At 56.2% G+C, this 101084-nt stretch carries 91 protein-coding genes and 5 tRNA genes (1 of these 96 cut by a window edge); 44 read left to right on the top strand and 52 right to left on the bottom strand.

The window, feature by feature from the left end; all coding sequences use genetic code 11:
• Positions 1-340: 340 nt before the first annotated feature.
• From QZR17_RS02310 to QZR17_RS02285, 6 genes are all read right to left on the bottom strand, one after another.
• Positions 341-422, bottom strand: a tRNA-Leu gene (locus tag QZR17_RS02310).
• A 173-nt stretch (positions 423-595) separates the two neighbouring features.
• Positions 596-1216, bottom strand: a complete 621-nt coding sequence (locus QZR17_RS02305) for an L-threonylcarbamoyladenylate synthase (protein ID WP_296158748.1) — start codon at positions 1214-1216, stop codon at positions 596-598.
• Between the two features lies 1 nt (position 1217).
• Complete coding sequence (locus QZR17_RS02300; RefSeq protein ID WP_297127123.1) at positions 1218-1934, bottom strand: SAM-dependent methyltransferase; 717 nt, start codon at positions 1932-1934, stop codon at positions 1218-1220.
• Between the two features lie 4 nt (positions 1935-1938).
• Positions 1939-2637, bottom strand: coding sequence for a M15 family metallopeptidase (locus QZR17_RS02295; RefSeq protein ID WP_297127121.1), 699 nt, complete (start codon positions 2635-2637; stop codon positions 1939-1941).
• Between the two features lie 5 nt (positions 2638-2642).
• Positions 2643-4499, bottom strand: coding sequence for a transcription termination factor Rho (gene rho / locus QZR17_RS02290; protein ID WP_297127118.1), 1857 nt, complete (start codon positions 4497-4499; stop codon positions 2643-2645).
• Positions 4500-4704: 205 nt separating this feature from the next.
• A tRNA-Tyr gene (locus QZR17_RS02285) sits at positions 4705-4787 on the bottom strand.
• Between the two features lie 221 nt (positions 4788-5008).
• On the opposite strand from QZR17_RS02285, the gene gmk reads away from it, so the two are divergent.
• On the top strand, positions 5009-5584 hold the full coding sequence (gene gmk / locus QZR17_RS02280) for a guanylate kinase (protein WP_297127115.1): 576 nt from the start codon (positions 5009-5011) through the stop codon (positions 5582-5584).
• A gap of 3 nt (positions 5585-5587) precedes the next feature.
• Entirely contained in the window at positions 5588-6211 is a 624-nt protein-coding gene (gene nadD / locus QZR17_RS02275; protein ID WP_297127112.1) for a nicotinate (nicotinamide) nucleotide adenylyltransferase, read from the top strand.
• 3 nt (positions 6212-6214) lie between these two features.
• Here nadD and aroC read toward each other — a convergent pair whose 3' ends face one another.
• From aroC to QZR17_RS02190, 17 genes are all read right to left on the bottom strand, one after another.
• Positions 6215-7303, bottom strand: coding sequence for a chorismate synthase (aroC, locus tag QZR17_RS02270; RefSeq protein WP_297127109.1), 1089 nt, complete (start codon positions 7301-7303; stop codon positions 6215-6217).
• Between the two features lie 4 nt (positions 7304-7307).
• Entirely contained in the window at positions 7308-8747 is a 1440-nt protein-coding gene (locus tag QZR17_RS02265; protein WP_297127106.1) for a TIGR00341 family protein, read from the bottom strand.
• Entirely contained in the window at positions 8747-10231 is a 1485-nt protein-coding gene (locus QZR17_RS02260) for a hypothetical protein (protein WP_297127103.1), read from the bottom strand. The genes QZR17_RS02265 and QZR17_RS02260 overlap by 1 nt, the downstream gene beginning before the upstream one ends.
• A 6-nt stretch (positions 10232-10237) precedes the next feature.
• Positions 10238-11344, bottom strand: a complete 1107-nt coding sequence (ruvB, locus tag QZR17_RS02255) for a Holliday junction branch migration DNA helicase RuvB (RefSeq protein WP_297127101.1) — start codon at positions 11342-11344, stop codon at positions 10238-10240.
• Positions 11345-11362: 18 nt separating this feature from the next.
• Positions 11363-13669, bottom strand: a complete 2307-nt coding sequence (gene rnr / locus QZR17_RS02250; RefSeq protein ID WP_297127099.1) for a ribonuclease R — start codon at positions 13667-13669, stop codon at positions 11363-11365.
• A 391-nt stretch (positions 13670-14060) separates the two neighbouring features.
• Positions 14061-14729: a hypothetical protein gene (locus tag QZR17_RS02245; RefSeq protein ID WP_297127096.1), complete on the bottom strand. Its 669-nt coding sequence runs from the start codon at positions 14727-14729 to the stop codon at positions 14061-14063.
• Positions 14730-14737: 8 nt separating this feature from the next.
• The gene (locus tag QZR17_RS02240) at positions 14738-14944 is read right to left on the bottom strand and encodes a hypothetical protein (protein WP_297127093.1); all 207 of its coding nucleotides are present in this window, start codon (positions 14942-14944) and stop codon (positions 14738-14740) included.
• Between the two features lie 318 nt (positions 14945-15262).
• Positions 15263-15336 (bottom strand) — tRNA-Ile (locus QZR17_RS02235).
• A gap of 276 nt (positions 15337-15612) precedes the next feature.
• Positions 15613-16281, bottom strand: coding sequence for a pyridoxamine 5'-phosphate oxidase (pdxH, locus tag QZR17_RS02230; protein WP_297127090.1), 669 nt, complete (start codon positions 16279-16281; stop codon positions 15613-15615).
• Positions 16282-16316: 35 nt separating this feature from the next.
• Entirely contained in the window at positions 16317-17822 is a 1506-nt protein-coding gene (locus QZR17_RS02225) for a TrkH family potassium uptake protein (RefSeq protein WP_297127087.1), read from the bottom strand.
• A gap of 16 nt (positions 17823-17838) precedes the next feature.
• Positions 17839-19185, bottom strand: coding sequence for a Trk system potassium transporter TrkA (gene trkA / locus QZR17_RS02220; RefSeq protein WP_297127084.1), 1347 nt, complete (start codon positions 19183-19185; stop codon positions 17839-17841).
• Positions 19186-19188: 3 nt separating this feature from the next.
• Positions 19189-21108 carry a 1-deoxy-D-xylulose-5-phosphate synthase gene (dxs, locus tag QZR17_RS02215; RefSeq protein ID WP_297127082.1) on the bottom strand — a complete coding sequence of 640 codons (1920 nt, stop codon included), beginning with the start codon at positions 21106-21108 and terminating at the stop codon, positions 19189-19191.
• A 364-nt stretch (positions 21109-21472) separates the two neighbouring features.
• On the bottom strand, positions 21473-22039 hold the full coding sequence (gene rplI / locus QZR17_RS02210; protein WP_297127079.1) for a 50S ribosomal protein L9: 567 nt from the start codon (positions 22037-22039) through the stop codon (positions 21473-21475).
• Positions 22040-22088: 49 nt separating this feature from the next.
• Entirely contained in the window at positions 22089-22370 is a 282-nt protein-coding gene (gene rpsR / locus QZR17_RS02205; protein ID WP_018107163.1) for a 30S ribosomal protein S18, read from the bottom strand.
• Positions 22371-22401: 31 nt separating this feature from the next.
• The gene (gene rpsF / locus QZR17_RS02200; protein ID WP_297127076.1) at positions 22402-22782 is read right to left on the bottom strand and encodes a 30S ribosomal protein S6; all 381 of its coding nucleotides are present in this window, start codon (positions 22780-22782) and stop codon (positions 22402-22404) included.
• Positions 22783-22882: 100 nt separating this feature from the next.
• On the bottom strand, positions 22883-24217 hold the full coding sequence (locus QZR17_RS02195; protein WP_297127073.1) for a GDSL-type esterase/lipase family protein: 1335 nt from the start codon (positions 24215-24217) through the stop codon (positions 22883-22885).
• Between the two features lie 50 nt (positions 24218-24267).
• On the bottom strand, positions 24268-26577 hold the full coding sequence (locus QZR17_RS02190; RefSeq protein WP_297127069.1) for an outer membrane beta-barrel protein: 2310 nt from the start codon (positions 26575-26577) through the stop codon (positions 24268-24270).
• 199 nt (positions 26578-26776) lie between these two features.
• On the opposite strand from QZR17_RS02190, the gene feoB reads away from it, so the two are divergent.
• A complete protein-coding gene (gene feoB / locus QZR17_RS02185) occupies positions 26777-29281 on the top strand; it encodes a ferrous iron transport protein B (RefSeq protein ID WP_297127066.1) in 2505 nt (834 codons plus the stop codon).
• Here feoB and QZR17_RS02180 read toward each other — a convergent pair.
• On the bottom strand, positions 29274-29897 hold the full coding sequence (locus tag QZR17_RS02180; RefSeq protein ID WP_297127063.1) for an HAD family phosphatase: 624 nt from the start codon (positions 29895-29897) through the stop codon (positions 29274-29276). The genes feoB and QZR17_RS02180 overlap by 8 nt on opposite strands.
• Before the next feature lie 224 nt (positions 29898-30121).
• Here QZR17_RS02180 and QZR17_RS02175 point away from each other — a divergent pair, with 224 nt between their 5' ends.
• From QZR17_RS02175 to QZR17_RS02165, 3 genes are read left to right on the top strand one after another with little or no spacing between them, the layout of a single operon-like run.
• Positions 30122-30637, top strand: coding sequence for an NAD(P)H-dependent oxidoreductase (locus tag QZR17_RS02175; RefSeq protein ID WP_297127061.1), 516 nt, complete (start codon positions 30122-30124; stop codon positions 30635-30637).
• Between the two features lie 6 nt (positions 30638-30643).
• Entirely contained in the window at positions 30644-32029 is a 1386-nt protein-coding gene (gene radA, locus QZR17_RS02170; protein WP_297127058.1) for a DNA repair protein RadA, read from the top strand.
• On the top strand, positions 32029-33282 hold the full coding sequence (locus QZR17_RS02165; RefSeq protein ID WP_297127055.1) for an anaerobic sulfatase-maturation protein: 1254 nt from the start codon (positions 32029-32031) through the stop codon (positions 33280-33282). Before radA ends, QZR17_RS02165 begins: the two co-directional genes overlap by 1 nt.
• Positions 33283-33334: 52 nt before the next feature.
• Here QZR17_RS02165 and QZR17_RS02160 read toward each other — a convergent pair.
• Positions 33335-33408: transfer RNA gene (locus QZR17_RS02160), tRNA-Met, on the bottom strand.
• A gap of 576 nt (positions 33409-33984) precedes the next feature.
• Here QZR17_RS02160 and QZR17_RS02155 point away from each other — a divergent pair.
• From QZR17_RS02155 to QZR17_RS01980, 36 genes are all read left to right on the top strand, one after another.
• On the top strand, positions 33985-35436 hold the full coding sequence (locus QZR17_RS02155; RefSeq protein ID WP_297127052.1) for a DUF3078 domain-containing protein: 1452 nt from the start codon (positions 33985-33987) through the stop codon (positions 35434-35436).
• Positions 35436-36815, top strand: a complete 1380-nt coding sequence (locus QZR17_RS02150) for an RsmB/NOP family class I SAM-dependent RNA methyltransferase (RefSeq protein ID WP_297127048.1) — start codon at positions 35436-35438, stop codon at positions 36813-36815. Before QZR17_RS02155 ends, QZR17_RS02150 begins: the two co-directional genes overlap by 1 nt.
• Complete coding sequence (locus QZR17_RS02145) at positions 36812-37999, top strand: DUF4105 domain-containing protein (RefSeq protein WP_297127045.1); 1188 nt, start codon at positions 36812-36814, stop codon at positions 37997-37999. Before QZR17_RS02150 ends, QZR17_RS02145 begins: the two co-directional genes overlap by 4 nt.
• Positions 38000-39019 carry an alkaline phosphatase family protein gene (locus tag QZR17_RS02140; RefSeq protein WP_297127042.1) on the top strand — a complete coding sequence of 340 codons (1020 nt, stop codon included), beginning with the start codon at positions 38000-38002 and terminating at the stop codon, positions 39017-39019.
• Positions 39020-39088: 69 nt separating this feature from the next.
• Positions 39089-39556 carry a hypothetical protein gene (locus QZR17_RS02135; protein WP_297127039.1) on the top strand — a complete coding sequence of 156 codons (468 nt, stop codon included), beginning with the start codon at positions 39089-39091 and terminating at the stop codon, positions 39554-39556.
• A 98-nt stretch (positions 39557-39654) separates the two neighbouring features.
• Positions 39655-43047, top strand: coding sequence for a preprotein translocase subunit SecA (gene secA / locus QZR17_RS02130; RefSeq protein ID WP_297127036.1), 3393 nt, complete (start codon positions 39655-39657; stop codon positions 43045-43047).
• Positions 43048-43152: 105 nt separating this feature from the next.
• Positions 43153-44031, top strand: a complete 879-nt coding sequence (locus QZR17_RS02125; RefSeq protein ID WP_297127033.1) for a YicC/YloC family endoribonuclease — start codon at positions 43153-43155, stop codon at positions 44029-44031.
• Positions 44032-44050: 19 nt separating this feature from the next.
• Positions 44051-44590 (top strand): hypothetical protein, encoded by a 540-nt coding sequence (locus QZR17_RS02120; protein ID WP_297127030.1) that lies wholly within the window; start codon positions 44051-44053, stop codon positions 44588-44590.
• A 2-nt stretch (positions 44591-44592) separates the two neighbouring features.
• Positions 44593-45189: a cob(I)yrinic acid a,c-diamide adenosyltransferase gene (locus QZR17_RS02115; protein WP_296158920.1), complete on the top strand. Its 597-nt coding sequence runs from the start codon at positions 44593-44595 to the stop codon at positions 45187-45189.
• 331 nt (positions 45190-45520) lie between these two features.
• Entirely contained in the window at positions 45521-46405 is an 885-nt protein-coding gene (locus QZR17_RS02110) for a permease-like cell division protein FtsX (protein WP_297127026.1), read from the top strand.
• A gap of 25 nt (positions 46406-46430) precedes the next feature.
• Entirely contained in the window at positions 46431-46748 is a 318-nt protein-coding gene (locus tag QZR17_RS02105; RefSeq protein ID WP_297127023.1) for a DUF3098 domain-containing protein, read from the top strand.
• A complete protein-coding gene (locus QZR17_RS02100) occupies positions 46745-47599 on the top strand; it encodes an undecaprenyl-diphosphate phosphatase (protein ID WP_297127021.1) in 855 nt (284 codons plus the stop codon). The genes QZR17_RS02105 and QZR17_RS02100 overlap by 4 nt, the downstream gene beginning before the upstream one ends.
• 108 nt (positions 47600-47707) lie before the next feature.
• Positions 47708-48448, top strand: a complete 741-nt coding sequence (gene truB, locus QZR17_RS02095; protein WP_297127151.1) for a tRNA pseudouridine(55) synthase TruB — start codon at positions 47708-47710, stop codon at positions 48446-48448.
• A gap of 28 nt (positions 48449-48476) precedes the next feature.
• A complete protein-coding gene (queA, locus tag QZR17_RS02090; RefSeq protein ID WP_296158916.1) occupies positions 48477-49526 on the top strand; it encodes a tRNA preQ1(34) S-adenosylmethionine ribosyltransferase-isomerase QueA in 1050 nt (349 codons plus the stop codon).
• 5 nt (positions 49527-49531) lie between these two features.
• Positions 49532-49999, top strand: coding sequence for a 2-amino-4-hydroxy-6-hydroxymethyldihydropteridine diphosphokinase (gene folK, locus QZR17_RS02085; RefSeq protein ID WP_297127018.1), 468 nt, complete (start codon positions 49532-49534; stop codon positions 49997-49999).
• The gene (gene ruvX / locus QZR17_RS02080) at positions 49984-50427 is read left to right on the top strand and encodes a Holliday junction resolvase RuvX (RefSeq protein WP_297127016.1); all 444 of its coding nucleotides are present in this window, start codon (positions 49984-49986) and stop codon (positions 50425-50427) included. The genes folK and ruvX overlap by 16 nt, the downstream gene beginning before the upstream one ends.
• A gap of 21 nt (positions 50428-50448) precedes the next feature.
• Positions 50449-51006 (top strand): peptide deformylase, encoded by a 558-nt coding sequence (def, locus tag QZR17_RS02075; protein WP_296162693.1) that lies wholly within the window; start codon positions 50449-50451, stop codon positions 51004-51006.
• 9 nt (positions 51007-51015) lie between these two features.
• Complete coding sequence (locus QZR17_RS02070; RefSeq protein WP_297127014.1) at positions 51016-53088, top strand: tetratricopeptide repeat protein; 2073 nt, start codon at positions 51016-51018, stop codon at positions 53086-53088.
• Positions 53088-53774, top strand: a complete 687-nt coding sequence (gene cmk / locus QZR17_RS02065; protein ID WP_297127011.1) for a (d)CMP kinase — start codon at positions 53088-53090, stop codon at positions 53772-53774. Before QZR17_RS02070 ends, cmk begins: the two co-directional genes overlap by 1 nt.
• On the top strand, positions 53771-54640 hold the full coding sequence (locus tag QZR17_RS02060) for a 4-hydroxy-3-methylbut-2-enyl diphosphate reductase (RefSeq protein ID WP_297127008.1): 870 nt from the start codon (positions 53771-53773) through the stop codon (positions 54638-54640). The genes cmk and QZR17_RS02060 overlap by 4 nt, the downstream gene beginning before the upstream one ends.
• Before the next feature lie 171 nt (positions 54641-54811).
• A complete protein-coding gene (gene thrS / locus QZR17_RS02055; RefSeq protein ID WP_297127005.1) occupies positions 54812-56818 on the top strand; it encodes a threonine--tRNA ligase in 2007 nt (668 codons plus the stop codon).
• Between the two features lie 110 nt (positions 56819-56928).
• The gene (gene infC, locus QZR17_RS02050; protein ID WP_297127002.1) at positions 56929-57570 is read left to right on the top strand and encodes a translation initiation factor IF-3; all 642 of its coding nucleotides are present in this window, start codon (positions 56929-56931) and stop codon (positions 57568-57570) included.
• A gap of 61 nt (positions 57571-57631) precedes the next feature.
• A complete protein-coding gene (rpmI, locus tag QZR17_RS02045) occupies positions 57632-57829 on the top strand; it encodes a 50S ribosomal protein L35 (RefSeq protein WP_297126999.1) in 198 nt (65 codons plus the stop codon).
• Between the two features lie 99 nt (positions 57830-57928).
• A complete protein-coding gene (rplT, locus tag QZR17_RS02040; RefSeq protein ID WP_297126996.1) occupies positions 57929-58276 on the top strand; it encodes a 50S ribosomal protein L20 in 348 nt (115 codons plus the stop codon).
• A 223-nt stretch (positions 58277-58499) separates the two neighbouring features.
• Entirely contained in the window at positions 58500-59216 is a 717-nt protein-coding gene (locus QZR17_RS02035; protein ID WP_297126993.1) for a pyridoxine 5'-phosphate synthase, read from the top strand.
• 58 nt (positions 59217-59274) lie between these two features.
• Positions 59275-60000 (top strand): MotA/TolQ/ExbB proton channel family protein, encoded by a 726-nt coding sequence (locus tag QZR17_RS02030; RefSeq protein WP_297126990.1) that lies wholly within the window; start codon positions 59275-59277, stop codon positions 59998-60000.
• Entirely contained in the window at positions 60000-60413 is a 414-nt protein-coding gene (locus QZR17_RS02025) for a biopolymer transporter ExbD (RefSeq protein ID WP_296164045.1), read from the top strand. Before QZR17_RS02030 ends, QZR17_RS02025 begins: the two co-directional genes overlap by 1 nt.
• 21 nt (positions 60414-60434) lie before the next feature.
• Positions 60435-61274, top strand: coding sequence for an energy transducer TonB (locus QZR17_RS02020; protein ID WP_297126987.1), 840 nt, complete (start codon positions 60435-60437; stop codon positions 61272-61274).
• 20 nt (positions 61275-61294) lie between these two features.
• Positions 61295-61870, top strand: coding sequence for a DJ-1 family glyoxalase III (locus QZR17_RS02015; protein WP_297126984.1), 576 nt, complete (start codon positions 61295-61297; stop codon positions 61868-61870).
• 17 nt (positions 61871-61887) lie between these two features.
• Complete coding sequence (gene cysS / locus QZR17_RS02010; RefSeq protein WP_297126981.1) at positions 61888-63381, top strand: cysteine--tRNA ligase; 1494 nt, start codon at positions 61888-61890, stop codon at positions 63379-63381.
• A 286-nt stretch (positions 63382-63667) separates the two neighbouring features.
• A tRNA-Arg gene (locus QZR17_RS02005) sits at positions 63668-63741 on the top strand.
• 102 nt (positions 63742-63843) lie between these two features.
• Complete coding sequence (locus QZR17_RS02000) at positions 63844-64035, top strand: hypothetical protein (RefSeq protein WP_297126978.1); 192 nt, start codon at positions 63844-63846, stop codon at positions 64033-64035.
• A gap of 173 nt (positions 64036-64208) precedes the next feature.
• Positions 64209-65756 (top strand): NAD(P)H-hydrate dehydratase, encoded by a 1548-nt coding sequence (locus tag QZR17_RS01995; RefSeq protein WP_297126974.1) that lies wholly within the window; start codon positions 64209-64211, stop codon positions 65754-65756.
• A gap of 55 nt (positions 65757-65811) precedes the next feature.
• Positions 65812-66477 (top strand): rhomboid family intramembrane serine protease, encoded by a 666-nt coding sequence (locus tag QZR17_RS01990; RefSeq protein ID WP_297126972.1) that lies wholly within the window; start codon positions 65812-65814, stop codon positions 66475-66477.
• Positions 66478-66485: 8 nt separating this feature from the next.
• Positions 66486-67601, top strand: coding sequence for an endonuclease/exonuclease/phosphatase family protein (locus QZR17_RS01985; RefSeq protein ID WP_297126969.1), 1116 nt, complete (start codon positions 66486-66488; stop codon positions 67599-67601).
• Positions 67602-67608: 7 nt separating this feature from the next.
• A complete protein-coding gene (locus QZR17_RS01980; RefSeq protein WP_083289908.1) occupies positions 67609-68484 on the top strand; it encodes a phosphatidate cytidylyltransferase in 876 nt (291 codons plus the stop codon).
• A gap of 5 nt (positions 68485-68489) precedes the next feature.
• Here QZR17_RS01980 and QZR17_RS01975 read toward each other — a convergent pair whose 3' ends face one another.
• The 10 genes from QZR17_RS01975 to QZR17_RS01930 form a co-directional block, all read right to left on the bottom strand.
• Entirely contained in the window at positions 68490-69020 is a 531-nt protein-coding gene (locus tag QZR17_RS01975) for a hypothetical protein (RefSeq protein WP_297126966.1), read from the bottom strand.
• A 10-nt stretch (positions 69021-69030) separates the two neighbouring features.
• Complete coding sequence (gene murA, locus QZR17_RS01970) at positions 69031-70341, bottom strand: UDP-N-acetylglucosamine 1-carboxyvinyltransferase (RefSeq protein WP_297126964.1); 1311 nt, start codon at positions 70339-70341, stop codon at positions 69031-69033.
• Between the two features lie 5 nt (positions 70342-70346).
• A complete protein-coding gene (locus QZR17_RS01965) occupies positions 70347-71024 on the bottom strand; it encodes a DUF4290 domain-containing protein (RefSeq protein ID WP_297126962.1) in 678 nt (225 codons plus the stop codon).
• 5 nt (positions 71025-71029) lie between these two features.
• Positions 71030-72385, bottom strand: a complete 1356-nt coding sequence (locus QZR17_RS01960; protein ID WP_297127147.1) for a glucose-6-phosphate isomerase — start codon at positions 72383-72385, stop codon at positions 71030-71032.
• A gap of 140 nt (positions 72386-72525) precedes the next feature.
• The gene (locus QZR17_RS01955) at positions 72526-72945 is read right to left on the bottom strand and encodes a YraN family protein (RefSeq protein ID WP_297126959.1); all 420 of its coding nucleotides are present in this window, start codon (positions 72943-72945) and stop codon (positions 72526-72528) included.
• Positions 72935-73357, bottom strand: a complete 423-nt coding sequence (locus QZR17_RS01950) for an MGMT family protein (protein ID WP_297126956.1) — start codon at positions 73355-73357, stop codon at positions 72935-72937. Before QZR17_RS01950 ends, QZR17_RS01955 begins: the two co-directional genes overlap by 11 nt.
• 31 nt (positions 73358-73388) lie before the next feature.
• Entirely contained in the window at positions 73389-73691 is a 303-nt protein-coding gene (locus QZR17_RS01945) for a Dabb family protein (protein WP_296158815.1), read from the bottom strand.
• Between the two features lie 3 nt (positions 73692-73694).
• Positions 73695-74945: a phosphoserine phosphatase SerB gene (gene serB, locus QZR17_RS01940; protein ID WP_297126953.1), complete on the bottom strand. Its 1251-nt coding sequence runs from the start codon at positions 74943-74945 to the stop codon at positions 73695-73697.
• Positions 74946-75243: 298 nt separating this feature from the next.
• Positions 75244-75579: a hypothetical protein gene (locus QZR17_RS01935; protein WP_297126949.1), complete on the bottom strand. Its 336-nt coding sequence runs from the start codon at positions 75577-75579 to the stop codon at positions 75244-75246.
• A 686-nt stretch (positions 75580-76265) separates the two neighbouring features.
• Positions 76266-77279, bottom strand: a complete 1014-nt coding sequence (locus QZR17_RS01930) for a WYL domain-containing protein (protein ID WP_297126946.1) — start codon at positions 77277-77279, stop codon at positions 76266-76268.
• A 110-nt stretch (positions 77280-77389) separates the two neighbouring features.
• Here QZR17_RS01930 and QZR17_RS01925 point away from each other — a divergent pair, with 110 nt between their 5' ends.
• Positions 77390-78556, top strand: a complete 1167-nt coding sequence (locus QZR17_RS01925) for an RtcB family protein (RefSeq protein WP_297126943.1) — start codon at positions 77390-77392, stop codon at positions 78554-78556.
• A 287-nt stretch (positions 78557-78843) separates the two neighbouring features.
• On the opposite strand, the gene QZR17_RS01920 is transcribed toward QZR17_RS01925, so the two are convergent.
• The 8 genes from QZR17_RS01920 to QZR17_RS01885 all read right to left on the bottom strand — a co-directional run bounded on the left by QZR17_RS01920 (position 78844) and on the right by QZR17_RS01885 (position 89687).
• Positions 78844-80091 carry a SufD family Fe-S cluster assembly protein gene (locus QZR17_RS01920; RefSeq protein WP_297126940.1) on the bottom strand — a complete coding sequence of 416 codons (1248 nt, stop codon included), beginning with the start codon at positions 80089-80091 and terminating at the stop codon, positions 78844-78846.
• Positions 80092-80094: 3 nt separating this feature from the next.
• On the bottom strand, positions 80095-80850 hold the full coding sequence (sufC, locus tag QZR17_RS01915) for a Fe-S cluster assembly ATPase SufC (RefSeq protein WP_297126937.1): 756 nt from the start codon (positions 80848-80850) through the stop codon (positions 80095-80097).
• A 25-nt stretch (positions 80851-80875) separates the two neighbouring features.
• Positions 80876-82315 carry a Fe-S cluster assembly protein SufB gene (gene sufB / locus QZR17_RS01910; RefSeq protein WP_297126934.1) on the bottom strand — a complete coding sequence of 480 codons (1440 nt, stop codon included), beginning with the start codon at positions 82313-82315 and terminating at the stop codon, positions 80876-80878.
• Positions 82316-82368: 53 nt separating this feature from the next.
• On the bottom strand, positions 82369-82857 hold the full coding sequence (locus tag QZR17_RS01905; RefSeq protein WP_297126931.1) for a CvpA family protein: 489 nt from the start codon (positions 82855-82857) through the stop codon (positions 82369-82371).
• Between the two features lie 30 nt (positions 82858-82887).
• Entirely contained in the window at positions 82888-85881 is a 2994-nt protein-coding gene (gene infB, locus QZR17_RS01900; protein ID WP_297126927.1) for a translation initiation factor IF-2, read from the bottom strand.
• Positions 85882-85951: 70 nt separating this feature from the next.
• Positions 85952-87373: a transcription termination factor NusA gene (gene nusA, locus QZR17_RS01895; RefSeq protein ID WP_296162038.1), complete on the bottom strand. Its 1422-nt coding sequence runs from the start codon at positions 87371-87373 to the stop codon at positions 85952-85954.
• 25 nt (positions 87374-87398) lie between these two features.
• A complete protein-coding gene (rimP, locus tag QZR17_RS01890; protein WP_297126924.1) occupies positions 87399-87869 on the bottom strand; it encodes a ribosome assembly cofactor RimP in 471 nt (156 codons plus the stop codon).
• A gap of 324 nt (positions 87870-88193) precedes the next feature.
• The gene (locus tag QZR17_RS01885) at positions 88194-89687 is read right to left on the bottom strand and encodes a Do family serine endopeptidase (RefSeq protein WP_297126922.1); all 1494 of its coding nucleotides are present in this window, start codon (positions 89685-89687) and stop codon (positions 88194-88196) included.
• 764 nt (positions 89688-90451) lie between these two features.
• Here QZR17_RS01885 and coaA point away from each other — a divergent pair.
• Positions 90452-91402: a type I pantothenate kinase gene (gene coaA / locus QZR17_RS01880; RefSeq protein ID WP_297126918.1), complete on the top strand. Its 951-nt coding sequence runs from the start codon at positions 90452-90454 to the stop codon at positions 91400-91402.
• An 80-nt stretch (positions 91403-91482) separates the two neighbouring features.
• Here the strand turns inward: coaA and upp are convergent, their stop codons facing one another.
• From upp to ileS, 9 genes are all read right to left on the bottom strand, one after another.
• Entirely contained in the window at positions 91483-92142 is a 660-nt protein-coding gene (gene upp, locus QZR17_RS01875; protein ID WP_297126915.1) for a uracil phosphoribosyltransferase, read from the bottom strand.
• Between the two features lie 12 nt (positions 92143-92154).
• Complete coding sequence (locus QZR17_RS01870) at positions 92155-93573, bottom strand: transglycosylase SLT domain-containing protein (protein ID WP_297126912.1); 1419 nt, start codon at positions 93571-93573, stop codon at positions 92155-92157.
• Positions 93573-94787 (bottom strand): class I SAM-dependent rRNA methyltransferase, encoded by a 1215-nt coding sequence (locus tag QZR17_RS01865; RefSeq protein WP_297126909.1) that lies wholly within the window; start codon positions 94785-94787, stop codon positions 93573-93575. The genes QZR17_RS01870 and QZR17_RS01865 overlap by 1 nt, the downstream gene beginning before the upstream one ends.
• Before the next feature lie 8 nt (positions 94788-94795).
• Positions 94796-95578: a 3'-5' exonuclease gene (locus QZR17_RS01860; protein ID WP_297126907.1), complete on the bottom strand. Its 783-nt coding sequence runs from the start codon at positions 95576-95578 to the stop codon at positions 94796-94798.
• Positions 95553-96137: a DUF5063 domain-containing protein gene (locus QZR17_RS01855; RefSeq protein WP_297126904.1), complete on the bottom strand. Its 585-nt coding sequence runs from the start codon at positions 96135-96137 to the stop codon at positions 95553-95555. Before QZR17_RS01855 ends, QZR17_RS01860 begins: the two co-directional genes overlap by 26 nt.
• 37 nt (positions 96138-96174) lie before the next feature.
• Positions 96175-96999 carry a DUF4296 domain-containing protein gene (locus tag QZR17_RS01850; protein ID WP_297126901.1) on the bottom strand — a complete coding sequence of 275 codons (825 nt, stop codon included), beginning with the start codon at positions 96997-96999 and terminating at the stop codon, positions 96175-96177.
• A complete protein-coding gene (locus tag QZR17_RS01845; protein WP_297126898.1) occupies positions 96983-97675 on the bottom strand; it encodes a lipoprotein signal peptidase in 693 nt (230 codons plus the stop codon). The genes QZR17_RS01850 and QZR17_RS01845 overlap by 17 nt, the downstream gene beginning before the upstream one ends.
• A gap of 81 nt (positions 97676-97756) precedes the next feature.
• Positions 97757-98134: a TraR/DksA C4-type zinc finger protein gene (locus QZR17_RS01840; RefSeq protein WP_297126895.1), complete on the bottom strand. Its 378-nt coding sequence runs from the start codon at positions 98132-98134 to the stop codon at positions 97757-97759.
• Positions 98135-98145: 11 nt separating this feature from the next.
• Positions 98146-101084: the 3' portion of an isoleucine--tRNA ligase gene (gene ileS / locus QZR17_RS01835; RefSeq protein WP_297126893.1), read on the bottom strand. Its footprint extends 475 nt past the window's final position; the window shows 2939 of its 3414 coding nt (coding positions 476-3414); its start codon lies beyond the right edge, outside the window; its stop codon occupies positions 98146-98148.

Raw genomic sequence — 101084 nt, 5'->3', positions numbered from 1 at the left:
GTGTACACTCTCAGGTCTTAATCCAATGACCGGTATACAGTCCTAGTAATATTCAATCAACTGTGTACTTTTTCCAGGAATCGCATACAGGGTCCGACCATAGTCGGGTCAGCAAACGCATCAAGAGCCTGTAGAAACCGGCTGTTTCTAATATCGGGTTTAGAGAAATCTATTACCGGTAAAAGAGAATCCTAATATCGGTATTAGTCGTGGCTAATATCGGTATTAGAAATAGGCCTCCTCCACCGGGCAAAAAAATACGCCCTAAGCAAAAGCTTAGAGCGTCAAAAACCAAAACTTACAATCTATGAAAACTAATCATCAATCTTACCTAAACGAGTGCGGCTGAAGGGACTCGAACCCTTACGGATTTCTCCACCAGATCCTAAGTCTGGCGCGGCTACCAATTACGCCACAGCCGCTAATTGTCCGTGGCTCCCCCAAGTCTATCTGCTACTCGCAGGAGAGACCCTTTTCCCAAAGAATCATCCTCCTTTCTTCTTTTCGAGTGCAAAGATACTATTTTTCCACTAATGTGCAAGCGGGGAAACTAAATAATTTTATTCTCCTCCCTGGTTGACCCTGCGCTAATGTCCTACAGCTTTAGCTCCTCCGGTCCCTCACGCACAATGGAGTAGGGCTCCGAGGTGCAGTCGATGATCGCCGACTCCTGCAGACTGCCGATGCCGCCATCCACCACATGCTCAACCTTGTCGCCCCAGAGCTCGTTGATCAGCTCGGGATTGAAGTCGTAGGCGATGTCCTCCAGCTGCTGCGGCAGCTCCGGGAGAGAGAAGCCGGTGAGTGGGGAACCACTGTAGCGTATCAGCGAGAGGACCAGCTCGTGGCGGGGGATGCGGATGCCCACCTCCTTACGACCCTTATAGATACGGGGTAGGGCGCTGCTCGTGGGGAGGATAAAGGTGAAGGGTCCGGGGGTATTCTGCTTCATCATCCGGAACATCTCGTTGTCCAGCTTGGCATACTCGCTCGCCTGCGAGAGGTCCTGACACATGATCGTAAAGTGGCTCTGCTCCGGATCCACCCCCTTGATGTCAGCGAGCTGACCGAGAGCCGATATGCTGAGGGCATTGCAGCAGATACTGTAGGCGGTGTCGGTCGGGATGATCAGCAGCTTGTCCGCCTGCAGTGACTGCGAGAGTTGCTTCAGCAGGACGGGCGAGGGTGTGCCATTGGTGTAGTATTTCAGTAACATATCATTGTCCTATTAGGAAGATTGCCGGTCTCTTGTGCCAGCTGCTCTCTCGTGAGAGCACTTGTCGCCACTCGGAGATGGTCATCCGGTGGATCTCCTCCTGGTCCGTGGTGAGGTCCACTGCCATACAGAGGGAGAGGTCGCTCGGCAGGAGCTCCACCAGCTCCCTCAGCAGTCGGTCGTTTCGGTAGGGTGCCTCGATGAATATCTGCGTCTCACCGATCCGACGGACCCGAGCGGCAGCCTCGCCTAAGGCCTGGCGTCGCTCCTTGCCGTCAAAGGGGAGATAGCCGTGGAAGGCAAAGGACTGACCGCTGAAGCCTGATGCCATCAGCGACAGGATGATAGAGGATGGACCGACCAGCGGGACGACGTCGAAGCCGGCCTTGTGGCAGTCGGCGACGACGATGCTCCCTGGGTCGGCGACGCAGGGACAGCCTGCCTCGCTCATAAAGCCCACGTCCACGCCCTCACCGAGGAGTGTCATCACCCTCTCCCTCGGGTAGCTGTACCCCTTGTGCTTATCAACCTCGAGTAGGAGCAGGTCGTCCAAGTCCTTCTCTGGGCAGAGCGAGCGGATGCAGCGCCGAGCCGTCCGGGCACTCTCCACCACGAAGTGGCTCAGCCGGGAGACCAGCTCGACATTTAGCGCGGGTGCGTACCGAGAGGTGGGGCTATCGCCCAGCGAGACCGGTATCAGGTATAGCTTCCCTTTCATATCGTCAGAAGTCTAAGAGCCGATTTTGCTCCCGTACCTCGCGGATCGAATTGCGCTCCTGGAAGTGCCACCACTCCTTGCGGATCGGTCTCAGTCCCACGCGGTCCATCAGATGGAAGAGGTATTGCCTATTCTTCATCGCCTCTCTCGTGATGAGTCCCTGCTTGACCAGAGCCGCTTCATTATTGATGTGGGCACGTATGCCGAAGTGGTCGACCGGGCTGCCCATGTCAAGTGGCTGACCAGACTCCCTGTCGTAGAGGCTCATATCGACAGCGACCCCGTAATTATGCCGCCCGCCACCCCGCTTACTGACCGGTGCGACGTAGACCTTGCTCGAGGTGTCCTTGACGAGATCCCACATCCGCTGCTGGACTGAGAGAGGTCGCGCTGCATCGTAGATGATGATCGAGTAGCGGTCGCCCCTCTCCTCCCGCAGTATCTGCTGGGCTTTCGCAATCTTGGCTGCAAAGTCGGGGGTCAGATAGGCGGTGGCGAAGTCTCCGTAGACATCCGCCTGCATGAAGTTGTCGCTCCGAGAGTACATAAGGTCTACTATGATGGTGGAGTCCACCTCGGAAATGTCGACTAGTCCGTAGGCGCGCATCTTAACATCTATCGAGCTCTGAGCCAGCCCCTCTGTCACAGAGAGGGCGAGCACTAGACCGACAAGGTAGAGGTGGCACCGACGGATCACGCTCATCGCCATTAGCTATTCATCGATGCGAGGAACTCGACATTATCCACCGTGCCACGGATCTGCTTTAGGACAAACTCCATCGCCTCCTGAGTATTCATATCGGCGAGCTGACGGCGGAGGATCCACATACGGCGGCGCGTATCCTCGCTCTGTAGCAGGTCATCGCGACGAGTGCCGGAGGCATTGAGATCAATGGAGGGGAAGATGCGCTTGTCGGAGAGCTTGCGGTCGAGCTGCAGCTCCATATTGCCGGTACCCTTGAATTCCTCAAAGATCACCTCGTCCATCTTGGATCCCGTATCGATCAGTGCGGTGGCAAGGATCGTCAGCGAGCCACCGTGCTCGATATTGCGAGCTGCACCGAAGAAGCGCTTAGGCTTCTGAAGCGCATTGGCATCAACACCACCGGAGAGTACCTTACCGGAGGCGGGCTGGACTGTATTGTAGGCGCGTGCGAGGCGGGTGATGGAGTCGAGGAGGATCACTACATCGTGTCCGCACTCGACCAAGCGCTTTGCCTTCTGAAGCACCAGCTCGGAGATCTTGACATGCTCCTCTGCAGGCTCGTCGAACGTGGAGGCAATCACCTCTGCATCCACATTGCGACGCATATCGGTCACCTCCTCCGGTCGCTCATCGATCAGGAGGACGATCATATAGACCTCGGGGTGGTTGTAGGCAATGGCATTGGCCACATCCTTCAGCAGCATCGTCTTACCGGTCTTGGGCTGAGCGACGATCAGACCGCGCTGACCCTTGCCGATCGGGGAGAAGAGGTCAAAGATGCGAGTCGCAGTCCGGTCGTAGACGTGAGCCGAGCTGGGTACCTCGAGCTTGAATTTCTCTGTCGGGAAGACGGGGAGTAGGTGGTCAAAGGGGACCCTGTCGCGTACCACCTTGGGGTCGCAGCCATTGAGACGGATCAGCTTCTTCATGGGGAAGAACTTATCCTGGCTCTTCGGGGCGGAGATGACCGCCTCTACCACGTCTCCTGTCTTGAGACCATAGTTCTTGATCTGGCTCTGTGCCACGTAGACGTCGTCTGGAGAGGAGAGGTAATTGTAGTCAGCGGAGCGGATGAAGCCATAGCCGTCGGGTAGCACCTCGAGCACTCCGGTGGCGGTAAGCGCATCGCCGAAGTCGTACAACCCCTGGCTGGCGGGGCGCTTCGGGCTTTGGTTGCTCGGCAGACTTTTCATAGACTCCTCTCTGCTCTCCTGTTCCTTAGGCGCCTCCTCAGTGGGCTGCTCGTGCTTTGCCGTAGTGGGCTCCCTGCGGGGCTCGCTCTTCTTAGGCTCTGAGGGCTTGCTGCTCTGCTGAGAGGGTCGAGGGTTGGGGGTGAGCATGCCCATCAGGTCATCGAGGACGGTGTCTGTGGCATTCTTATTCACAAAGACCGTCTTCTTCTCCGCGGGAGTTTCCTTGGCCTCCTTTTCGTTGGCTGACCTCGAGTCTTCCTTCTTCGGCTGACTATTCTTCTCCTTGTCTTTGTCCTTATCCTTGGCGCTCTCGCTCTCCTGCTTGCTCTCTGCTTGGTTTTTGCGAGGGCGTCCGCGCTTCTTCTGGGTAGCAGGCTTGTCCTCCTTCTTCGCCTCCTTAGCGGGGTCGCCCTCCTCCGACTTCTTGTCTTTGCCGGTGGAGCGATTGTTTGCCGTGCTTCGGGTGCGCTTGTTGTTGCTCTGGCGAGGAGTGGTCGATTCGGTCTGACCCTTGGTCTTGGTGGCCACGTGGACCGCCTGGGCATCGAGTATGCCGTAGATGATCTCGCGTGCCTCGGTGTCCGGGCTGGTTTTTACCTTAAGATCAGCAGCCACTTTATTGAGGTCTTCTCTGCTTAGCTTGGAGAGCTCAGTGATGGTGTACATATAAATGGATTGGAATTAGTCTTTCTGTCCCTATCGGCTCATAAGGATGCGATGGTCGGGGGCTCTCACTGAAGTATGGAGACACACCCCCTTGGCGACTCCCCGATCGGGGTATAGAAGCATCGATCCGCCAGTCACTCAGTAGATCACGTCAGGTGGTGAGCGACGTGGATGTGACGATAGGGTAAAGAGTGATAATGAATAGTGCGCAGAGGCGGATTCGAACCACCGAAGGTGAAAACCAGCTGATTTACAGTCAGCCCCAGTTGGCCACTTTGGTATCTGCGCGTGAGAGAGGGTAGGGCAATGATGTGAGCTCTCGGAGACCCCTTCCCTATTAGTGCAAAGTTAGATAAAAGCTATCTATTGCACAACCGAGCCTGCTGTCAGCTGCCTTGGGACTTTCCTCGGAGGTGAGCGGGAACTTTCGGGGATGAAAAGGGGAGACGGCAAAAAGTTGGTACCTTTGACTTGAGATAGATAGTATCAATCACTTTTTACTCCCCTACATGCAAGGCAAGCTAATCATTTTCTCCGCCCCCAGCGGCTCGGGTAAGAGCACGATCATCAATAAACTTATGAGTGAGTATGGCCTCCGGGGCCGCTTCTCCATCTCTGCCACCTCGCGCAAGCCGCGTGGCAGCGAGCGGGATGGCGTCGAGTACTACTTCCTCTCGGAGGAGGACTTCAGGAAGCGGATCGGGGAGGGGGACTTCCTGGAGTACGAGGAGGTCTATCCCGGATGCTTCTATGGGACGCTCCGGAGTGAGGTGGACCGGACGCTGGCTCAGGGGGAGAATGTGATCCTCGACATCGACGTGCAGGGGGGACTTAATGTCAAGAAGATCTATGGTGACAGAGCGCTGACGCTCTTCATACAGCCTCCGAGTATTGAGCGTCTGCGGGAGCGACTGGAGCGGAGGGGGACGGATGCCCCTGAGGTGATTGAGCGCAGGCTCGCCAAGGCCGAGACGGAGCTCTCTTTTGCTCCCAAATACGATGCGATCGTCGTGAATGACGACCTTGAGGAAGCGTGTCAGTCTGCAGCTCGTGTCGTTGAGGATTTCCTTACTGCTGACCTGTAACGGATGCGCGAGATACTCTTCTACCCAGGCTCCTATAGCCCCCTGCATATCGGTCATCTCTGCCTCGCCAATTACATTATCGAGCAGATGCGAGACCGCTTCGATGAGCTGTGGTTTTCGCTCACACCGAGCAACCCCTTCAAGGAGGACAACCTGCTGCTACCGGACGACTTCAGGCGGCGCTGGGCGGAGAGTCTCCTGCGGGAGCACCCTAAGATCCGCCTAAGCCTCGATGAGTGGGAGCTGCCACAGCCCAATTATACCCTCCGGACAATGCAGTACCTCCATGAGAAGTACCCGGACAGTCACTTTACACTCCTGATGGGGCTCGATAGCCTGCTCTGGCTCCATAAGTGGTACCATAGCGATGAGCTGACACAGACGACCGACATACTAGTCTATCCGCGACCGGGATACCATCTGCCGGAGGACTTTGAGATGCCAGTCCGGACGCGAGTGATCGACGATGTGCCGACGTACGAGGTCTCTTCAACAGACATCAGAGAGCGTCTCGAGGAGGGAAAGGATCTTCCCTATCTCCTCGCCACCTCTATCGGTGATCCGCTGTACCAGGAGCTATTGGAGCTGATCCGCACCTCAGGGCATAGAAACGGGGCGGAGGAGTAAGCCTCACGACAGGGGTCCTGCCCCACGGAGGAGCATGTACTGATCGACGAGGACCAGTGCCGTCATGGCATCAACGATAGGTAGCACGCGGGGAAAGACGGAGCAGTCGTGGCGACCTGAGATAGTGAGATCGGTGGGATGACCATCGGTGTCTACTGTAGACTGAGGGCGAGCAATGGAGGCGATGGGCTTGAAGGCGGTTCGGAATCGGATTACTTCCCCATTGGAGATGCCGCCCTGGATGCCTCCCGAGTGATTGGTGGAGGTTCGGATTTCGCCCTTTTCATTAGTGACAAAAGGATCATTAGCCTCTCTCCCCATCATCTCAGCGAGGGCAAAGCCGTCCCCGATCTCAATGCCCTTGGCGGCATTGATACTCATCATCGCCGAAGCAAGGTCGGCAGAGAGCTTGTCGTAGAGCGGATCTCCCCACCCGGCAGGCATGCCTCGCACCACCGTCGAGACCACACCACCGAGGGAGTCACCGTCGGCACGAGCCTGACGGACCAGTGCCTCCATCTGCTGCTCTGTAGCCGGGTCGGGACAGCCGTATTCGGAAGCCTCCACCTCGGCGCTGTCTACCTCATCCATATAACTATCCGGTAGCCCCAAGCCTCCCAGCCGTGAGGTGTAGGAAACAATCTCCAGTCCCACCTCCTCTCGGAGGATCTGGCGAGCAATTGCCCCGCCCACCACGCGGACTGCTGTCTCTCTGGCTGATGCCCTGCCACCACCCCGCCAGTCCCGGATGCCGTACCTCTTAGTATAGGTATAGTCCGCATGCGAGGGGCGAAAGACATCCCTCAGTCGGTCGTAGTCGGAGCTCCGGTGCTGCTCATTGGGGATCAGGAAGGCGAGCGGCGTGCCGGTAGTGACGCCGTCCAAGAGACCGGAGACGAAGTCGAGCCGGTCACTCTCCCGCCGCGCGGTCGATCCCTCGGAGGCTCCACCACGCCTGCGGGCAAGCTGATGCGCCACCTCATCGCTGTCGATTCTGAGACCGGCAGGGCAGCCGTCGATGACCCCTCCGATACAGGGACCATGCGACTCTCCAAAGGTGGTGAGACGAAAGAGCTTGCCGTGGGTATTCATACCACTACTCCTTCTTGGCTGAAGTGAGGATGTCTACCCTCGACTTGGGGATCCGAATGGCCACCCAGCGACGTATGGTTTGCTCTCTCTCCTCGGTGAGCTTGCTTGAGGGCGTGTAGATCCGGACAAGGAAGGTCGTATCCGGGCTGATGACCTCGAGAGAGTCCTGATTGTAGGTGATCACGTCGCCAAACTCCAGCTGACTCACCTCAGGGAAGAGCGCCTTCATATCGACGGCAAGTCGCTTCGACTCCTCTCCGATAATGGCATACTGGGAGAGCAGTCTCTGCAGTGAGTCGATCTGGTAGTGCTGGTAAGCGACGAGGTCAGCGGTTCCGCGTCCGCCATCGCCCTTGTATACGTCACTGAGGATCGAGGAGCGGAGGCGCTGAGCGTTTTGCCGGTCGTAGTTTTGCTGGATCATCAAAGCGGTCTTGCGGAGACCATAGCCGTCGAGCTTCGCATCCAGCACTTTCTCCTCCTCCTCGGTTATCTCAGAGCCGAGTACATTCACGGTTATAAAAGTGGAGTCGCCACGCTTGTAGGAGTCGTAGGAGAGGACATAGCGGTCATCGCCAGCGACCTCAGAGCGGATGAAAGCTCGCTCTGCCTGCTCCTTGACCGAGGTCTGTACCATCCGTACTGCCAAGTAAATACTGGGCAGGAGTGTGCAGATGACGATGACAGCAACGGCGCGATTGAGCATCCGACCCCGCTTCTTATCGACATATGTGACCCGCGGGTAGTCGAGCGCGCGGACAGTGATGTAGGTGGCGAGACCGATAAAGACAGCGTTGATGATGTAGAGGTAGAAGGCTCCGATGAAGTAGTGGAGGTTCATCGTTGCGATGCCATATCCTGCAGTGCAGAGCGGGGGCATAAGGGCGGTGGCGATGGCGACACCGGGGATCACATTCCCTTTATTCCTACTGGCACCGGCGGTAATACCTGCCAGACCGCCGAAGGAAGCGATCAGCACGTCGTAGAATGTAGGCTGCGTGCGAGCCAGCAACTCACCTGTGGGAGCCTCCATAGGCGAGAGGAGGAAGTAGACTGTAGCAGTGGTGATGCCGATGAGGGTCATCATACCGAGGTTCTTGAGGCTCCTCTTGACCAGATCGAAATCTGTGATCCCAAGACCGAGGCCAAAGCCGAGGATAGGACCCATAAGCGGGGAGATGAGCATCGCACCGATGATGACGGCGGTCGAGTTCATATTGAGCCCCAGTGCGGCAATGAAGATCGCACAGATCAGGATCCACATCTTGGGACCCTTAAAGTCGACGTCAGCAGCGATGGACTCGATGGTCTTCAGCTCATTTTCCTTATCGAGACCGAGGTCGAAGTACTCCTTGAGGAAGCCGATGAGACCTTCTTTTTTCTTTATCTGAGGCTCTTGCTTCTCAGCCTCTTCAGGAGTGGAATTGGATGGTTGGGTACTCATTATCTACGATGACGTAATTGAGCAAAAACAGGAGTAAAGAGGTAGCCCGCAAAACCGATGTAGATCAGCAGGAGGAGTGTACGGAGTACAAGTGTGAGTGCCACACTCTCGGGGTGGATCTGCATCCCCCCGAAGTAGAAGAGCGCTCCCAGCGCCAGGATCCCGAGATCCGACCGTGTCCGGTAAGCAATCGGATGGTGGCGCTGACCGAGGACGTAGGAGAGCAGGAGCATGACGAGATTGCAGCTGACGGCGGCCCACGCACAAGCGATGAAGCCGAAGCGGGGGACGCCCAGCGTGATGATCGTTAGTGTGACGACCAGTCCGATCACGGCAAAGAGCGCCCCGTAGTAGGTCCGGTCGGTCACTTTGTACCACACCGAGAGGTTGTAGTATATCCCAAAGAGGATCTCGCTGAACATCATCCACGGCACGATCACCAGCCCGGAGTAGTAGTCAGGGCGGACGATGACCTTGAAGACATCGATCCAGTACATCACCCCCACGAAGATCACCGAGGCGAAGAGGATGAAGTAGGTCATCGCCATCGTGTAGGCCTGACCGGCGTCACGCGACTTCATTTTGCTAAAGACGAAGGGGTCGTAAGCGAAGCGGAAGGCCTGTAGGAACATCACCATGATGACCGAGATCTTGAGGTTTCCGCCAAAGATCCCGAGCGCCGTCATCCCCTCACCGTGGTCGGCATAGAGGTAGGGGATCAGCACCTGACCGGCCATCTTATTGAAATCCCCCGCCAGCCCGAGCAGCACCAGCGGACCGCAGTAGAGTGCCAGCTTGGGCAGGAGCTCCCGGTCAAAGCCCTTGATCCCGTACCGGAAGAGCGGCAGCATCATCAGCGCCTCAATGCCGGAGGCGAGGAGGTTGGAGATGAAGATGTAGCCAACCCCCATGCCGGATCGGTAGAGCCAGCCGGGGAGAGCGTACCCCGCTGCCTCGAGTCGCGGACAGACGATGAGGAAGAAGAGGTTGAAGAAGATATTGAGACCGATGAAGAGGAACTTGTAGAAGGCAAAGCGCCAGGGCTTATGCTGATACCGCAAGTAGGCAAAGGGGAGTGACATCAGGGCATCCAGCGCCACGATGACGACAAACATCCCCACGTACTCCGGGTGAAGGGGGTACTTCAGGAAGTCCGCTATCGCTTGCGTCTGGGTGAGACCGATGAGGAGGAAGATCAGCACCGGGACCGACAGCACCTTGAGGCAGGTGGCGAAGACCTGCTGCGGCTTATCGGAGGTATTGATAAAGCGGAAGAGCCCCGTCTCCAGGCCAAGCGTCAGCACCACTAAGATCACACTGACCCAGGCGTAGAGATTGGTCACTATGCCATACTCCGCCGAGGTTGCCAGCACCCGGATGTAGAGGGGTGCCAGAAGCCAATTGAGAAACTTGCTGACGATATTCGTAAGGCCATAGACCACTGTGTCCTTGGCCAGACTCTTCATACCACCACCCTGTGCCATAAGTCTTTAGAGTGAGAAATCTTGCTCATCCCAGAGCATCTGTCCCCGAGCCGGCGCCTGAGAGGGTCGGCCAAAGTGGGTGTAGGCCAGCGAGGTGACGACGCGCCCTCTGGGGGTCCGCTTGAGGAAGCCCTCCTTGATCAGGAAGGGCTCGTAGACATCCTCGACGGTGCCGGCATCCTCTCCTATGGAGGTGGCGATGGTCTCGACGCCCACCGGACCGCCCTCAAACTTGTCCATGATTGCCAAGAGGATCTTACGGTCGATCTGATCCAGTCCGTACTCATCGATATTGAGCGCCTCGAGGGCATAGCAAGCCACCTCGTGCGTCACCTTACCGGTCCCCTTGACCTGAGCGAAGTCGCGCACTCTCCTCAGGAGCGCATTGGCCACACGAGGCGTGCAGCGACTGCGATTGGCGATCTCTGTCGCCGCGCGCTCCTCGCACTCGATCCCCAGGATGCCGGCACTACGGAGGACGATCTCCCGCAGCATCTCCGCATCGTAGTACTCGAGGTGCATATTGATCCCAAAGCGGTCCCGCAGCGGAGCGGTCAGGAGACCGCTTCGTGTGGTGGCACCGATGAGGGTAAAGGGCTCGAGGTCAAGGCGAATGCTCCTCGCCCCAGGACCCTTGTCGATCAAGATGTCGATCCGGAAGTCCTCCATGGCAGAGTAGAGGTACTCCTCCACCACAGGTGGCATGCGATGGATCTCATCAATGAAGAGCACCTCTCCCGGCTCAAGCGAGGTGAGTACACCGGCGAGGTCTCCCGGCTTATCCAGCACCGGGCCTGAGGTGACCTTGATCCCCACACCGAGCTCATTGGCAATGATCTGAGAGAGGGTGGTCTTCCCCAGTCCGGGTGGACCGTGGAGCAATACGTGGTCGAGCGTCTCACCCCGCATCTTCGCTGCCTTGACGAAGACGCTGAGATTGCCCACCACATCGGGCTGACCGGTGAAGTCCTCGAAGCGCTGCGGTCTCAGGAGCTTGTCGGGATCCTTTCGCCCATCCTCTGAGAGAGAGGGGGGTAGTGGATCACTCCCGAGCTCGACACCACGTATGTCGAAGTCCTCCAGACCCTCTATCTTACGATCCTCGTCGCGCATGTCATCCGATCTCCTCTGTCAGTGTCTGCGACCTGAACGGTTACCGCCACGACCGCCACCGCGGTGTGAGTCATAGCCTCCTCTGCGATGATCATCCTGAGGCTGACCGGCCGGCTTATCCGCTAGCTCAAAGTCGAGGAACCTCTTCTGGAGATCGGCTCGTGCGACACGGATCTTGATCATATCACCGAGGGCATAGCGACGGCGGGTATTGATACCCACGAGGGCCATAGTCTTGTCATCGTACTCGTAGAAGTCATCGCTGAGGTCACGGATCGGCACCAGTCCCTCGCAGCCATTCTCCTTGATCTCCACAAAGATCCCGAAGTCCTTGACACCACTGACCATACCCTCAAACTCCTGCCCCAGTCGCTCCTGCATATACTCGATCTGCTTGTACTTAACAGAGGAGCGCTCCGCATCGGCAGCCGTCTTCTCCATCTCAGAGTCGTGCTCGCAGATGGCATCGAGGTCGCTCCTGTCAGCACTCTTCCCGGTGGTCATATACTGCCACAGGAGGCGGTGGACCATCATGTCAGGGTGGCGGCGGATAGGGCTGGTGAAGTGGGTGTAAAACTCAAATCCGAGCCCGAAGTGACCAATATTCTCTGTCTGGTACACAGCCTTGGACATCGTGCGGATTGCAAGGATCTGAATCACATTCTCCTCCGGCTTCCCCTTGATCTCCTCAAGGAGCTTATTGAGGTTGTCGGAGATGGACTGGGCATCACCGGTGTAGACAAACTTGTATCCCAGCCGCCCTACGTACTCGGCAAAGTTCTGCAGCCGCTCCTCGTCCGGCCTGTCGTGCACACGATAGATAAAGGGTGGGACCTTCTCGTCCCGCTCCTTGGCCAGCTTAGCAATGTGCTTGGCGACGGTGCGATTGGCGAGCAGCATATAGTCCTCGATCAGGCGATTGGCATCGGTATTCTCCTTCACATGGACAGCGATAGGCTTACCCTTCTCGTCGAGGTCAAACTCCAGCTCCTCTTGCTCAAACTCGATCGAACCGTGCTCGAAGCGCTTCTTCCTCAGAGCCTTGGCCATCTCATCCAGCCTATGGATCGCCTCCTCTATCTCGGGCGTCACACCGGGCTGACCATCGATCACCTCCAGCACCTCCTCGTACTTAAATCGGTAGTCACTATGGATCACAGTGCGGGCGACATGGTAGTCGAGCACAGTGCCGAGGGGATTCATACGGAAGATGCAGGAGAATGCGGGCCTGTCCACACCTGCGCGGAGGGAGCAGAGGTCGTTGCAGAGTCGCTCCGGCAGCATCGGGACAGTGCGGTCGACCAAGTAGACGCTGGTCGCACGCTGAGAGGCCTCCTCGTCGATCGGGTCCCCGGGGGTGACGTAAGAGGTGACGTCGGCAATGTGGACGCCTACCTCATAGGTGCCGTCTCCGAGGTCCTTGTAGGAGAGTGCGTCATCGTAGTCCTTCGCAGACTCCGGGTCGCATGTAAAGGTGAGTCGGTCACGGTAGTCCTCTCTCTTGTACTTCGGATCGTATGCCATCTGCTCATCGAGGTCATTGGCGTACTGCTCCAGATTTTCCGGATAGGAGTAGGGCAGACCATACTCTGCGAGTATCGCATGCATCTCGGTGTCGTTGCTCCCCGGCTCACCGAGGCGTGAGATCACCTCACCGACAGGATTCTTGGCATGGTCCGGCCACTCCAGCACATGGACCAGTACCTTCTCGCCATCCTGAGCGCCATTGAGGTTGCGATCCGGGATCAGGATGTCATTGTCCAGCTTACGGCTGTCAGTGATAAGGAAGTTGTAGCCGTGGCTGATCGACATGACGCCGACAAAATTGGTCACCACCCGCTCCAGTATCTCGATCACCTCGCCCTCGATCTCCTGTCCCGGGCGCAGAGCTAGCAGCTGCACCATTACCTTATCGCCATCAAAGGCGTGGGCGGAGTTTCGCTCCGCTACGCGGATCGGGTCGCTCCCATCCTCGGGGTAAAAGAAATTGTGTCCCTTGCCGGCCTTGCGGCGGAAGGATCCCACGAGCTTCGTATTCTTTGTCCGGTAAATGAACTCGTCACTGGCGGCACCTGCCTGGATGAGCTTCTCGCGCATCAGCTGATCAAGCACCTCTCTGACCATCTGCTTCTCCGATCCATCATCAGCGCCGACCGTCTCGCAGATCTCGTCGACAGATACACAGACATTGGCATGGCTGGTGAAGTAGTCGATGACATCCCTCCTGTAGCGAGAGAAACCCCGCTCTTTTTTACTCGGCTTGTAGGACGAGTCCCTAAATGCCTGACTACTCTTCTCTTTTCTTGACTTAAATTTCTTACCCATTGATTTTTCTGTGTATCATTAGTGACCGACAAAGTTACCCAAATTTCCACACCTCCTGCCCTCCTCTCGACCGACCCTCAGGGGGTGTGGCTGAGCTGCTCCTCTCGTGCCCTTCCGACTGGTGCCTGTGTGGATGAAATCTAATACCGATATTAGACTTTTCTAATATCGGTATTAGTGTCACCTAATATCGGTATTAGATAAGCCCCTCCAAAAAAGCCAGAGAGTGCGGAAGCTCCTTTCGCACTCTCTGGATGATCAAAGTGGTCCCACACGGGCTTGAAGAGTCGTGGACTCCCTGGTTATGAGTCAGGAAAAGACAACTTATAAACCGATGAATAGGTGGTGTTTATGACGTTTCCAGCATATCCGTTGCGCAAAAATTGCGCAGTCACTTGCGCTTTAGGGTGCGTGTGGTGGTCTCTCGGAGCTCCCTCGGGCCATCTTGACGGCTCTCATACTTTTGGCGGGTGAGCCAATAGTCCCCGTCAGGTGCGTAGCTGTATACATACGTCCAGATGGTAGTCTCTCCGTATGAGGTGTCGGTCTCTCGGATCAGCTCCCCTCGGTCGTTATACTCGCTGTCGAGCTGCATCGTCACCTTACCGGTCGCCTTATAAGTATAGCGGGACTGCGTTACCCTGCCCTTATCGTCATATGTCCACGCTATAGAGTAGTCATCAGCGTCCTGCTGTATCTGTTGCCCTCTCGGGACCGCACGACGCTCCTCCACGCCATTACCATCCTCGACAACACAGCTATCAGGCATTACGTTGTCGCCCTGATATATGTAGGTCTTAGAGGACATACTAAAATCGGTGTCAATGCTTATCTCATCCACCACCCGACCGATGTCATCCAGCTTATAGCATACATCATAGTGTTGGCCGTCAAGGTCAGTGTCGGGCAGGCTGATCAAGGTCTGCTCACATACCTCGGTTACGTCTGTAGGCAGTCTCTGCTGATCTCTCCAGCTATCAGATAAGGTGTCAGCATTGCCACTTGAACAACTGCATGCGAGCAGGAGGATGGATGTGGCTGTAAGTATTCTCTTTATCATATATTACTTTAGTCAATACGTATTACCTTGGCAATGGAGAGCTGTCGGATAGGGTCCCCAAGCACTTTACTAGTTGCCTTTTCTTCCAGATCCGAGTTGGCCGAGCTACAATTGTAGTGCTTATCCCCGTCCTCATCCGTGGAGACGTAAGTAAGTTGCTTAGTCGTACGTTGTCCATCATCAGTGAGGATCTCTAATATGGAAATAGCTTCCATTTTGCACGACCATATCACCGGTTGTTGTTATTGGGTCGAGACTAATCTCATCACCTAAAGTCCTTAAAACTCACAAGTAAAGATAGGTAATCTCGCCGGATCTGCATAGTTTTTTTGATAAAATGTTAAAGGCAACATACTCTTATCATAGTACGCGGTTTTTGCGGGATATGTGCGGGTTAATGTGGTAATATTGATCGAGTAGGCTACCCTCCTGATGCATCTCTTGCGGTCTATAGAGATCCTATATCTGCAAAAAAAGAGGAGAATGGTCTGTAACCGCTGATGTATAGCAACTTACAACCATTCTCCTCTCTGTGGTCCCACACGGGCTTGAACCGTGGACTCCCTGATTATGAGTCAGGTGCTCTAACCAACTGAGCTATAGGACCAATGTCGCTGTGTCGGATCCATAAGACCCTCGATATTGGCGCAAAGGTACGATTTTTTCCGCTCACTTCCGCCCCCCCTCACACACCAAAAACCCCCTTGCGGACGTGGGTCTGCAAGGGGGCTTGTGTTGTCGCCCTAAAGGGGCTTAGGAGAAAACTGTCTCTCGACAGCTCTGCGTCCTAATATTAACCTAAAATCTAATACTATGAAAAACACACTGCAAATGTAAGTCTATTTTGCTTGATTCGCAAGTTATTTTTTTATTGTCTCTCCTGTTACGGAGCAATTCGCGTAAGGGACCAGCTGCCATCCTCCTGCAGGAGGTATAGGAATCGGTCATGCAGGCGGCTGGGACGTCCCTGCCAAAACTCGATCCGGTGAGGCGTCACCTCATAGCCTCCCCAGCTCTCGGGGCGAGGCACCTTTACTCCCACCTTCAGCGCCTCCTTGGCAAACTCGGTCACGATGAACATCCGATTGGGGATCGGATGGCTCTGTGGCGATATCCGAGCGCCGACCTGACTCTTGTAGGGGCGCTTGGCGAAGTAGGCATCCGACACCTCCGGGGCGACATGCTGACAGATACCCTCGATATGGATCTGGCGCTGAAGCTGGTGCCAGAGGAAGGTGAGACTCACCTTGGGGTTGAGGTCGATCTGGTGCCCCTTGCGGCTCTCGTAATTGGAGTAGAAGATAAACTTCCCATCCTCGGAGATCTCCTTCAGCAACACCGTGCGGGTACAGGGCTGTCCATCGAGGGTAGCCGTGCTGACGATCAGGGCTGTCGGCTCTATCACATTGAGCCTAAGGGCATCCTCGAGCCACTCGCGACACTTGTCGAGCGGGTCTTTCGTCATATCGCTGTGCGAGAGTGAGCCGACGTTGTAGTCGCGCCGGATATCCTCGAGATTCATCTCCTCGCTCTTATGATTGGTGTCTGTCATTGCTTTACTGTATTATGTAAGATTAGGATAGGCTCTCAGCTCCGCCAATAGCTGGGGTGGAAGAGTGAGAGCACGGTGAAGATCTCCAGTCGACCCATCACCATCAGCAACGAGAGGAAAATATGCGTCACGCTGCTTAGCGATGAGAGGCCGCCATGCGGACCGAAGACGCCCAGGCCGCCCCCGGAATTAGAGAGGCAGGAGACTGCGCAGGAGAAGGAGTCGGTCAGATTATATCCCTCAGCGGTGATCACACCAGTCGCAATGATGGCGAGGGCTGAATAGGCGAAGAAGAATGAGGTGACCTGCACCACCACCTTGTCGGTGATGGGGGTGTTGCCCATTCGTATGGTGGAGACGACATTGGGGTGGACGCGCCGGACCAGCTCCTTACTGAGGTTCTTTGCCAACACCTCGAAGCGGATCACTTTCAAACCTCCTGAAGTGGAGCCGGAGCAGCCGGCGACAAACATAGAAGCTATCACGATCAGGGCAAAGAAGCTCCCCCAGACTGAGTAGTCACCGGAGGAATACCCAGTGGTCGTCTCGAGGGTGGTAACGGCAAAGAGACTCTTGAGGAATGCATCTCCCACGTCAAAATAACCCGAGTACCAGAGCCATATGGCACCAATGGTCGTCATGATGAGCACCAAGGAGAGGAACCACCGGAGCTCGCTGTCCTGAAAAAGGCGCTTCGGTTGCCGCTTTACGATTGCAAAGTAGATGAGCGAGAACTGCGTCGCTCCCAGTAGCATGAAGGTGATCGCCACCAGCTCAATATAGGTGGAGTGGAAGAAGCCGATCGACTCGGAGTGGGTACTGAAGCCTCCTGTGGATACGCACGAGAAGGTGTGGCAGACCGCATCGTACCAGCTCATGGGACCGATGCCGAAGAGCAGGATGCATAGGATCGTGAAGCTCAGATAGATGACGATGAGCCACTTCGCCATAGTCCCGATATGGGGGTCAAACTTCTGGTGCGTTACCCCGGTCGCTTCGCTATTGAAGATCGTCGTAGCCCGCTGCCCTGACATCGGTATGAGTGCCACTAGGAAGGCGATGATACCCAGTCCGCCGAGCCACTGCGTCGATGCGCGCCAGAAGAGGATGCTCCTCGGGACGTCTTCCACCCGGCTGATGACTGTAGCTCCCGTGGTGGTAAAGCCGGACATAGTCTCAAAGAATGCCGCCGGCGCAGAGGTGATGTAGCTACCCAGCAGATATGGAAGCATACCGATGAGGGAGACTAAGAACCAGCTGATCGTTACCGTCATTACTCCCTCACGAGAGCCTATGTTGGTATTCCCCTGATCTCTGCCAAGAAGAATTAGCAGTGCTCCCACAGCCACATCGACACCGGCAGTGATGGCAAGAGGTTTTGTCCCGGTATCGTGCGGATAGTAGAGGGAGATAAAGAGGGCGATGACGAGGAAGGGGAAGAGCACCATACAGAGCTCGCCCATCGTCCGGAGGACAAAGCGGAAGTTGAGGAGTCGCTTTGTCGGCTCGTAATCATCTACGAAAAAGTCTTCCCTTATCATAGCTCAGCTCAGTGCTTTACTTGAAGAGGTCATCTAGCTCAGCGTCGCTGGCGTTGATATTGAAGACGAGGACGGTATCTCCCGGCTTTAGGATCGTATGCCCCTCGACGAGATAGACCTCCCCATCTCTGAGGAAGCCTCCGAGAGTGATGCTGCGGGGGATCTTTAGGTCCTTGATGGGTGCCTTGGTGATGCTACTGCCCTCTGTAATGACGATCTCCAGCACATCTCCATGACCTATCGCCATCGTCTTCGCATCCGATATATCTATCCGGTGGAGGTGGCGGATGATCTTGCTGGCAGCGATGATCTTCTTATTCACTATGTTGCCGATGCCGAGCTGACTGGCGATGTCGAGGTAGTCGACATTCTCGATCTCTGCTACGGTGCGGGGGATGCCGAGGTGCTTGGCGTTCATCGTTGCGATCATATTGATCTCGGAGCTGCCGGTGAGCGCAAGGAATGCCTGTGTATTTCGGATCCCCTCCGAGATCAGGAGGTCGGAGTCGGCGGCGTCACCGTGGATGACCAGGGTGTTGTCGTTGGTCAGCTCAGAGATCTCCCGGCACTTATCCAGGTCCCGCTCGATGATCTTCACGCTCATATCGTGTGGCAGCAGCTCTGACGTGCGGAGCGCAATGTGACTGCCCCCCATAATGATCACCTTACGGACATCCACCTTTGGCTGACCGCAATACTCGCGCACGGTGTCCAAGTTTTGAGTATTGCAGGCGACGTAGACGATGTCATTGACCTCCAGAGTGTCATTTCCTCTCGGGACAAAGCTCTCCCGACCACGGACAATCGAGATGATGTGGAAGTGCTTCTCGTCGAGGTCCGACAGCTCCATAAGCCGCTTACCCAGCAAGGGGGAGTGCTTCGTGATGCGAGAGGCGCAGAGGTGGAGCCGTCCACCAAAGAGTCGCCAGTACTGGCGTGTCCAGGGTAGGCGGAGGCCATTGTAGATCTCTTGGGCGGCCAGTGCCTCCGGGTAGACCATCTCATCGACGCCAAGGCCATTGATGTAAGGAAGGTACTCGGGGAGGAAGTAATCGTAGTTGCTCACACGGGCGAGGGTCTTCTTGACTCCCATCCGATGAGCGATCATACAGGTGAGGATATTGGCACTCTCAGAGGGGGTTACGGCGACAAAGAGATCCGCCCCCTCCACCCCGGCATGCTTCAGCTGACGGATGGAGGTGGGATTACCTACGATGGGCATGATCTCGAGCGAGTTGTCGTAGGCAAAGTCCACCTTTTCCGGATCCTCGTCCATGAGGATCACATCGTGGTGCTCCTGCTGACTGATCAGCTTGGCTAAGTGGGTGCCGGTCTCTCCTGCTCCTACTATAAATACTCTCATCGCTTATACTCTATCCAAGAGGCTCTCCACCTCAGTCCTTATCCCCTCCTCGTCGATGCCTACATAGGCACGCTGTATCGCCACATCTCCGTGACGGATGTACTCATCTCCGACACCGAGACGGTGGATCGGGATCGTCACACCCCGATCTGCGTAGTACTCAAGGAGTGCGCTCCCCACCCCTCCGGCGAGAGCCGCATCCTCGATGGTGAGGATCTGACGATACCGCTGGGGAAGGTCATCTAGCAACTCAGTATCAAGGGGCTTAAGGAAGCGCAGATTGACCAGCCCCACAGACTGCTGTCTCTCCTCCCTCAGGCGCTCTACGACACGCCGAGCCACAGCGCCCACGGGACCATAGGTGACGATCACAAGCTCCTCCCCCTCTGCCAGCTCATCGCTCTTGCCGATCGGCAGCTCCTCCAGTGGCATGCGCCAGCTGCCATTGCTCCCCTCGCCACGCGGATAGCGGATGACGAAAGGCCCTTCATCCTTGTGCTTATAAGCGGTGTACATCATCATCCGCAGCTCCCACTCATCGATCGGGGACATCAGTGTCAGGCCGGGGATGGAGCGCAGGTAGGCGAGGTCATAGAGACCCTGATGCGTCATTCCGTCATTGCCGACAAGCCCGGCACGATCGACGCAGAGGATCACCGGGGCTCTCTGCTCAGCCACATCGTGGATCACCTCGTCGACGGCCCGCTGGAGGAAGGTGGAGTAGATGTTGCAGAAGGGGATCTGCCCCTCCAGTGCCAGACCGGCGGAGAAGGTTACCGCGTGCCCCTCAGCGATACCGACATCGAAAACTCTGTCGGGGTACTTACTGAGCATATAGCCCATTGAGCTCCCTGAGATCATAGCGGGGGTGATACCTACGACCCGATCGTCAAGGTCGGCCAGGTCGACTAAGGTTTTCCCAAAGACCTCCTGAAACTTCTCCGGTGCTCCATTTTTCTTACCTTTCTTTGCCAGCTCTCCGGTGCGGAGGTCGAAGCGTCCCGGGGCGTGCCAGAGGACGGAGCTGTCCTCTGCCGGCTTGTACCCCTTCCCCTTGATCGTCTTGACGTGAAGCAGCTTCGGTCCTTCGAAGTCCTTGATCGCCTCCAGCACAGAGACAAAAGTCTCGATGTCATTGCCATCAATGGGGCCGAAGTAGCGCATACTGAAGTCCTCAAAGAAATTTCCCTCGTCGGTCATCAGCGCCTTGATGCTGTTATTGAAGCGCTGAAGGTTTCGCTTCCTCGAGTCGGTGAGGAGATTGAGCTTCGAGAGCCCCTTCGCCCCCATATTGCGGAGCTTATTATACTCCGGACTGGTGATAAACTTGACTAAGTACCGGCTCAGCCCACCTGTCGCTGGGTCGATGGAGATGTGGTTGTCATTGAGGATGACGAGGACGTTATTGTGCCGCTCGGAGACGTTGTTCAGTCCCTCAAAAGCTAGCCCGCCCGAGAGAGCCCCATCACCGATCACGGCGATGATGTGATTGTCCTTATGGTCCAGCTTGCTGCCGGCAGCATATCCGACGGCGGCGGAGATAGAGTTGGACGCATGACCGGAGATAAAGGCATCATATATACTCTCCCCCGGGTGGAGGAAGCCACTGATGCCGCCCCACTGCCGCAGAGTGGGGAATGCCTCCCTCCTGCCGGTCAGTAGCTTGTGTGCATAGGCCTGGTGCCCGACATCCCAGATCACCTTGTCCTCCGGGGCATCGTAGACGTAGTGGACCGCCACAGCGATCTCCACGGCTCCCATACTGGCTCCGAAGTGTCCCGGAGTCTGACTCAGCACCTCCGTCAGGTAGAGACGGATCTCACGACAGAGCTGAGGAAGCTGTGAGCGATCAAGTCGCTTAAGATCCGCAGGAGTGTCGATATGTCTGAGGAGAGAGTAGCAGTCGTCTTTCTTAGCACACATAGCCGTAATGTTATTCCTGCCGCAAATATACCCATTTTTACCCCTTTCCCTTGGCCTCCGACTTCGCTCCGGCAAGAAAGCATTTACATCGCAATCATTATAAGGAGCCTTAAATCTGATCCTGTTTCTTCGGCTCTGCATATCTACTTGCACAAGACTGACTGACAGCAGGTAGCGATCAGTCAATTCTATTACCGGTATTAGTGTCAATTATTACCGACTATGGTTTCTCCTTATACCGATATTAGTTTGCCACACTCTGCTCCGGAAAAAGGACAATCCATAAAGCGAGATAGTGAGAATAAAAAAAGGGGCGTGCCGGCTAACCGACACGCCCCTTTTGCAAATGGGAATGTGCTAAGTATTACTCAGCAGACTCTGTCTCATTGCTCTCAGCAGCGACCTCCTCGCCCTCCTGCTCTTCATTGGAGGCAGCGACAGGCTCCTCAGCCGGCTTCTCCTCCTCCTTCGGGAGCTCGAGATCCTCAGGATTCTCGCTGGTGACAATGACAGGTACGTCGACGGCGATATCCTTGTGGAAGCGGATCTTGGCGACGTACTGACCGATCTCCTTGATACCGGGCATCTCGATCATCTTGCGATTGATCTCATACCCCTGAGCCTCCAGCTCGTCAGCCACCATAGTGGTGGTGATGGAGCCGTAGAGACTGCCGGTAGAGGATGTCTTGGCGGAGAGCTCCACCTTGGCACCGCTCAGCTTGTCGGCACGCTTCTGCGCCTCAGCCTTGAAGGCCTCAAGCTTACCTGCCTGTTGACGGAGGTTCTCCTCGTGTATGCGGATTGCGCTCTCGGTAGCGAGCACAGCCATACCCTTAGGGATTAGAAAGTTGCGACCATATCCGGGCTTCACGTCTACGATCTCGTTCTTGAAGCCGAGGTTACGGACATCCTCTTTCAAAATAAGTTTCATATTCTGTCTCCTTTTAGTATTCTCAAAAAATGATTGTCTGACTCCCGGATTACCTCTCCATCAGGTCGGTAACGTAGGGGAGGAGGGCAAGGTGGCGAGCACGCTTGACCGCCTGAGCGACGCGGCGCTGAAACTTCAGCGAGTTGCCGGTGATGCGACGGGGAAGGATCTTACCCTGCTCGTTGAGGAATCTCTTGAGGTACTCAGGGTCCTTGTAGTCGATGTAGTTGATGCCGGCCTTCTTGAAGCGACAGTACTTCTGCTTGTCGCGGGTCAGCTGGGTCAGGTAGCGCATCTTGGCTCTGCCCTTGTTGTATGTCTTCTTTGCCATGATATGTCAGTGTGCTTGTGTTACCGGATCTTTACTCTGCCTGTGCCTCCTCAGCGGGAGCCTCAGTAGCAGCAGGGGTAGTCTCCTTGTGGTTGCGACGACGCTTCTCAGCGTACTCGTGAGCAAAGCGATCCTGCTTGAAGGTCAGGAAACGGATGACATGGTCATCGCGGCGGAAGTTGATCTCGAGTGTATCGACAAAGTCAGGCTCTGCGTCAAACTCGAGGAGGAAGTAATTACCGGTAGATAGCTTGTGGATCGGGTAGGCGAGCTTGCGCTGACCCCACTCCTCACAGTTCACCACGACACCACCGTTGTCGGTGATCAGATTGGCGAACTTATCTACCGTTTCCTTTGTCTGGTCGGCAGACAAAATGGGAGTTAAAATGAAAACGGTTTCGTAATGGTTCATCTCTGTAACCTTATTAGTTGTGAGTGAATAAATGAATAATTCGGGTGCAAAGGTACCCCTTTATCCCCTCAATTCCAATACCCCACCGGCTTAGAATGGATCAGAGGTCCACCCGGCGGGCGATGTTGTCGCCAAGGATGCGGTAGCCGTCGGCATTGGGGTGCAGGCCGTCGCGGAAGAGGGCGTCGATGAGCTTGCCGTCCTCTGTCAGCCCCTCGGAGACGTCGATGAAGGTGGCTCCGGGGATGACGCTGATGAGCGACTCGGTCAGCATATTGAGCGGGCGGATCCGGGACATCATATCCTTGCGGGGCAGCACTCCGAGGACGTAGAGCCGAGCCTTGGGCTTCATACGCCGGATAAGGGCCGCCGTCTCAGCGATTCCGAGGGCGATGTGCTGGTTGTCGTCTCCAGCGGAGAGGTTATTGGTCCCGATGGCGAGGAGGATCACCTCCGGGTCGCAGTCGTCAATCTCTCCATGGGTGAGGCGCCAGTTGAGGTTTTCCACCCGATCCCAGCCGAAGCCCATATTGGTCACCACGCGGTCCCCGAAGAGCTTGCTCCATGAGTCATCCCCGCGGTGGTGCTGCGATGCCGGCAGTCCGGACCAGTAGTGCATGATCGAGTTACCCAGCACCAGTACGCTGGGCTTGGCGGTTCGATTGCGGAGGATCACCTCGTTATGCCGTTGCTCCCAGACGTAGGACTCCCGGTCCCTCGACTGCGTCACCGGCTGACAGACCCACTTCGTCGGTAGCCCCAGAGCCTCCCTCGCTTCCGAGGCAAGATCTCTCGCTTCCCCTGTAAGGATTAGGCGGGGTCGGGACTTCATCATCTCCTCCTTGGACAAGCCCTCAGGGACAGCGATCACCGGGATGTCCAGCTCGCGCTCCAGCCGAGCCGCGCGGGTCTCCGACGGACTCACACCCCGCTCCGACGGCAGGCAGACTAAGATCGGTCGCTCCACCCGGTCGGGTAGCCAGTCGAAGTACGCACCCTCGTCCACGCCCACCTGCAGTGACGTGACCGTCACCCCGAGGGGCAGATAGAGTCGGCAGCGGTCGCCGTACTTATGGGTGCTCTTCGTCTCAGGCTTGGTAAAGGTGATGAGGTCGCCCGCCACCATTGTCTCTCGGCAGGGTCGCGTCACTCCGTCGCAGTCGGTAGCGAAGAGGTCTATCCCCGATGAGATCGCCCCGTCGGCGGTGATCCGGATGCGGATCGTCGGTGAGGTGGTGTAAAACTCCACCAGCAGCCCATAGGAGCTGCTTCCCTTCCCAGCTCGCTCGTAGAGACCGGCATCAGTCGTCAGACGTCTCTGCACCGGGCAGGGATCGGCATCGGCAGGGTCCATCCACTGCTGAGCCCGTACGACCGGAGCCGACAGCAGGATGAGGAGCGAGACAAAGAGTGTGGATCTAAAGTAGGTACTCATATATAAATAGGTGTCTATCGTTGAGACCCACAAGGTACCTAAAACCAGGACTACATACCGAAGCGGCTGGTGTCCAGCAGCGACGGGCTCTTCACGCTCTTGTAGTTACCAAAGGTGTAGCGGATGTCCAGACTGAAGTTGCGCCCGTGTCGACTGGGGACAAAGTCAAACTGCTGCACCCCTTGGTTCGCCCTGACCCTCGGCGATCCCTTCTCCAGGAGATCGTTGCCCCGTACCGTCACGCTCCACTTCTTGTCCCGGCTGACCCACTTCATCCTCGCACTCAGATTAGCCAGATCAGAGATGTCATAGATCCCCTGCATGCTCCCCGTGATATAGGATAAGTCAAGTCCGGCGGTGAGTCCGTTACGCTCGCTGAGCACAAAGTCATTGGAGAGAGAGCCAAATAGATAAGTGCGTCGGCGATCTACGGTCCCGACAAAAGGCACATCAAGCTTGATCCACGTGGAGCCGACATCCAGCACCAGCCGTCCCTGCCACCAATCAGTCTTGGGAAGAGGCGCAACCGCCGTCAGGCTGAGGTTATTGTAGTAGTGCCAGTTCCAGGTCTTGTAGACGATCTTCTCCAGCTCCGGATCGAGATACATCTGCTGGATGAAGCAGTGAGGGGCGTAGTTATCGCTGATGACGAACTGGTACTTCCCCCTCAGCACATAGACCGCCTGCGCATTGTAGGTGACGAAGGGTCTGATATCGGGATTACCCTGCCACACCTGGAGGGCACTTCGCTGAGTAGAGAAGGGCTCGCGCTCAAAGTAGGCGGGGTACTTCTTCTGAGAGTTAAAGGAGAGTTGCAGCATATCCGTCTGAGAGATCCTGTAGAGGAGGGAGGCCTGAGGCATCAGTCGGAAGGTCTCCTCATGACCGTAGTATCGGGCATAGTCCCCGATGAGAGTCGCATCAATGGAGAGCGCGGAGGTGAGCTGCTTCTTGACCCCCAGGTATATGTCCGCCAGCAGCTCCCGGCTCACCCGCTCAGTCGGGTCAGTCGTCTGCGTTTCTCCGGCGACGACCCAGTACTGCTGACGATTGGCGGTGTGGGAGAGGGAGAACTTGCTCCCATACTCAATTCCCCAGCCGCCTCCCAGCCGGTGGCTATTGTCCACATGCGCACCCACGACACGAGACCGCTGACCGTTGTCGAAGGCAAAGGCCTCACTCGGCGTTGCGTCCATTCCGGTGCCATAGGTGACAGACTGGCTGTGGTGATAGTCCGTATAGAAGGCACCGATCATCAGGTGTCCGTCGTAGCCATACTCCACGCTGAGGTGGTGTGTCCCCTGCGTTGACTCCTGCTCCTTCTCTATCGGATGAGAGCGCTCGATATCCTTTTCGGCAAAGTGATTATTGGGGAAGAATGTACCGTAGTACGTCGTCGACAGGTCGTGGCGCCCCTTCCGGTATCCCAGGTCAAGCGAGAGGGTATGGGTGGTGAAAGAGCTCTTCCCGACATTGCGTGTCCTTATCTCCGGCAAGGAGCCGATGGGGCCGGTCACCACCGACAGATCGGAGATCCGGTCACCGAGACCGGCACCATACCTCCCTGAGACGGATAGTCCGCTCGGAGAGGTGTATAGGGCACTTCCCCCGGCAGCATACCGGCTGTAGTACTGAGAGGTATAGGTCCCAAAGAGCTGTGCGGAGAGCCCGGAGGTGACCCGGTCTCTGGACTGGTGCTTGAGTACAATATTGACGGACGCCCCCTTAGCCCGATACCGGGCGATCGGCGTGTAGGAGATCTCCGCACTCGCCACCAGTGACACCGGTATGGACTTGAGTTGCTCCAGCAGCTGATCCTGTGGCAGAGATGAGGGCTTGCCATTCATCACCAGAGTAAAGCCCGACACCCCGGCGAGCACCGGCACGCCGCCCTCCTCCCTCATCCCCGGCAGGCGGCAGAGCATCTCATAGGCGGTGGAGACGGGACTCTTCTCGAAGAGCAGCTCCACGTCATAGCTCGATATGCCGCCCTCCAGCAGCTTCATCACGGGACGGTCGGCACTCACCACCAGCCCCTCTAGCAGCTCACTCCGCGGCTCCAGACGAAGGGTGTCGGGGAGCGTCGCCCCGACCAGGTCGACCGTCAGCGGATGGTACATCAGGTGCGAGATACGGAGGCAGCACGCTCCCTCGCCGGAGAGCCTCACCGCCCCCTCGGCATCCGAGACCACCACCGCAATGGTCGTCGAGTCGGGTGCCAGGAGGAGGGCAGTCGCACCGGCGACCGCCTCGCCCGTGGTCTTGTCCCTCAGCAGTGTGTGGTAGTCCGTGGCGAGACAGGTCAGACCTGTCAGCAGCGTCACCAGCAATGACAGTAAGGTTTTGGTACAAGCGTTCATAACACCGATATCGTGATGAAAAGGAAATTAGGGAAAGGTTTTCGCCACAAAGATATACATAATCCCCCCCCCCCGCAAGGGAATAGAGTTCTTGATGGCGGCTGAGGGAGCGGGAAAATACTCAGAAGTGAGTATTTAGATCCCCACTATCTTTAGGCACATTTGCAAATCAGAAGAGATTAGAGGATAAATAAGCGTCATGAGACTTACACAGCTCCACACGGGAGAGACCGGCACCATCGTCTATCATACAGCTCCGAGGACCTTTCGGAAGCGGTTGCTGGAGATGGGGTTTGTCCCCGGAGCTGAGGTGCAGGTGATACGCAATGCGCCTCTTCTCGATCCGGTCGAGTACAGCATCCTTGGGTACCGACTCACCTTACGCCGGTCTGAGGCGGAGACGATCGAGGTGTCACCCGTAGAGCCCAAGGCTGAGCCCGAAGCTGTCTCTCCTGATCACTTAGTCGGTACGCCTCCACCTCTTGCGGAAAATAGTCTCCCTAAGACAAAGGGTCCGGTGGCCAGTGAGGTGACGGTCGCTTTTGTCGGCAATCCAAATTGTGGCAAGACTTCGCTCTTCAATGCTGCCAGTGGCTCTCACGAGCAGGTGAGCAACTATGCGGGTGTTACTGTGGCCGCTGCCGTGGCGGACTACCGACAGGGGGATACGCTCTTCCACTTAGTCGATCTGCCGGGGACTTACTCCCTCTCCTCCTACGGACCGGAGGAGAAGTTTGTGACCCATCAGCTCTTTGAGAGCGAGACTCCGCCTGACGTGATCGTCAATGTCGTCGACGGATCCAATCTGGAGCGAAACCTATACATGACGATTCAGCTCATGGAGGCAGGCGTGCCGACTGTTGTGTCGCTGAATATGTACGACGAGCTGAGGGAGAGCGGCACAAGGCTTGATATCAAGGCGCTGTCGAGACGGCTCGGTATGCCGGTGATCCCGACCATCGGTCGGACCGGTGAGGGGCTAAGGGAGCTCTTTGCTACTGTGGCTCGTCTACACCGGGAGCGACTTGACGCTGCTCATCGACCCACCGGGCCGAGCGTGAAGTATGAGGGGGCGCTCCGTCAGTCCATAGAGGAGGTGACCCGGCTCATCGAGTCGGAGACCTCTCTTGGTGATGAGAGTGCCTGGCTTCGTCCGGACTTCCTCGCCATTAAGTTGCTGGAGCAGGACCAGACGCTCAGGGGCTATGTGGCTCGTCGTGATCCCGCCGGCAGCCGTGTGCTGGAGCAGGTGGACAGGATCGTTGAGAGTCATACCGGGTCGGGAGAGGGCGATGGCGTGCTTGAGCAGCAACTGATCGACATCCGATACAGGCACATCCGGACAATACTTGACGGGATCTATATTCGGCGGAGTGAAGGACGGTCCACGCGGATCGATAAGCGGATCGATGACATAGTGACTCATCGCGCGTGGGGGTACCCGATCTTCCTGCTCCTGATGTTTCTCACCTTTGAGCTCACCTTCACCCTCGGTCAGTACCCTATGGACTGGATAGAGAGTGGTATGGGGTGGCTTGGTAGTCTGCTGGAGCGGACGATGAGCGAGGGCCCCCTGAGGTCGCTGCTGGTGGATGGGGTGATAGGCGGCGTAGGGGGTGTGCTGGTTTTCCTACCCAACATCCTCATCCTCTACCTCTGCATCAGTCTGATGGAGGACACAGGCTACCTCGCCAGGGCCGCCTTTATCATGGATCGCCTTATGGCGGCGATAGGGCTGCACGGCAAGAGCTTTGTGCCGATGCTTATGGGCTTTGGGTGCAGTGTCCCGGCGATTATGGGAGCACGCACGATCGAGAGCCAAAAGTCTCGCCTGATCACGATCTTGGTGACGCCCTTCATGAGCTGTAGCGCGCGGCTCCCGGTCTATCTCCTGCTGGTGGGGACCTTCTTCCCCCGGCATGCAGGGGTGGCACTCTTTGCCATTTACCTCCTGGGGATCTTGGTCGGGGTGCTGTCGTCGTTGCTTTTCTCAAAGGTCCTCCCCATGGACGATGAGACCCCCTACGTCATGGAGATGCCACCCTATCGGGTGCCGGCCGCCAAGACCATCGCGATCCATACCTGGGAGCGGGCGCGACAGTATCTGCAGAAAATGGCAACCACGATCCTCGCTGCGACGGTGATCATCTGGGCACTGGGCTACTTCCCCCACATCGACAGTCTGGAGACCCCCGAGGGGGAGGAGCTGGTAGCCTCCTATAAGGATCGGGTAGGTCCGGAGGAGGCGGCGAGCTTTGAGACGCTCACGCCGGAGCGGCAGCTGCGGGTCATCTCGCAGGAGCAGTCGTACATCGGACGGCTGGGGAGGGCAGTCTCTCCCATCTTTGCCCCACAGCACTTTGACTGGCGACTCTCTGTGTCGACGCTAACCGGTGTGGCTGCAAAAGAGGTGGTGGTGAGTACGCTCGGGGTGCTCTATGTGGGGGATGAGGAGGATACCTCTTCCCTCTCGGAGCGGTTGCTTCAGGCTACCTATCCGGATGGGAGCCCGGTGCTGACCATCCCTACGGTGGTCGCTTTTCTTGTCTTCGTCCTGCTCTACTTCCCCTGTATCGCTACATTCGTCGCTGTGGGGAGGGAAACCGGCTCCTATAGGTGGGCGGTTTTTGATGCTGTCTATGCGACGGGTGTCGCCTGGCTGCTCTCCTGGATTGCCTATCTGCTGACGGGGCTACTTATCTGACCAGCAGGCGGCGGATCGGATCCCGCCAGTCCTCCTCATTCTTGCAGGTGTAGGCGACCATGCCGAGGGAGCGAGCCATGGCGGTATTGGCGGGTCCGTCATCGAGGAAGAGTGTCTCCTCAGGTAGCAGATTGCCCTCCTCGAGGACCCTTAGGAAGATCTCCCGCTCCGGCTTGCACATCCCCATAGTGTAGGAGGTGAAGACGCGCTCAAAGAAGTCCGACAGCGGTCTGCCGGAGGAGATGAAGTCCTTGCTCTCGAAGTAGTCATACAGCAGAGGGTTGGTGTTGGAGAGTGCCAGTACCCGATAGTGTGGTGCGATCTCCTCCTCGAGGAAGGTGAGCTTCTCCTCACAGACGCGCTTGAGGAAACCAAGCAGGGCCCACCGGAGCTGCTCTATAGTGATCTCTCTGTGGTAGGTCTCGGAGAGGTGGTGCGTGAAGTCCTCCGTGCTGATCCGCCCGCTCTCGTAGTCGAGGAAGCCGCCGGTCTGGCGGTAGGCATCCAGCATCTCGTCTGCATCCGTTACTCCCAGCTCTCTCAGCCGATCGACAGCTACTGATCTGTGGAGGTCTATCAGTACTCCTCCTACATCTACTAATACGTTCTTGATCATCTTTCTCTTTCAATTGTTCCGAGTGCAATGATAGACAAAAATGGCGAACTGCCCGGAGTCTCCTCCCTCGGGAGTGGAGTTCCAAGCCTACGGGAGTGTAGTTCCAAGCCTACGGGACTGTAGTTCCATCCCCGCGGGACTGTAGTTCCATCCCTGTGCCCGACTTTGTCTCCCCTTAAATGGCTACATTTGTCTCAAAGGAACTAAGCGAAACATTTTTTCTTATGAAAACATTAGTTGTTGTGGGACATCCCCACCTGGAAGAGTCTACTGTGTCAAAGGGCTGGGTTGAGGGTCTGAGAGCGATGAATGATCCCGACCTTACCATCCACTGCCTCGCCGATGCCTGCGGGTCGGGCATGACCTTTGACGTGGAGGCGGAGAAGAAGCTGCTCCGTGAGGCGGATCGGGTGATCTTGCAGTTTCCTCTCTACTGGATGTCTGTCCCCGGGGTGATGAAGTGCTGGATCGACCAGGTGTGGGGCGCCGGTTCGGCAGCCGGTGGAGAGGGGACGCTCGATGGAAAGCTGATCGACCTCGCCACCTCTGCCGGTGTTCCCTCGGAGGAGGTGTACGGAGAGAGCGGACTGCAGGGCCTCTTTGTCCCCATCATCAGCAGCATCGGCTATGCGGGAGCAAAGTTTGGTCGCATATTCTCCTTCTTTAGCGCTGATGCCGAGGACGTCACTGAGCGGCTCCCGGAGAGCGTCGAGTACTACAAGCAATTCTGCGCTGAGTGACGAGCGATGAGCGGAAGTAAGGATAAGGTGGTCTACGTCTGCAGCAACTGCGGCGAGGACTTCCCCAAGTGGCTGGGGCGCTGTCCCTCCTGTGGGGAGTGGGATAGTCTCAAGGAGTTTCGCGTCCGGGACGATCTCCCGGGGGTGAAGATCCGAAGTGATCGCACGGAGGGAGGACACCGGCCGGTGCCGCTCTGTGAGGTGTCGCCCGAGAGCGCTCCGCGTATGGACATGCGTGACGGTGAGCTCAATCGCGTCCTCGGCGGGGGGCTCGTCAAGGGGTCTCTCGTCCTGATGGGCGGTGAGCCGGGCATCGGCAAGAGTACCCTTGTCCTGCAGAGTGTGCTGCGCAATCCCGACATCACCACGCTCTACGTCAGTGGGGAGGAGAGTATGGGGCAGATACGCATCCGGGCGGAGCGGATCACTGACGCCTCGGCGATCTCCCGATGCCTCCTCTACTCGGAGACGGACGTCGAGACAATCATTGATACCGCTCAGTCCTCACGCCCCGACCTGCTGGTCGTCGACTCCATCCAGACGATGCGCACCTCCCGCAGTGACTCTGCGCCCGGCAGTCTCGCACAGGTGAGGGAGTGTACCTCGGCGCTGATGGCTTTTGCGAAGCATACCAATATCCCTGTGATCATCATCGGCCACATCACCAAGGATGGTGAGATCGCCGGACCAAAGATCATGGAGCACCTGGTCGATACCGTCCTGCGCTTTGAGGGCGACCGAAACCATCAGTATAGGATCCTCAGGTCTCTGAAAAATCGCTTCGGAAACACCTCTGAGATTGGCCTCTACGAGATGAAGCAGGAGGGGCTCCGGCAGGTGACTAATCCCTCCGAGATGCTCCTCTCGGGGAGCGACCACAGCCTCAGCGGGATCTGCATCGGTGTGACCATGGAGGGGATACGCCCACTCTTAGTGGAGACTCAGGCATTAGTCTCTTCAGCAGTCTACAATTATCCTCAGCACGCTGCCACGGGGACAGACCTCCGGCGAGCCAATATGCTCCTTGCCGTGCTGGAGAAGCGAGCAAACTTCAAGCTTGTGCAGAAGGATGTCTTCCTCAATATCGCCGGCGGGCTCTACATCACCGACCCGGGCATCGATCTCGCCATCCTCTCTGCCGTACTCTCCTCCAGCCTTGACCTCCCGATCAGTCGAGAGATATGCGTCACCGGTGAGGTAGGCCTGAGCGGTGAGGTGCGCGCTGTGTCTCGTATCGCTCAGCGCGTCGCTGAGGCGGAGAAGATCGGCTTCCGCCAGATCATCATCCCTCAAGACAATGCCAAGAGCCTTGATCTGAGCAGGAGCTCCTCCATAAGGGTCGTGCCGGTCAGTCGGGTGGATGAGGCCTTTAGGTACCTCTTTAGGTCGTAATGAGCCCTCGTCCCATCGCTAATCCTCTCGCTCGACCGCTCTACGTGATGGCGAAGCCGGCCGGGTCGCTCTGCAACCTCGCCTGCACCTATTGCTATTATCTTGAGAAGAAAGAGCTCTACCGTGACATGGCATCGCCTCAGGACCAGCAGATGAGCGATGAGGTGCTGGAGCGGTATGTGCGAGAGTACATTGGGAGTCAGTCCACCGAGGAGGTGGTCTTTACCTGGCACGGGGGTGAAGCGCTTTTGCGTCCCCTCTCTTTTTATCAAAAGGCGGTTCGGCTCCAGCGCAAGTATGCCGGAGGGCACCGCATCATCAATACGCTTCAGACCAATGGCACTCTGCTCAATGATGAGTGGTGTCGATTTTTTAAGTCTAACCACTTCCTCATCGGTATTTCCCTCGATGGAGATCGTGCTTGTCACGATGCTCTAAGGCGTACCCCGAGCGACAAGCCCTCCTTTGATCGCGTGATGCGCGGGGTGCGGCTGCTGCAGAGGCACGGGGTGGACTTCAATATCCTCGCCGTCGTCAATGCGCTCAATGCCGATGACCCAGAGGGGTTTTACTCTTTCTTTAAGTCCATTGGCTGCCACTACATACAGTTTGCCCCCATTGTGGAGAGGTACCATGCGGACGGTCGCTTGGCAACTGTCGGGGAGCCTGACGCTGAGAGTCGGTTGTCCTCCTTCTCAGTCAGCCCGGAGCAGTGGGGCGACTTCCTCTGCGGTCTCTTTGATGCCTGGGTGAGGGACGGGGTAGGGGAGTACTTCATACAGATCTTTGATGCCACGCTCGCCAATTGGATGGGCGTCCAGCCGGGCGTCTGCACGATGGCGAAGTACTGCGGTCATGCTGGCGTGATGGAGTATAATGGGGATGTCTACAGCTGCGATCACTTCGTCTTCCCGCAGTATAGGCTGGGGAATATCCGCTCCAGTACGCTGATAGGGATGATGTACAGCCCGAGGCAGCAGAGGTTTGGGCGCGATAAGTACGATGCGCTGCCGAGACAGTGCAGGGAGTGTCCCTACCTCTTTGCTTGCTGGGGCGAGTGTCCCAAGAACCGCTTTACGCAAGACGAGTACGGGGAGCCGGGGCTCAATTACCTTTGCCGAGGGTTTTACAAGTTCTTTGACCACGTCGCGCCCTATATGGACTATATGCGGAGTCAGCTGGAGCAGGAGCAGCCCCCTGCGGCGATCATGGACCTTCTCCGCAGCGACCCCCGCCACTTCGATGATAGGTAAAGAAGCAAAAGAGCTCAGGCGGTGATCCGTCTGAGCTCTTTGTCGTTGATAGTAGCGAGAATGGGGCACGATCCCATGACCTCAGGATTATGAATCCTGCGCTCTAACCAGCTGAGCTACCTCGCCATCCTTGTTTGTGGTCGCAAAGGTACGAAATTTTGCCTGCCCGGCAAGCCCTAAATACGCTTTCTTCTAAGCAGGCGCATCGGCTAATTCGCTTTAGTCCATTGCCCCGTTTGTAGGGCACACTCCCGCTGTTATGTAGCCGCCACGCTTTTCTATGACCCCTACCGGTCTCTCGTGATGTCATCTATGACCCTCTCAGGTGCGCCCATTTCTCATCTGCCTGTGTGACCCCTGCCGAAGGCTCGATCTAATACCGATAAAAGAATTCTCTAATACCGATATTAGTCGTCACTAATATCGGTATTAGAGTTTGCTCAGAGGGAGCAGGGTAAATACATTGAGGATCAGACGATCCCGGGACCTGATGTATCCTAAGGGCTCTGTCTATAGGGCGAGTCTCTCGCTCCCAAGCTGTTACGATGATCTGTGTGTCTTGCCATGTCACTCGGGGTAGGGGGGCACCGGTGGATGAAGCAAAAGTATTATCTTTGTGCAGCCCACTTGTGGGGCTTATCGTATGCAGTGAGCGGTGGTGGGAGCTCCCCACTACTTAGAATGATAGAGAGTAAGATGAGTATGATGAAGAGAATAGTTACCGGAGGGCTTGGCGCCCTCCTGATGCTGTGTGGAGTGGTGGCGTCCGCTCAGGATGTGGCAGAGCGGAGCGAGGTGATCCCTCTCTATCCCGCCTACTCGGAGCAGATCTTGGCGAGCGATACCCTTACGCGGGGGCTGAGCTCCGAGGCACTGCAGGTGATCGGACGGCCTCTGCAGCTGAGGACCTCCGGCTACGTCCCCTCCTCGTCGCTCTTTGCACCGCTGCTCTTCGACCTGTGGAAGCTCCCCTCGCTTCACTTCGACAAGGCAGCCCTCGTTCGGCAGACTGATCCCCGCCTCCACAACCCCTTTGTCCGGCAGTCGCTCCTCCGGCAGACGATGGATCAGCTGGATCAGGAGTATGGTCACACGACCGGCTTTGCGCGACGTATGGATCGCTGGCGTACGGATCAGCAGCTGAGGGAGCAATTTTTCTTCCTCCACCCCGATCTGATCAAGTATACCTCGGAGTTCCTCCCGAGCGACCACCTGGAGTACAAGCCGGTGGAGGGTCCCTCCTACTCGGGTGAGCTGGCGGTGATGGATATGCCAAATGTACCTACCAAGGCGGAGGGGGTGATCGAGACGGTGTCCGTCGAGAGGCGGTACTGGATCCCACGCTTCGAGGCACACGCCCAGCTGGCGCAAAATCAGGTGTCACCCAACTGGCATAAGGGCGGTACCAGCAGTGCCAACTTCGCTTCTCGACTCTTCTACGGCCTGTCGTACAAGAGAGACAAGGTGGAGTGGGTCAATGAGCTGGAGTACAAGCTGGGACTCTTCACCGTGCCGAGCGAGATCAAGCTGGAGGGAAAGCCAAACTTTAAGATCAGTGAGGATGTCCTGCGGATGAGGAGCAACCTCGGTCTCCAGGCCTGGAAGCGGTGGTTCTATACCATCGACCTGAACCTCCGCAGTCAGTTGCTGAAGAACTACGACCGCGAGGGGCAGCTTACCACCTACGCCCTTGCCCCGCTGATCCTCGACGGCGGTCTCGGTATGAAGTACAATCTAAAGAAGAAAAAGATCGGCGGCAACCCCTTTAACAACCTCAATTTCTCACTCAATGTGGCGCCCGCCTCGATGCAATTCATCTGGATCTGGGCGAAGGATGTGACGAGGGGCAGGTATGGTCTGCAGGAGGATCAGAACTACCTCCTCCGTCTCGGTTCGTCGCTGCGGATGAATCTGGACTGGCAATTCTCCGACGCCCTCTCCTGGCGCTCTCGGCTCTACTACAATACTTCCTATAAGCACATAGAGACCGAGCTGGAGAACACACTGGAGTATGCCTTCAATAAGTACTTCAGCACGATGCTCAATGTCAATCTACGCTTTGATGACAGTGTGATCCTCGATGAGCCTAAGACCTTCAAGTCTCTCCTGCAGTACAACGAGCTCTTAAGTTTCGGCTTCTCGCTCAAGATCTGATGGTGGTACCGGACGGATTTAGGGAGTCCTTTGCTGCGGACTTTGGGGCTGAGGCCTACGAGGCACTCCTCAGGACACTGACTGAGGTGCCCTCGCCGGTGTCGATCCGTCGTCATCCCACTAAGCTCTCCCCACTTACTCCGGGGGCGATCCCGTGGTGTCCGGAGGGACTGCTCCTCCCTGAGCGGCCAACCTTCGGTGCCGATCCACTCTGGCATGCGGGCGCCTACTACGTGCAGGAGCCAGCCTCGATGGCGGTGGCGCGCTACCTCGCTGCGATCGACTTTGCCCCCGTGGTCGCCCTTGACCTATGTGCTGCCCCGGGGGGTAAGTCGACCCTCCTGAGGAGCCACCTCCCCGATGACTGCCTCTTGGTGACCAATGAGCCGGATAAGAAGCGGGCGAAGGTGCTGGAGGAGAATATCCTCCGCTGGGGTGCCGAGGAGACGCTAGTCACCTCAGCTCTGCCGGCTGCTCTTAGGTCGGCGGGGGTGAAGGCGGACATGATATTGGTCGACGCCCCATGCTCGGGCGAGGGGATGTTTCGCAAGGAGCCGGAGGCGGTCACCGGCTGGAGCCTCGACTTGGTGGATCGCTGCGCGAAGACTCAGAGGGAGATCCTGAGGGAGGCATGGGAGATGATGACGGATGGGGGACTCCTTATATATAGCACCTGCACCTACAATAGGGCGGAGAATGAGGCTCAGCTCAGCTTCCTTCGTGACGACTACGGAGCCGAGGTGATCCTCCTGCCGGAGCTACCGCAGTATGGGGCAGAGGAGAGCGACGAGGAGCGGGGACTGTACCGCTTTTTTCCCCACCGCACCGGTAGCGAGGGTCTAACCTGCTTCGGGGTACGCAAGTCTGGTCCCCGGGTGGCTCCGGAGCCTGTGGCTCGGGGTCATGCCGGGCGGGCAGGGGCGATCCCCGAGGAGCTGAGCGACCTGCCGGAGGAGCAGCTCCTCTGTACTCCCGACGGAACAGGCTGGCGCCTGCTATCCTCGAGAGGCGTGTCACTGCTACGGCTCTTGGAGCAGGCGGAGGGCATCCGGATCCTGAGGGCGGGAGTGGATCTCGGGAGCGTCAAGGGAAGAGACTTTATCCCCGATGTATCTTGGGTGCTGAGCGCTCCAGCTTCGGACCACCTGCCGTACCCTCGGCGGGCTGTGACGGCGGCTGAGGCCTTTGCCCTCATCGGCAGGCAGACCATACCGAGCTCGGGGACCAAGGGCTACCGGGTCGCCACCTATGCAGGCGTCCCGCTCACCCTCATCAAGGACCTCGGCTCCCGGGTCAATAACCTTTATCCCAAGGGGCTCGCCCTCCACGACACGAGGCTCACGCCGTCGGACATGCCCCATATCTTAGACAATCAATGAGTAAGCACCTCTTTCCCATCACACTCCTCACTCTACTCTGGACCCTTATGCTGCCTCTCGGGGCAACACCTCGGGCGAGCCTGATCACGTGCGGTCAGTCGGGGGAGTTTGTCTTCTACCTCTACGGTCATACAGCCATTCGGATCACGGATCCGGAGACAGGTCTCGATAAGGCGTATAACTATGGCTACTTCTCCTTGGAGCAGAAGAACTTTATCCCCAACTTTATGATCGGAAAACCGATGTACATGCTGGGGGTGACAGACTTCGACAGTATGGTCTATGACTATGCGGCTCAGGGGCGGAGGGTATCGGAGCAGCAGCTCAATCTCAGGCCTGACGAGGTGCAGGCGCTGATGGACTTCCTCGACTGGAACGCGCTGCCTGAGAATGCCGAGTACCGGTACAACTACTTCTACGACAACTGCGCCACCCGCCCTCGGGACCTCATCGAGCGCTTCACTAAGGGAGGATTGGTCTATCGGGTGGACCCTGCGTCGCTGCCTACCTTCCGCGAGGCGACCCGGCAGTGTAGCAAGTCAGCGAAGTGGTACACCTTTGGCACCGACCTTTGCCTCGGCGTGAAGAGCGATACTCGGATGACGGTACACGATGCCGCCTTTGTCCCCGAGCTGCTGGAGCAGTCGATGGACCTCGCTTTCCGTAAGGATACGGGTGAGCCGATCGTGTCACGGAAGGAGGAGATCGTCCCTCAGACACAGCTGATTGAGGTGCCGCGCTTTGATGGTCCCCTTGTGACGATCCTCGCATTGGTCGCCATATATCTGATCTGCTACTTCGTCGTACGGAGGTACACCCCGATACCGTGGCAGGTGCTGCGCTGTGGGCTCTATCTGCTCCTCGGGCTGGCAGGGATCGTGCTGTGGTTCCTCAGCCTCTTCTCCGCACATCCGCATACACTCCTCAATGCCAATATGGTGCTAATGCACCCCTTCTGGCTCATCCTTGTGGTGACGATGTGGCGGGAGCTGCGACACAGGCGTCTCAATAGTCTGCTCTACCTGATCAACCTCCTGCTCGCCCTTGTCTACCTTGGGCTCGGCTATGTGCAGACACTGCCTATCGGCATGGCTTATCTGGCGATCCTGATCGGGCTGGACCAGTTTATCGGCCGCTACGTGGAGTGGGGCGGGACTGGCAAGGTATTTGAGGAACATAAGTAAATGAAAGATCTACTCACCCCACTCGTCGTCCTCCTGAGCGTCTGCTCACCCGTCGCCGCCCGTCAGGCTCCCAAGCTTGTGGTGTTGCTGACGGTGGATGAGTTGCGGACCGACCTCTATGAGACGATGGCACCTCACCTCTTAGAGAATGGTCTCACGCGCCTCTCTCGCGATGGGCGGGTCTACGACACCGTTATCCACCCGCTCATCGAGGCGGATCCCGTAGCCAGCGAGGCGGTGTTGCAGACCGGTGCCCTCGGCCTCGAGAACGGCATCACCGGTAGGCGCACCATCGTCCGCAAGGAGGGCGGGCAGAGGCACCTTGAGGGATCGGTGCTGGAGGACAAGAAGTATATCGGCTATGGTACTGCCGACAGGCTCTCGCCTCTCTCACTCGCTGCTCCGACGATCGCTGACCGTCTGGCGCAGGCCACACACGGGCTGGGGCAGGTCTTCTCCATAGCTCCCTCAGCCGAGGAGGCGATCATAGCGGGCGGGCATGAGGCTCAGGCGGTCTACTGGCTCGACGACTCCACGGCGCGATGGGTAAGCTCCACCTTTTACCCCACAGGATTGCCGTGGTACATCGGCAAGAGCAGCACGGTGGCGACACGCCTCGACAAGGGGGCGATCACGTGGCAGGCCTCCGAGCCGTCTCTCTATGCGTCGCTCCTACCCTATGCCGGCAGTGGAGCTTTTGCGTCTGACCATATCTACACGAGAGCATTCTCGTCTGTGCAGGACCTGAAGCACTCCCCGGTGGTAAATGAGTATGTAGTTCGCCTCGCTGAGTCGGTGATCGATGGAGCCGGTCTCGGTGCGGATGAGTCGATGGACCTGCTAGCCCTCCATATGACGGCAGGCACCCCACCATCCGTCTCCGCGGGGATCTCCCCGGAGCTGCTGGACAGCTACGTGCTGCTGGACAGGGCGGTGGCACAGCTGATGGAGCTGCTGGACCGAAAGTTTGGGAAGGGGGAGGTCCTCGTGGCACTGGCGGGTAATGGTATGGCTCGGTGAGAGCCGATCCGTGATGATAAGAAACGGTACCCCACCTTCTCCCCGGAGCGCTGCCGCGCCATCACCAATATGTATCTCCATGCGAAGTATGGAGTAAAGGGCATGGTGACCGAGGTGACCGACCGGGGGGAGCTCTTCCTGGATCGTAAGGTGGTAGAGGAGCGGGAGGAGCTCTCCCTTGCCGAGGTGCAGGATGCGGTCTGCTCCTTCCTCCTCGAGATGGCAGGTGTCGCCTACACGATACCGAACCACAGCTTGAGGGATCTGCTCCCGGGGGATCCCGTAGGTCGTACTCGGCTGACGGCACTCCATAGTGCGCTCCCCGCTCAGAGGGCGGATGTCTTCGTCGGGATCAGTCCCGGCTACCTTATCGATACCGGCACTGCTACACCGCAGCCCTCCTATGCCGCCATGCCGACGATGCTCATCCTTATGGGTGAGGGCATCGAGCCGGAGGTGATCCGCACTCCGCTGGATCTCCGTGGCGTCTCTCGCGAGATCTCCCGGGTGCTCCGTATCCGACCGCCAACGCCCTGATCGATACTGATCAGATATTTTTTGTACCTTTCGTCTCCCTCGGGAGGCCGGTACTCTCGAGAATGACAACGGATACACTTTTTTACTAGACATTATATATGAGTTTCTTTAAGGACTTACTTGCCGGCATCTTCGGCAACAAGTCGCAGAACGACCTCAAGCAGATATACCCCATCGTCGATAAGATCAAGGCGACCTACGAGACGATCGATAAGCTGAGCGCTGATGAGCTGCGGGCTCACTCCGCTCGCATGAGGCAGGATCTCCGCGACCATGTGGCGGAGGAGCGACGTGAGATCGCTGAGCTGAAGGGACAGGTGGAGAGCGCAGAGCTGAGTGAGCGCGAGGCGCTCTGGGAGAAGATCGACACGCTGGAGGAGCAGGTAAAGGATAAGCTGGAGGATAAACTCAATGAGATCCTCCCCGAGGCCTTTGCCGTGATGAAGTCCACAGCACGTCGATTTGCCGAGAATAGAGAGATCACCGTCACCGCCACGCAGTACGACCGTGACCTCTCCGTGGATCACGACTTCGTCACCATAGATGGTGATAAGGCGATCTACAAGAATGAGTGGGAGGCCGGCGGCAATCTCACGAAGTGGGATATGGTCCACTACGATGTGCAGCTGATCGGTGGTATCGTGCTGCATCAGGGCAAGATCGCTGAGATGGCGACAGGTGAGGGTAAGACGCTGGTGGCAACGCTGCCGGTCTTCCTCAACGCCCTCACCGGTAACGGCGTCCATGTGGTGACCGTGAATGACTACCTCTCCAAGCGTGATGAGGAGTGGATGGGACCGCTGTACCAATTCCACGGCCTCACCGTAGACTGCATCGACAAGCACGAGCCCAACTCGCCCGAGCGTAAGCGCGCTTACGACTGTGACATCACCTTCGGGACCAATAACGAATTCGGCTTCGACTACCTGCGCGACAATATGGCACGCCGCCCAGAGGATATGGTGCAGAGGGTCCACAACTTCGCCATAGTCGATGAGGTGGACTCCGTGCTGATCGATGATGCCCGTACCCCGCTGATCATCTCCGGACCGGTGGAGTCAAAGGGAGATCAGATGTTTGAGGAGTTCCGTGAGGATGTAGAGTCCGTCGTGACTGCTCAGCGGACGCTCTGTACCCGGCTCCTCAATGAGGCGAAGAAGAAGATCGCAAGCGACGACCCCAAGGAGGTGGACGAGGGCTATCTGCTGCTCTTCCGCAGTTATAAGGGTCTGCCGAAGTACAAGCCACTGATCAAGTACCTCAGCACCGAGGGTGTGAAGAAGCGTCTCTTGGACACCGAGGGCTTCTATATGCAGGACAACAACCGCGAGATGCATGTGGTGACTGATCCGCTCTACTTCGTCGTGGATGAGAAGAATAGCCAGATCGAGCTGACAGATAAGGGCTTTGACCTGCTGTCGCAGAAGAATGAGGATCCCGGCTTCTTTGTCCTCCCCGATATTGCCGCCCAGATGTCTGAGTTGGAGAATAAGGAGATGAGCGAGGAGGAGAAGGCCGGTACCAAGGATGAGTTGCTGACCAACTACTCCGTCAAGAGTGAGCGTGTGCATACGGTGCAGCAGCTACTGAAGGCTTACACCCTCTTTGACCGAGATGATCAGTACGTGGTGATCGACAATCAGGTGATGATCGTCGACGAGCAGACCGGTCGTATCATGAATGGTCGCCGCTACTCCGATGGACTTCACCAGGCGATCGAGGCAAAGGAGCACGTCAAGGTGCAGCAGGCCTCACAGACCAAGGCGACGATCACTCTGCAGAATTACTTCCGTATGTACCACAAGCTCTCCGGCATGACCGGTACGGCCGAGACGGAGGCTAAGGAGTTTTGGGACATCTACAAGCTCGACGTGGTCGTGATCCCGACCAATAGACCGGTGATCCGTAATGACGAGAATGACCGCATCTACAAGACGGCAAAGGCAAAGTACAATGCCGTCATCGATGAGATCCAGGCGATTACCGAGGCAGGGCGCCCAGTCCTCGTCGGTACCACCTCGGTGGAGATCTCGGAGCTCCTCAGCAAGATGCTCGACCTGAAGCATATCCCGCACAATGTGCTCAATGCAAAGCTCTTCCAGAAGGAGGCAGACATTGTCGCTCAGGCGGGTCAGTCGAGTACGGTGACCATTGCTACCAATATGGCAGGTCGTGGTACCGATATCAAGCTCTCACCTGAGGTGAAGGCAGCGGGTGGTCTCGCCATCATCGGTACAGAGCGCCACGAGTCCCGCCGCGTGGATCGTCAGCTGCGTGGTCGTGCCGGCCGTCAGGGAGACCCGGGATCGTCCGTTTTCTTCGTCTCGCTGGAGGATAAGCTGATGCGTCTCTTCGGCTCGGATCGTATGGCGAAGGTGCTCTCCACGATGGGACTTAAGGATGACGATATGCTCGTCTCCAAGCAGCTTAGCAAGACGGTGGAGAATGCTCAGAAAAAGGTCGAGGAGAATAACTACGGCATCCGTAAGCACCTCCTTGAGTACGACGACGTGAAGAATGCTCAGCGTAAGGTGATCTACACCCGGCGTCGTCACGCCCTGATGGGAGAGCGCATCGGGCTGGATGTGATGAATACCCTCGAGCAGTCTGCGATTTATCTTGCGACTAAGTATGAGGGAGGCTCCTTCGATGACTTCCGCACAGAGGTATACAAGGTTTTTGCGATCGAGTGCCCGGTGTCTGAGACGGACTTCAAGGGTATGGATGCGAATGACATTGCGTCCAAGCTTCTCGATGAGGCCTCTGCCACGCTGAAGCGCCGTATGGACCGGATGGCGGAGCAGGCCGACCCGGCCTTGCAGGCTTTCTACCAGGAGCATGGCTCGCAGGTGGAGCAGATCTACGTCCCTGTGACAGATGGTAGACTGATGTACAATGTGGTGACGAACCTGAAGGAGGCGGTGGAGAGCAAGTCGCAGAGCATCGCTAAGTCCTTTATGAAGACGATCCTCCTCTACACGATCGATGAGGCGTGGGAGCGTCACCTCCTCGCCATGGATGAGCTGCAAAATGCCGTACGTACCGCCTCTTATGAGAATAAGGATCCGCTGGTGATCTTCAAGGTCGAGGCGTATGACCTCTTCAAGCGTATGATCGATGACCTGAATGTGAAGATCACCGAGATCATCATGCGTGGCCATATCAATATCGCTACACCGGAGGAGCAGGAGGCGCGTCGTCAGGCGCAGGCTGCTCGTGCCGCCGCGATGGCTCGTGCCGCTGCCCAGCAGCAGGTGCGCATCGGTGAGCATCACGATGACCCGCGTAGCAATGACCGCAGTCGCTACCGCGAGCAGAAGGATGACTACCAGGAGCAGGCGGAGCAGCGTACCGAGGCTGGGCGTGCTGCGTCTGAGGCGGCCCAGGCGAATAACGTCCCCTACCGCGCAGCCAAGAAGGTGGGTCGCAACGATCCCTGTCCCTGTGGCAGTGGTAAGAAATTTAAGAACTGCCACGGCCGAAACCTCTGACGATAACTGATCTCGACTATTTTATCTAAGGACAGCCATGACGTACCCTGACTCCGGTGGAGAAGCAGTGGAGCGGAGGGGCTGTCCTTTTTTTATATACTACTTATGATATACTCAATGACCGGCTTCGGGAGGGCGGAGAAGAGCGGTGAGGGGAAGAAGATCACCGTGGAGATCTACTCCGTAAATAGCAAGAATGCGGATGTCAATGTCCATATACCGGGTCACTTGCGCGCGCTGGAGCAGGAGATCCGCAAGAGGACCACTACGCGCTGCCTGCGTGGTAAGATGGATGTCTACGTCTCTGTGGATCACCTTGAGGCGCAGGCACCACTCACGCTTGACGAGCAGGTGGCAGCTACCTACTGGGAGCGCCTGCAGCAGCTCAGCAGTGACACCGGTATCCCGCTGCCTCAGGACCCTATGAGACTAATCATTGGCTTCCAGGGCGTGCTCCATACGGTAGAGATCGATGAGGCCGAGCGGGAGAGCGATGGGCGCTTGGTGATGGAGGCGTTGGAGGAGGCAGTCGACCACTTCATTGCCTTCCGGGCTCAGGAGGGAGAGTCGCTCTATCGGGTGTTCCAAGAGAATATCGAGGCGATCAGGACGCTCATCGGCTCTACCGAGCCATACGAGCAAGAGCGCATCGACACGGTGAGGGAGAGACTTGAGACGGAGCTGCGTCGCGTGACACAGAATAACTTCGATGCCAGTCGTCTCGAGCAGGAGATGATCTATTACATCGACAAGCTTGACGTGCATGAGGAGCGTAATAGGCTTATCAACCACCTCTCCTACTTCGAGTCCACTATGGATGGCGAGGTCGGGCAGGGGCGTAAGCTTGGCTTCATCGCACAGGAGATCGGTCGAGAGATCAATACCTTTGGCTCCAAGAGCAACCACGCCACGCTTCAGAAGATCACGGTCAAGATGAAGGATCATCTTGAGCAGATCAAGGAGCAGGTGCTCAACGTCCTCTGATCCTTTTTTTCCCCCCCCTATGCACTCCCTTTATCCTCGCCGGAGTCTCTTCTCCTGTCGCCTAATCCGTAAGCTCCGCTACGGACGAGGTCACGGTGTCCACTCGCCGATGGCGTATCGGATGGTTTGCTCTGTCGTGCAGCCGAAGTATGAGTACTACCTCCCCACACCGGATGAGGATCGCCTGGCGCTCTGGTATAGGCTTGTCGCCCGTCTGGGCTATGAGGTGGCCACTTATGGTGAGACGACTCCGGATCGGCAGACAGCTATGGACTACGCAGCTCTCGCTGATAGTCGTGTGGGGACCTTGCCGCTGAGCGACCTCGGGACGATGGATCGGGTGCTGCTCTACACTGACAGCGCAGAGGAGGCTCTACGCTTCCTACAGGTGAAGGGTAGGGCAGTGCTGCTGACTGACGTGAGGCGGGATAGGGCTGCAGAGGAGCGGCTACGGGACTTAGTGGCTCAGCTGACTCGAGGGGTGGTGATCGATCTGTATGACCATTCCCTGCTATTTAGTAAGAACGACAACCTTTACATTTATCGTAGTACTGTCTAACAATGGACGAACAAAAGAAAAGCAAGCTCTACACCGGTCGTGGCGATAAGGGCAAGACCTCTCTCGTCGGTGGCAAGCGGGTCTCCAAGGCGTCACCAAGGCTGAATGCCTATGGCCAGCTCGATGAGCTCAATTCATTCATAGGTCTGCTTCGTGCCGAGCTGCCGTCCGCTCTGGAGCAGGATGAGCTGCTGCAGGAGATCCAGGAGCGGCTCTTCACCTGCGGCACGCATATTGCGACGGACACGACTGACCCGGAGCTCCTGAAGTACTGTGGCAGCGGCCTCTCCGAGGAGGATATCCACCACTTAGAGCAGATGGTCGATAAGCTCGATGGGGAGCTGCCGAAGCTGAAGCAATTTATCCTCCCCGCCGGTGGTCGAGCTGCCTCTGTGGCGCATATTTGTCGCACTGTGGCGCGGCGCTCGGAGCGGGACATCTATGCCTTCCTTGAGGCGGAGCCGACTGCTGTGATCGATCCCTCCGTCCTGCAGTATATCAATCGCCTGAGCGACTACTTCTTTGTCCTCGGGCGGGCTGCCGCTCGTGCTGAGGGCGGTAAGGAGGTGGTCTGGAAGGGGAGCAAAGAGGTCTTCTGACTTCGCCCTCCCCTAGCGCCACAGTCCCCTGCGCTCGTCTCGCCATTCTCTAATACCGGTAAAAGAGAATACTAATACCGATATTAGTGAAGTCTATTACCGGTATTAGTTTCATCTAATATCGGTAATAGGATGCACTCCTGATGATGGTGATAGGGGAGGGGGTGGTGCCGTTTGATTTGGTATATTTGCATACTGAATGGACGATTGTAAGCGTGCTGAAGCGACGCAGAGAGAGGGGAAGCTCACAGATCGACTTTCGGCTCTCTTGCCTTGCTCCGGGGACTACTTTTCCCATCCTAAATGGACACAATAAAATTGGTAGATAGATATGTCGACTAAGCCCAAGAAATCGCACCGGGTCCCGGTGACCGGCTCTACATTCCTCAGTACAGTCAGTATCTGTGCTGTACTCTTCCTGATCGGTCTCGTGGCGATGATCGGTCTCGTGGGGCGTGGCTTGGGGGACTACATCCGCGAGAGTCTCAGCTACACCGTGCTGCTCGATCCGGAGAGCCCCGATGCCGACATCGTCTCGATGCGGGACAAGATCTCATCTAAGCCCTACGCCAAGGAGGTGACCTATTACTCCAAGGAGGAGGCGATGCAGGAGTTGGCCGAGGAGCTGGGGGAAAACCCTGAGGACTTCCTCGGGTGGAACCCCCTCTCACCCACACTGGAGGTGCACGTCCTCTCAGAGTATGCCGCTAGCCCGGACAGTGTCGAACTGATCGCTAAGGACCTGCAGTCCTTCCCTATCGCACAGACGGTCTCCTACCGTAAGGACTTGGTCGATGAGCTCAATCGCAATCTCAGCACCATCGCCCTGATCATGGGTGCACTGGCGCTGCTCCTGCTGGTGATCTCGGTCGTCCTGATCAATAATACGATCCGCCTGCGGGTCTATGCCAAGCGCTTCATCATCTACACGATGCGATTAGTGGGGGCGACCGGCTCCTTTATTCGCCGCCCCTTCATCGCCTCGGGTATCAGGAGTGGTGTGGTGGCGGCGGTGGTTGCCATCGGGCTGATGGTCTGGTGCCGCTACTACCTCCTGACGAAGTATCCGATCCTCAGTGGTGTGCTGTCGGTGCAGAATATGGTGATCGCCGGGGCGGTCGTGCTGCTCTCAGGGATCCTAATCTCCTGGATCGCCTCTGCGGCTGCAGTCAGTCGCTACCTCAAGATGGATGAGGATCGTCTCTATCGTGCCTAAGAGCAGGCTATCAAGACACAATGTTATGAGTAAAGATAAGGGTAAGAAAATGCACTTTGAAACCTACGGTTTCGGGAGAGTCAATCTCTTAATCCTCGTAGGCTCACTCCTTCTCCTGATCATTGGGTATCTGCTGATGAGCGGAGGCGCCTCCACGGATGGGGTGACTTTTAATCCTGAGGTCTTCAGCCCCCTGCGCATCCGTGTGGCTCCGCTGGTCTGCATGCTGGGCTATGCCGGCATCGCCGTGGCGATCCTCTGGAGGAAGCGAAGCGACTATAAGGGGAGCAACACCGGTGAGGGGACTCCCTCCGATGACACCACTGAGCTAACTGAGAGATGACAGTCGTCCAAGCCATTGTCCTCGCCATCGTCGAAGGGCTGACAGAGTTTCTGCCGGTCTCCAGCACCGGTCACTTGGTGATCGCTCAGTCCCTGATGGGGATCGAGAGTACGCCTTTTGTGAAGGCCTTCACCGTCATGATCCAACTCGGTGCGATCCTCTCCGTGGTGGTGCTCTACTGGAGGCGTTTCTTTGACTTCAGAGTGGCACCGGAGATGGATAGTCCCGAGGTGCCGGCATGGAAACGTACGGTAAGCCGTTTCAGCTTCTACATAGCTCTCCTGATCGGGCTCCTGCCGGCGGTAGTGCTGGGGGTGCTCTTCGGTGACTGGGTGGATCATGCCCTCGGATCGGTGTGGATCATCGCGGTCAATCTCCTCATCGGAGGTGTGGTGATGCTCTTCATCGACAAGTGGCTCCATAAGGGAAGCCACGGACGGGAGATCACCTACAAGAATGCCTTCATCGTCGGGCTCTTCCAGACCATTGCCATGTTTATGCCCGGGATGTCGCGCTCAATGAGTACGATCGTCGGTGGTATGGTGGCGGGGATGGATAGGAAGCGGGCGGCAGAGTTTAGCTTCTTCCTCGCTGTACCGACGATGCTGGGCGCCACCTGCTATGAGGTGCTGAAGTTCTGGAAGACGGGCGATCTATCAGTGCTCTCCGATCATATGGGTCTGCTGGTGGTGGGTAATGTGGTCTCCTTCGTCGTCGCCCTAGCGGCGGTCCGTTTCTTCATCACCTTTGTGCAGAAGCACACCTTTGCCTCCTTTGGCTGGTATCGGATCGCTGTCGCCTGTGTCATCTTGGCGATGCTGGGCTTGGGCATGGATCTTGCTGTTTTCTAAGTGGGGGTGATGGACGATAGAGGGGAGCGACTGACTCGAGCAGTCTATCAGATAGGCGCTGAGAGGGGGCGAAGGCGTGTCGCACCGCCCAACCCCTTCAGCGAGGGGATGATCATCTCCGTCGATAAGCCACTCGGCTGGACCAGCTTCGACTTGGTTAATCTCTTTCGCCGGCTCGCCTGCACGGAGCTCAATCTTAAGCGCCTCAAGGTCGGGCATGCCGGTACACTTGATCCTCTGGCCACCGGTGTGGTCGTGCTCTGTACCGGGCGCTTCACGAAGCGCATCGAGGAGCTGCAGGATCACGACAAGTGCTACGAGGCGACGATACGGCTAGGCGCCACCACGCCGAGCTTTGACTTGGAGCATTCCATCGATGCCTTTTACCCCTATGATCACCTCACGGAGGAGGAGATACGTACAGCTCTGCTCTCGTATGAGGGGGAGATCAATCAGGTGCCGCCCGCCTACTCCGCAGCGAAGATCGGCGGGGAGCGTGCCTATATGATCGCACGTCGGGGGGATGAGGTGGAGCTGCCGGCTAAGCGGGTCCGTTTCGATCGGATCGAGCTACTGAGCTACGAAGCGCCGCTGGCACGGGTACGGGTAACGGGAGGCAAGGGGATCTTCATCCGCGCGCTGGCTCGTGACCTAGGTGAGCAACTCGGCTGTGGCGCTCATCTCACGCGACTACGGCGGACACGGGTGGGCGACCGAAGTGTGGAGGAGTGCATCCGTCCGGAGGACTTTGTGCCATTTATTCGGCAGACGCTGGATGCGTATGCTTCCGTCCACCAGACCGACCTGAGGGCGTGGACGGATCGCATCGTGGCTGAGGGGGGAGAATAGGTATAATCAATTTTAGAGACACTGATATATGAAGTTGTCACAATTTGGCTTCAAGTTGCCCAAGAAACTGATTGCTCAGCATCCGACAGACTTTCGTGATGAGTCTCGGATGATGGTACTCCACCGCAAGAGTGGGGAGATCGAGCATAGACAGTTTAAGGATCTGATCGAGTACTTCTCAGAGGACGACGTGATCGTCCTTAATAATGCGAAGGTCTTCCCTGCTCACCTCGTGGGTCATAAGGAGAAGACGAATGCCCGCATCGAGGTATTCCTGATGCGCGAGCTGAAGGCTGAGAACTACCTGTGGGATGTCCTCGTGGACCCGGCTCGTAAGATCCGGATCGGGAATAAGCTTTTCTTTGGTGACGATGAGCGACTAGTCGCTGAGGTGATCGACAATACCACCTCCCGAGGTCGTACCCTTCGCTTCCTCTACGACGGGGATCATGACCACTTCATCCAAGATCTGAAAGACCTCGGCATGACGCCTCTGCCCGACTATATCAAGCGTGAGCCGACACCGGATGATGCTGAGCGGTACCAGACCATATACGCTGAGGCTGAGGGGGCTGTAGTGGGACCGTCGGCAGGATTTCACTTCAGCCGCGAGCTGATGAAGCGTCTCGACCTGAAGGATGTCCACTTTGCGAAGCTTGAGCTAAGCACCAGCCGCGTGATGTACGACGAGATCGATGTGGACGACCTCGCGAAGTACAAGATGGGATCCGAGCAGATCTCTATCACGCAGGAGTGCTGCGACGTGGTCAATAAGGCGCGTGTGGGAGGACATAAGATCTGCGGTGTCGGCACCTCGACGATGAAGGCACTGGAGACCGCGCTCAGTACCGATGGCTTTATCAAGCCCTATGGGGGCTGGACGGGGAAGTTTATCTACCCGGAGTACACCTTTGGCATCGCCAATAGTATGGTGACCGGTTTCCATATGCCGTACTCCTCCACGCTGCTCACCGCAGTAGCCTTCGGTGGCTACGACGTGATGATGAATGCCTACAAGGTGGCGATCAAGGAGGAGTACCGCTTTGGTTGCTACGGTGATGCCATGCTCATCATCTGACACTTATGGAGCACACCACTTATATCGCTCTCGGGAGCAACTTAGGAGATCGTGCCCACTACCTCTCCGAGGCGGTACGGCTGATCGGTGAGCGGGTGGGGAAGGTTCTCGCTGTCTCCTCTCCTATGGAGACGGAGCCGGTGGGCTTTGAGAGTGAGCATAAGTTTCTTAATCAAGTGCTCGCTGTCCGTACTTCGCTTGCCCCTCGAGCCCTTCTTACGATGACGCGCGAGATCGAGCGAGAGCTGGGGCGTGAGCGGAAGAGCGTCAGCGGGATCCACTTCGACCGGACCTGCGATGTCGATATTCTGATGATCGATGACCTGGTCTACCACGATGAGTGGCTGGAGATCCCTCATCCTCGTATGCGAGAGCGGCTCTTTGTCCTCCAGCCCTTGGCCGAGATAGCGCCTGACGTGATTGACCCGATCACCCGTAAGACCATCCGAGAGCTTCTATGGGACGTCTCTTAGGGCTGGATGTAGGGCGCAAGCGAACCGGTATGGCGGTGACGGACCCCCTGAGGATCATCCCCGACGGTATGGGCTATGCCTCCACGGGCGAGATCCCCGATCGTGTGAGGGACTACTGTCAGCGGGAGCAGGTGGATGCGATCATCATCGGGCTACCTAAGCAGACGGACAATTCGCCCTCCGAGAGTGAGAAATACATTACTCCGCTGATCAATAGGCTGCGTAAACTTTTACCTGCCATGCTCATCATAAGGTATGACGAGCGCTTCACTTCAGTAATCGCCAATCGGACCCTCGTCGAGAGCGGAATGGGGCGGATGAAGAGGCGGGAGAAAGGGCTGGTCGACGAGATCAGCGCCGTGATCATCCTGCGTGACTTCCTTGAGAGTCGGACCTATCGTGAGATGCAGGATCGGGGAGAGATATAATTAATGAATAGAAAGTAAGCAATGGAACTACCTATATTCGTCTACGGCACCGATATACTGAGAGAACCGACCAAGGAGGTGACTCCTGACCTGCCGGGTCTCCAAAAGCTGATTGCCGATATGTACGACACCATGTATGCCTCCGATGGGATCGGACTGGCCGCCCCGCAGGTGGGCAAGGCACTGCAGCTCTTTGTCATCGATGCGTCGCCCCTCCAGGACGCCTATCCCGAGACGGCAGATATGAAGCACACCTTTATCAATGCGGAGGTGCTGGAGTATGGCACGGAGGAGGTAACCCTGGACGAGGGCTGCCTCAGTCTCCCCGGTCTCAGCGAGCCGGTAAGCCGACCGACGATGGTGCGGGTGAAGTACCAGGATGAGAGCTTCGAGTGGCACGAGGAAACCTTCCGAGGCTTCAGCGCGCGGGTCTTCCAGCATGAGTTTGACCACACCCGTGGGATCCTCTTCACAGACAAGGTTCCCGCGATGCGCAAGGCCATGATCCGCAGTAAGCTCAAGAAGATGTCCCGCGGCAATGTCCGGGCGGACTACAAGATCATCACCAATAGCCGATAACTGACCGGGATGAGAGAGAGGATCCGCTTACGACTTTGGCAGACCACCATACTGGTGGTCTGCCATCTCCTGCCCGCACACGCCCAGATCGACCCGGCTCGGGTGATGACCATAGGGCAAAATGCGATCCTCTTCAAGGATTACGTCCTCGCCATCCAATACTTCAATACTGCCATCCGGGTCGACTCCACCTCTGCACGCCCCTACTACTGGCGGGCGGTTGCGAAGTACAGCCTTGGGGATGTCAGGGGTGCTGAGCAGGATGCTTCTGTCAGCATCGGACGTAATCCCTTCATCTACGACGCCTACTACCTCCGCGCCCTCACCCGCCACACGCTGGGCGAGGACTCGCTGGCGCTTCAGGACTACAGGGTGGTGCTAGCCGATAATCCCGACAATCGGGGGGCGCTCCACAATGCTGCGGTCCTCTACACATCAATGAAGGATACGGTATCCGCCCGTCGCCTCCTTGACCACCTCCACCGCTATCATCCCGACTATGCGGATGGCTATCTGATCGATGGCGGTCTCCGACTGCAGCAGGGTGACACCATTGCAGCGCAGGGGCTCTTTGAGAAAGCGCTTGCCCTCTCACCTTCGCTGACCAATGCTCATCTCTCTATGGCGGATATTGCCTACAGTAGGCGCAAGTATCGAGAGGCAGAGGATTACCTCGACAAGGCGATCCGCATCAATGCCAATGAGCCGATACTATATACCAATAGAGCGCTCATCCGATACCAGCAAAATAATATGCGCGGAGCGATGGGCGACTACACTATGGCGGTGGAACTGGATCCCAATAACCTCATCGCCCGATACAATCGCGCCCTCCTCCGGACGCAGGTGGGGGAGCTCAATGGAGCATTAGACGACTTCAGTAGAGTGGTCATGCTACAGCCGGACAATTACTTTGCGATCTTCAATCGCGCCTTAGTCGCCAACGAACTCGGTAGCTACACTCTCGCCAAGTCCGACCTGACCAAGATCATCAACCGCTATCCCACATTTGTCCCCGCCTTTGCCGAGCGCTCCAGAGCCAATATGGGTCTGGGGCAGACCATTGAGGCAAAGAAGGACAATTACCTCGCCAGCAAGATGATGTACGACCCTGCAACGCGACGTAAGGCGGAGCAGCAGCAGAAGGAGATGTCCGAGTTGCTGAAAGAGGATGCGGAGAATATGTACGCTGAGGGAGGCGCCCGACAGGTCCGGGACGAGCGGGACGACAACATCCGCAAGTTCCGTCTCCTCGTCTACAACAGCCGGGAGAAGGGGTACAATGAGCTCTATGCCGAGGCGGAGGAGGGCGGCATCCGTGGTCGCGTGCAGGATCGAGAGATGCCGGTGGAGCCGATGCCGCTCTTCACCCTCTCGTATTATATGAAGGAGGAGGCTCAGCCCCGACTTGGCAAGGAGCGAGACTACTCAGGCGAGCTTCATCTGCCAACGTCCGATCGCAAGATCTATGTGGTCAATGACCTTCCGGTCCTCAATCAGCTACAGTTTGACTACCACATGAGCCGCATCGACTCATTCCCGCAGATGAGGGAGCAGGATCTCTTTGCCCTCGCTATGGACCAGGTGATGGTCAGCGATCATGCAGCGGTGGTGGCGACACTCGACCGAGTGATTGCTGAGCACCCCGACCAGCCCGATGCCTACCTCCAGCGTGGTGTCTCCCGCATCAAGGACTTTATCAATAAGGAGACCGTCCGCCACACTCAGATAGACCTCGGCGTCGATGTCTCCAAGGCAGATCTCTCCAAGGACTACCTCCTGAAGAAAGCGACCTACACCTCCTCCATCGAGGACTTCCGCAAGGTGCTCGACCTCGTCCCCGGCTACCTCCCGGCGCTCTACAACCTCGCCTACGCTCACTACGGCCTTGGGCAGTATCACGAGGCGATCTCCGCCCTCAGCGATCTGATCATCAGAGATCCCTCCTTTGGCGACGCCTTCTTTGCCCGCGGACTTGCCTACTATGCCACGGGGGATAAGGAGAAGGGGGATCGGGACATGAGCCGGGCCGGTGCTCTAGGCGTCTTTGGCTCCTACAACATCATCAAGCGCATGCAGTAATGACAGACAGCAAGAAGATCAATATCGCCCTCGACGGCTACTCCTCCTGTGGCAAGAGCACTATCGCTAAGCGTCTCGCCCGCTCCCTCGGCTACACTTATGTTGATACTGGTGCTATGTATCGGGGCGTCACGCTCTATGCCCTCCGGGAGGGACTCTTCAGTGGACATGAGCCGATGGTCGAGGAGATCGCTCGCCGGCTTCCTGAGATAGAGCTGCGCTTCGCCATCCACCCCGATGGTCAGCACCTTCTCCTCAATGGCGAGGACGTTGAGCGGGAGATCAGGGGTATGGAGGTCTCGGAGCATGTCAGCCCAGTCGCCACCATACCGGAGGTCCGCAGCGAACTCACGAGACAGCAGCAGGCTATGGCGAGGCAGAAGGGGGTAGTGATGGACGGGCGAGATGTCGGCACCACCATTCTCCCCGATGCGGAGCTCAAGATCTTCGTCACCGCCCGACCCGAAGTCAGAGCGCGCAGGCGCTTTGACGAGCTGACGGCTAAGGGCGAGTCGGTCACCTTCGACTCCGTGCTCGCTAACGTCCGAGAGCGGGACCGCATCGACTCCGGTCGCACTGTCAGCCCCCTCAGGCAGGCAGAGGACGCCCTTGTCCTCGACAACTCTGATATGACCCTCGACCAGCAACAGGCCTGGGTCGAGGAGCGGGTAAGGGAGCGCCTATGATCGACATCGAGATTAATAGCAAGTCCGGCTTCTGCTTCGGTGTCGTCACTGCGATCGAGAAGGCTGAGACCGAGCTCGAGGGGGGACACTCGCTCTACTCTCTCGGAGATATTGTACACAATAGTCAGGAGGTCTCACGTCTCTCCGAGAAAGGACTTCGTCCGATCCGCTACGAGGATCTCAGCCACCTGAGGGACAAGCGGGTTCTCTTCCGGGCCCATGGCGAACCGCCCGAGATTTATGCCGAGGCGCGATCCCGTGGACTGGAGATCATTGACGCCACCTGTCCGGTCGTCCTCTCCCTCCAGCGTAAGATCCGCAAGACCTATGAGAAAACCTCCCGCGAGGGAGGGCAGATCGTTATCTTCGGCAAGCTGGGACATGCTGAGGTAAATGGGCTCGTCGGTCAGACAGAGGGGCATGCGATTGTCGTCCAGTCGATCAGCGACGTGGAGGAGAAGGTTGATCTCAGTCGTCCTGTCTATCTTTTCAGCCAGACCACTATGGACGGTATGGCTTACCGGGAGCTCATCGGCTATGTCAGCGACCACCTTCGGCCCGGGGTCTACTTCGAGAGCCACGATACCATCTGCCGTCAGGTCGCCAATCGGATGAAGGATCTTGTCGACTTTGCCAAGAGCAAGGATGTTATCTACTTCATCGCCGGTAAGAACAGCAGCAACGGCAAAGTGCTCTACCGCGCCGCCCTGCAGGCCAATCCCCACACCTACTTCATCTCCGACCCCTCCGAGATCACAGACCCCCTCCCTCTTGAGGTCAGGACGGTGGGTATCACCGGCGCCACCTCCACCCCGATGTGGCAGATGGAGCAGGTCCGAGACCGTCTCCGCGAGCTCAATCCCTGAGCACCGACCCGCAACCGGGTGCTCTCCGGCTGATCCTCCACTTTCGTCTTCATCCTCACGCTCAGTCTCGTCGGGGCCTGATTTTGTGGGGCGGATCGGAATACGGCAAAAGTTTGTACCTTTGTCTATTATAGATAGCAGACAGAGAAAGTAGATCAATCAATATAGATCATGGCAAATATCACAATTACATTTCCGGACGGGTCTCAGAAGGAGGCCCCTAAGGGGGTAACCAGCCAAGAGCTGGCGGCAGAGATCAGCCCTCAGCTGGCTAAGAAGATCTTGGTGGCAAGGGTGAATGGCAAGCTGTGGGATGTAATGCGTCCCATAGAGACGGATGCACGAGTGCAGTTCTTCACCTGGGATGATGACGAGGGGAAGCATGCCTTCTGGCACACCTCGGCCCACCTCACCGCCGAGGCGCTGCAGGAGCTTTACCCGGGGGTGAAATTTGCCATTGGTCCCGCTGTTGATGACGGCTACTACTACGATGTCGATATGACGGATACAGGTACCACTCTTACCGAGAGTGACCTGCCTAAGCTGGAGAAGCGTATCATGGAGCTTGCCAAGGAGGATCAGCCGCTGGTCCGTCAGGAGATCTCCAAGGAGGACGCTCTTCATCACTGGACTGAGGAGGATAAGGATCCGTACAAGGTGGAGCTTATCCAGGACCTCGAGGATGGGACGATAAGCACCTACACCTGCGGCAACTTTGTCGATCTCTGCCGTGGACCGCATATCCCAAGCACCGGTCTGATCAAGGCGGTCAAGCTGACCAAGCTCGCAGGAGCTTATTGGCGTGGGGATGAAAATCGTCAGATGCTTACCCGCGTGTACGGCATCACCTTCCCCAAAGCGAAGATGCTGGATGAGTATCTCCAGATGGTGGAGGAGGCTAAGCTCCGCGACCACCGTAAGATCGGTAAGGAGCTTGAGCTCTTTACCTTCTCAAGTGAGGTGGGACCCGGCCTGCCCCTTTGGCTTCCGAGAGGCACGCAACTTCGGCTGACCCTGCAGCGCTTCTTGGAGCGTGTTCAGGAGACCTATGGCTACCAGCAGGTGATGACGCCTCATATCGGTAGCAAGCAGCTCTATGTCACCTCCGGCCACTGGGCTAAGTATGGTAAGGACTCCTTCCGCCCCATCACGACTCCGCAGGAGGGCGAGGAGTATATGCTCAAGCCGATGAATTGCCCCCACCACTGCATAGTCTTCCGGAGCAAGCCACGCTCTTACAGGGATCTGCCGGTGCGCATTGCTGAGTTTGGTACAGTGTACCGCTACGAGCAGAGTGGGGAGCTCCACGGACTGACCCGTGTGAGAGGCTTTACGCAGGATGATGCGCACATCTTCTGTCGCCCTGATCAGATCAAGGAGGAGTTTGAGCGCGTGATGGACATCATCTATATTGTCTTCAAGACGCTTGAGTTTAAGTCCTTTGAGGCACAGATCTCCCTGCGTGACCCCAATAATAAAGAGAAGTACATCGGGACGGATGAGAATTGGGAGAAGGCAGAGAATGCCATCATCGAGGTCTGCAAGGATCGTGGCGTCAAGGCTAAGGTGGTCGAGGGGGAGGCTGCCTTCTATGGTCCTAAGCTCGACTTTATGGTCAAGGACGCCATCGGTCGCAAGTGGCAGCTCGGTACCATCCAGGTGGACTACAATCTGCCGGAGCGCTTCCAGCTCGAGTACACCGGAGAGGACGGACAGATGCACCGCCCCGTGATGCTCCACCGTGCGCCCTTTGGTTCGATCGAGCGCTTTGTCGCCGTCCTCTGCGAGAATACGGCGGGCAAGTTCCCCCTCTGGCTCTGCCCAGACCAGGTGGCAATCCTCCCAGTCTCGGAGAAATATCTTGACTACGCCTATAAGGTGGAGGATGAGCTGAAGGAAAAGGGTATCCGCGTCAAGGTCGATGATCGGGACGAGAAGCTCGGCAAAAAGATCCGCGAGACAGAGCTGATGCGCATCCCCTACCTCTTGATCGTAGGCGAGAAAGAGGAGGCAGAGGGTACCGTTTCTATTCGCAAACAGGGTGAAGGCGAGCAGGGTACGGAAAAAATTAGTACCTTTGCCGACGCTGTGGCTCAGGAAATCTACAAGCAGACCCATCAGTGGGAGCAAACTGATGAGGCTCAGAAGGCCTTTGCTCACCAGCACGATAAGGAATAATAGACTGATAACTACCGGCTTAGTCGACTCTCGTACCTATCCTGTCAGGGAGGTAGGGAGTGGAGACTGCTGACACGTAACTATATTTTTAGACCTCAAGAAGAGACTTAATGTCCGCAAGAAGACAGCCAATTAGTCGCGGAAGTCGCGACGATGAAAACTCCAATCGTATCAATGAGCAGATCCGTGCTCGTGAGGTGCGTGTCGTAGGGGACAACGTGGAGCAAGGGATCTACACCATCCAGGAGGCTCGCCGTATGGCGCAGCAGCAGGAGCTCGATCTCGTGGAGATTTCGCCCAATGCAGATCCGCCTGTCTGTAAGATTTTGGACTACCAAAAGTTTCTTTACCAGCAGAAGAAGAAGGCTAAGGAACAGAAAGCCAATCAGGTCAAGACGACGCTCAAGGAGATCCGCTTCGGACCTCAGACTGACGACCATGACTACAGCTTTAAGCTCCGCCATGCCATCAGCTTCCTGCAGGAGGGCAGCAAGGTGCGTGCTTATGTCTTCTTCCGTGGACGGTCCATCGTCTTTAAGGACCAGGGTAAGCTCCTCCTCCTTCGTTTTGCCAACGATCTTGAGGACTACGCTCGGGTGGATCAGCTCCCTAAGCTTGAGGGAAAGCGCATGAGTATGCTCTTCTCACCCAAGAAGGGAGTCGCTAAGAAGAAGAGTGACGATAGTAGCAGTAACAATCAACATCACACCTCTGATGAAGGCTCCGATAGTGAGCCGGAAGAGGAGGCGTAATAACGTCCACGGCGTGAGCCGCGGCAATCACTAATTTATACATTATTTAATCCATCAAGTCATGCCTAAGGTTAAGACTAATTGCGGTGCTAAGAAGAGATTTTCTCTCACCGGATCAGGAAAAATCAAGCGTAAGCATGCTTACAAGAGCCACCTCCTGGCATGTAAGTCCAAGAGGCAAAAGCGTGATCTCACAAATACCGGACTGGTACACGAGTCCAATGAGCGTGGGGTCAAGAAACTGCTTGGACTTGCATAAGTAAGCGGTCGACTACGTAAGATTTTAGTAACAGGATGATGAGCAGAGAAGTGCGGAGAGTAATGATCCGCCGCTCATGTCCACAGAAATTTTAGAATCATGTCAAGATCAGTCAATCATGCCGCCTCTAAGGCGCGGCGCAAGAGAATCCTCAAGCAGACCCGTGGCTACTATGGTGCACGTAGGAATGTCTGGACGGTAGCTAAGAATACTTGGGAGAAGGGGCTTACCTACGCTTACCGCGATCGTAAGGTCAAGAAGCGCACTTTCCGTGCCCTCTGGATCCAGCGTATCAATGCGGCTGCACGTCAGGAGGGACTCTCCTACTCAAGGCTCATGGGGATGCTCCACGACAAGGGTATCGAGATCAATCGCAAGGTCCTCGCTGACCTGGCGATGAATCACCAGGAGGCGTTTAAGGCGATCGTGGATAAGGCTAAGGCCTGATACAGCGGTCCTAAATACAAGACTCAGCTAAGAGCAACATCGTAAACTCTACGGTGTTGCTCTTTTTTTTCGTGCCTATCGGCTCAGAAGCGTACAATATCTGGGTGTAGATGGTACCATCTCGGTGGAAATGGTGGCTCTTTTTGTCACAGTTCGTTTTAGGGAAAGGTCTTCACTTGGAAAAGTGTTACCTTTGTATCTATCGTAATCATATACTGTAGCCATGACTCTATTTAGTGTCAATATCAATAAAGTAGCCACTCTCAGGAATGCCCGGGGGGAGAATCGTCCTGACATTATCCAGGTGGCTAAGGACCTCCAGCGGATGGGGGCGCAGGGGATCACCGTCCATCCCAGGCCCGACGAGCGTCACATTAAGTATGCTGATGTCCCGGCGCTGAGGCAGGTGGTAGATACGGAGTACAATATAGAGGGCTATCCCTCGGAGGACTTCCTTACGTTAGTCACCCAGGTGGGTCCCGATCAGGTCACCCTAGTACCGGATGCACCGGATGCACTGACGAGCAGTGCCGGATGGGATGTGGAGACGCACTATGACCAGCTGGAGAAGATCATCGACCGACTCCACCGGGCTGGAATCCGCGCCTCAATCTTTGTGGACACTGACTTGGAGAATCTCGTCGCTGCTCGGAGCGTAGGGGCTGATCGAGTGGAGATGTATACGAAGCCCTATGCTGACCTGTATCCGACGCACCCTGAGGAGGCTGTCCAGCCCTTTGTGGCCTGTGCCAGGCGTGCCAAGGAGCTGGGGCTCGGAGTCAATGCCGGTCACGACCTTAGTCTCGACAATCTGGCACTCCTCCATAGGCACATCCCGGAGCTGGATGAGGTCTCTATCGGTCACGCCGTGATCTGCGAAGCCCTGTATGAGGGATTTGAGTCTGTGGTCCGCAAGTATCTCGAGATCCTCAGTAAGTGAGATTATTAGATGGGGGAGGGTGTAGTATTGTACAATAATCATATCAGAATAACATCAGATGAATTTCCTTCAAATAGCGGCAGACACTCTGCCTCAGCTCTCTCAGGTGGCCGGCTCTGCCGTCACCGATACGGAGACGATGAATCTATGGGACCTGGCTGTCAAGGGAGGCTGGATCATGATCGTCCTTTTGCTCCTCTCGATCATCGCTTGCTACATATTTGTGGAGCGGGTGCTCTTTTACAACAAAGCCGGTAAGAGCAATCCCTCCTTCATCGAGAAGACTCGGGACTACATCCGAGAGGGCAAGCTGGAGTCTGCCAAGGATCTGTGCGAGGCTGAGCACACCCCTGGTGCGAGGATGATCTCCAAGGGGATCGACCGCTTGGGACGTCCGACAGAGGAGATCATGGCAGCGATAGAGAATGTGGGTAACCTCGAGGTGCAGCGCTTGGAGAAGTCACTTCCTCTTCTCGCTACCGTTGCCTCCGGTGCGCCGATGATCGGCTTCCTCGGTACGGTGACCGGTATGATCCGTGCCTTCTACAATATGGCACAGGCGGGGGCCAATGTCGATGTCTCACTGCTCTCCTCCGGTATCTATGAGGCGCTGGTGACGACGGTCGGTGGTCTGATCGTCGGTATCCTCGCCCTCTTTGCCTACAATTACCTCACGACGCGGGTGGATAAGATTGTCTCAAAGTCTGAGTCGGAGGCTCTGGACTTTATGGATCTGCTCAATGAGCCTACCATCACGACTGCACGAAAGGGAGGGATACACTGATGAAGCTGAAGCGTAGATCTAAGGCTATAGGAGACTTTAGTATGGCGTCGATGACCGACGTCATCTTCCTGCTCCTGATCTTCTTCATGGTCTCGAGTACCCTCGTGGTGCCGAGTGCCCTGAGGGTCCTGCTGCCTAAGAGTTCTCAGCAGACCAATGCACGCCCCGTCACTCGTGTCACCATCACCCCTGAGGGGGAGTACTTCGTCGGTGTCGGTAATGGCGAGGATCGGCAGGTGACTTTTGAGGAGATTGACCCCTTCCTGCAGGAAACTCTGGATCAGAATCCTGATATGTTCGTCGCCCTCTATGCGGATGAGGGTGTGCCGTATGGAGAGGTGGTGAAGGTGCTGAATATTGCGGTGGAGAATCGCTATCAGATGGTCCTCGCCACCCGCCCGCTCAAGGAGTAATCATGGCTCAAGCATAGTACAGTGGAGGAAGATAAGAGAAATAGTAGGCAATGGATCTCGGCAGCCATAGCGGTAGGGGTGCATATCCTCGCTGTGGGGCTGCTCTTCGTCATCCTCATGCCTCCGATGAAGGTCCCGGATCTACCAGCCGGGATACTGGTCTCCATAGGGAATATGGCAGAGGCTGAGGGGACCTATGATCCGCACGAGATCATCCCACCTGAGGAGGTGGACCCCGTGGAGCCGACACCCACACCGCCCGATGAGGACCTGCTGACGCAGGACCTGCCGGAGGCTCCGGAGGTGAAGCAGGTCAAGCCACAGGAGCCTAAGAAGGAGCCGGAGAAGAAAAAGGACACCCGCGCGGAGCTGGAGAGGCAGCGCCAAGAGCGTCTGCGGGAGGAGCAGAAGAAGCGCGAGGCTGCTGAGGCTAAGCGTAGAGCTGAAATTGCCGGTAAGGTGGCAGGTGCTCTGGGAAATGCTCAGAATGCATCCGGATCGGGGACTACCCCGTCGGGCTCGACGACAGGGCACCAGGGCTCTCCCTCCGGTAATGTGACCGGTGGAGGTGCAGGCTCCGGAGTGGCAGGCTTCGGTGGCTGGTCTCTCGCCGGGCGTGATATTGTGGGCGGACTCAAGAGACCCGACTTTACAAAGAATGTGGAGGGCCGTATCGTCGTCGCCATTACCGTCAATAGTAGTGGAAACGTCATCGCCGCCACGATCGCTCCGGGGACTACCATAGGCGACTACTCTATGCAACAGAGTGCGATCAAGGCCGCCAAGGCCACTCGCTTCAGTCGCGCCGATCAGGTGAATAATCAGAGAGGAAAGATAACCTACAAGTACGAGCTCAACTGAGCTCTTTAGATCAAGAAAATATGTCAAAGACAGCTTATATTATCCTGGCAGATGGATTTGAGGAGACTGAGGCAATGGGTGCCTGGGATGCTCTCCGTCGGGGAGGCGTGGAGGCGACCTTCGTCTCGATCAACGATACGACCTCTGTAGAGGGCGCCCACGGGCTCCACTTTACTGCCGACCATACCATCGATGAGATCCGGAGGCAGCCCGCTGATGCCATCGCTCTACCTGGTGGAGCTACCGGCACAGAAAATCTCTACCAGAGCGACAAGGTGAGGGACCTGATCACCTCTCAGCTGAGAGATGGTCGATTGGTCGGTGCCATGTGTGCCGCTCCATCAGTCCTCGGGCGTATGGGACTCCTCCGTGGTAAGCGAGCCACGGCGTACCCCGGGTGGGAGAAGTACCTCGAGGGAGCAGAGGTCATAGAGACCGAGGCTGTGGTGGACGGACAGATCATCACTGCGAGAGGTCCCCGCTACTGCTTCGCCTACGGGGTGGCGATCTTGTCACAGCTCGAGGGACGAGACAAGGCCGCTGAGGTGGCAAGAGGTCTGCTCCTGGATGAGCAGGTGGAGCCTCTTGATATATAAATGCATGAGAAATGGATATGGAGATAAATAAAGAAGAGATAAGGGAAGGACTAAAGTTTTACAACACCGAGGACCGTAAGCTGGAGGACTTCAAGCCGATCCAGTCACCGCATGTCGGTATGTACGTCTGCGGCCCTACGGTCTATGGTGACGCACACCTGGGCCATGCTCGTCCTGCCGTCACTTTTGACATCCTATTTAGGTACCTGTCACACCTGGACTATAAGGTCCGCTATGTACGCAACATCACCGACGTCGGCCACCTCGAGCACGACTCCGATGACGGCGAGGACAAGATTGCGAAGAAGGCGCGGCTGGAGCAGATCGAGCCCATGGAGGTGGTGCAGCACTACTTGACTGCCTATCATCACAATATGGAGGCGCTCAACGTCCTCCCTCCATCCATTGAGCCGATGGCGAGTGCCCACATCCAGGAGCAGATCGAGCTGACACAGGAGATCTTGGATAATGGCTTTGCCTATGTCTCGGGCGGATCGGTCTACTTCGACGTCGAGAAGTACGATAAGAAGTACAATTATGGTCGCCTCTCAGGTCGCAACGTAGAGGATATGCGGGCGAATACGAGGCAGCTTGCCGGTCAGGAAGAGAAGCGCAATCCGCTTGACTTTGCCCTCTGGAAGGAGGCTTCTCCGGAGCATATCATGAAGTGGAAGAGTCCCTGGGGCATCGGCTTCCCCGGATGGCACTGCGAGTGCACCGCTATGGGACGGAAGTACCTGGGGGATCAATTTGACATCCACGGAGGCGGGCTAGACTTGGTCTTCCCCCACCATGAGTGTGAGATAGCTCAGGCGGTCGCCGCGATGGGTCATCCGATGGTCCACTACTGGCTTCACAACAACCTCATCACCATCAATGGGCAAAAGATGGGTAAGAGCCTCGGGAACTTCATCACGCTCGATGAGGTCTTTAGCGGCAAGCACAAGCTCCTCGATCAGGCGTATGATCCGATGACGGTTCGCTTCTTTGTCCTTATGGCTCACTACCGCAGTCAGCTCGACTTCAGCAATCAGGCGCTGCAGGCTGCTGAGAAGGGACTGACCCGGCTCCACGAGGCTTACAAGGCGCTGGATACTCTGAAGCCATCCGCCACTCAGACCACTGAGGTGAGGGACTTTATCCACGCCTCCTATGAGCACCTCAATGACGATCTCAATACCCCGCAGGTGGTTGCGGAGCTCTTTGATGCAGCTCGTGTGATCAATACCGCCAAGAATGGTGATCAGCCGCTCACGGAGGAGCAGATCAGCGACTTACGTCAGCTCTTCGATACGTTCCTCTATGGAGTGCTGGGTATGCGTGTGGCGAATGCAGGTCTGTCCTCTCAGCATCAGGAGGCCTTTGACGGCGCGATGGATCTCCTCCTTGACCTACGTCAGCAGGCTAAGGATCGGAAGGACTGGACTGTCTCCGATGAGATCAGAGATCGCCTGACGGCACTTGGCTTTGTCGTCAAGGACACCAAGGATGGTGCCGAGTGGTCGATCTGATAAGTTTTATGCCCCTCTCACTAATACCGATATTAGAGAAATCTAATATCGGTATTAGTCTCGCCTAATATCGGTATTAGAAATTCCTAATATCGGTAAAAGAAAAGGCTCCCTTTATATGACTGGGACCCATAGTCCTATGGAGGCATCTTCAGGACTCCTGAAGGGAGACTGTGATACAGAGGGTAAGTGAGGGTTGTCTCGATGGCGATTGCCCTGCATTGGGGGATGAATTGCCTCGATATATCGAGAGAATTGTCTACCTTTGCAACGTAGAGGGGGATTGGGCCCGGTAGCTCAGCTGAATAGAGTGTCAGATTCCGGATCTGAAGGTCATGGGTTTGAATCCCATCCGGGTCACTCGATACATATGTGGTGAAGTAGGGTTGTGTACGCACTTTGTACCCCGAATTATTTTGCTACATTTGTGACAGAACAATAAAAACCAAATAGATATCAATCATGAATTTCCTGAAATACTTAGGCGTCCTCGTTATGCTCATCGGAGCCGGAGTACTGGTCTTCATCGGTATTACCGGTGGCGCACAGGCTAATATTGGGCTATTCGTAGGTCTCGGTCTCATCCTTCTGGGCTATGTCCTCCACATTGTGCTGGACAAGAAGGCCTCCGAGCAGGAGCGTCTGCATAACTGAGCCATCCCTCTCCTCTCCCTCTTGACGTAGAGCAGAGGATTTCTGCCCTACAGATGATAGAGGACCGATATTTCTAAGAAAAAAGAGATAGAGGAGCGGTGTATCCGGTGACACTGGGTGCGCCGCTCCTCTTCAGGTTATATCACACACCCATTATCCGGACTGAGCAGACTATGCTTAAGATACTCAACGATCAGACCACTCAGCGACTACTGGCCAGTGCAATGGAGGGCGTAGGCGCCCTGGATGAGCATCAGCTGGCGGAGAGGCTTGCTGACGCTTTTATGACCCAGCTACAGAGAGAGCTGAGGTCGAGGGAGCACCTGATCGTCTTTGCAGGTCCGAGTATGGCGGGAGCTGTGGCGCTGCTCTCAGCTGTCACGCTCAATATGCTGGGTCACACCACCGATGTCACCTTGCTCAATGACAGTAGCTCGGGGGTGCTGCCTGAGGTGGTCTCCTGGGCCAAGACCAGAGCCCTGGAGTCGGGACTGGTCTTGCGTGAGGTCAGTCGGGATTTCGCCCCACCCAAGATGGATCATAGGACGATCGTCATCGACGGGATCTGCGGCACGGAGCAGAGTGGTCGCTTTACCGGTAGCCTTGCCAATGTCTGCCGATTCATCAATAAGAAGCGCCCCTTTGTCATCTCTCTCGATATGCCATCCGGTCTCTGTGCTGAGGATAATAGGGACAATGACCCTGAGGCTGTCATCCATGCCAGTGCGACCTACGCCTTTCACTCTCCCAAGCTGGCCTTCTTCCTGAGAGAGAATGCGGCACTCGTGGGGGACTGGAAGGTCCTTAGTATCGGCTTGGATGACAACTCCCTCACGAGCGATGTGAAGTACTACCTCCTTGAGGACGGAGATATGGAGGGTGCCTTCGGCTCTCGGAGGCGCTTCACCAATAAGTACGACTATGGGCGGACGCTCCTCATCGCCGGATCCAAGGGGATGATGGGCGCCTCGATCCTCGCTGCTCGGGCTGCGATGCGTGCCGGGACCGGGCACCTGACCATCCATCTCCCTGCCGGAGCGGATACGATGATGCACCTCGCTGTACCTGAGGCACTGGTCACCGAGGATCACTCTACGGAGGGCTTCACCGGCACCAGTGAGGATCTCTCGCTCTATGATGCCATAGCCGTAGGGCCTGGCCTAGGGCGGAGTGAGGCCACCGGGCACGCTCTTATGGAGCTCATCGAGAGCAGTACCCGCCCCATGATACTCGATGCGGATGCACTCTATCATCTATCTATGTGCCCTGAAAAGCTTAGCGCACTTACTGCCGGATCGATACTTACTCCACATGCAGGGGAGTTTGATCGCCTCTTCGGTCCCTCTGAGACCGACTACGAGCGACTGATGAAGGCGGTCGAGATGGCCTCTCGCTACGCATGCTATATTGTCCTCAAGGGAGCCTTTACCGCCACTTGTACTCCGCGGGGACGTGTGATCATCAATTCGTCCGGCAATCCGGGTCTCGCCACGGCAGGCACAGGTGATGTGCTTACGGGGATCATGCTTGCGCTGCTCGGCAAGGGCATTAAGCCCCTGCACGCTTGTGTGGAGTCGGTTTTTATCCATGGCTATGCAGCGGATCTCTATCGGAATGAGGCGTCTGAGGAGACGCTTACAGCCTCTGATGTGATCGACCGTATCCCGATGGTGTATAAGGGCTTCCAGGACTACTCTACGCCCTGGGACAAGACCCTCTGATCCGGTGAGATGGATCAGGTAAGGAATAAGAATAAGCAATAACGGATTACCACTTATGCGAATAGGAGACTCGGCTCTTATGCCACCGGTGACGATGTCACTGATATGCGTCAATGGAGTGATGCTGATCGCTCTCTGGCTCTGTCAGAGGGTGGGTATAGATCTCAATTTCTTTCTAGGGCTGCACTACTGGCAGGCTCCTAGCTTTAGGATCTATCAGTTTGTCTCCTATATGTTTATGCATGGTGGGTTCAGCCACTTCTTCTTCAATATGTTTGCACTCTGGATGTTCGGCACTGTGATCGAGCGGACCTGGGGTGCGGAGAGGTATCTGATCTACTATTTTGTCTGTGGCTTGGGTGCGGCATTGGTGCAGGAGGTTGTCTGGGGTATCGGGATGTCACCTGAGGCGCTGGCGTACTATGGGGACTACCTGATCACGGTGGGGGCGAGTGGAGCGATCTTTGGGATCCTCCTTGCTTTTGGGATGCTATATCCCAATGCGCCTCTCTTCATTATGTTTATCCCTATCCCGATCAAGGCTAAGTGGATGGTCATCGGCTACGGCATTATGGAGCTCTTTGCCGGTGTGTCACAGACCGGAGACAACGTCGCTCACTTCGCCCACCTTGGGGGGATGATTTTTGGCTACCTGCTCATCAAGTACTGGCGCAAGCGGGACAAGAAGCGGGTACGCGACGGGGTACAGGAGTTTTTCTGATACTTTCCATGGGAGATCGGAGGCATAGAGCAAGCCTGCTGAGCACCACCGGACGGATCGTCTGGATAGTGGTGATGGCGCTGGTATTTCTCCTCTATGGGGGAGCGATGCTCTCGCCCTCTGTCTCACCGCTCAGGACTCAGATCCCCTCCTTTCTCAATCTCTCTTTCCCCTTTCTCCTCGTGGCAATCCTCCTTCTCCTCGTAGTTGCGCTGGTGATGAGACTCTGGAGGTCTGCTGTTGCTTGCGTGCTCCTACTGGTCTTGAGTGGAGGCTATATCCTTACCTTTTTCCCACTCCACAGTACTTCACTGAGTGAGGCGAGGGATCTGAGAGTCGTCTCGTACAATGTTGCTAATATGGCTCTCAAGGATGATGCCGGCACTCCGGCAGCTCTTCACATCCTTGAGCAATCGGGAGCCGATATCATCTGTCTGCAAGAGGGGGTCTCCCCGAGTCAGATAGGAGGATATGGTGAGGAGGGGAGGAGGCTCCTGCAGCGCTATCCCCACCGTCGCTACTACTCAGATGATCGGCTGCTACTCCTCAGCCGATACGACATCATCGACGGCGGTATGATCGACTATAAGTCTTACACCAATGGCTCCGCCTGGTACCTCCTCAGGATCGCACCGGACCGCTCCCTCCTCTTGGTCAATAACCATATGGAGAGCTATAGCCTCGCATCGGAGGAGAAGGAGACCTTCCGTGGCTACCTTACGAAGCCGAGCCTGGAGGAGATGAAGTCTCGCCTACTCGCGATCAAGCGGAGACTGGGTCCGTCGCTTAACATGAGAGCCGGTGCGGCCAATGCTGTACGAGATAAGGTGAGATCTCTGCAGCGAGACTTCGCACCTACATACACCATCATCTGTGGTGACTTTAATGATACGCCTATGTCCTACTGCTACTCTCGCATCAGGGATGACCGCAGTGACGCATTTGTGGAGACTGGTAAGGGGATGGGGGTTTCATTTAATGAGCCACTGTATGCATTTAGAATAGATCACCTCTTTTACGACGGTCCAGTGAAGGCTATGGCCGCAGAGATCCCGAGCCACAAGGAGTGCAGCGATCATAACCCGCTCTTGGTAGACTTCAAGACCCTCGATACAAACGAATAAGCTCCCTATGTCCAGTAAAGTCAGATCTTTCCTCGCCCGCCTGATCACAGGAGTCCTCTACGTCTCGATCATTCTCTTTGGGATATTGACGGACTCGGTCAATATGATGGCGGCTATTTTTGCCATCCTCACATCCTTTGCCACCTACGAGTATCAGACCATCACTCAGGTCAATCGGTACTTCCCGATCCTCAAAACGGTGCATGCGGTGATGGCAGGCGTGCTCTTCTTCATCATCTTCAACGTCATCTCGCAGGGCTATACCTACAAGCATCTGCTGATAGCAGTACTCCCGTACGTTGCCTACTACCTCTTCTACATCATCACGGAGCTCTTCCGGAGACGTCCACATGCGATCGAGGAGATAGCGCACGCCTTCTTCTCGCACCTCTACACGACTGTGCCCTTTGGAGCGCTGATGCTTCTCTGCTATATGGCTCCGGAGGACACAGGGCAGTACCTGCTCAGCTTTGACCACACGTTCTGGTTGCTGCCGATATTTGTATTTATTTGGCTCAATGACTCCGGTGCTTATTGCGTCGGCAGTATGATCGGCAAGCATCAAATGGCGCCGCATATCTCCCCACATAAGACTGTGGAGGGGCTACTGGGCGGTATCGCCTTCACCCTATTGGGAGCGGTGGCATTTTACTACTTCTTTCCGGCTGTGACCAGCTTGGTTAATTGGCTCATCCTCGCTGCTATCGTGGGCTTCTTTGCCACCTGTGGGGATCTCTTTGAGAGCCTGCTAAAGCGCTGCTATGATGTGAAGGACTCCGGGCATATCCTTCCCGGACACGGAGGTATACTGGACCGCATCGATAGCACGATCCTTGCGGCACCTCCCGCATTCATCTTCATTATCCTCTTTGTCTACCTCTAACAGAGTCACTCGAGTAGGCCCTCAGGCAGGGTGAGGCGAAGGATGTGGTGCGCCTCATCCAGTGCCTCTACCCACGCTGTCACCCAGGGGAGTAGGTGCTCTATCCCATCGGCTGAGCGTACACAGAGCAGGATGTTAGCGGTGCTGTCATCGTACCGTTCCACTACACCGAGATAGGCATCGTCATTAGAGCTGTAGACTCGCCATCCGATGAGGCTCTGGTAACTCTCGCCTTCATACTGAGTCAAGTCGTGCTGATCGCTCGGTGCGACGAAGGTGGGGCAGCCACGGTATAGCTCAGCCGTCTCCACGTCATCCACGCCGGAGACCTTGACAACCACTTGACCGCTCCGATCCACCAACTCCTCGATCTCAAAGGGGACCTTGATCCCCTCTATCTCGATGAAGATGTAGTCGTCCAGCGCCGTCTCGGGGAAGGAGTCGACGATGAAGTCGCCCATCGTGCCATAGGTCTTGAGTATTGGACCGAGGGCGATGTAGTGGTCAGGTAGCGGTCGGAGATCGGTGGGCTTCATCGGAGAGACGTTAGTCGATGCGACTTATCGAAGCACCGATGGCATTGAGGCGCTTGTCGATACTCTGGTAGCCGCGATCGATCTGCTCGATGTTATTGATGCGGCTCGTCCCATTGGCCGACATGGCTGCGATGAGCAGCGCAATACCTGCACGTATGTCGGGGGAGTCCATCGTGGCGGCACGGAATGGGTGAGAGCGGTCAAGCCCGATCACGGCAGCACGGTGAGGATCGCACAGGATGATCTGTGCACCGATGTCGATCAGCTTGTCCACAAAGAAGAGTCGGCTCTCAAACATCTTCTGATGAAAGAGCACACTCCCTCTCGCCTGTGTCGCCGCCACCAGCATCACGCTGATTAGGTCCGGTGATAGTCCAGGCCATGGAGCGTCCGCAATGGTCAGTATAGAGCCGTCCATAAAGGTGTCGATCTCGTAGTGCTCCTGTGCCGGGATGAATAGGTCCTCTCCCCTCATCTCGGTCCGTATCCCCAGCTGCTGAAATGCTCGGGGGATCATCGCCATCTCCTCGATGTGGGGATTGACGATGGTGATCTCTGAGGCGGTCATGGCGGCCATACCGATGAAGCTTCCCACCTCGATCATATCGGGCAGGATCGTGTGGTCCGCTCCTGACAGGTGGTCTACTCCCTCGATCGTGAGTCTGTTGCTTGCGACCCCCTCTATCTTGGCCCCCATCGCGATGAGTAGCCGGCAGAGCTGCTGTACATATGGCTCACAGGCAGCGTTGTAGATCGTGGTGCTACCCTCGGCAAGGACGGCTGCCATGATGACGTTGGCGGTACCGGTGACCGATGCCTCCTCTAAGAGCATGTACTTCCCGTGTAGTCCGTCCTTAGCCTGCATTGAGAATAGTTCTGTCTCCTCGTCGTAGTCAAAGGTGGCTCCCAGACTTTGGAAGCCTTGGAAGTGCGTGTCGAGCCTGCGCCGACCGATCTTGTCACCTCCCGGCTTCGTGATTACAGCCTTCCCAAAGCGTGAGAGTAGGGGACCCAGAAGGAGGATCGACCCTCTCAGCTTGCGGCACTTGATAAGAAACTCCTCAGAGTAGGCAAAGTCAAGATTGACATCATCGGCCTGGAAGCAGTAGGTATCCTCGCTCTCCTTAGTCACCTTCACCCCCAGATCCATCATCAGCCGGATGAGGTTTTTCACGTCGAGGATGTCAGGGACATTGGAGATGCGGACCTCTTGGTCGGTAAGCAGGGCGGCAGAGATGACCTGAAGGGCCTCGTTTTTAGCCCCCTGAGGGACGAGGGTCCCCTTCATCTGCCGACCTCCTTCTATGACAAATGCGCCCATGATACTTATCTTCTTTTCTTCTTATTATGGTTGCCACCCTTATTCCCTCGCCCTCGGTTGTTGTTGCTGCCCTTCCGATTGTTATTATTCATATGGGGACTGTTGCCGGTCGGGGCTGTGAGAGCTCCCGCCTCAGGCAGAGTGCAGATGTGCTCATCGAGGTAGACCTCTCCCTTGGAGAGCTCGTAGAGGTCTGCAAAGATCTTGGAGTCAGCGACGGAGGACTTATTCCAGCTGCAGTACTGGCGCTTCATCTCCACGGCAGTGATCCTCGCCAGCTCATCCCGCTCCTCGCCCTCCGGAAGCCCCTTTACGATCTCCACCATCCGCTCTATCGTATGTCCATAGTGGCGATACTTGGGAGGCTCCTGAGTGCAGTCATCCAGTCTCGGCACGACCGGCTTCTCATACTCCTCGCGAGAGGTGACGGGGTAGGGGAAGTCCACATCCAGCCGGAAGCGGGACATAATATATAGGTGATCCCAGAGGATCTGCTCGAAGTCCTCCCGGTCCTTATCCGTCGTGGCAAAGGAGCGCATCGTATCGATGATCGTCTCCGCACACTGCTGACGGGTAGCGGGATCCTCTATCACGACACAGCGGTCGACCATATTTTGGACATTACGTCCGTACTGAGGGAGGATCAGCGGCTTGGCGTCGTTTTCCTTATAGTCTTGTAGCATATATCTTACTTTTGCTCCTCGAGACGGGTCCGGATCTTCTTGGTCTCCTCCTCGTAGCCGGGCTTGCCAAGGAGCGCAAACATATTGCGCTTATAGTCCTCCACACCAGGCTGGTTAAAGGGATTGACCCCCAGCATATATCCGCTGATGCCGACAGACTTCTCGAAGAAATAGAAGAGCTGGCCAATATAGTACTCACTCAGCTCCGGAATCTCAAGGCGTAACACAGGCACGTCTCCGTCAAGGTGAGCGAGGATGGTCCCCGTCTCTGCATTCTTATTGACAAAGTCGACATGCTTACCGGCGAGATAATTGAGCCCGTCAAGATTGTCCTTATCCTCAGGCACAATGACGGAGTGGCGCGGTCTCGTGACACTTACAAAGGTCTCAAAGAGGTTCCTCTCGCCCTGCTGGATCATCTGTCCTATGGAGTGAAGGTCGGTGGTGAAGTCGGCTAAGGTGGGGAAGATGCCCTTCCCGTCCTTGCCCTCGCTCTCAGCGAAGAGCTGCTTCCACCACTCACCGATGTAGTGGAAGCGGGGATTGAAGTTATTCAGTATCTCCAGCTTTTTCCCATTATGGTAGAGCGTATTGCGGGTCGCGGCATATTGGACAGCCATATTATCCTCTCCCTTGACACTTCGCCCAATGTGCCTCTCCATATCCTGCGCCCCTCTCACTAATGATCGGATGTCGCAGCCGGCAGCTGCGAGAGGCACCAGCCCGACCGGTGTGAGAACTGTGAATCGCCCGCCTACCGGATCCGGGATAACGAAGGTCTTGTAGCCCTCATCATCGGAGAGCTTGCGTAGAGCTCCCTTGTGTGCATCGGTGATGGCGATGATGTGCTTGCGCGCAAAGTCTACTCCCTCCTGTGACTCCAAGAGCTCTTTCAGGAGCCTAAAGGCAATAGAGGGCTCTGTCGTCGTACCGCTCTTGGAGATATTGATGATGCCAAACTTGCGTCCCCTCAGGAGGTCAATCAGCTCGGAGAGGTAGTCCTCGCTCACCTGATTGCCGGCAAAGAGGAGTCTGGGCCCGCTCTGCTCCTTGTAGTTGGAAAAGGAGTCTCTCACGCCATCGTAGACCGCACGGATCCCGAGGTAGGAGCCACCGATGCCGACGGAGACTACAAAGTCGCAGTCTTCCCGTAGGGGCTTCGCCGCTTCCTCGATCTCACTCAGCGTCTCCTCTGTGATCGAAGAGGGCAGGGAGACCCATCCGAGGAAGTCATTCCCCGGGCGATCTCCTGTGTAGAGTGACTCATGAGCCGCATCGGCCTCCTTGATGAGGGAGCGGTACTCTGCCTGCAGATCATTGTTGCACAGAGCGTTCTTAGTGTCCAGCGAGATATACTCCATCTGTTCTCGATACTTTAGTTCTTTGATTTTACTTCTACGCAAATATACCTATTTCCTTACTTAGAGCCCTTGCGCCATCCTCTTTCCGTCAGTGCTACGCTAGCTGATGTGACGCTCTCCGTAGGGATCACTCTTCTTACTTATAAGCGGATATCCTCATATCCCGGAGGCATATCGTAGATGGCATTGCGGAAGATCTTGTAGCCGGGCTCCCTGCCATCCTTCGGTACATAGATCAGGAGGTAGTCAAAGCGGATGTCGCTGTAGACCAGGTGTCTCCCCCCTTTCTTGTCCTGGAGGAAAGCCTTGGCAGCTCGCAGGATATTGAGTTGCTTCTGTGCCGTGATCAGCGACTCGAGGTCCCGAAGGGCACCGAGGTTACTCCTCGCTTTTATCTCGATGAAGCAGAGTGTGGTGCCCTCCATGACGATCAGGTCCAGCTCCAGAGGTCCGGACCGGTAATTCTGTGCAATGATGGTGTAGCCCTTTTGGCGCATTAGATCGGCACACATAAGCTCGATCGCATGACCATCGGTGGCGGAGGCATTATCAGATCTCATCGGAATGCTCCCTCTCGTGATCAAGGAGTAACCTCTTCCTCTCGCTGCCCCAGCGGTAGTGCCCTATGGAGTGGTCTGCCGGTAATACTCGGTGGCAGGGTAGGAGGATGGCGTATCTATTTTGGGATAAGAGATGCCCGACTGCCCTCGCATATCCAAGGGTGAGCGAATTAAGTCGGCAGAGTTGCCCATAAGTAATGGTCTGACCCGCCCTGATCGTGGAGAGGAGGTCCCAGAAGTGTGGCGCCCAGTCGGGGCTTGCCTGGTGGATCCTGTACCCACTCGGCAGGGGACGACAGAGGGACAGCGCCCTCTGGAGGTCTGCAAGCAGGGGCACCTCCTCAGGGATCTCCTCGGGAGCCGGCAGACACGACCACAGATCCAGCGTGTGTGGATCTATGATCACCCTCATGGAACCTATGGGAGATGAGAGGATGTGGCTCTCAGCCCCTGTAGTCAACGCAGGCTCGGGAGACAAGATAGGGCTTGATGTACTTACCTACCAGTGCGACGTGATCGGGGTGGGTGGCGTAGTCGTGGAGCTTCTGCAGATCCTCGCAGTGAGCGATGAGGGCGAGGTCATACTTCTCCGAGGGGTTGGCATTGATCTCGATGCGCAGGTCCACCAGCTCCTTGATGGTGTGAGGCAGCTGCTCGAAGTCTGACTTCAGTGCTGCAAGGTGCAACTCTTTCTCCTCGCCAGCGAGCTTGTCGTCGAGCTGGAAGAGGACTATGTGGGTGATCATGATTTATTGGATGTTAGAGAATTGTAGTTCGTCAAGCTGTGAGTCTTTATACCCTAAGAAGTAGAGGATGCCATCCAGCCCGGTTGTGGTGATGGACTGCTTGGCGCTCTCCTGTACCTTGGGCTTAGCATGGAAGGCTATGCCCAGCCCTGCCGTGGAGAGCATCGGCAAGTCGTTTGCACCATCGCCGACAGCCACGGTCTGCCGGATGTCGACCTTCTCCAGCTGGGCGATGAGCTTCAGGAGCTCCGCCTTACGTCGTCCGTCTACCACCTCACCGATGTATCTCCCTGTCAGCTTATTGTCCGGCCCTATCTCGAGGTCATTGGCGTAGACGTAGTCGAGGTTAAAGAGATCCTTAAGGTAATTACCGAAGTAGGTGAAGCCACCGCTGAGGATGGCAATCTTGAAGCCGACACGCTTGAGGATATGCATCGTCCGCTCCAGACCATCCATAAGAGGCAGGTTGACGGCAATATCATGCATAACACTTGCGTCAAGCCCCTTGAGAAGTGCCACGCGCTCCTTGAAGCTCTCTCGGAAGTCGATCTCGCCACGCATAGCGCGGGCGGTGATCTCCTTTACCTGATCCCCGACACCTGCCCTACCGGCAAGCTCATCGATCACCTCAGTCTTGATGAGGGTCGAGTCCATATCGAAGCAGATCAAGCGTCTCATCCGGCGGAACATGCTATCCTGCTGGAAGGAGACGTCCATATGGTGCTCGTCAGATATGCGGATGATATGTCGCTGCATAGCGACCTGATCCTTGGGGGTCCCGCGGAGGGAGATCTCGATACTGGCCCTTGGGTGCCTCTGATTCTCCACCAAGGGAATGCGCCCGGTCAGGCGATCCACAGAGTCGATATTCATCCCTTGGTCTGCCACCTCCTTGGTGATCGCTGCCACCATATCGGCGGTGATGGTCTTGGAGAGGAGCGTGATGATGTACTTGTTCTTCCCCTGATTGCCGACCCACTCCGAGTAGCTGTCGGGATCAATGATGCGGAAGGTGACCGTCACGCCGAGATCATTGGCGCAGAAGAGCAGGTCCTTCAGCACGTTGCCACTGCCACTGGAGGAGACAGAGAAGAGGACGCCGAGGGTGAGGTGCTTATGGATGTCGACCTGTCCTATGTCGAGGATCGTCAAGTCATGCTTCGCAAGTACAGTGGTGATGGCTGCAGTGACGCCGGGGCGATCGGTGCCATTGAAGACCGCCAGTAGGATTTCCTTCTGATCAGATGATTCCATGCTTTACAATATAGTGTAGGCTCAAAACTTGTCTTAGCAAAGATAGCAAAATGGCAGACTACTTCAGCAGTCACCCTCAGCCCAAGGCGCCTCATCTCCTCCACGATCTCGTCTCGCCTCTCCGTACGCCCGATAGAAGCTCCCCGTCAGCACCTCCGTGTAGGATCTCCATAAGTCTTGTATCTTTGGGCTGAGCAACAGATGGATCAGGTACGACCGATGGCTCTGCCCCGAATTTAAATAAAGCTCTCAGCTGGTCGGTTCACAAGATCGACCAGCTTTTCTATTCTTGTTGCGATTAGAGTCCCCTTGTTGGCAATCCTCGCTCCGTGTCGTACACCGCTATGCTCGGTTTGCCATATCGCCCATCCTCAAGGTGTGCCTTAGATTTGTATGCACTCCAGCGAGATACGCCTAAACTCTCTTGAAGTTTGTAGAAGTCTCTTGTTGCATCTGCCGCTCCAAGCATATCTCCGAATCGCTCAGCCCTGGGAAAATTGATCTTCGGATCCGTGGGCGTTGCTTTATCTGCCTTTGGGTTCCCAACGCCATTTATTACATTTGCAATACCACTAAGCTTTGGATTAACTTGTGCGGATGCTCCCTTGGGAGGAGCAATGCCAAGCCAATCCAAAGCTTCCTCTTTGTCTTCATCCTTTTACACTTGTGGCTTAAGCACGAGCAATCATCTCATTCCAACGTTTTGTCTGTTCTGATCTTTCTTGTACATTTGCAATGAGATCCAAGTTTAGTAGAAGCTGCCTGTCGGGATTGGTCTGACGGGCTTCTGCTTAGACTTGGATTTTCTTTCTATTATTGTAGCGATTAGAGCCGGCTTGACGAAGGACCTTATCTACAATCTGCTTGCTGTGGCGTACACCGCTCCGGTTCGCTACACTTCCCATCGCTTAGATTTCTGTGTACTTCAGCGAGATGCGCCCAAGCTCTCTTTAGGTGCGACAATATTTCTCACTATCTTTGTCGTAAGATCAAGGCGTGCGACTTTCTCTCTGACCTCAGCGAAATTGGATCGCTGTTTGGAGAGTCAGTCGTGCGCTTTCACCGCCCATATAGCATGTACCTCAACTTCTTCACCTTCTTCTCTCAGCCTCGCAGAAACGGATAGCCTGACCATCTGAGTCAGTTGTTTCAGATTTGTTAAAGAGTAGTTCGTAGGTTTGTAGGATTTCCCAACCCTTTCAGTAACTTTGCGTTAGCAAGCCGTTCAGTTGAAGTGTGCTTGTTAGTGGAGTTGGTTAGTGCATCGCTCGTGGAAGAGCCACTTATAACCAGCTCCACGCTCTTTTCTATAGCGGTGCGCTACTCCTTATATCGGGTGACCATCATCATGACTTGGCGGGCGATGCGGTCCCTTAGCCTCTTGGGTGAGAGGACGCTGATGTGGCTCCCGAAGCCAAGTATCAGTCGCTCCAGCTCGAGGTTGCAGATCACCTCCAGTGCCACGACGATGCTGCCGTCCTCCCGCTCCTCCATCAGCTCCTGCCGTGGGTGAAGGGGTTTCGTGAGGACATATGGTGCTTGGCAGGCATCGACCCAGAGGACTACCCGCTCACGCTCCGACGTCAAATCGCGTGTCACGCCGACCATATCATCCAGATAGGTGACCGGGTCGAAGTAGATATTCTCCTTATACCTCCCCTCCTTGTCCTCCTCCACACCAACCATTCTGTCGAGTGCCAGCGTGAGGATCCCGCTGTGACCTCTCTCATGTCCCAGGAGAAACCACCGATTGTTGTACTCCTTGAGGAGATAAGGGGAGAGGCAGATCTCGATCTCTCGGCCGGAGCGGAAGGAGCAGTAACGGACTCGTAGGGCACAGCGGTTGACGATGGACTTGTAGAGCGGGCTTAGCAGCTCCAGTCCCTTTAGCTGCTCATTGGTATCAAGAAAAACCACCTGCTGCTGCCCCTCGCTCCCGCTGCGGATCCTGTCCTCAATCCTCGTAAGAGTCTCATCCAGCCCTGAGAGACCCCTGAAGCCACTATACTGACTCAGGATGTCGAGTGCGCCGGTCAGCTCTGACAGCTCCTCGTGTGTCAGAGGGATACTGCTGATGCTGTAGTCCGGGTCACCATAGCGGTAGTACTTGCGATCGACTACCTCGATCGGTGCATTGTACCCCAGCTTATCGCTTCGCATAAGCTCGATGTCCCGCTGTATCGTCCTCAGGCTCACACCCGAGGTCCCCTCGTACTCGTAGAGGGCATCCTCGCAAGCAGAGCGGAGATCCTCTATGGTCCAGCTGCGGTGGCGACGGCGGAGGCAGGCGTCTATGGTCCGCATCCTCAGGAGCGCATTTCTATTGATCGGCATAGTGATATTCTTTTGATACAAATGTAAGGAGATTAATGTACTACGCCAATAGGTGGCGTAGTGGCTCTCTACCTTTGCCTCAGATATTTATCTACAAAGAGTATACTGCTATGATAGAGAAAGTTGTGATGGGCACTAAGGTGCCTGCTAAGATGTGGCTGAGTGAGGTGGAGGACTCCTGCTTAGAGCAGATCATCACGCTCGCATCGCTCCCCTACGCATACAAGCACATCGCTGTGATGCCGGACGCTCACACCGGAAAGGGCATGCCAGTCGGTGGTGTCCTCGCGACGCGAGGTGTCGTGATCCCCAATGCTGTCGGTGTCGACATCGGCTGTGGGATGTGTGCCCTCCGGACAAGCCTCACGACGGAGGACCTGCCACGGGAGCGTCTCTCCGCTTTGGTGACCTATGCGAGGGAGCGGATCCCTCTGGGCTTCGACAGCAGGGAGGTGTCGCTGGATGAGAGCCTGCTTCCCGACCGAGAGCTTGACGACCTGCCCTGCCTGAGGAGCAAGAAGCAGGCACTGCTACGGCAGATAGGCACACTGGGTGGGGGCAACCACTTTATCGAGATCCAGCGAGATACCTCGACTGATGAGATCTGGGTGATGATCCACTCTGGCAGCCGAAATGTGGGGCTAAAGGTGGCGGAGCACTACAATCACCTGGCAGAGCAGTGGTGCGATAGGTGGTATGCCGACCGGCAGCCGGACCTCGCATTCCTCCCCATAGAGACGCAGGAGGGGAAGGACTATATGCGAGAGATGGAGTATTGCAAGGACTTCGCCTTTGCCAATCGTCGGGAGATGATGGAGGTGGTGAAGGAGGGACTTCGGACTCTCTGCCCCGGGGTGGACTTTGATCCGCTGATCAATGTCCCACACAACTACGCTGCCTGGGAGAAGCACTTTGGTGAGTACGTAATCGTCCACCGTAAGGGTGCCACCCGAGCCTATGAGGGCGAGGTGGGGATCATCCCCGGCTCTATGGGCGCACACTCCTACATCGTCCAGGGGCTTGGCTGTCCCGACTCCTTTATGAGCTGCTCCCACGGGGCGGGGCGAAGGCTCAGCAGGAGGGCAGCGTTCCGTCAGCTCTCGCTCGAGGAGCAACAGGCTCAGATGGATGAGCTTGGCGTACTCTACGAGCTGACGGAGAAGGGGCTTGATGAGGCTCCCGGGGCGTATAAGGACATCGAGGAAGTGATCGCTAAGCAGCAAGATCTGGTGCGGCCGCTAGTGCGTCTTGCACCTCTCGCAGTGATCAAGGGCTAAGCTCAGCTCACTTGGTGGTGGATCCCCTCCCTGCTGGGGCAATCGTCGGAGGCGCGCAAGTCTGTGCCCTCAGACTAATACCGATATTAGTGAAATCTAATATCGGTATTAGTGAAGTCTAATATCGGTATTAGAAGAGGGTGATTGCCATCTGCTGATGGTCAGCTTAGTGTGCACGTGCCTTTTGGAGCCCGATTAGCAGAGGTGATCTCCATGCAACCGCATAAAAAAGGGTCGATGTCTCTCATCCAAGAGAGACATCGACCCTTGCTTGCTATGTGAGTGTGTTACTTGCGTCGCTGGAGGCGGGCATCTACCTTCGCCGTCAGCACCTCGCGGAGTTGTTCATCGGGGATGCGGACAAGTACATCGTGGACAAAGGCGGATGTGAGCATATCGTGCGCCTCATCCTCGGGGATACCCCTCTGCTCCATATAGAAGAGCGCTGCCTCGTCCAGCAGACCGGTTGCCAGTCCGTGAGAGCACTTGACATCGTCAGCATAGATCTCCAGCTGAGGCTTGGAGTACATCTTTGCCTCCTTGGAGAGCAGGAGATTTCGATTATGCTGGTCAGCATCCGTCCGGATCGCACCGGGCTCCACGTAGATCATCCCGGAGAAGCTCCCCACGGAGTGATCCGAGAGGGTGTACTTAAAGAGCTCGTCCGTGTGCCCGTCGGTCTCGCTGTGGAAGATATTGGACCAAATGTCGCAGAGGTTGTCATCGCGCAGGATTGCCAGTCCGTCCATCTGCAGGTCGGCGTGCTTGCCGGCCAGGTCGATGAAGAGATTGATCCTCGTCCGCTCGGGGTGCGAGACGATCTCAGTCAGGGTCATACGCGCTTCCTCACCGATCCGGGCGTGGACGTTGTGGAGCAGGCGTGTCCCGTGAGTCTGCTCAATGTAGTCGTAGAGGTGCAGATCAGCTCGGTCTCGGACGTAGATCTCGGTGGTGATGAGGGCAGCAGCACCCTCCTCGGGAAGGTTGCGGTGCGACTGCATCATGGTCACCCGACTCTCCTCATCGCAGATGATCAGCAAGTGTCGTGCGGAGAGACCGCGACCGAGGAGATAGATAAGCTCAAGCGGCACCTCCACCCGGCAACGTGGCTCCACGTAGAGTACCATGGCCTCCTCAGCCAGCAGGTCGGTCAGTGAGGGGACAGCCCGATCTCTCAGGTCATGCTGAGTGCCAAAGAGCTTAGCCGGCTCAGTATACAGCTCAGCAAAGCGGCTCAGTGGTCCGACAAAGCAGCCCTCTATCTCTGTCCCCTCTGAGCAGAGAAGACAGCTGTCGTCAAGGAGTCGGTAGGGAGATAGGTCGCTCTCCGCTATAGGGGACTGACGCAGCTCGGTGTCGTCAAAGATCCCCAGGTCAAAGTGGGCGTAGTGCTCCGGACCGTGCTTGGGAAGTGGCTTCTTACGAAGAAGCTCCCTCGCCTCCTGCCGACGACTTGCCATCAGAGGGGAGTCTGTGGAGACGCTGTCCGAGAGGGTAAGGAAGTGCTCGGTGAGTTGTTGTTGCTTAGACATCATAGCTCAGTCCTCCTTCTGCTCCTCTCTGAGCCAGTCGTAGCCCTTGTCCTCCAGCTCCAGTGCGAGCTCTGGACCACCTGTCCTGATGATCTCCCCATTCATCAGCACGTGGATGACATCGGGGCGGATATAGTCGAGCAGTCTTTGGTAGTGCGTGATGACGATTGCAGAGAAGTGGGGCGAGCGCATACTATTGACTCCCTCGGCAACCGTCCTGAGTGCATCAATGTCGAGACCTGAGTCTGTCTCGTCGAGGATCGCCAGTGATGGCTCGAGGACCAGCATCTGGAAGATCTCATTGCGCTTCTTCTCTCCGCCGGAGAAGCCTTGATTGACAAACCTCTTCATCAGGTCGGAGGGGAGCTTCACCTGCTTCTGCTTCTCCTTGAGGAGCTTCAGGAAGTCAGCAGCCTTCACCGGCTCCTTGCCCTCCTGCTTGCGCTTGGCATTGAGGGCGGCACGGAGGAAAGAGGTCATACTGACCCCGGGGATCTCTACGGGGTACTGGAAGGACATCATTAGCCCTTTCTGTGCCCGGAGTGACGGACTCATCTCGAGGAGGTCCTCCCCATTGAAGGTCACCCTCCCCTGCGTGGGCTCGTAGGGTGGCCGTCCCGTGAGGACGTTGGCGAGAGTGCTCTTACCCCCGCCATTGGGTCCCATGATGGCGTGTATCTCGCCGTCGGGTATGTGGAGGTTGATCCCGCGTAGTATCTCTTTGTCGCCGATCTTGGCGTGTAGGTTTTCTATATGTAACATAGTGTCGTATCTGTAGTAAGTGTCATTATCCCACGGAGCCCTCAAGGGAGATGGATAGGAGAGCCTTCGCCTCGATGGCAAACTCCATCGGGAGCTTCTCCATCACCTCCTGGGCGTACCCGCCAACGATGAGGCCGATCGCCTCCTCCTCGGGGATGCCCCGCTGCTGGCAGTAGAAGAGCTGATCCTCGCTGATCTTGGAGGTCATCGCCTCATGCTCGATGATGGCGGTGTCATTGAGTATATCGGCGTAGGGGAAGGTGTGAGCGCCGCACTTGTCGCCTATGAGGAGGGAGTCGCACTGGGAGTAGTTGCGAGCATTCTCGGCATTCTTCCCCAGGTAGACCAGTCCGCGGTACGAGTTCTCGGAGTGACCGGCGGAGATACCCTTGGAGACAATGGTGCTGCGGGTGTTTTTCCCCGTGTGGATCATCTTGGTCCCGGTGTCCGCCATCTGGTGATTATTGGTGACGGCAACGGAGTAGAATTCGCCCACCGAGTTGTCTCCCTTGAGGATGCAGCTGGGGTACTTCCAGGTGATGGCCGATCCGGTCTCCACCTGAGTCCAAGAGACTTTTGACCCATTGCCTCGGCAGAGGGCCCGCTTGGTGACGAGATTGAAGACTCCTCCCTTGCCCTCCTTGTCACCGGGGTACCAATTCTGCACCGTGGAGTACTTGACCTCCGCATTTTCCTCCACCACGATCTCGACGATGGCAGCGTGGAGCTGGTTCTCGTCCCTCTGCGGGGCGGTGCAGCCCTCGAGGTAGGAGACGTAAGAGTCGTCCTCGGCTACGATCAGGGTGCGCTCAAATTGTCCCGTATTCAGTGCATTGATCCTGAAGTACGAGCTCAGCTCCATCGGGCAGCGTACACCCTTAGGGATGTAGACAAATGAGCCGTCGCCGAAGACAGCCGAATTGAGTGCAGCAAAGAAATTATCTGTCGGGGGAACGACCATACCGAGGTACTTCCGCACCAGGTCGGGATGCTCCCTGACGGCCTCACTGATGGGGCAGAAGATCACCCCCTTCTCCGCTAGTTGCTTACGGAAGGTAGTGCGGACGGAGACAGAGTCCATGACCGCATCAACGGCATAGCCGGCAAGGATCTTCCGCTCCATTACCGGGACGCCAAGTTTCTCGAAGGTCTCCTCCAGTTTGGGGTCCATTGGCTCATCGGCAGACTTCTTCTGCTTCGGTCGGGCAAAATAAATTATGTCCTGGAAGTCTATCTCCGGGAGCTTGACGTGTCCCCAGGTGGGTACTTTCATCCCGGACCAAGCGCGGAAGGCCCTGAGACGGAAGTCCAGCAGCCACTCCGGCTCGTGGCGCATCTCAGAGATAGTGCGTACAATATTTTCATCGATCCCCTTAGGCAAGTACTCCGTCTCGATGTCGGTGGTGAAGCCGTACTTGTACTCGTCTCGCTCGTCTAAGAGGTCGCTTATCTGTTCGTTATTCATAGACTATATATAGTCCCTCCGAGGAGGGAAGGATATAAAAATAGCTCCCTCCGTCAGAGATCAGTGACCTCTGTCGCAGGCGGCTCTAAGGGTGAGGTAGGGCTCAGCACATCCCTCAGTGAGGGAGCGATCGGCCCGACCAGTTCATCCAGGAGTGGGTAGGCCTGTGAGCCTCTGATCCACTCCGTATCGGGGCTGAGACTCAGGATCACCATGCAGACGATCCAGAGCATCACCGCCGTGAATAGTGTATTGGTCAGCGCCCCGAGGAGACTGTCCGGCAGTCCGAAGCGTCCATAGGAGGATCCGGTGACTAGGTTCAGTAGCAGGCGACTGAGCCAGAGTGCCACCGCAAAGGTGATCACCATGGAGAGTACCGAGATCGATGGCGAAAAGGAGATTGCTGACCGGATCAGCCCAGTGAGATAGAGGGCAAGGACAAGGCTCAGACAGCGGAGGGCAGAGGCGAAAAATCCCAGACGCCACCCCGCAAATAGCCCATTGAGCAATAGTAAGCCGACTGCAATATCAAACCACGGCATCTTGTGCTCTCCCTTGCTGCTACTGTCGTATTACTCCAGCTTTCGCTTGACCGTGAATTCCTCGAAGGTCTCGATCTGATCTCCTGCCTGGATGTCATCATAGTCCTTAATGGAGAGACCACACTCCAGACCGGTGGTAACCTCCTTGACGTCGTCCTTGAAGCGCTTCAGGCTCACCAGCGGACCGGTATGGATCACGATGCCATCGCGGATCACGCGAGCCTTATTGTCACGCGATACCTTGCCATGCTCCACCATACATCCGGCGATGGTACCCACCTTGGGGATGCGGAAGGCCTTGCGCACCTCGAGGGTTGCAGTGACCTGCTCCTTGATCTCCGGAGAGAGCATCCCCTCCATAGCGGACTTGACGTCCTCGATCGCATCATAGATAATCGAGTAGAAGCGGATCTCCACTCCCTCGTCCTCGGCGGCGCGCTTAGCGCCCTGAGCAGGACGTACCTGGAAGCCTACGATCAGTGCATCTGAGGCGGCTGCGAGGTCTACGTCGCTCTGGCTGATGGCACCGACAGCACTGTAGATCACGTTCACGCGGATCTCTTCGGTCGAGAGCTTAACCAGCGAGTCGGATAGCGCCTCGACGGAGCCGTCCATATCTCCCTTGACGATGATATTGAGCTCCTGTACATCGCCGTCCTTGATCTGTCGGCTGAAGGTCTCCAGACTTGGCAGGTGCTGGGTGCGCTCCTTCTGCTCACGCTGGAGCTGCTCGCGCTGACGAGCGATGTCTCTTACCTCAGCCTCTGTCTCGAGGGCGTTGAGGGTCTCACCGGCAGGCGTGGCACCATTGAGTCCAAGTACCTTGACCGGCATGGATGGTCCGACAGACTCGACTGTATCGCCGTACTCATCGAAGAGTGCCTTCACACGACCATAGTTGGCTCCGGCGACGATGTAGTCTCCATTGTGAAGTGTACCCTCCTGGATCAGGACCTTGGTGGTGTAGCCACGACCCTGCTCAAGCGTACTCTCAAGGACGGACCCCTTGGCGAGCTTATTCGGGTTGGCCTTTAGCTCAAGGAGGTCTGCCTCTAAGAGGACCTTCTCCAGCAGTTCTTGTACACCGATCCCCTTCTTAGCGGAGATCTCCTGGCACTGATACTTGCCTCCCCAATCCTCTACGAGGTAATTCATGGCAGCGAGTTGCTCGCGCACCATATCGGGCTTAGCCCCCGGCTTGTCCACCTTATTGATGGCAAAGACGATCGGCACACCGGCAAGAGAGGCGTGAGAGATGGCCTCCTTGGTCTGAGGCATGATACCATCATCGGCTGCGATGACGATGATGACGATATCCGTTACCTTGGCTCCGCGAGCACGCATAGCAGTAAAGGCCTCGTGACCGGGAGTATCGACGAATGTGAGCTTGCGTCCCCCCTCGAGGGTCACCCTATAGGCACCGATGTGCTGGGTGATGCCGCCCGCCTCACCGGAGATGACGTCGGACTTGCGCACGGCATCGAGGAGAGAGGTCTTACCATGATCGACGTGACCCATCACAGTCACTACCGGTGCACGAGGCTCAAGATCCTCAGGCTTATCCTCCTGAGTCTCGATCGCCTGCATAGCCTGGGCATCGACATACTCCGCCTCGTACCCATACTCGTCAAGGATAAGGTCGATCTGATCCTTCTCCAAACGCTGGTTGATGGAGACCATGAGGCCGAGATTAAAGCAGTAAACGATGATGTCATTGACGGGGATGTCAAGCATCTTGGCGAGGTCATTAACGGTGACGAACTCAGTCAGCTTGAGCTTCTTGCTCTCGCCCTCCTGTGCTCTCAGTAGCTCCTCAGCCTCCTCCTGACGAGCCTCGCGCTTCTCGCGGCGATACTGTGCTGCAGTCTTGCCGGGTCGGTGACCACGTCCCTGCATGGCCGCCATAGTCTTCTTGATCTGCTTCTGGATATCCTCCTGTGTGATCTCCTGCTGCTCCTCCCGACGGCGACTCTTGCGACCCTTCTTGGGATTGGTGGCTACTGCGGGTTTGTTATTGCGGTTGTTTCCGGAGTTGTTAGCGTTGGTACCTCTCGCATCTTTGTTGCGACGGTTGTTGGTGTCCTTACTGGCACCCTTACCACTATCCTGCTTGGCTTGCTTGTCGATGTCGACCTTATTGCCCTTGATCCGCTTGCGCTTGCGTTTTGAGGTCTTGGGATCTATCTTGGAGAGGTCGATCTTGCCGACGACAGTGAGTCCCATATCATCGGTTGTGCCGAGGCGGAATACACCATCGTCTTCCTTGGGCTCGTTGTCGTCCTTAGCTGCTGGCTTCTCCTGCTCCTTAATAGCTGAAGAAGGCTTCTGTGTGTCGGCTTTCTTCGTCTCCTTCTCGGGCATAGGCTTCTCCTCAGCAGGCTGGGAGGGCTTGACACTCTCCGGCTTTGTCTCCGGCTTTGTCTCTGCCGCCGTTTTTTTCTCTACCTGAGGCTTTTCTTTCTCCTTAGGCGTCTCCTGCTTGGGCTGCTCGACCTTGGGAGAGGCGGGCATGCGAGGCTCCTCTGCCGGCTTAGCGACCTCAGGCGTCTTGGGCTCCTTCGTCTTTTTGGTATCGGGAGTGGGCTTGGCGGGCGTCTCCTGCTCCACCTTAGCTTGCTCTTTCTTGGGCTCCGGAGCAGGGACCTTCTTTGGCTCCTCCTTCTTCGACGAGCCGGGGATCACACGCCCCTTCTCATCGAGCTGGAGGTGCCCCTTGACAAAGGAAGGCTGTGGCTTAGTATCAGGTGCAGGCTCGACCTTGGCAGTCGCCTGTTCCTTAGCCGGCTCCGTAGGTGTATCTGCCTTGGGAGACTTAGAGAGGTAGCTCTCGGTGAGTCGCTTCTTGTCGTCCGCACTCAGATCGCTACCGTACTCCTCGAGGACAGTCTTCAGCTCAGCCGTAGTCAGCTTAGTATTGGGACTCTTGTAGTCCCCATTGGGGTTTTTCTTGCTTAGAAACGAACTAAGCGTACTTACTCCAACGTTTAAGTCTCGTGCGACCTTATTTATTTTGATTGCGGGCATATATTTCTCTTTATTCTCTCAGTATCTGTATTTTTTGCAGGATGGGTTCTAGGTGGGTTGGGCAGAGGTCTTACTCCTCGGTCACACCATCCTCCCCCTTGGGCGTGCTCTCCGTCTCGGGGAGCTGCTCCTCCTGCGCCTCTTCCGCTACCGGTTTCTCATGGGACTCGATAGGGAATTGGCGGAAATTGGGATCGCGCTCGGGTAGGTCGGGGAACTCGTCTGCTGGCAGCTCATTGTCGTCAAACTCAGCCATCAGCACCTGCAGGACATAGTCGATCGTCTTCTCCTCCAAGTCAGTGGCGCGAACCAGATCCTCGCGACTGTGACGGAGGACGCTCTTGGCAGTGTCGCAACCGATGGCGGTAAATACATCGATGATCCAGGGATCGATCTCGTCGTCAAACTCGGTGAGGAAGAGGTCCTCCTCGTCGATGCCCTGTGCCTCATCTCTATAAATGTCGATCTCATAGCCGGTCAGCATCATTGCCAGCTTGATATTGTAACCGCTGCGACCGACGGCATTGCGGATCTCCTCTTGGGCGAGGTAAACATCAGCGTGCTTCTCCTCGGGGTTGATCCGTACGTCGGCATTCTGTGCCGGGCTGAGGGCTCGCTGGATCAGGAGCTGGTCATTGTCGGTGTACTGCAGCACATCGATGCTCTCATTGCGAAGCTCTGCCACGACGCCCCTGATGCGTGAGCCGCGTACCCCCACGACGGCACCGACCGGGTCGATACGACTGTCGACACTCTCGACTGCCACCTTGGCACGATCGCCGGGGATGCGTGCGACGCGCTTGATCATCACCAGACCATCCTGGATCTCAGGCACCTCGCGGGCAAAGAGCTGAGACAGAAATTCATTACTGGTCCGGCTGAGGATGATCTTGGGGTTGTTGTTATTATAGTCTACGCGCTCGATGCAGGCGGTGACGTGGTCGCCCTTCTGGAAGCGGTCCCTGGGGATCATCAGTGAGCGGGGCATGATGAGCTCGTTGCCGTCCCCATCGAGGAGAAGCAACTCGCGCTTCCAGGTCTGGTAGACCTCGGCAGTGATCAGCTCACCGACACGCTTGCTGTAGTTGGCATAGAGAGTGTCCTTCTCCAGCTCCAGCACCTTGGAGGCAAGAGACTGGCGGAGGTTCTGGATGGCACGACGACCAAAGCTCTCAAATGAGACCTTGTCAGTGTACTCCTCGCCCTCCTCGAGGTCCTCCTCGCCCTGTGAGCGTACATCGCTGAGGGAGACCTCCTTCATCTGGTCGTGGACCTCGCCATCGGGGACGATGATCCTATTGCGCCAGATCTCGACATCTCCCTCCTCAGGATTGATGATGACATCGAAGTTGTTATCCGTACCGTACATCTTTGCGATCGCACTACGGAGAGACTCCTCAAGTACCTTGATGAGTGTCCCTTGGTCGATGTCCTTCTGGCTCATGTAGTCTCCCAGAGCCTCCATCATTGTTGCCTGTATTCTCTTTGCCATGTATACTATTGTATGCGCTTTGTTGTCAAAACTTCAGGTCGTAGACGACCGTCTTCACTTCGTCGTATGTAAGGTGAAGCGGGGTGGAGTAGCCCTTGCGACGCTTGTCGCCCTCGTGCTTCTCCATCCGGATAACCTCCATCTCAAACCCCTCCTCGTCCACTGCTACGAGCGTTCCTTTCTCAATACCTCCGCTACGCAGGGTGACAATGATCGGCTCACCGATGTACTTGCGGTACTGCCGTGGAAGCCGAAGGGGCGATGTGAGCCCGGCACTGGTCACGGTCAGCTCATAGTCCTCCACGTCGCGGTCAAAGCGCTCCTCGATATAGTGGGAGAGCGCCGTGATTGTGTTGAGCGAGATCGAGTCGTGATCACTGTCAATGGTGATACTGATCATGTTGCCAGCGCGCACATCGACCGCTACTATATAGAGGTCGTCTCGCCCCGACAGGTATTCCTCGAGGGCTGACTGTATGTCCTTTACGTCTATCATCAGGTCTGTATATGGAAACAAAATGAGAAGACTCAGGGGTCCTCTCATCTCTTACCCTTGCAAAGGTACAAAATCTTATGCCGATAGACAATCTGCCCCTTGCATTGTAGAGGAAACACGCTCGGATCTTGGTGTGACCATCGGATGTGCTTGGCGTCTTCATGGCTGGGGCTGACTCAATGGACTTTTGGTAGAGGTGGCCGGTGGAGATGGAGTGAAGGACTTGCCGAGTCGTCCCCAGTCGCACATTCGATTCGCTTAAATGCAAAGCACCCCGGTGGACATACATCCACCGGGGTGCGCTTGTGTATAGACCCGGTAGTATTAGTCGCGGAGATCCACAGCTACGTAATTGATGCGCCCATTGGTATTAAGCAGCTTGACGAAGAGGACCTTGTCGCTGCTGCTCTTCACCACGTCACTCACCACCTTCTCCACATCGTCCTTCTTGCTCACGCGGAGGTTATTGACAGCGAGTATGACGTCTCCCTTGCGGATGCCGGCACGGAAAAACTTTCCGTCCCTGTCGACACCGACTACCTTTACTCCGTAGGAGATCCCGAGGTCGCTCATCTCCTTGTCGCTGAGCTCCAGGAAGGCAGCACCGATCGAGCTTTCGTCGATCCGAGTCACGGCATCGGTATTTCCCTCGCTATTCTTGAGTACGAGGTCGATCGTCATAGTCTTTCCCTTACGGTCCACAGACATCCGGACCTTGTCACCCGGCTTGTGGGTAGAGATAGCCTCCTGGAGGTCCGACATTGTGGAGATGCTGTGCCCGTCGATGGAGGTGATCACATCACCCTCCGTGAGACCGGCCTGCTTCGCCGAGCTCCTGTCTGCCACCTCCATCACTAAAGCGCCCTGAGAGACCTTGAGGTCGTACTTCTCGGTGGCGGCAGAGGTGATGTTGGTACCGGCAATGCCGAGGACGGCGCGCTGGACGGTACCATACTCCTTCAGGTCACCGACCACCTTGTGGACTATCGAGGTGGGGATGGCAAAGGAGATCCCGGCGTAGTTACCGGTGCTGGAGTAGATCATCGTATTGATGCCGATCAGCTCGCCTGCCATATTGACTAGGGCTCCGCCGGAGTTGCCGGGATTGACGGCCACATCGGACTGGATAAAGGAGCCCACCTGGAGTGATCCCTGACCGCTCCCTGCAGCGCGCCCCTTGGCGCTGACGATACCGGCAGTCACCGTACTACGGAGGTTGAAGGGGTTACCTATCGCCAGTACCCACTCTCCGACGCGGAGGTCATCGCTATTGCCGAAGGGGATGGCAGTCAGCTCCTTGCCACTCTCGATCTTGATCAAGGCGAGGTCGGTGGAGGGGTCGGTGCCGACCACCTTGGCCTTATACTCCTCGTTGCTATTGGTCGTGACGTAGACGTCGTCAGCGCCATCGATGACGTGGTTATTGGTGACGATATATCCATCTCGGCTGATGATCACGCCTGACCCGATCTCTACTTGCTTGGGAGTCTCCTGTCTGGAGCGTCCCTCCTGCCGAGGATCTCGCTGGGAGGGGATGCCGAAGAAGAACTCAAAAGGATCAAAAAACCTCTCCTGTGCCATTCTCACAGCCTTCTCTGTGCGTATGTTGACCACGCCATCTATGGTTCTCTCTGCCACTTCTACAAAGTTGGGCGGGGTCGAGGCCATGTAGGCCCTTGAGGACTTAGCTGGCTCGGTGGTCTCATAAGCCTCTGAGGAGTCACTGCCGTGCTTCGTGATGGCAGCTCCCCCTATCGCGCTGAGGGTCGAGCAGGCGACCACCAGCACGCTGGTAAGGATGATGTCTTTTGCTTTCATACGAATCTATGTTGTCTTATTAGTTCTATTTCCAGACAAATAAACGGATTAAACCTGTTGTAGTCAATAGTCAGGAAGTGCCTAATTAACACTTTGCAAATAGTATGCCCGGTTTGATCATCGACTTAGAGATGTTTAACTTCTGCGCTTTGACCATTAGCAATAAACAAGTGAGTTCCGGTCGGTCTTTGACTTCACGTCTGTAAGGGTGACGCATTTGAGCCTTACAGAAGCCATTCAAGTGTGCTATCTCTGCCAATTCATTTAATCCCATGAAAAACTATGTTTGCCTATTATAATGCTCGTCGATCAATATTTTGCCAGCTCGCAGTTTGATGTGCTGGGAGGGGGGATTGGCGGGGTGGATGGTGACAATAGTTTCTATAGACTCTAACTACTTCCTCATCTACTTTCTATTGCCTTTGCTGTGGAGCCATAGGGAGGGGTATCCAATGCCCGATGAAAGGCGCTCGATCTAATACCGATATTAGTGAAGTCTAATATCGGTATTAGACTTCACTAATATCGGTATTAGAGATTTCCCTGCAGAGTGCGCTGCTGGTAGGGGTGTCGCACTCCCTGGGTAGGCTTGATCGTGCGACACACTTGCGGGTGCTTTGTTTCCCGCTCTTCAAAATGAGTTGCGTGGCTTCTGTACCACTCAGATGCGTCACCCCTCTTCGCATATGCTGTCGGGACATCCGTAAGAGGTAAATTGAATACCTTTGCCGATGAATACTTATCCAGCATCGGCCTGTAGCACAATGAAACCCTATACCGCAACCTTTTCCCCCTATCAATCATTCACTCGAGATCAGTGGAGTAGCCTGGACAGCCATCCCAATTTTCCTTTCTCCGAGATCGACATTAGCAAGCTCCATGCGATGAATGAGCCTCTGACTGTAGAGGAGATCAGTGATATTTATCTCCCTATGTGTCGCTTCTTGGAGATAAATATTATGCATCATAAGAATCTGCAGAGCGACTATGGCGAGTTTTTTCATCGTCAGTTCCAGACCGTTCCCTATGTCATCGGGATTGCCGGCAGTGTCGCTGTGGGTAAGAGTACTACGGCGAGAGTCTTGCAGAAGCTCCTCTCGATGAATGAGGAGACGCCAAAGGTCTCTCTCGTGACGACTGATGGCTTTCTGTACCCCAATGCCGAGCTGGAGCGACGCGGTCTAAGCGACCGAAAGGGATTTCCTGAGAGCTACGATGTGATGAGTCTGCTCAACTTCCTCGCTGCTGTCAAGAGCGGTCGTCGTCACCTCCCGTCACCCAAGTACTCCCACCTATACTACGATGTGATCAAGGGGGAGTATGACGAGGTGGATCAGCCGGATGTGCTGATCATCGAGGGGATCAATGTCTTGCAGGCGAGTGTGGATGCGTCGAGAGCACGTCGGTCGGTCTTTGTGTCAGACTTTTTTGACTTCTCGATCTACGTCGATGCGGAGAAGTCTGCGATCCGTAGCTGGTATGTGGATCGATTCATCAAGCTGCAGCAGACGGCGTTTAGGAATAAGGACTCCTACTTCTACCGCTACGCTGATTTATCTAAGGAAGAGACTATTAAGCTGGCTAATCAAGTATGGGATGATGTCAATCTGACTAACTTAGTCCAGAATATCGAGCCGACGCGCTTTCGCTCCAATCTCATCATCGAGAAGAGTGACGATCACAGTGTGAGGAGCATCTGGCTGCGGAAGGTGTAGACTAACCGAGTACAAAAAGAGCAGAGCCTCCGACGAGACGATTGTCCCATCGGAGGCTCTGCTCGTAGTATAATATCCGCTTAGTCCATTTTGGTCCCGAAGGAGAGGTCTCCCGCATCGCCCAGTCCGGGGACGATGTAGGCGTGCTCATTGAGCTTCTCATCGAGGGCGGTGATCCAGAGGGTGGAGTCCTCAGGGGCATGCTTCGCGAGCATATCGACACCCTGCTGGCTGGCGATGATGGCAGCGAAGTGCGTGGTGGCGGGCTGCCCCTTGGTGAGGAGTGCATTATAGGCAAGCATCATCGAGCTCCCCGTCGCCAGCATGGGGTCGGCAAGGATCAGCGTGCGTCCCTCGAGAGAGGGGGAGGCCAGATACTCGATGTGCACGTCAAATCCCAGCTCACTGTCTCCACCCTCCTTGCGATAAGCGGATACAAAAGCATTGTCAGCCTTGTCAAAGTAATTAGTCAGTCCGCTCTGCATAGGGAGACCGGCACGAAGGATGGTAGCGACGACCACCTCCTCGGTGGGCAGGTACATATCCTTGGTCCCAAGAGGGGTGGTCACCCTCTTCTCCGTGTAGTCGAGTGTCTTGCTGATCTCGTATGCCATAATCTCGCCGAGGCGCCTGGCATTGCTCCGGAAGCGCATCGAGTCCGCATGGATATTGACATCCCTCATCTCTGCAATGAAGCGGTTGATGAGGCTGTTTTGCTCTGATAAGTTTACTATTTTCATACTCTTAGCTAACTATTTTCCCTTGCTCTTTGCTCCTTGGTAGAGGGCAGAGAGTTGCATGATATTGTCTACATACTTGACGGTCTCCGAGCCACGGACGTAGCCGTACTTGACCACGGGGTCATTGAAGTACTTCGGTGTGCTCTTGAGGAGGAGGTACTCCCTCACCCCTCCATTCCAGACACTGTCCGGTGCGCTGTACTTCCGTGCCAGCCGCATCGCATCCAGGACGTGACCATAGCCGGCGTTGTAGGCTGCGAGAGTGAAGCACTCCCGCTCATGGATGTCCCGGATGTTGCTAAAGGACTTCTCATTGTCCCGGAGACAATTGACAGCCACGCGCACTGCTGTCAGGGGGTCCAGCAACTGGTCTTTACTCACCCCATAGGCTCGTCCGGTAGCAGGCATCACACCCATAAGGCCTCTCGCTCCTGATTGAGCCACGATGTCAGGGATGAAGCGAGACTCAGTGAAGGCGATCGCAGCGAGATAGGTCCAGTGCCAGCCCAGCCGCTTTGCCTCTTGCATGAATATCTCATCGTATGGAGAGATCGCTCCCTGCCGGATAGTAGGGGTGGGGAAGGGGGATCTGAGTCCCTTGAAGTAATTGCCGCTCTCCATCGTAAGCAGGCGGTCAGGGTCTCCTTCCTCTTCCTCATTAGAAGATGAAGAGAAGAAGCGACTGATCTGCTCAGTGAGACTCTGATTGCCCCTATGTAGCATCCAGCTGTACCGCAGTGGTACGCTGATGCGAAGCTCTGTGTCGAGGGTGGGGTGGTGTCGCTCAAATAATCCCGCCAGTCGGGAGTCTACCGCTGCGTAGCGGATGCTGTCTCCATCAGCGACCGACTTGATCAGGTCCACATCGCCCAGAGAGTCTACCGGCAGAATATGGAGGGAGTCCAGGGCTGCCTCTGCAACGATCTGCTCCAAGCGCATCTCCGCGGGACTATTGGAGGAGACGTAGATCGACTTGCCGTCTAAGTCGTCCACCTGGCGGAGGAGCGGGGTGATGGACCTATTTTGCACAACTACTAAAGCGATAGTGTCTACAATGCCGGCAAAGTCATACGACTTGCTGATCTCGGAGGTCATGGCAAAGGGGGTGATGGATAGGTCGATGGCCCCGGACTTGATCCATGCCATAAGACTATCCCTGCTACCGGTGACCTTGATGTCGAGCTTGAGCTTGTGCGCCTCAGCAAAGCGAGACACCTTCTGATATTCCAGACCGAAGGGCTCGCCTCTATAGAAGTAAAAGTCCGTAGGGGAGGTGACCGTCCCTACTCGGAGCGTATCACTGGCGACGATTTCGCTCCACTCACGATAGTTGACCTCCTCCGACTCTCTCTCCTTCCTCGTCTCGATGCAGGAGGACATCATCCCGATGAGAAGGAGCAGCGGAGCGAATCGAGAGAAGAGACGGGACATCACTTGACGTAGAGTACAAGACCCTTGAGATACTCTCCCTCGGGGTGATAGATATTCACGGGATGATCCGCGGCTTGAGTAAGGCGATGGAGGATCCTCACCTCTCGCCCGGCTTGCAGAGCAGCGGTAAATACCGCTTCCTGAAATTTCTCAGGGCTAACCACTTGCGAGCAACTGAAGGTGAAGAGCAGGCTCGAGGGGGCAATCTTCTGGAGAGCTATGCGATTGAGCCGACGGTAGCCATTGAGTGCGCGTGAGAGGACGCGTCTATTCTTTGCAAAGGCGGGTGGGTCCAGTACCATCAGGTCGTACTCTCCCCCCTGTAGTCCCTCTAAGTAGCCAAATGCATCGGTGGCGATCTCCTCGTGGGTGTCATCTCTGCCGGGGAAGTTGAGCTCCATATTCCTTGCCGTCAGGTCAATGGCGCGCTCCGAGCTGTCTACGGACACCACTTGCTTAGACTCTCCCAGCATGGCAGCGAGGGAGAATCCTCCCGTGTAGCAAAACATATTGAGCACCTTCCGCCCCTTAGCATACTGTCTCAGGAGGGAGCGGTTGTCTCTCTGATCTAAGAAGAAGCCGGTCTTCTGTCCCTTGACAACGTCGAGGTAAAATTTCATCCCCCGCTCGTCGATCACCACCTCCTGCTCCCTCGGCAGCGACCCCATGAGCAGCTCGTCGATCTCTCCCTCTATCGGAGAGCTTGCCGTCAGCGTCTCAGCGCTCTTGTAGTAAACCACTTGCAGGCGACTGCCAAGCACCGTGGACATCGCCTCTGAGATAAGGTGCCTCTGTCGATGGATGCCGATGGTGTGAGCCTGCATGACAGCGATGGAGTCGTACAGGTCTATGATCAGCCCCGGGAGACCATCGCCCTCGCCATAGATCCAGCGGAGGGCAGCGTGCTCTCCAGCCAAGCCGACTGCCTCCCTCACCTCGAGAGCCTCCCTCAGGCGCCGAGTCCAGAAGGCTTGATCAATCTCCTCCGAGGCATCGAAGGTGAGGATCCGTATCGCAATGTTCTCAGGCGACCAGTAGCCGCGGGCGACAAAGTCATCCGTGGAGCTCCTGAGCTCGACTAAGTCTCCCTCCTTCAGCCCGTCGGTACCTCTCCGGTCAAGAGCTCCAGAGAAGACCCAAGGGTGACGGCGCTCCATCGGCTCGTCTTTACCTGGGCGTAAGTGGAGTATTGGTATGGTGTCTAGGGTGGTCATAGGATGAGTTATTTGTCGGTGGTTTTACTTTTGACTTTCGTACCCCTGACCTTGGTTTTTACCCTGCGCTTTCGTATTCTCGCAGAGGTCTCTTTCTTCTTCGGCTTGGGTACTCTCACGGTCGGTCCCACTCTCTTCTCGATCATGGAGGGCTTGACGAAGTCCTTGAGTCCGTCGTAGATCAGGAGGCCGGCATAGGCATCGAGTGCGGCATAGTTGGTCTGTGCTTCCGAGAGTCTCTCGCTCTCCCAGTTACTGAGTCTCTGGCTCTTGGAGATGCGCTTGTCGTAGAGTAGGGCATAGAGCTTGGAGAGAGAGAAGACCTTTAGACCTGCGGCCTTGGCCGTCAGCTGGAGCTCAAGGACTTGGTGGCACTCGAGCCCATGGTCTTTCCTCAGGCCGAGAGCGTCATCGTGGATAGATACCCCCACAAGGAGCGTACTGTCGTCTGCTAGCACGCGTGCTACGGGGGCGAGGCGTGATGCCTTGTCCTCCTTTCCGTCAAAGGTCAGTAGCTTGATGATTACGGATCTCTCGTGATCGGAGAGCTGGAGTATGGAGACCTTATTCCCCTCGCCCTTATGGAATGAGGGCTTAGTCTCTGTGTCAAGGCCAAGGACGGCAGACCTCGAGAGAGCTCCCATGACGCTCTCTATCTCGTCGTCCGAGCACGAGGCGTCAAGGATCGTGACCGGCACCGGAAGCTCCTCCGCCTCCAGCTCCCCGAGCTCTTCCTTGGTAATGGTTGTCCGATCTATAGGCATATCACTCATCGTAGCTCGATAGGTCATCCTCATCGTCCGGCATCTCGAGGGGCATAAAGTCCGGATCGCTGAGCAGTAGGTGAAGTCGTCTGAGCACGGCTGCCAGCTTCTCTCCCCACTCGTGGTCAAAAGCGTACCTCGCCTCGGCAATGGACTGGACCATCGTCTCCTCGTTTTGCTGCCTATAGACCCAGACGATATCTGCCAAAGCCTGGAAGAGGTCGGCAAGCAGCTCACTGAGACTGATGTTGATCGGGCGCTCAGAGTATTGCATCTGCTCGTTGAGAGCATCGGGGAATAGGTCTCGGTCAGCGAAGAAGCGCTCGTGGCGACGTCTCACCCGCTCATAGTCCTCCTCCTCGACGAGGTGCTCCAGCTCGCCAAAGAAAAGCGACGGATCCAGATCTGGAAGTCTCGTCGCTGCAGCATACACAGCTGCCAGCGTGTCACGGCACTCACGTACCGTCTCCCTCGTCCATCGGGGGGTGACCTCGGGATCAAGCAGAGCGAGGTAATTCATGCTCTGCTGGATAAAGTCCAGTGTCTCAGGACTGTAGATGAGTGTCATATCTCCCGTCTGTCCCATAGGTCTATGCCGATCTTGGTTACAAAGTTAGTCAATTTTACTCTTCAGTCTCCTCCTCCGTCGGTAGCTCCTCCACCGGAGTCTCACGCTTAGAGAGGTAAATACTATCAAGGACCAGCGGGATCTTCCTTAGGCAGTCCCTGTCACGATAGTAGGAGATGAAGAGTCGGTGCCACTGGCTCTGCCCGCTTGTGGTGTCTTGTGGCGTGACATACTCGAGTGCTATCCGTCGGTCGCCCTTGCCATCCAGTGTGGTCTGTGTGGAGTAGACGATGCTGCTGTCTCGGGAGAGGGTGACAAAAGAGATCACGATCCTCTCACCGGAGCTGAGCAGCCCCGGCAGTATATTGAAGCCAAAGTCAAGCGTGTCCCCTCCCGCCACGGTACCACTACTGAGCTCACACATCATGAAGCGGTAGGCTCTGTCTCCCTCCGAGAGACAGACCCTCGAGGGCTCGCTCCAGAGCGACTCCGGTGACTTGTAGGTGAGCCCGGCACGGCGAATGGAGTCTTGATAGAGGGTGTCTAAGACTACAGCTTCCTGCTGAAGCTCCTCGATGATCTGATTGTAGATCTTCGTGAGCATCGGGAGATTTTCTCCATACCAGACGAGAGAGGTATCGTACTTTGCCTGTGAGATCCCGTGCTTCTCCAGCACACTCCTATAGTATGCCTCGCGGACCGAGTCCGGCATCCCATACTTGCTGTCGATGTAAGACTGGGCCAAGACCATGTCCTTGGTGACCGCCTTCATCTCGTCTCTCGTCAGGATCGCATCCGGTCGGCGGCGACACTGCGAGAGGAGCACTACCAGTGCGATGGAGAGCAGGATCAGACTGCAGAGACTACGATGTTTCCTCATCACGTATGACGGAGTCCTCCGGTGCTCTGTCCTTAGGTTTCTTACTACCGATATGACCCATCAGGTGAGCAAAAGAGCCGCTATAGAATAGCAGAAGCGCGATCACACCAACCGAGATGCAGGCGTCGGCAAAGTTGAATATCGGGCGGAAGAAGATCAGCTCCTCTCCTCCCCAGCCGGGCACCCAGTCGGGCCACTGACTGTGGATGATGGGGAAGTAAAACATATCCACCACCTTTCCCTGAAACCAGTCACCATAGCCTGTTTCCGGTGCGGTGGGGAAGATCGTCGCTACCTGCCCGTAACTGTGGGTAAATATCTTACCGTAAAAAATAGAGTCGATGATATTACCCACTGCACCGGCAAAGATAGCCACCAGACAGGTCAGCACACCGCGACCATACCGCCTCCTCGATACGTAGACCACCAGCCACCCCAGCAGCACGCTGGCGACTATGCGGAAGAGGGTCAGGAAGAGCTTGTCGAAAAGCTCCCAGCCGAATGCCATCCCGGGGTTCTCCGTGAAGTAGATCTGAAACCAGTCTGCCACCACGATGCTCTCGCCCAGCTGCATATGGGTCTTGACCCATATCTTGATAGCTTGGTCGATGACCAAGAGTAGGAGTGCCAGTCCCACAGCGACTGTAAGTCGATGGTGGGGACGATCTGCAGGCATCTCTCTTGGGTCCGTGACAGGTCGATCCGCTGCGGAGGATATGTCGTTGACGCTCACTGTAGACGATAGACTTACCTGTGATTACTTGTATCCGGCGTTCTTTGCCTCGACGCTAAGTGTAGCGTGGGGGACAGCGCGGAGCCTCTCCTTTGGGATCAGCTTGCCGGTGATGCGGCAGACGCCGTAGGTCTTATTCTCGATGCGGATCAGGGCAGCCTCCAGATTTTGGATAAATTTCTTCTGCCGCGCTGCGAGAGAGGCGGTCTCCTGACGAGAGGCGAGAGTTGCCGACTCGGAGAGATTCTTGTACGAGGGCGAGGTGTCGTTGATATCGCTATTCTCGCTTCCGTTCATCGACTCGATGAGTGAGTCGTAGTCCTTACGAGCCTTCTCGAGCTTCTCATTGATGATCTGGCGAAACTCCTCCAGCTCCTCATCAGAGTATCTTACAGTAGCCATGGTTATCTCTTTTACTTATTTACTATAGTTAGTTCTGCATGCAGGATGACCTCCTCATCCAGATCGAGAAGCTCCCCGGAGGTGAGTCCCTCGACGGGCTCGATAGATCGAGCCTGTACCTGAGTGGAGATGTAGTCCTTATGAGCCGCGAGGATCTGCTCCGTCATCGGGGTCTTCTCGAGGCGGATGTCGATCTTGTCCTCCACGTCAAAGCCGGAGGTCTTGCGGAGATTTTGGATCCTATTGACCATCTCGCGGGCGAGGCCCTCGATGCGTAGCTCCTCGGTGATCTCCTCATCGAGAGCGATGGTGATGGAGCCCTCATTGAGCACCAGCCAGCCCGGCACGTCTTCAGAGATCACCTCTACGCTGTCGAGTGTGATCTCCTTGCCCTCGTACTCGGTCTTCCCGGCTGTCTCAAAGGCCTCGATCTCCTCTCGCGTCATACCCGTGAGGTATGCAGCCGCTCTCTTCATATCCTTGCCAAAGATCGGTCCCAGGAGACGGAAATTGGGCTTTACTCTCTTCACCACTAGGTCGGATGAACCGGAGTCAAAGACCAGCTCCTTCACATTTACCTCGGAGAGGATCAGCTCCTCCACGTGCTTCACCGACTCGATCATCTGAGGATCGGAGGTGAGTACCACCACCTTCTGCAGTGGCTGACGCACCTTCGTATCCATCTTACGTCGGAGTGAGAGTACCATACCGGAGATCCGCTGAGCATAGTCCATAGCCTCCTCCAGTGAGGCATTGATCACTGTGGGATCAGCCTTGGGATAGTCTGTAAGGTGGACTGACTGCGTCTCGTCCTGAGTGAGGTCTCGGTATAGACGATCAGCGTAGAATGGAGCAAAGGGCGCCATCAGCTTAGCCACCGTGACGAGGCACTCGTAGAGGGTCTCGTAGGCGGAGAGCTTGTCATCGGTCATGCCACCGCCCCAGAAACGCTTGCGGGCAAGGCGGACATACCAGTTACTCAGCTGGTCTGTCACCATGGCTGCAATCTCGCGACCGGCCTTTGTCGGCTCGTAGTCCTCGAGATCGGACTTCACCTCGGTGATCAGCGAGTGGAGCCGTGAGAGGATCCATCGGTCCAGCTCAGGCCGCTCCTCAAGAGGGATCTCGCGAGCTGTCGCCGGGTCGAAGTTGTCGATATTCGCGTAGAGTGCGAAGAAGGAGTAGGTGTTGTGCAGTGTGCCGAAGAGCTTGCGCGTCACCTCGTCCACGCCTGAGGGGTCAAACTTCAGGTTGTCCCACGGTGAGGAATTGGTGATCATATACCACCTCAGGGCGTCTGCCCCCTTCTGTTCCATGATCATGAAGGGGTCTACGCTATTACCGAGGCGCTTCGACATCTTATTCCCATTCTTATCCAAGACGAGACCATTGGAGATCACGTGCTTGTAGGCGACGCTGTCAAAGAGCATTGTCGCAATGGCGTGGAGGGTAAAGAACCACCCTCTCGTCTGGTCCACTCCCTCGGCAATGAAGTCGGCCGGGAAGTAGCTCCTCTCATCCACCATCTCTCGGTGCTCAAAGGGGTAGTGCAGCTGTGCGTAGGGCATTGCCCCGGAGTCAAACCACACATCGATGAGGTCGGTCTCCCTGACCATCGGCCGTCCCTTACTATCGCAGAGGATTAGGTCATCCACATAGGGTCGGTGGAGATCGATCCGCTCGTAATTATCGTCCGTATACTCACCTACGACAAAGCCTCGATCGGTAAGGGGATTGCTCTTCATCAGCCCCCTCTCTACTGAGAGGTCGATCTCGCGGGAGAGCTCCTCGATGGAGCCGATGCACTTCAGCTCGCTGTAGTCCTCATTGTGCCAGATTGGCAGTGGAGTGCCCCAGTAGCGTGAGCGGGATAGATTCCAGTCCTGGAGGTTCTCCAGCCACTGCCCGAAGCGTCCCGTGCCGGTAGACTCCGGCTTCCAGGTGATCGTCTTATTGAGCTCGATTAGTCGCTCCTTGACTGCCGTGGTGCGGATAAACCAGCTGTCCAGCGGGTAGTAGAGGATCGGCTTGTCGGTCCTCCAGCAGTGGGGGTAGCTGTGGGTAAATTTCTCGATCCTGTATACCTGCCCTCTCTCCTTGAGCGCCATACAGAGGTCAATATCAAGTGAGTCAGTATCGGACGGCTTGTCGATGTAGGCGTTCTTGACATAGCGACCGGCGTAGACTCCGTACTGAGTGACGTCCACCCGCTCCTCCACAAAGTGTGGGTCCAGATCCTCGAGGGCGTAAAACTTCCCCTCGGGATCGACCATTGGCACCTCCTTGCCCCCCTTATCAATGAGCATCATGCCGGGGATCTGCTCCTTCTTGCCGAGCGCATTATCATCCGCACCGAAGGTGGGCGCTATATGGACGATGCCGGTACCATCCTCCGTGGTGACAAAGTCAGCAGCCACCACCCTCAGAGCGCTCTCATCGGGCATTACCCAGGTGAAGAGCTGCTTGTATCTCAGTCCTATGAGGTCGGCCCCCTTGTATCGGGCAACGATGCGGTAGGGCATCACCTTGCTCCCCTTCTCGGGGGCCTCCATCGGCAGCTCATCGCCCTCAGGACTGAGGTAGGCGGAGAGGCGTGGCTTCGCCATCACGACGGTGATCGGCTCGAGGGAGTAGGGATTGAATGTCTGCACCGCCACATAGTCGATCCCGCTACCGACAGCGAGAGCCATATTGGAGGGAAGTGTCCATGGTGTGGTGGTCCAGGCAGCGAAGTAGGCAGTCCCATGACCTTGCAGCTCCTCAGCGGGATTGATGATCTCCATCAGCGCTGTGCATGAGGTGTCCTTTACGTCCCTATAGGCACCCGGCTGACTCAGCTCGTGGGAGCTAAGTCCGGTGCCAGCGGCGGGAGAGTAGGGCTGTATGGTGTATCCCTTGTAGAGCAGATCCTTCTCGAAGAGCTGCTTTAGGAGATACCACAGGGTCTCTA

This window comes from uncultured Porphyromonas sp. (assembly GCF_900541275.1).
GTDB lineage: Bacteria > Bacteroidota > Bacteroidia > Bacteroidales > Porphyromonadaceae > Porphyromonas_A.
The sequence above is the reverse complement of the archived record's forward strand: the minus strand, read 5'-3'. Positions and strand labels throughout refer to the sequence as shown.

Coding starts and splice junctions, on each gene's coding strand:
- QZR17_RS02295 (WP_297127121.1), bottom strand. CDS start 2,637: ATGAGCGTGATCCGTCGGTGCCACCTCTACCTTGTCGGTCTAGTGCTC.
- rpsF (WP_297127076.1), bottom strand. CDS start 22,782: ATGAACCATTACGAAACCGTTTTCATTTTAACTCCCATTTTGTCTGCC.
- QZR17_RS02140 (WP_297127042.1), top strand. CDS start 38,000: ATGAAAGATCTACTCACCCCACTCGTCGTCCTCCTGAGCGTCTGCTCA.
- QZR17_RS02305 (WP_296158748.1), bottom strand. CDS start 1,216: ATGTTACTGAAATACTACACCAATGGCACACCCTCGCCCGTCCTGCTG.
- pdxH (WP_297127090.1), bottom strand. CDS start 16,281: ATGACAGACACCAATCATAAGAGCGAGGAGATGAATCTCGAGGATATC.
- QZR17_RS01885 (WP_297126922.1), bottom strand. CDS start 89,687: ATGAAAGCAAAAGACATCATCCTTACCAGCGTGCTGGTGGTCGCCTGC.
- QZR17_RS01925 (WP_297126943.1), top strand. CDS start 77,390: ATGATAGAGAAAGTTGTGATGGGCACTAAGGTGCCTGCTAAGATGTGG.
- QZR17_RS01985 (WP_297126969.1), top strand. CDS start 66,486: ATGGGAGATCGGAGGCATAGAGCAAGCCTGCTGAGCACCACCGGACGG.
- QZR17_RS02060 (WP_297127008.1), top strand. CDS start 53,771: ATGATCGACATCGAGATTAATAGCAAGTCCGGCTTCTGCTTCGGTGTC.
- radA (WP_297127058.1), top strand. CDS start 30,644: ATGAGCGGAAGTAAGGATAAGGTGGTCTACGTCTGCAGCAACTGCGGC.
- QZR17_RS02165 (WP_297127055.1), top strand. CDS start 32,029: ATGAGCCCTCGTCCCATCGCTAATCCTCTCGCTCGACCGCTCTACGTG.
- QZR17_RS01980 (WP_083289908.1), top strand. CDS start 67,609: ATGTCCAGTAAAGTCAGATCTTTCCTCGCCCGCCTGATCACAGGAGTC.
- sufB (WP_297126934.1), bottom strand. CDS start 82,315: ATGAATAACGAACAGATAAGCGACCTCTTAGACGAGCGAGACGAGTAC.
- QZR17_RS02240 (WP_297127093.1), bottom strand. CDS start 14,944: ATGGAAGCTATTTCCATATTAGAGATCCTCACTGATGATGGACAACGT.
- QZR17_RS02245 (WP_297127096.1), bottom strand. CDS start 14,729: ATGATAAAGAGAATACTTACAGCCACATCCATCCTCCTGCTCGCATGC.
- QZR17_RS02120 (WP_297127030.1), top strand. CDS start 44,051: ATGCACTCCCTTTATCCTCGCCGGAGTCTCTTCTCCTGTCGCCTAATC.
- QZR17_RS02155 (WP_297127052.1), top strand. CDS start 33,985: ATGATGAAGAGAATAGTTACCGGAGGGCTTGGCGCCCTCCTGATGCTG.
- sufC (WP_297126937.1), bottom strand. CDS start 80,850: ATGTTACATATAGAAAACCTACACGCCAAGATCGGCGACAAAGAGATA.
- aroC (WP_297127109.1), bottom strand. CDS start 7,303: ATGAATACCCACGGCAAGCTCTTTCGTCTCACCACCTTTGGAGAGTCG.
- QZR17_RS01950 (WP_297126956.1), bottom strand. CDS start 73,357: ATGAGGGTGATCATAGATCCACACACGCTGGATCTGTGGTCGTGTCTG.
- rpsR (WP_018107163.1), bottom strand. CDS start 22,370: ATGGCAAAGAAGACATACAACAAGGGCAGAGCCAAGATGCGCTACCTG.
- QZR17_RS02115 (WP_296158920.1), top strand. CDS start 44,593: ATGGACGAACAAAAGAAAAGCAAGCTCTACACCGGTCGTGGCGATAAG.
- QZR17_RS01960 (WP_297127147.1), bottom strand. CDS start 72,385: ATGGAGTATATCTCGCTGGACACTAAGAACGCTCTGTGCAACAATGAT.
- QZR17_RS01870 (WP_297126912.1), bottom strand. CDS start 93,573: ATGTCCCGTCTCTTCTCTCGATTCGCTCCGCTGCTCCTTCTCATCGGG.
- truB (WP_297127151.1), top strand. CDS start 47,708: ATGATCATCTCCGTCGATAAGCCACTCGGCTGGACCAGCTTCGACTTG.
- rho (WP_297127118.1), bottom strand. CDS start 4,499: ATGTACACCATCACTGAGCTCTCCAAGCTAAGCAGAGAAGACCTCAAT.
- ruvB (WP_297127101.1), bottom strand. CDS start 11,344: ATGCGCGACGAGGATCGTAAGATAGAGGGTCTGGAGGACTTCGACATA.
- QZR17_RS02300 (WP_297127123.1), bottom strand. CDS start 1,934: ATGAAAGGGAAGCTATACCTGATACCGGTCTCGCTGGGCGATAGCCCC.
- QZR17_RS01840 (WP_297126895.1), bottom strand. CDS start 98,134: ATGGCTACTGTAAGATACTCTGATGAGGAGCTGGAGGAGTTTCGCCAG.
- gmk (WP_297127115.1), top strand. CDS start 5,009: ATGCAAGGCAAGCTAATCATTTTCTCCGCCCCCAGCGGCTCGGGTAAG.
- serB (WP_297126953.1), bottom strand. CDS start 74,945: ATGGAATCATCTGATCAGAAGGAAATCCTACTGGCGGTCTTCAATGGC.
- QZR17_RS01865 (WP_297126909.1), bottom strand. CDS start 94,787: ATGACCACCCTAGACACCATACCAATACTCCACTTACGCCCAGGTAAA.
- trkA (WP_297127084.1), bottom strand. CDS start 19,185: ATGAGAGTATTTATAGTAGGAGCAGGAGAGACCGGCACCCACTTAGCC.
- QZR17_RS02100 (WP_297127021.1), top strand. CDS start 46,745: ATGACAGTCGTCCAAGCCATTGTCCTCGCCATCGTCGAAGGGCTGACA.
- QZR17_RS02145 (WP_297127045.1), top strand. CDS start 36,812: ATGAGTAAGCACCTCTTTCCCATCACACTCCTCACTCTACTCTGGACC.
- QZR17_RS02225 (WP_297127087.1), bottom strand. CDS start 17,822: ATGATAAGGGAAGACTTTTTCGTAGATGATTACGAGCCGACAAAGCGA.
- QZR17_RS01945 (WP_296158815.1), bottom strand. CDS start 73,691: ATGATCACCCACATAGTCCTCTTCCAGCTCGACGACAAGCTCGCTGGC.
- QZR17_RS02105 (WP_297127023.1), top strand. CDS start 46,431: ATGAGTAAAGATAAGGGTAAGAAAATGCACTTTGAAACCTACGGTTTC.
- QZR17_RS02175 (WP_297127061.1), top strand. CDS start 30,122: ATGAAAACATTAGTTGTTGTGGGACATCCCCACCTGGAAGAGTCTACT.
- murA (WP_297126964.1), bottom strand. CDS start 70,341: ATGGGCGCATTTGTCATAGAAGGAGGTCGGCAGATGAAGGGGACCCTC.
- nusA (WP_296162038.1), bottom strand. CDS start 87,373: ATGGCAAAGAGAATACAGGCAACAATGATGGAGGCTCTGGGAGACTAC.
- QZR17_RS01955 (WP_297126959.1), bottom strand. CDS start 72,945: ATGAGATCTGATAATGCCTCCGCCACCGATGGTCATGCGATCGAGCTT.
- upp (WP_297126915.1), bottom strand. CDS start 92,142: ATGAAAATAGTAAACTTATCAGAGCAAAACAGCCTCATCAACCGCTTC.
- QZR17_RS02135 (WP_297127039.1), top strand. CDS start 39,089: ATGTATCTCCATGCGAAGTATGGAGTAAAGGGCATGGTGACCGAGGTG.
- QZR17_RS01905 (WP_297126931.1), bottom strand. CDS start 82,857: ATGCCGTGGTTTGATATTGCAGTCGGCTTACTATTGCTCAATGGGCTA.
- QZR17_RS02070 (WP_297127014.1), top strand. CDS start 51,016: ATGAGAGAGAGGATCCGCTTACGACTTTGGCAGACCACCATACTGGTG.
- QZR17_RS02035 (WP_297126993.1), top strand. CDS start 58,500: ATGACTCTATTTAGTGTCAATATCAATAAAGTAGCCACTCTCAGGAAT.
- rplI (WP_297127079.1), bottom strand. CDS start 22,039: ATGAAACTTATTTTGAAAGAGGATGTCCGTAACCTCGGCTTCAAGAAC.
- QZR17_RS02265 (WP_297127106.1), bottom strand. CDS start 8,747: ATGAGTACCCAACCATCCAATTCCACTCCTGAAGAGGCTGAGAAGCAA.
- QZR17_RS01860 (WP_297126907.1), bottom strand. CDS start 95,578: ATGACCTATCGAGCTACGATGAGTGATATGCCTATAGATCGGACAACC.
- secA (WP_297127036.1), top strand. CDS start 39,655: ATGAGTTTCTTTAAGGACTTACTTGCCGGCATCTTCGGCAACAAGTCG.
- QZR17_RS02180 (WP_297127063.1), bottom strand. CDS start 29,897: ATGATCAAGAACGTATTAGTAGATGTAGGAGGAGTACTGATAGACCTC.
- QZR17_RS02110 (WP_297127026.1), top strand. CDS start 45,521: ATGTCGACTAAGCCCAAGAAATCGCACCGGGTCCCGGTGACCGGCTCT.
- QZR17_RS01965 (WP_297126962.1), bottom strand. CDS start 71,024: ATGCTACAAGACTATAAGGAAAACGACGCCAAGCCGCTGATCCTCCCT.
- infB (WP_297126927.1), bottom strand. CDS start 85,881: ATGCCCGCAATCAAAATAAATAAGGTCGCACGAGACTTAAACGTTGGA.
- QZR17_RS02150 (WP_297127048.1), top strand. CDS start 35,436: ATGGTGGTACCGGACGGATTTAGGGAGTCCTTTGCTGCGGACTTTGGG.
- def (WP_296162693.1), top strand. CDS start 50,449: ATGGAACTACCTATATTCGTCTACGGCACCGATATACTGAGAGAACCG.
- QZR17_RS01990 (WP_297126972.1), top strand. CDS start 65,812: ATGCGAATAGGAGACTCGGCTCTTATGCCACCGGTGACGATGTCACTG.
- feoB (WP_297127066.1), top strand. CDS start 26,777: ATGAGACTTACACAGCTCCACACGGGAGAGACCGGCACCATCGTCTAT.
- coaA (WP_297126918.1), top strand. CDS start 90,452: ATGAAACCCTATACCGCAACCTTTTCCCCCTATCAATCATTCACTCGA.
- cysS (WP_297126981.1), top strand. CDS start 61,888: ATGGAGATAAATAAAGAAGAGATAAGGGAAGGACTAAAGTTTTACAAC.
- thrS (WP_297127005.1), top strand. CDS start 54,812: ATGGCAAATATCACAATTACATTTCCGGACGGGTCTCAGAAGGAGGCC.
- cmk (WP_297127011.1), top strand. CDS start 53,088: ATGACAGACAGCAAGAAGATCAATATCGCCCTCGACGGCTACTCCTCC.
- QZR17_RS01975 (WP_297126966.1), bottom strand. CDS start 69,020: ATGAAGCCCACCGATCTCCGACCGCTACCTGACCACTACATCGCCCTC.
- rpmI (WP_297126999.1), top strand. CDS start 57,632: ATGCCTAAGGTTAAGACTAATTGCGGTGCTAAGAAGAGATTTTCTCTC.
- QZR17_RS01845 (WP_297126898.1), bottom strand. CDS start 97,675: ATGCCTGCAGATCGTCCCCACCATCGACTTACAGTCGCTGTGGGACTG.
- QZR17_RS02195 (WP_297127073.1), bottom strand. CDS start 24,217: ATGAGTACCTACTTTAGATCCACACTCTTTGTCTCGCTCCTCATCCTG.
- QZR17_RS01855 (WP_297126904.1), bottom strand. CDS start 96,137: ATGGGACAGACGGGAGATATGACACTCATCTACAGTCCTGAGACACTG.
- QZR17_RS01850 (WP_297126901.1), bottom strand. CDS start 96,999: ATGAGGAAACATCGTAGTCTCTGCAGTCTGATCCTGCTCTCCATCGCA.
- QZR17_RS02190 (WP_297127069.1), bottom strand. CDS start 26,577: ATGAACGCTTGTACCAAAACCTTACTGTCATTGCTGGTGACGCTGCTG.
- infC (WP_297127002.1), top strand. CDS start 56,929: ATGTCCGCAAGAAGACAGCCAATTAGTCGCGGAAGTCGCGACGATGAA.
- queA (WP_296158916.1), top strand. CDS start 48,477: ATGAAGTTGTCACAATTTGGCTTCAAGTTGCCCAAGAAACTGATTGCT.
- QZR17_RS02260 (WP_297127103.1), bottom strand. CDS start 10,231: ATGGCACAGGGTGGTGGTATGAAGAGTCTGGCCAAGGACACAGTGGTC.
- dxs (WP_297127082.1), bottom strand. CDS start 21,108: ATGTGTGCTAAGAAAGACGACTGCTACTCTCTCCTCAGACATATCGAC.
- QZR17_RS02000 (WP_297126978.1), top strand. CDS start 63,844: ATGAATTTCCTGAAATACTTAGGCGTCCTCGTTATGCTCATCGGAGCC.
- rimP (WP_297126924.1), bottom strand. CDS start 87,869: ATGATAGACGTAAAGGACATACAGTCAGCCCTCGAGGAATACCTGTCG.
- folK (WP_297127018.1), top strand. CDS start 49,532: ATGGAGCACACCACTTATATCGCTCTCGGGAGCAACTTAGGAGATCGT.
- QZR17_RS02015 (WP_297126984.1), top strand. CDS start 61,295: ATGTCAAAGACAGCTTATATTATCCTGGCAGATGGATTTGAGGAGACT.
- rplT (WP_297126996.1), top strand. CDS start 57,929: ATGTCAAGATCAGTCAATCATGCCGCCTCTAAGGCGCGGCGCAAGAGA.
- QZR17_RS01995 (WP_297126974.1), top strand. CDS start 64,209: ATGCTTAAGATACTCAACGATCAGACCACTCAGCGACTACTGGCCAGT.
- QZR17_RS02030 (WP_297126990.1), top strand. CDS start 59,275: ATGAATTTCCTTCAAATAGCGGCAGACACTCTGCCTCAGCTCTCTCAG.
- ruvX (WP_297127016.1), top strand. CDS start 49,984: ATGGGACGTCTCTTAGGGCTGGATGTAGGGCGCAAGCGAACCGGTATG.
- QZR17_RS02125 (WP_297127033.1), top strand. CDS start 43,153: ATGATATACTCAATGACCGGCTTCGGGAGGGCGGAGAAGAGCGGTGAG.
- nadD (WP_297127112.1), top strand. CDS start 5,588: ATGCGCGAGATACTCTTCTACCCAGGCTCCTATAGCCCCCTGCATATC.
- QZR17_RS01920 (WP_297126940.1), bottom strand. CDS start 80,091: ATGATGTCTAAGCAACAACAACTCACCGAGCACTTCCTTACCCTCTCG.
- QZR17_RS02025 (WP_296164045.1), top strand. CDS start 60,000: ATGAAGCTGAAGCGTAGATCTAAGGCTATAGGAGACTTTAGTATGGCG.
- rnr (WP_297127099.1), bottom strand. CDS start 13,669: ATGGGTAAGAAATTTAAGTCAAGAAAAGAGAAGAGTAGTCAGGCATTT.
- QZR17_RS01930 (WP_297126946.1), bottom strand. CDS start 77,279: ATGCCGATCAATAGAAATGCGCTCCTGAGGATGCGGACCATAGACGCC.